At 61.5% G+C, this 94,361-nt stretch carries 83 protein-coding genes, 1 tRNA gene and 1 pseudogene; 33 read left to right on the top strand and 52 right to left on the bottom strand.

What is annotated here, in order from left to right; genetic code table 11:
- Nucleotides 1–315: 315 nt before the first annotated feature.
- Nucleotides 316–966: an MT-A70 family methyltransferase gene (locus VJS46_RS06430; RefSeq protein WP_324058731.1), complete on the bottom strand. Its 651-nt coding sequence runs from the start codon at nucleotides 964–966 to the stop codon at nucleotides 316–318.
- 160 nt (nucleotides 967–1,126) lie between these two features.
- A complete protein-coding gene (locus VJS46_RS06425; RefSeq protein ID WP_324058730.1) occupies nucleotides 1,127–2,179 on the bottom strand; it encodes a ribonucleotide-diphosphate reductase subunit beta in 1,053 nt (350 codons plus the stop codon).
- An 83-nt stretch (nucleotides 2,180–2,262) separates the two neighbouring features.
- Between VJS46_RS06425 and VJS46_RS06420 the strand changes: the two genes are divergently transcribed.
- The gene (locus tag VJS46_RS06420; protein ID WP_324058728.1) at nucleotides 2,263–2,979 is read left to right on the top strand and encodes an alpha/beta fold hydrolase; all 717 of its coding nucleotides are present in this window, start codon (nucleotides 2,263–2,265) and stop codon (nucleotides 2,977–2,979) included.
- A gap of 35 nt (nucleotides 2,980–3,014) precedes the next feature.
- Here VJS46_RS06420 and VJS46_RS06415 read toward each other — a convergent pair whose 3' ends face one another.
- From VJS46_RS06415 to VJS46_RS06395, 5 genes are all read right to left on the bottom strand, one after another.
- Nucleotides 3,015–4,850, bottom strand: a complete 1,836-nt coding sequence (locus VJS46_RS06415) for a ribonucleoside-diphosphate reductase subunit alpha (protein WP_414707974.1) — start codon at nucleotides 4,848–4,850, stop codon at nucleotides 3,015–3,017.
- Between the two features lie 717 nt (nucleotides 4,851–5,567).
- Nucleotides 5,568–7,343: a cation:proton antiporter gene (locus VJS46_RS06410; protein WP_324058724.1), complete on the bottom strand. Its 1,776-nt coding sequence runs from the start codon at nucleotides 7,341–7,343 to the stop codon at nucleotides 5,568–5,570.
- Between the two features lie 148 nt (nucleotides 7,344–7,491).
- Entirely contained in the window at nucleotides 7,492–8,226 is a 735-nt protein-coding gene (locus VJS46_RS06405) for an SPOR domain-containing protein (RefSeq protein WP_324058722.1), read from the bottom strand.
- Nucleotides 8,226–9,953 carry an arginine--tRNA ligase gene (gene argS / locus VJS46_RS06400; RefSeq protein WP_324058737.1) on the bottom strand — a complete coding sequence of 576 codons (1,728 nt, stop codon included), beginning with the start codon at nucleotides 9,951–9,953 and terminating at the stop codon, nucleotides 8,226–8,228. The genes VJS46_RS06405 and argS overlap by 1 nt, the downstream gene beginning before the upstream one ends.
- A 61-nt stretch (nucleotides 9,954–10,014) precedes the next feature.
- Nucleotides 10,015–10,656 carry a hypothetical protein gene (locus tag VJS46_RS06395; RefSeq protein WP_324058720.1) on the bottom strand — a complete coding sequence of 214 codons (642 nt, stop codon included), beginning with the start codon at nucleotides 10,654–10,656 and terminating at the stop codon, nucleotides 10,015–10,017.
- A gap of 109 nt (nucleotides 10,657–10,765) precedes the next feature.
- On the opposite strand from VJS46_RS06395, the gene ispH reads away from it, so the two are divergent.
- The 3 genes from ispH to rnhA all read left to right on the top strand — a co-directional run bounded on the left by ispH (nucleotide 10,766) and on the right by rnhA (nucleotide 13,279).
- The gene (ispH, locus tag VJS46_RS06390; RefSeq protein WP_324058718.1) at nucleotides 10,766–11,713 is read left to right on the top strand and encodes a 4-hydroxy-3-methylbut-2-enyl diphosphate reductase; all 948 of its coding nucleotides are present in this window, start codon (nucleotides 10,766–10,768) and stop codon (nucleotides 11,711–11,713) included.
- 154 nt (nucleotides 11,714–11,867) lie between these two features.
- On the top strand, nucleotides 11,868–12,830 hold the full coding sequence (gene thrB / locus VJS46_RS06385) for a homoserine kinase (RefSeq protein WP_324058716.1): 963 nt from the start codon (nucleotides 11,868–11,870) through the stop codon (nucleotides 12,828–12,830).
- Entirely contained in the window at nucleotides 12,827–13,279 is a 453-nt protein-coding gene (gene rnhA, locus VJS46_RS06380; protein WP_324058714.1) for a ribonuclease HI, read from the top strand. The genes thrB and rnhA overlap by 4 nt, the downstream gene beginning before the upstream one ends.
- A gap of 5 nt (nucleotides 13,280–13,284) precedes the next feature.
- Here rnhA and VJS46_RS06375 read toward each other — a convergent pair whose 3' ends face one another.
- On the bottom strand, nucleotides 13,285–14,469 hold the full coding sequence (locus VJS46_RS06375) for an HPP family protein (RefSeq protein WP_324058712.1): 1,185 nt from the start codon (nucleotides 14,467–14,469) through the stop codon (nucleotides 13,285–13,287).
- 74 nt (nucleotides 14,470–14,543) lie between these two features.
- Here VJS46_RS06375 and VJS46_RS06370 point away from each other — a divergent pair, with 74 nt between their 5' ends.
- From VJS46_RS06370 to metK, 3 genes are all read left to right on the top strand, one after another.
- Entirely contained in the window at nucleotides 14,544–15,404 is an 861-nt protein-coding gene (locus VJS46_RS06370) for a dienelactone hydrolase family protein (protein WP_324058709.1), read from the top strand.
- A 304-nt stretch (nucleotides 15,405–15,708) separates the two neighbouring features.
- Nucleotides 15,709–17,247 (top strand): apolipoprotein N-acyltransferase, encoded by a 1,539-nt coding sequence (lnt, locus tag VJS46_RS06365; protein ID WP_324058706.1) that lies wholly within the window; start codon nucleotides 15,709–15,711, stop codon nucleotides 17,245–17,247.
- Nucleotides 17,248–17,326: 79 nt separating this feature from the next.
- Nucleotides 17,327–18,523 carry a methionine adenosyltransferase gene (gene metK, locus VJS46_RS06360; protein WP_324058704.1) on the top strand — a complete coding sequence of 399 codons (1,197 nt, stop codon included), beginning with the start codon at nucleotides 17,327–17,329 and terminating at the stop codon, nucleotides 18,521–18,523.
- A gap of 140 nt (nucleotides 18,524–18,663) precedes the next feature.
- Here metK and VJS46_RS06355 read toward each other — a convergent pair whose 3' ends face one another.
- The 3 genes from VJS46_RS06355 to VJS46_RS06345 are packed head-to-tail and all read right to left on the bottom strand — an operon-like array spanning nucleotide 18,664 to nucleotide 21,335.
- Nucleotides 18,664–19,335: a phosphoribosyltransferase gene (locus VJS46_RS06355; RefSeq protein WP_324058702.1), complete on the bottom strand. Its 672-nt coding sequence runs from the start codon at nucleotides 19,333–19,335 to the stop codon at nucleotides 18,664–18,666.
- On the bottom strand, nucleotides 19,319–19,987 hold the full coding sequence (locus VJS46_RS06350; RefSeq protein ID WP_324058700.1) for an alpha/beta hydrolase: 669 nt from the start codon (nucleotides 19,985–19,987) through the stop codon (nucleotides 19,319–19,321). Before VJS46_RS06350 ends, VJS46_RS06355 begins: the two co-directional genes overlap by 17 nt.
- Before the next feature lie 4 nt (nucleotides 19,988–19,991).
- Entirely contained in the window at nucleotides 19,992–21,335 is a 1,344-nt protein-coding gene (locus VJS46_RS06345) for an erythromycin esterase family protein (protein WP_324058698.1), read from the bottom strand.
- Between the two features lie 262 nt (nucleotides 21,336–21,597).
- On the opposite strand from VJS46_RS06345, the gene VJS46_RS06340 reads away from it, so the two are divergent.
- Nucleotides 21,598–21,726 carry an entericidin A/B family lipoprotein gene (locus VJS46_RS06340; protein WP_324058696.1) on the top strand — a complete coding sequence of 43 codons (129 nt, stop codon included), beginning with the start codon at nucleotides 21,598–21,600 and terminating at the stop codon, nucleotides 21,724–21,726.
- Between the two features lie 150 nt (nucleotides 21,727–21,876).
- Here VJS46_RS06340 and VJS46_RS06335 read toward each other — a convergent pair whose 3' ends face one another.
- The 3 genes from VJS46_RS06335 to VJS46_RS06325 form a co-directional block, all read right to left on the bottom strand.
- The gene (locus VJS46_RS06335) at nucleotides 21,877–23,280 is read right to left on the bottom strand and encodes an NAD(P)H-dependent flavin oxidoreductase (RefSeq protein WP_324058735.1); all 1,404 of its coding nucleotides are present in this window, start codon (nucleotides 23,278–23,280) and stop codon (nucleotides 21,877–21,879) included.
- 91 nt (nucleotides 23,281–23,371) lie between these two features.
- Nucleotides 23,372–24,511 (bottom strand): glycosyltransferase family 4 protein, encoded by a 1,140-nt coding sequence (locus VJS46_RS06330; RefSeq protein ID WP_324058694.1) that lies wholly within the window; start codon nucleotides 24,509–24,511, stop codon nucleotides 23,372–23,374.
- Between the two features lie 6 nt (nucleotides 24,512–24,517).
- Nucleotides 24,518–25,384 (bottom strand): alpha/beta hydrolase, encoded by an 867-nt coding sequence (locus VJS46_RS06325; RefSeq protein ID WP_324058692.1) that lies wholly within the window; start codon nucleotides 25,382–25,384, stop codon nucleotides 24,518–24,520.
- Nucleotides 25,385–25,421: 37 nt separating this feature from the next.
- On the opposite strand from VJS46_RS06325, the gene VJS46_RS06320 reads away from it, so the two are divergent.
- The 7 genes from VJS46_RS06320 to VJS46_RS06290 all read left to right on the top strand — a co-directional run bounded on the left by VJS46_RS06320 (nucleotide 25,422) and on the right by VJS46_RS06290 (nucleotide 32,503).
- Nucleotides 25,422–26,819, top strand: a complete 1,398-nt coding sequence (locus tag VJS46_RS06320) for a protein adenylyltransferase SelO family protein (protein ID WP_324058690.1) — start codon at nucleotides 25,422–25,424, stop codon at nucleotides 26,817–26,819.
- An 85-nt stretch (nucleotides 26,820–26,904) separates the two neighbouring features.
- On the top strand, nucleotides 26,905–28,323 hold the full coding sequence (gene astD / locus VJS46_RS06315) for a succinylglutamate-semialdehyde dehydrogenase (protein ID WP_324058689.1): 1,419 nt from the start codon (nucleotides 26,905–26,907) through the stop codon (nucleotides 28,321–28,323).
- A gap of 130 nt (nucleotides 28,324–28,453) precedes the next feature.
- The gene (cobA, locus tag VJS46_RS06310) at nucleotides 28,454–29,239 is read left to right on the top strand and encodes a uroporphyrinogen-III C-methyltransferase (RefSeq protein ID WP_324058687.1); all 786 of its coding nucleotides are present in this window, start codon (nucleotides 28,454–28,456) and stop codon (nucleotides 29,237–29,239) included.
- Complete coding sequence (locus VJS46_RS06305; protein ID WP_324058686.1) at nucleotides 29,236–29,523, top strand: DUF2849 domain-containing protein; 288 nt, start codon at nucleotides 29,236–29,238, stop codon at nucleotides 29,521–29,523. The genes cobA and VJS46_RS06305 overlap by 4 nt, the downstream gene beginning before the upstream one ends.
- Before the next feature lie 4 nt (nucleotides 29,524–29,527).
- Entirely contained in the window at nucleotides 29,528–31,159 is a 1,632-nt protein-coding gene (locus VJS46_RS06300) for a nitrite/sulfite reductase (protein ID WP_324058684.1), read from the top strand.
- Nucleotides 31,160–31,302: 143 nt separating this feature from the next.
- A complete protein-coding gene (locus tag VJS46_RS06295) occupies nucleotides 31,303–31,731 on the top strand; it encodes a DUF934 domain-containing protein (RefSeq protein WP_324058683.1) in 429 nt (142 codons plus the stop codon).
- Nucleotides 31,724–32,503 carry a phosphoadenylyl-sulfate reductase gene (locus VJS46_RS06290; RefSeq protein WP_324058681.1) on the top strand — a complete coding sequence of 260 codons (780 nt, stop codon included), beginning with the start codon at nucleotides 31,724–31,726 and terminating at the stop codon, nucleotides 32,501–32,503. The genes VJS46_RS06295 and VJS46_RS06290 overlap by 8 nt, the downstream gene beginning before the upstream one ends.
- Before the next feature lie 219 nt (nucleotides 32,504–32,722).
- On the opposite strand, the gene ftsZ is transcribed toward VJS46_RS06290, so the two are convergent.
- The 25 genes from ftsZ to VJS46_RS06165 all read right to left on the bottom strand — a co-directional run bounded on the left by ftsZ (nucleotide 32,723) and on the right by VJS46_RS06165 (nucleotide 62,245).
- Nucleotides 32,723–34,135 carry a cell division protein FtsZ gene (gene ftsZ / locus VJS46_RS06285; RefSeq protein ID WP_324058680.1) on the bottom strand — a complete coding sequence of 471 codons (1,413 nt, stop codon included), beginning with the start codon at nucleotides 34,133–34,135 and terminating at the stop codon, nucleotides 32,723–32,725.
- A gap of 105 nt (nucleotides 34,136–34,240) precedes the next feature.
- Nucleotides 34,241–35,503: a cell division protein FtsA gene (gene ftsA / locus VJS46_RS06280; RefSeq protein WP_324058678.1), complete on the bottom strand. Its 1,263-nt coding sequence runs from the start codon at nucleotides 35,501–35,503 to the stop codon at nucleotides 34,241–34,243.
- 3 nt (nucleotides 35,504–35,506) lie between these two features.
- A complete protein-coding gene (locus VJS46_RS06275; protein WP_324058676.1) occupies nucleotides 35,507–36,430 on the bottom strand; it encodes a cell division protein FtsQ/DivIB in 924 nt (307 codons plus the stop codon).
- Entirely contained in the window at nucleotides 36,427–37,347 is a 921-nt protein-coding gene (locus tag VJS46_RS06270) for a D-alanine--D-alanine ligase (RefSeq protein WP_324058674.1), read from the bottom strand. Before VJS46_RS06270 ends, VJS46_RS06275 begins: the two co-directional genes overlap by 4 nt.
- Entirely contained in the window at nucleotides 37,344–38,279 is a 936-nt protein-coding gene (gene murB, locus VJS46_RS06265; protein WP_414707973.1) for a UDP-N-acetylmuramate dehydrogenase, read from the bottom strand. Before murB ends, VJS46_RS06270 begins: the two co-directional genes overlap by 4 nt.
- Nucleotides 38,276–39,703 carry a UDP-N-acetylmuramate--L-alanine ligase gene (gene murC, locus VJS46_RS06260; protein ID WP_324058672.1) on the bottom strand — a complete coding sequence of 476 codons (1,428 nt, stop codon included), beginning with the start codon at nucleotides 39,701–39,703 and terminating at the stop codon, nucleotides 38,276–38,278. Before murC ends, murB begins: the two co-directional genes overlap by 4 nt.
- Nucleotides 39,700–40,872, bottom strand: a complete 1,173-nt coding sequence (gene murG / locus VJS46_RS06255) for an undecaprenyldiphospho-muramoylpentapeptide beta-N-acetylglucosaminyltransferase (protein WP_324058670.1) — start codon at nucleotides 40,870–40,872, stop codon at nucleotides 39,700–39,702. Before murG ends, murC begins: the two co-directional genes overlap by 4 nt.
- On the bottom strand, nucleotides 40,869–42,110 hold the full coding sequence (locus VJS46_RS06250; protein ID WP_324058668.1) for a putative peptidoglycan glycosyltransferase FtsW: 1,242 nt from the start codon (nucleotides 42,108–42,110) through the stop codon (nucleotides 40,869–40,871). The genes murG and VJS46_RS06250 overlap by 4 nt, the downstream gene beginning before the upstream one ends.
- A 14-nt stretch (nucleotides 42,111–42,124) precedes the next feature.
- Entirely contained in the window at nucleotides 42,125–43,453 is a 1,329-nt protein-coding gene (gene murD / locus VJS46_RS06245; protein WP_324058666.1) for a UDP-N-acetylmuramoyl-L-alanine--D-glutamate ligase, read from the bottom strand.
- A complete protein-coding gene (gene mraY / locus VJS46_RS06240; protein ID WP_324058663.1) occupies nucleotides 43,450–44,520 on the bottom strand; it encodes a phospho-N-acetylmuramoyl-pentapeptide-transferase in 1,071 nt (356 codons plus the stop codon). Before mraY ends, murD begins: the two co-directional genes overlap by 4 nt.
- On the bottom strand, nucleotides 44,520–45,899 hold the full coding sequence (locus VJS46_RS06235; protein ID WP_324058661.1) for a UDP-N-acetylmuramoyl-tripeptide--D-alanyl-D-alanine ligase: 1,380 nt from the start codon (nucleotides 45,897–45,899) through the stop codon (nucleotides 44,520–44,522). The genes mraY and VJS46_RS06235 overlap by 1 nt, the downstream gene beginning before the upstream one ends.
- Nucleotides 45,900–46,017: 118 nt before the next feature.
- Complete coding sequence (locus VJS46_RS06230; RefSeq protein ID WP_324058660.1) at nucleotides 46,018–47,445, bottom strand: UDP-N-acetylmuramoyl-L-alanyl-D-glutamate--2,6-diaminopimelate ligase; 1,428 nt, start codon at nucleotides 47,443–47,445, stop codon at nucleotides 46,018–46,020.
- A complete protein-coding gene (locus VJS46_RS06225; protein WP_324058658.1) occupies nucleotides 47,445–49,148 on the bottom strand; it encodes a penicillin-binding protein 2 in 1,704 nt (567 codons plus the stop codon). Before VJS46_RS06225 ends, VJS46_RS06230 begins: the two co-directional genes overlap by 1 nt.
- Complete coding sequence (locus tag VJS46_RS06220) at nucleotides 49,148–49,807, bottom strand: colicin transporter (RefSeq protein ID WP_324058656.1); 660 nt, start codon at nucleotides 49,805–49,807, stop codon at nucleotides 49,148–49,150. Before VJS46_RS06220 ends, VJS46_RS06225 begins: the two co-directional genes overlap by 1 nt.
- A complete protein-coding gene (gene rsmH, locus VJS46_RS06215; protein ID WP_324058654.1) occupies nucleotides 49,804–50,748 on the bottom strand; it encodes a 16S rRNA (cytosine(1402)-N(4))-methyltransferase RsmH in 945 nt (314 codons plus the stop codon). The genes VJS46_RS06220 and rsmH overlap by 4 nt, the downstream gene beginning before the upstream one ends.
- A complete protein-coding gene (locus VJS46_RS06210; RefSeq protein ID WP_324058651.1) occupies nucleotides 50,745–51,263 on the bottom strand; it encodes a division/cell wall cluster transcriptional repressor MraZ in 519 nt (172 codons plus the stop codon). The genes rsmH and VJS46_RS06210 overlap by 4 nt, the downstream gene beginning before the upstream one ends.
- A 276-nt stretch (nucleotides 51,264–51,539) precedes the next feature.
- Complete coding sequence (locus VJS46_RS06205; RefSeq protein ID WP_324058649.1) at nucleotides 51,540–52,769, bottom strand: Gldg family protein; 1,230 nt, start codon at nucleotides 52,767–52,769, stop codon at nucleotides 51,540–51,542.
- Nucleotides 52,770–52,882: 113 nt separating this feature from the next.
- Nucleotides 52,883–53,218 (bottom strand): hypothetical protein, encoded by a 336-nt coding sequence (locus tag VJS46_RS06200; protein WP_324058647.1) that lies wholly within the window; start codon nucleotides 53,216–53,218, stop codon nucleotides 52,883–52,885.
- A gap of 51 nt (nucleotides 53,219–53,269) precedes the next feature.
- Nucleotides 53,270–54,265: a cysteine synthase A gene (locus VJS46_RS06195; protein ID WP_324058645.1), complete on the bottom strand. Its 996-nt coding sequence runs from the start codon at nucleotides 54,263–54,265 to the stop codon at nucleotides 53,270–53,272.
- Between the two features lie 169 nt (nucleotides 54,266–54,434).
- Nucleotides 54,435–54,812 carry a response regulator gene (locus tag VJS46_RS06190; RefSeq protein ID WP_324058643.1) on the bottom strand — a complete coding sequence of 126 codons (378 nt, stop codon included), beginning with the start codon at nucleotides 54,810–54,812 and terminating at the stop codon, nucleotides 54,435–54,437.
- Nucleotides 54,809–56,038 carry a sensor histidine kinase gene (locus VJS46_RS06185; RefSeq protein WP_324058640.1) on the bottom strand — a complete coding sequence of 410 codons (1,230 nt, stop codon included), beginning with the start codon at nucleotides 56,036–56,038 and terminating at the stop codon, nucleotides 54,809–54,811. Before VJS46_RS06185 ends, VJS46_RS06190 begins: the two co-directional genes overlap by 4 nt.
- Before the next feature lie 443 nt (nucleotides 56,039–56,481).
- Complete coding sequence (locus VJS46_RS06180) at nucleotides 56,482–59,190, bottom strand: TonB-dependent receptor domain-containing protein (protein WP_324058638.1); 2,709 nt, start codon at nucleotides 59,188–59,190, stop codon at nucleotides 56,482–56,484.
- 75 nt (nucleotides 59,191–59,265) lie between these two features.
- The gene (locus VJS46_RS06175) at nucleotides 59,266–60,837 is read right to left on the bottom strand and encodes a hypothetical protein (RefSeq protein WP_324058636.1); all 1,572 of its coding nucleotides are present in this window, start codon (nucleotides 60,835–60,837) and stop codon (nucleotides 59,266–59,268) included.
- A gap of 230 nt (nucleotides 60,838–61,067) precedes the next feature.
- A complete protein-coding gene (locus tag VJS46_RS06170) occupies nucleotides 61,068–61,388 on the bottom strand; it encodes a tetratricopeptide repeat protein (protein ID WP_324058634.1) in 321 nt (106 codons plus the stop codon).
- A gap of 362 nt (nucleotides 61,389–61,750) precedes the next feature.
- Nucleotides 61,751–62,245 (bottom strand): MarR family transcriptional regulator, encoded by a 495-nt coding sequence (locus VJS46_RS06165; RefSeq protein WP_324058632.1) that lies wholly within the window; start codon nucleotides 62,243–62,245, stop codon nucleotides 61,751–61,753.
- A 90-nt stretch (nucleotides 62,246–62,335) separates the two neighbouring features.
- On the opposite strand from VJS46_RS06165, the gene VJS46_RS06160 reads away from it, so the two are divergent.
- Nucleotides 62,336–63,217, top strand: coding sequence for a branched-chain amino acid aminotransferase (locus tag VJS46_RS06160; RefSeq protein WP_324058630.1), 882 nt, complete (start codon nucleotides 62,336–62,338; stop codon nucleotides 63,215–63,217).
- Between the two features lie 103 nt (nucleotides 63,218–63,320).
- Nucleotides 63,321–63,395 (top strand) — tRNA-Gln (locus VJS46_RS06155).
- Between the two features lie 160 nt (nucleotides 63,396–63,555).
- On the opposite strand, the gene VJS46_RS06150 is transcribed toward VJS46_RS06155, so the two are convergent.
- Nucleotides 63,556–64,878, bottom strand: a complete 1,323-nt coding sequence (locus tag VJS46_RS06150; protein ID WP_324058628.1) for an Hsp70 family protein — start codon at nucleotides 64,876–64,878, stop codon at nucleotides 63,556–63,558.
- A 241-nt stretch (nucleotides 64,879–65,119) separates the two neighbouring features.
- Between VJS46_RS06150 and VJS46_RS06145 the strand changes: the two genes are divergently transcribed.
- Nucleotides 65,120–65,437 (top strand): multidrug efflux SMR transporter, encoded by a 318-nt coding sequence (locus VJS46_RS06145; protein WP_324058626.1) that lies wholly within the window; start codon nucleotides 65,120–65,122, stop codon nucleotides 65,435–65,437.
- Between the two features lie 34 nt (nucleotides 65,438–65,471).
- Here VJS46_RS06145 and VJS46_RS06140 read toward each other — a convergent pair whose 3' ends face one another.
- Nucleotides 65,472–66,344: a helix-turn-helix domain-containing protein gene (locus tag VJS46_RS06140; RefSeq protein WP_324058624.1), complete on the bottom strand. Its 873-nt coding sequence runs from the start codon at nucleotides 66,342–66,344 to the stop codon at nucleotides 65,472–65,474.
- Nucleotides 66,345–66,454: 110 nt separating this feature from the next.
- Between VJS46_RS06140 and pobA the strand changes: the two genes are divergently transcribed.
- Nucleotides 66,455–67,633 (top strand): 4-hydroxybenzoate 3-monooxygenase, encoded by a 1,179-nt coding sequence (pobA, locus tag VJS46_RS06135; RefSeq protein WP_324058622.1) that lies wholly within the window; start codon nucleotides 66,455–66,457, stop codon nucleotides 67,631–67,633.
- A gap of 147 nt (nucleotides 67,634–67,780) precedes the next feature.
- On the opposite strand, the gene VJS46_RS06130 is transcribed toward pobA, so the two are convergent.
- A complete protein-coding gene (locus VJS46_RS06130) occupies nucleotides 67,781–69,568 on the bottom strand; it encodes an aminopeptidase P family protein (RefSeq protein ID WP_324058620.1) in 1,788 nt (595 codons plus the stop codon).
- A 99-nt stretch (nucleotides 69,569–69,667) separates the two neighbouring features.
- On the opposite strand from VJS46_RS06130, the gene VJS46_RS06125 reads away from it, so the two are divergent.
- Nucleotides 69,668–71,728 (top strand): S9 family peptidase, encoded by a 2,061-nt coding sequence (locus VJS46_RS06125; protein ID WP_324058618.1) that lies wholly within the window; start codon nucleotides 69,668–69,670, stop codon nucleotides 71,726–71,728.
- Between the two features lie 179 nt (nucleotides 71,729–71,907).
- Complete coding sequence (locus tag VJS46_RS06120) at nucleotides 71,908–74,205, top strand: FtsK/SpoIIIE family DNA translocase (protein WP_324058616.1); 2,298 nt, start codon at nucleotides 71,908–71,910, stop codon at nucleotides 74,203–74,205.
- Between the two features lie 30 nt (nucleotides 74,206–74,235).
- Here the strand turns inward: VJS46_RS06120 and VJS46_RS06115 are convergent, their stop codons facing one another.
- The gene (locus tag VJS46_RS06115; RefSeq protein WP_324058739.1) at nucleotides 74,236–74,400 is read right to left on the bottom strand and encodes a hypothetical protein; all 165 of its coding nucleotides are present in this window, start codon (nucleotides 74,398–74,400) and stop codon (nucleotides 74,236–74,238) included.
- A 120-nt stretch (nucleotides 74,401–74,520) separates the two neighbouring features.
- Here VJS46_RS06115 and purS point away from each other — a divergent pair, with 120 nt between their 5' ends.
- Together purS and purQ are read left to right on the top strand one after the other, a co-directional pair.
- On the top strand, nucleotides 74,521–74,754 hold the full coding sequence (purS, locus tag VJS46_RS06110; RefSeq protein ID WP_324058615.1) for a phosphoribosylformylglycinamidine synthase subunit PurS: 234 nt from the start codon (nucleotides 74,521–74,523) through the stop codon (nucleotides 74,752–74,754).
- Nucleotides 74,754–75,422 (top strand): phosphoribosylformylglycinamidine synthase subunit PurQ, encoded by a 669-nt coding sequence (purQ, locus tag VJS46_RS06105; protein WP_324058613.1) that lies wholly within the window; start codon nucleotides 74,754–74,756, stop codon nucleotides 75,420–75,422. The genes purS and purQ overlap by 1 nt, the downstream gene beginning before the upstream one ends.
- Nucleotides 75,423–75,588: 166 nt before the next feature.
- On the opposite strand, the gene VJS46_RS06100 is transcribed toward purQ, so the two are convergent.
- Genes VJS46_RS06100 through VJS46_RS06085 form a run of 4 tightly spaced genes read right to left on the bottom strand, consistent with a single transcriptional unit; the run spans nucleotide 75,589 to nucleotide 78,239 of the window.
- Nucleotides 75,589–76,125, bottom strand: a complete 537-nt coding sequence (locus VJS46_RS06100; RefSeq protein WP_324058611.1) for an LptA/OstA family protein — start codon at nucleotides 76,123–76,125, stop codon at nucleotides 75,589–75,591.
- Nucleotides 76,125–76,772, bottom strand: coding sequence for an LPS export ABC transporter periplasmic protein LptC (gene lptC, locus VJS46_RS06095; RefSeq protein ID WP_324058609.1), 648 nt, complete (start codon nucleotides 76,770–76,772; stop codon nucleotides 76,125–76,127). Before lptC ends, VJS46_RS06100 begins: the two co-directional genes overlap by 1 nt.
- An 8-nt stretch (nucleotides 76,773–76,780) precedes the next feature.
- Nucleotides 76,781–77,398, bottom strand: a complete 618-nt coding sequence (locus tag VJS46_RS06090; protein WP_324058607.1) for a ribonuclease D — start codon at nucleotides 77,396–77,398, stop codon at nucleotides 76,781–76,783.
- A 31-nt stretch (nucleotides 77,399–77,429) separates the two neighbouring features.
- Entirely contained in the window at nucleotides 77,430–78,239 is an 810-nt protein-coding gene (locus VJS46_RS06085; RefSeq protein ID WP_324058605.1) for a TerC family protein, read from the bottom strand.
- Nucleotides 78,240–78,554: 315 nt separating this feature from the next.
- On the opposite strand from VJS46_RS06085, the gene VJS46_RS06080 reads away from it, so the two are divergent.
- The 6 genes and pseudogenes from VJS46_RS06080 to VJS46_RS06055 all read left to right on the top strand — a co-directional run bounded on the left by VJS46_RS06080 (nucleotide 78,555) and on the right by VJS46_RS06055 (nucleotide 84,154).
- Complete coding sequence (locus VJS46_RS06080) at nucleotides 78,555–79,340, top strand: cold-shock protein (protein WP_324058603.1); 786 nt, start codon at nucleotides 78,555–78,557, stop codon at nucleotides 79,338–79,340.
- A gap of 1,006 nt (nucleotides 79,341–80,346) precedes the next feature.
- Nucleotides 80,347–80,853 (top strand): annotated as a pseudogene (locus tag VJS46_RS14235) (methyl-accepting chemotaxis protein); the annotation flags it as partial.
- Between the two features lie 149 nt (nucleotides 80,854–81,002).
- Nucleotides 81,003–81,848 (top strand): AraC family transcriptional regulator, encoded by an 846-nt coding sequence (locus VJS46_RS06070; protein ID WP_324058599.1) that lies wholly within the window; start codon nucleotides 81,003–81,005, stop codon nucleotides 81,846–81,848.
- Between the two features lie 19 nt (nucleotides 81,849–81,867).
- A complete protein-coding gene (locus tag VJS46_RS06065; protein ID WP_324058597.1) occupies nucleotides 81,868–82,206 on the top strand; it encodes an antibiotic biosynthesis monooxygenase family protein in 339 nt (112 codons plus the stop codon).
- Between the two features lie 2 nt (nucleotides 82,207–82,208).
- The gene (locus VJS46_RS06060) at nucleotides 82,209–82,595 is read left to right on the top strand and encodes a gamma-glutamylcyclotransferase family protein (protein WP_324058594.1); all 387 of its coding nucleotides are present in this window, start codon (nucleotides 82,209–82,211) and stop codon (nucleotides 82,593–82,595) included.
- A gap of 257 nt (nucleotides 82,596–82,852) precedes the next feature.
- Nucleotides 82,853–84,154: a UDP-glucose/GDP-mannose dehydrogenase family protein gene (locus VJS46_RS06055; protein WP_324058592.1), complete on the top strand. Its 1,302-nt coding sequence runs from the start codon at nucleotides 82,853–82,855 to the stop codon at nucleotides 84,152–84,154.
- A gap of 41 nt (nucleotides 84,155–84,195) precedes the next feature.
- Here VJS46_RS06055 and VJS46_RS06050 read toward each other — a convergent pair whose 3' ends face one another.
- Entirely contained in the window at nucleotides 84,196–84,369 is a 174-nt protein-coding gene (locus tag VJS46_RS06050; RefSeq protein ID WP_324058590.1) for a hypothetical protein, read from the bottom strand.
- A 368-nt stretch (nucleotides 84,370–84,737) separates the two neighbouring features.
- Here VJS46_RS06050 and VJS46_RS06045 point away from each other — a divergent pair, with 368 nt between their 5' ends.
- Nucleotides 84,738–86,915, top strand: coding sequence for a GumC family protein (locus VJS46_RS06045; protein WP_324058589.1), 2,178 nt, complete (start codon nucleotides 84,738–84,740; stop codon nucleotides 86,913–86,915).
- A 15-nt stretch (nucleotides 86,916–86,930) separates the two neighbouring features.
- Nucleotides 86,931–88,346: a hypothetical protein gene (locus VJS46_RS06040; RefSeq protein ID WP_324058587.1), complete on the top strand. Its 1,416-nt coding sequence runs from the start codon at nucleotides 86,931–86,933 to the stop codon at nucleotides 88,344–88,346.
- Here VJS46_RS06040 and VJS46_RS06035 read toward each other — a convergent pair.
- Genes VJS46_RS06035 through VJS46_RS06020 form a run of 4 tightly spaced genes read right to left on the bottom strand, consistent with a single transcriptional unit; the run spans nucleotide 88,228 to nucleotide 92,173 of the window.
- Entirely contained in the window at nucleotides 88,228–88,941 is a 714-nt protein-coding gene (locus VJS46_RS06035; RefSeq protein ID WP_324058585.1) for a TylF/MycF/NovP-related O-methyltransferase, read from the bottom strand. The genes VJS46_RS06040 and VJS46_RS06035 overlap by 119 nt on opposite strands.
- Nucleotide 88,942: 1 nt before the next feature.
- Nucleotides 88,943–89,947, bottom strand: coding sequence for a polysaccharide pyruvyl transferase family protein (locus VJS46_RS06030; protein ID WP_324058583.1), 1,005 nt, complete (start codon nucleotides 89,945–89,947; stop codon nucleotides 88,943–88,945).
- Entirely contained in the window at nucleotides 89,944–91,434 is a 1,491-nt protein-coding gene (locus tag VJS46_RS06025; protein WP_324058581.1) for a lipopolysaccharide biosynthesis protein, read from the bottom strand. The genes VJS46_RS06030 and VJS46_RS06025 overlap by 4 nt, the downstream gene beginning before the upstream one ends.
- Complete coding sequence (locus VJS46_RS06020) at nucleotides 91,424–92,173, bottom strand: glycosyltransferase family 25 protein (RefSeq protein WP_324058579.1); 750 nt, start codon at nucleotides 92,171–92,173, stop codon at nucleotides 91,424–91,426. The genes VJS46_RS06025 and VJS46_RS06020 overlap by 11 nt, the downstream gene beginning before the upstream one ends.
- Nucleotides 92,174–92,496: 323 nt before the next feature.
- Here VJS46_RS06020 and VJS46_RS06015 point away from each other — a divergent pair, with 323 nt between their 5' ends.
- Nucleotides 92,497–93,372 carry a glycosyltransferase family A protein gene (locus VJS46_RS06015; protein WP_324058578.1) on the top strand — a complete coding sequence of 292 codons (876 nt, stop codon included), beginning with the start codon at nucleotides 92,497–92,499 and terminating at the stop codon, nucleotides 93,370–93,372.
- Between the two features lie 13 nt (nucleotides 93,373–93,385).
- Nucleotides 93,386–94,354 carry a glycosyltransferase family A protein gene (locus VJS46_RS06010; RefSeq protein WP_324058576.1) on the top strand — a complete coding sequence of 323 codons (969 nt, stop codon included), beginning with the start codon at nucleotides 93,386–93,388 and terminating at the stop codon, nucleotides 94,352–94,354.
- Nucleotides 94,355–94,361 lie beyond the last annotated feature (7 nt).

Raw genomic sequence — 94,361 nt, 5'->3', positions numbered from 1 at the left:
CCCGCCGCGCTCAAGGCCTCATAGCGGTCCGATAAATCAAAGAAACCCGGCTGCCCTGCCATTCCTGCCTCCGCTGTCGCGTCAAGGCATTGAATCATCCTGCGACGTTATCCGCCAGTAGTATTTCGAGGGGTCCAACTTACCTATAGGCTTGATGCAGGTAGAGGAGGAGGATGCCCCGTCTTAGCTATTGGTATCAAACCCGCAGTAATCCAAGATTACGAACAGTGGAAGGATGAAAATCCGGTCATAAAGGCTGGAATATCGGCTGAATATCTGATGCAAGGCGACGAAATCGATGCCAAAGACCAGTAATTACTCCGCCGCAATCACCGCAGAATTGTAGCTATAGGTATCCCAGGTCGGGCGATAATCCTCGTCCGCCTGATTGCCCCAAACCGTCCAGCCCTTGCGTGTGCCCCGGCTGAACATTTCGAGGCGGGGTCCCCAGCTGCATTCTTCGATGATCCTGTATTGCTCGTCCGGCTTGCGGCTGTGCTCGCGCTTGCGGGACTGGATCATGTTCACCTGCGAGCGGCCGGGCGGCAGGGTACGTGCGTTCTTACCTCGAATGCCGAACAGGAGCAGTTCGGTGACATTGCGGAAATAGAAACCCACACCCCGCCCGTCCGAGCCGCCATCCTTGCGTATCTTGTGCCAGACAATGTTGGAAACGTAACGAAAGCCCCATGCCTCCATAACTTTCAGGCCATCGGGCAGGAGCGCGTTAGGCACCCAAAGATAGAGATGCGAGGGGTTGGCGGCAATGTCGGCCACGGGAAGCGCGCAGATTTCATCCAGCGTCATCGTGCCGTATCGGGAAAGGCGCTTGTGCTCCGGCGCCACCTTCCCCGTCCGATTCTGAAACTGCCAGGGTGGATCGGCGAGAATGGTCCCGAAGCACTTCCCGCGCGCCGAAGCGAGAAGGTCAACATGGGCGGCGAGCGGGTCAGCGGATGAGAACATAAGGGGATCTTATGCACTACCGAATCGGAAGGTCAAGCGGCTTCGGATTGCTTTGATCTGATTTCGGCGGAATTTGGCGCCAGACAAGCGCCGAACGTATAAAGGACAAGCCCGAGATGGATTTAAGGAGCAGGAGCCCGTGCGAACCGTCTAACATCCCCTACTCCGCCGCAATCCCCGCCTTCGCGAACATATCCTCGCCGTCGTCCCTCACCGCGCCGTCATCGTTCGCGCGCACCTTCTTCCTCCGGTCGAAGCTGTCCCACACCTCGTTCCAGTTCCCCCGCGTCGCGGCCTTTGAATATTCCGTCGCCCGCGTCTCGAAGAAATTGGCGTGCTCCACGCCGTTCAGCAGCGGGGCGAGCCATGGCAGGGGGTGTTCGTCGATCATGTAGATCGGCTGGAAACCCAATTGGCCCAGGCGCCAGTCGGCGATGTAGCGGATATATTTCTTGATCTCCTTCGCGGTCATGCCCGGCACCGGGCCATGTTCGAAGGCCAAGTCGATGAAGGCGTCCTCCAGCCGCACCGTCTTGTGGCAGCAATCGAGGATGTCGTCCTTCACCGCCTTGGTCAGGCAGTCGCGTTCCTTGACGAAGGCATGGAAGAGCCGCGTGATGCCTTCGCAATGGAGGCTCTCGTCGCGGACCGACCAGCTCACGATCTGGCCCATGCCCTTCATCTTGTTGAAGCGCGGAAAATTCATCAGCATCGCGAAGCTGGCAAAGAGCTGAAGCCCCTCGGTAAAGCCGCCGAACATGGCGAGCGTGCGGGCAATGTCCTCGTCGGTTTCGACGCCGAAGGTCGCGAGATAATCGTGCTTGTCCTTCATCTCCTTATATTGAAGGAACATGCCATATTCGCTTTCGGGCATGCCGATGGTGTCGAGCAGATGGCTGTAGGCGGCGATGTGCACCGTTTCCATGTTGGAAAAGGCGGTCAGCATCATCTTGATCTCGGTCGGCTTGAACACCCGGCCATATTTGTCGTGGTAGCAATCCTGCACCTCGACATCGGCCTGGGTAAAGAAGCGGAAAATCTGCGTCAGCAGGTTGCGCTCATGGTCGGTGAGCTTCTGCGCCCAGTCGCGGCAATCCTCGCCGAGCGGCACTTCCTCCGGCATCCAGTGGATCTGCTGCTGGCGTTTCCAATATTCGAAAGCCCAGGGATATTCGAAGGGCTTGTACTGCTTGGAGGCTTGAAGAAGGGGCATGGACTTTACTCCTCCGAACTGGAATGAGAGCGCGCGCCGCAGCCTGTGGGGCAATGGCGCAACAAGGAAAGGGATAAGGACCGATGGCGGTTTTCATTTTGATTCACGGCGCCTGGCATGGCGGCTGGTGCTGGGAGCGGGTCGGCCCGATGCTGGAAGCCGCCGGCCATCGCGTGCTGGCGCCGGACCTTCCGGGCATGGGCAGCGACCGCACGCCCTTTGCCCCCAATGTCCTTGCACAATGGGCGGATTTCACGGCCGATCTGATCCGCGCCCAGGACGACCCCGTCATCCTGGCCGGGCACAGCCGCGGCGGCGTCGTGATCAGCGAGACGGCTGAACGGGTGCCCGAGCGCATCAGGCAGCTTGCCTATGTGACGGCGTTCCTGCTGCCCTCCGGCATGTCGCTGTTCGAAAATGTCGCGAGCTATGGCGGCAAGCACGGCGTTCGGCCGGTGACCGACGAAGCCAGCGGCACTTGCACCGTTGAGCAGGAGAACCGGCGCGATGCCTTCTGCCACCTCTGCCCGGAGGCCGATGCGGAAGCGTCCATGGCGCGGCTGTGCCCCGAACCGCTGGCTGCGCTGGGCACGCCGCTGGCGGTGACGATGGAACGCTTCGGCACGGTTCCGCGCGCCTATATCGAGGCGGCGGAGGACCAGGTCATTGCCCTCGACCATCAGCGCTCCATGCACGCGGCCCTGCCCTGCAATCCGGTATTCACGCTGAAAAGCGACCATTCCCCCTTCTATTCCGCACCGCGCGAACTGGCCGACGCGCTGCTGGCGCTGGCGGGCTAGGCGGCCGGATTTTCCGGCGGGGGAATGAGGCAAGGTCACTGGCACGCGAGACACTCGTCATAATTGGTGACCTCCACCTCGATCTGCTTGGGATCAATGGTGTTGTCCGCCTCTACTCCGCCGGCGAAGCTCGCGCGCTGGACGCTCTTTGAGCGGAGATAATAAAGCGATTTGATACCAAGCTCCCAGGCGCGGTAGTGGAGCATCAGCAGGTCCCATTTGTCGACGTCCGCCGGGATGAACAGATTGAGCGACTGTGCCTGGTCGATATAGGGCGTGCGGTCGGCGGCAAGCTCCAGCAGCCAGCGTTGGTCGATCTCGAAGCTGGTCTTGAACGCGTCCTTTTCCTCCGGCGTCAGGAACTCGAGATGCTGGACCGAGCCGCCCTTTTCCAGGATCGAGTTCCAGACATTGGCGCTGTCCTTGCTCTTTTCCTGAAGCAGCTTTTCCAAATAGGGGTTCTTGACCACGAAGCTGCCCGAGAGCGTCTTGTGGGTGTAGATGTTCGCGGGGATCGGCTCGATGCAAGCCGAAGTGCCGCCGCAGATGATCGAGATGGAGGCGGTGGGCGCGATCGCCATCTTGCAGGAGAAGCGCTCCATCACGCCCATTTCGGCCGCGTCCGGGCACGGGCCGCGCTCCTGGGCGAGCATCATCGATGCCTCGTTCACCTTGGCATGGATGTGCTTGAAGATCTTGAGGTTCCAGCTCTTCGCCAGCGCGCTTTCAAAGCCGAGGCCGCGCGCCTGCAGGAAGCTGTGGAAACCCATGACGCCAAGGCCCACGGAGCGCTCGCGGCTGGCGCTGTATTTGGCGCGGGCCATCTCGTTGGGCGCGCGGTCGATATAATCCTGCAGCACATTGTCGAGGAAGCGCATGACATCCTCGATGAACTGCTTGTCGCCTTGCCACTGGTCCCAGGTTTCAAGGTTGAGGGACGAAAGGCAGCAGACAGCCGTGCGGTCGTTGTTCAGATGATCGCGCCCTGTGGGCAGGGTGATCTCGCTGCACAGGTTGGACGTCGAGACCTTTAGGCCAAGGTCGCGGTGATGCTTGGGCATCATCCGGTTCACCTGGTCGGAGAAGACGATATAGGGCTCACCGGTCGCAAGGCGGGTTTCAACGAGCTTCTGGAACAGGGCGCGCGCATCCACCCTGCCCCGGACCGAGCCGTCCTTGGGCGATTTGAGTTCCCATTCGGCGCCATCGCGCACGGCTTCCATGAAGGCGTCGGTCAGGAGCACGCCATGGTGAAGGTTCAATGCCTTGCGGTTGAAGTCGCCGCTGGGCTTGCGAATTTCCAGGAACTCCTCGATCTCGGGATGGGAGATGTCGAGATAGCAGGCGGCCGAGCCACGGCGCAGCGATCCCTGGCTGATCGCGAGGGTCAGCGAGTCCATCACGCGGACAAAGGGGATGATGCCGCTGGTCTTGCCGTTGAGACCAACGGGCTCGCCAATGCCGCGGACATTGCCCCAATAGGTGCCGATGCCACCGCCGCGCGAGGCGAGCCAGACATTCTCGTTCCACGTGTTGACGATCCCCTCAAGGCTGTCATCGACGCTGTTGAGGTAGCAGGAGATCGGCAGACCGCGCCCGGTGCCGCCATTGGAAAGGACAGGCGTCGCCGGCATGAACCAAAGGCGCGAGATATAGTCGTAGATTCGCTGGGCGTGCGCGGCATCATCGGCATAGGCGGACGCCACGCGGACGAACAGGTCCTGAAAGCTTTCGCCGGGGAGGAGATAGCGGTCCTTCAGCGTCTCCTTGCCGAAATCGGTCAGGAGATCGTCGCGGCTGTCATCCTTCTGAACGGCGAATAGCTGCGGCCGCACGGTGCGGCTGTTTTCCTCGGCAGCGGCCGACATCATGGCTTCGGCCATCTTGGCGGTCGCGGCCTTGGCGGCCCTTGCGGGCGCTTCCAGCAAATCGCTCTGTTGGGTCATGTCGGCTGCACCTGTTTCCTGTATCTCTCTGAAATCCATGTTCGCCCCCGATGTTCCCGTTCCGTTCGACTCGGCCGTCCGCTCTGAGGCAAGCGTCCCGTCTAGCATTTTTGTTCAAGAAACTGGACCATTATTCGCGGTCCGACAGGGACAAAGAGGGTTGAGCGCCGAATTGCTTCGCCGCCGCCAGACACAAGTTGTTGGGTCATCCCCCTGATCCCTGTACCACAGATAGTGCCACAGATGAGTCATGATGCAAGAGGGTAATTCAGGTCGCCACGATTCGATTCACCGCCGGAAGGATTCGTCCCGTCGCCATTTCTTATGACCTTGTGATGACAATCCAAGGGCTTCTGCGGCTTTGCGCGAACGGCCTGCCGAGACACGAACTGGCCTCCTCCCGGAAAATTTTTTTTAGGGACAGACCACCTCAAAAGCATTGACTTTCAATGAATATCGGAAGGTCCATGCGTCGCCAAAGCGGCGGGATTCAACTGGCTTTGAACCGCTGCCCGGACGGATTGGCTGTCAAGCGTTCGCTTGGCGAAGGAGCAATATATTTCCGGCGTCGTTGCGACGGCAGCGACCCAGCCAAAAGAAGCGGCAGGGACGACGGGAAGGCCTGAAACGCCAATCCAGCGGCTACCCCGCTTCGTCCATCCGCAGATGACGGAGCAGCGGATCGCGGTCGAGATTGCTTGCCTGCTTGATCTCCTGGCGCAGTTCGTCGCGTTTCTCATGGATCGACGCGATTACCGGCCCCATTGCGACGCCCAGGTCCACAAGCACGGCTTCGGATAGCTGCAAGGAGCTTTCCAGCGTCTCGGGCACCGCATCGGTCGCCCCCGCCTTGTAGAGCTCGGCTGCGTGGTCCGTGTCGCGCGCGCGGGCGATGATCGTCAGATGCGGCACCCAACCCCGCACGCGTTTGGTGATGCGGACGGAAAGCACGGGGTCGTCCATGGTGAGGATCAGCGCCTTGGCATGGCCGAGTTGAAGCTTGTCAAGCAGCTCGGGCCGTGACGCATCGCCGAAGATGATGGGGTATCCATCCCGCCGCGCCTGGGCCACGGCGTCAATGTCCGATTCCACGGCGACGAAGGGCTGCTTGTGCTTGCGCAGCATCTCGGCGACCATCCGGCCTACCCGGCCAAAGCCGATGATGACAGCCACGGGACGGCCGCGCTCGCCAAGCTCGATGCTGGGCTCCTCCCCGGTGCCCATGTCGATGCGCCGGGCAATGTCATGGCCGATCCGCGCCAGCAGCGGGGTGATGGTGAGGCCGATAGCCGTCACGATCTGCCAGAAGGCAGCGGTGGAGGGCAGGATGAGCTGCGCCGCGGAGGCAGCCGAAAGCACGATGAGGGTGGTTTCGGAGGGTGAGGCCATGAGGAGGCCGACCTCAAGCGCCGTGGACCGGCGCGCGCCGCTCCACCTGATCAGCAGGGTGGTGACGAGCACCTTCACCAGCAGAACGCCGACCACGGCTGCCACCAACCCCGGCCAGTTTGCAAGAATGACGCGGACATCAATGCTCATGCCGACGGTGATGAGGAAGACACCGAGCGCAAGCCCCTTGAACGGGGCAGTGATGACCTCAACCTCGCCATGATATTCGGTTTCGGCGATCAGCAGTCCCGCGAGGAGCGCGCCCACGATGGGCGACAGGCCGGCAATGGTGGTGGCAAGGCTGGCGGCGATCACCACCAGCAGGCTGGCGGAGAGGAAGATTTCAGGGCTTTTCGTTCGCGCTGCCTGGGCAAAGAGGCGGGGCAGGAAGAAGCGGCCCGCGATGAACAGGATGACGACGGTGACCCCGCCCGCAGCCAGGGTTCCGGCTAGCCCCGTCCAGCCTGTATCCTGCGCATTGGGCGCCATCGCTCCCAAGGCGAAGATGATGGGGACAATGGCAAGATCCTCGAACAGCAGCATAGAGAAGGCCGAGCGCCCAACGGCCGTCTGGGTGCCGACCATCGGCATCACCAGCGCAGTCGAGGAAAGTGCAAGCGCCAGGCCCAGGCCGATGGCTCCGGCGAGGGACTGCCCCATCAGGTGCAGCGCAAGGCCGATAATAAGGCCCGAGCCGAATAACTCCGCCGCACCTACGCCAAACACCAGCGTCCGCATCGACCATAATCGCCTGAAGCTCAGCTCCAGCCCAATGGAAAAGAGGAGGAGGATGATGCCGAATTCGGCAAATGGCTCTATGGCATGCCTGTCGCTGATGGTGATGTAATAAAGCCAGGGATATTGCGGAACGAGTGATCCAAGCCCCGCCGGACCCGCCAGCATACCCACAAGGATGAAGCCGATCACCGGACTGATGCGGAACCTCGCGAAAGCGGGAATGACCAATCCTGCCGCCCCCAATATCACCAGCGCGTCGCTAAATCCGCTATTGCTTACTTCGAGAGCCATAAGCCTCTTTAAGCGGCTTTGGGCGGGTTTGTCAGTGGTGACGCTTCAGATTTTTTGCCTTCAGAAGGTTCGTCATTCCGCGCAGGCGGGAATCCATCTCCCGGCGTCCTTTCCGGGATGAGAGCCAACAATAGCCGCTCCCGGAAAGTCAGTTCGACACCGCCAAGCAATTCTCGCCCGCGATCATGAGCTTGCCGCAAAGCTCATTGGCCTGGGCGCCAGAACCCGTGCGAGCGCGCAGGCGGTAGAGGGTTGCGCCGTTAACGTCGACCGGGGAGACCGACTTTTCCAGCCCCGCCAGATAATCAAAGCGCTTCGAAAGCGCCGTCCAGGCCTGCTCAGCACCGCTTTGCGTGCCATAGGCGCCTAGCTGGATCATGGCGCCGCCACTGCTCGCGGCCTTCACGGGGGCAGGTTTCACCGGAACGGCCTTTGTATTGTCGGCCACGCGCGCCTTCACCTTGGGTGCAGGAGCGCTAGGCGTGGCGGGCTTGGGCTTGGCCGTGGTGGAGCCGGGACCGGCGACCGGCGCCTCCGGCAACAGATTGGGATCCAGCTTGCCAGCGCCTTCCACGCCTTCGCTGGTGGCGAAGCTGCTGTCGCCCTCTCCATCGAACTGACGCGCGTCGCGATCCTCGGCAGGAACCTTGTAATCACCCTCCGGCGCAGTGATTAGCCTCCCGTCGCCAGCGCCGGTCCGGGCATTTTGCAGCCAATAGATGCCGCCGATAATCGCACCCAGAAAGACCAATCCCGCGACGATCAGCAGGATGAGGCGGATGATCGAAATGCCTTCATCATCATCGCCGTCATCCACAGCCTCCAGCCAAGGCAGCCTGTCCTCGTCCTGAAGGTCCAGGCTGTCGCGGTCAGTATCGGTCATTACTGCATCTCCGAAAGGGCCTTCACTCCCATGAGTGCCAACCCGTTACGGACAATCTGCCCTATTCCCCCGGCCAGGAAAAGCCGCGCCGAGCTTATGGCAGGGTCGTCCGCAATCACCATCCGCAATTCGGGGCGATCGTTGCCCATGTTCCAGAACGCATGAAAGGCCGCGGCGAGGTCGTTCAAGTAAAAAGCGACTCTGTGCGGTTCATGGCTCTGTGCAGCGGATTCCACAATTCGCGGAAATTGCGCAGCCAATTTTATGAGCGTGATTTCCTCCGTCCCAAGCAGGGACAGATCCGGCGGAGGCAATTGCAGGCCCGCTTCCTTCGCCTTGCGCTCCAGCGAGCAGATGCGCGCATGGGCATATTGCACATAGAAGACGGGGTTGTCCTTTGATGCTTCGACCACCTTTGCAAAGTCGAAATCCATCTGCGCGTCGGCCTTGCGCGTCAGCATGGTAAAGCGGACGACGTCCTTGCCGACTTCGTTCACGACGTCGGCGAGCGTCACAAAATTGCCCGCGCGCTTCGACATCTTGATGGGCTCGCCCTCCCGCAGCAGGCGGACCATCTGCACCAGCTTTATGTCGAGCGGCACGCTGTCATTGGTGAGCGCCTTTACCGCCGCCTGTATGCGCTTGACGGTTCCGGCATGATCAGCGCCCCAAATGTCGATCAACTGATCGGCGCTCTGAGCCTTCTGATAATGGTAGGCGAGGTCCGCACCGAAATAGGTCCAGCTACCGTTCGATTTCTTGATCGGACGGTCCTGATCGTCGCCGAATTGCGTCGAGCGGAAGAGCGGCAGTTCGACGGGTTCCCAATCCTCGGGCGTCTCGCCCTTGGGAGCTTCCAGCATGCCGTCATAGACAAGGCCCCGTGCGCGCAACTCCGCCTCGGCGGCGTCCGGCTTGCCTGCCGCCTGAAGCTCGGCCTCAGAGGAAAAGACATTGTGGTGGATGCCAAGCAAGGCGAGATCGGCCCGGATCATGTCCATCATCGACGCGACGGCTTCCTTGCGGAACCGGGCCAGCCATTGGCTCTCTGGCGCGCCCACATATTTTCTGCCAAATTGCGCCGCGAGGCTTTCGCCCACAGGCTTCAGATAGTCGCCCGGATAAAGCCCTTCGGGAATTTCGCCGATATCTTCGCCCAGCGCCTCGCGATAGCGCAGATGGGCGGAACGTGCGAGGACGTCCACCTGCCCGCCTGCGTCATTTATGTAATATTCGCGAGTGACCTCATATCCGGCATATTCAAGCAGCGTGGCAAGCGCGTCACCCACAACCGCGCCCCGGCAGTGGCCCATATGCATTGGGCCGGTGGGATTGGCGGATACATATTCGACATTGACGCGAGAGCCCTTGCCAGTCTCGGAACGGCCATAATTGTCGCCATCCGCATGAATCGCAGCCAGTTCCGCCCGCCAGGTCGCATCGGTGAGGCGCAGGTTGATGAAACCGGGGCCGGCGACCTCCGCTCCTGCCACTTCGGGGAGCGCCGCCAGCTTGGCCGCGATTGCCTCCGCGAGCGCACGCGGATTGCTCTTCGCGCCTTTGGCAAGCACCATGGCGGCATTGGTGGCGAGGTCGCCATGCGTGGGATCACGCGGCGGCTCTACCGCCACTGCCTTGCGGGGCAGGCCGGGCGGCAATGCGCCTTCGAGTTCCAGAGCATCAAGCGCCGCATCCACATGTGCGGCAAAACGGGCGTAAAGTGTCAAAGCCAAGGCCTTTGCATCTGCCGGCTGGCGACAGAAAAAGGTGCCGCCCGGCCGATAAAAATCAACGGGTTACGTTATATTTGAGCTGGTCCTGGGTCAGATTGAACCCGACAAGCAGCTCAAAGCTAGTTCGCTGCAGCGCCGCGCGGACCGCAGGATCCGACATGGGATCAAGCGCTGCGTCCGCGTCACCCGCCTTGCGCTCGCGCGTGATCCGCTCCTGAATATCGGCGGGCAGTGTCGCCTGCGCCTTGTCGACATAGGATTCGGCGCGGCCCGAGGAGCTGGCGCGATATTGGCCATCCTCGAAACGCAAGGTTACCTGGCCCACGCGCTTGGAGACAACCGCACTCCCCCCACGCATCACGGTTGCGAAATAGGGCAACGTCACTTCGCGCGCGCCGGCGGGATCGCTGCGCCGGGCGTGAACGTCGAAGGTCGCCTGGGTATAAAGCTGGTCCCCGCTGTCATTGCAGCTAGAGCGCAGATTGGTGATGTTCGCCACCACATCGATGGCGCGCGCATCGCGGCTTTCAGGCGGATTGAACAACGTGATATCGCCGGTATGATCGGGGACACCGACCGTTGGACAGGCCGAACGCTTCGCAATGACGCCGCCGGTAACGTCGAGATCGCCGACCTTGGCGCAAGCGCCGAGCGCCAAAAGGACCGAACTGGCGATGAGGGCTTTTTGAATTGACACATTATATCCCTTGCTAAGGCGTTCCGGCTTCTTATCCGCGCCTTTCGGCCCGCGCAACCGAAAGGAACCGGCTTTCGCTCCGGCGCGGAACAGACTAAGGGCAGCACCCATGACCGATCTTCCGCCCCTGAGCATCCTGATCGCCGCGCCGCGAGGCTTCTGCGCGGGCGTGGATCGCGCCATCACCATAGTCGAGCGGGCGATCGAGAAATATGGTCCCCCCGTCTATGTCCGGCATGAAATCGTGCACAACAAATATGTGGTGGACAGCCTGAAGGCGAAGGGCGCGGTGTTCGTGGAGGAACTCGACATGGTCCCGGACGGGGTGCCGGTCGTCTTTTCCGCCCATGGCGTGCCAAAGGCAGTGCCCGCCAAGGCCGAGCAGCGCGGTCTTTCCTATCTGGACGCGACCTGCCCGCTGGTGTCGAAGGTGCACCGTCAGGCCGAACGGCAGGTACAGGCCGGACGTCATATCCTGTTCATCGGGCACAAGGGCCACCCGGAGGTTATCGGCACCTTCGGCCAAGTGCCCGAGGGCAGCATGACGCTCATCGAAACCAACGAGGACGCCGAGGCATTCGAGGCGGAGGATCCCTACAATCTGGCGTTCCTCACCCAAACCACTTTGTCGGTCGATGATACGGCCGCGATGGTGACGACGCTGCGGCGGCGCTTTCCTTCGATCATTGCGCCCAAGGGTGAGGACATCTGTTATGCGACCTCCAACCGGCAGGCGGCGGTCAAGGCCATAGCGCCCCGCTGCGACCTGATGCTGGTGATCGGCGCTCCCAACAGCTCCAATTCCCTGCGTCTGGCGGAAGTTGCGGAACGTACCGGAACGCCCGCCCGCCTGATCCAGCGGGCGGACGATATCGATCTTGCATGGCTCGACACAGTGCGGACACTCGGCATCACCGCCGGAGCCTCGGCGCCTGAGGTACTGGTGCGCGAGGTGGTGGAACGCCTTGCGAGCCGTTTCGCCGTCACTGAGGAACAAGTCGAAACGGCGCGGGAAACCATCGCCTTCAAAATGCCGCGCGGGCTGGAGGCGGCATGAGGAAGTCAGTTTCTGTTTATGGCGAAAACAGCCGCTATTTAGATAAAGCAAATCCGCCGTCCCTACTAAGGCAGGGACCTCTGCCTTCGCAGGGGCGACGGATGTGTTTGCTTCAGGATTTGCAAAGGCCCATGAGCGGGCGGGTGCCTGCCTGATGGCCGTTTACACGCATGTTCCGGCCGAGGAGATGGCCGAATTCCTGACCCGCTATGATGCAGGCGAACTGCTGTCCGCCAAGGGGATCGCTGAAGGGGTCGAGAACAGCAATTACCTCGTTGAGACCAGCACAGACCGTTTCATTCTGACCCTCTACGAAAAGCGGGTGAATGAGGCGGACCTGCCTTTTTTCATGGATCTGCTCGATCATCTCGCCGCGCGCGGATGCAAGGTGCCGCGTTTCATTGCGGACCGGGAGGGCAGGCGGCTTCAGCAGCTTTCTGGCCGCCCCGCCTGCCTGATCGAGTTCCTGACTGGCATTTCGGTGACCGAACCTAAAGCAGCGCAAAGTCGGGCTGCGGGGAAAGCGCTGGGCGAAATGCACGCGGCAGCGGCAGACTTCACGGGCACCCGGCCCAATGCGCTCGATCTTCGGGGCTGGCACGACCTTGCCCGGAAATGCGGGGAGCATTTTGACGACATCGCGCCGGGCCTCGGCAAAAGGGTGGCGGAAGAGCTGGCCTTCTTGGACGCGAACTGGCCCGCGGACCTGCCCCGCGCGGTCATCCATGCCGATCTGTTCCCGGACAATGTGCTCATGCATGGCGATGAAGTAACGGGCCTCATCGACTTCTATTTCAGCTGCACGGATGTTCGCGCCTATGATGTGGCCGTCACGCACAGCGCCTGGTGCTTCGACTTTGACGGCAGCAATTATCATCCTGAGCGCGCCGCAGCGTTGATCGCGGGCTATGATGAGGTCTTCGGCCTCAGCGATGAGGAACGCGCCGCCTTTTCCACCCTCTGCCGGGGCGCCGCGCTCCGGTTCATGCTGACGCGCGCTTATGACTGGATCAACACCCCGGCCGACGCACTGGTGACTCGCAAGGACCCGCTGGCCTTCCTTCGCCGGCTCGATTTTTATGCGAGCGCCGATCCAAAGGCGTTGCTCGGCGCATGAGCGAGCTTTCCAGCGTAGAAATCTTCACTGACGGCGCCTGCAAGGGCAATCCGGGACCCGGAGGCTGGGGCGCGGTGATCCGCTACGGAAAACATGAAAAGGAACTGTCCGGCGGCGAAAGCAACACAACCAACAACCGCATGGAACTGATGGCCGCGATTGAGGCCCTCAATGCCCTCACCCGGCCTTGCCAGGTGATCCTCTCCACCGACAGCAATTATGTGAAGGACGGGATCACCAAATGGATCTTCGGCTGGCAGAAAAACGGCTGGAAGACCGCTGACAGGAAGCCGGTGAAGAATGCTGACCTCTGGCAGGCCTTGCTTGCGGCAGTCCGGCGGCACCAGGTCGAATGGCGCTGGGTGCGCGGCCATGCCGGCCACCCGGAAAATGAGCGGGCCGACCAATTGGCAAGCGACGCCGCACGGAGCATCGCCGCGGCGGGTTAATAGCGTCACGCCGCTCTTGTGCTCGCCTTACTGGCAGACGCATTGGTGACCAGTTCGGCGACATGGCTCCGCCACAGCGCCGCGAGAAGATCGGTCTGCGTGATAAGTCCCAGAAGCTGGCCCTCCGGCGTAGCCACAATGGCCTCGCGGTAAACGCCTCCTGAAAGGATGGGCAGCAGTTCGTCAATGGGCGCATCCGGGGAGACAATGCAGGGTGAGTCCCGCATCACTTCCGCGACCGTGCGCGCCTCTGGAACCGCCAGTTCGGCAAAGCCCACTATGCCCGCTATGCGGCGATCCGCACCGACCACCGGCAGGATGCGCAGGTTGCGCTGGGCAAGGCGCCTGCGTGCGCTCTCCACCGTTTCTTGGGGCTCAGCATGGACAAGATCTCGCGACATGATCTGGCTGCAGCGGATTTCACCATGCAGCCGCCGATGGGCCCGTGCCTCCACCGCGCGAAACAGAGCATCGAGATCGTCCCTGCTGACATCGAGCAGTTCGTCATAGCGGGCAAGGACGCTGTCAAGGTCAGCGGCCGTGAAGCCTACCCGGTCCTGAGGCGGGGGGTCCTTGGTGCCGTGGCCGCTCTGCGACAAGGCGCTCACCCGGTGGGGATAGCTGTGCCGGGTGGCATTGTTGAAAATCAGGCCGAAACCCACCAGCAGCAAGGTGTTGAGCGCCACCGGCATGAGGGCGAAGGACCAGCCAGCCGCAGCAATCGCGGGACCGCCGATCGCGGCCGTCAGCGCCACCGCCCCTCCGGGCGGATGGAGACAGCGCAGCAAGCTCATCAGCGTTATTGCCAAAGCGACCGCACAGGGCCCTGCGTAAAAAGGATCGCCCACCAGCTTTGCGCAGGCGATGCCCGCAAGGGCCGAAACCACATTGCCGCCAAGCACTGGCCAGGGCTGGGCCAGCGGGCTTGCGGGAACGGCAAAGACCAGAACGGCCGAAGCTCCCATGGGCGCAATCAGCCAGGGAAGTCCTTCCTGGCCTCCGAGCCAGAGCTTGCAGACCGCTCCTGTTACCAAGAGTCCGCAGAGCGCCCCGATCGATGATACCAGCCGGTTCAGCCGGCCGGCAGGTACGAATGAGCGAGCCAATATGCGCAGCAACTCGAAGGACTTCCCGGAATCGAGAGGCAAGGAAATTGCGGCCTCATAGTGGGAAAAGCGCCATTCGTCCACCGATGCAGGTTGAAAGAAGCGTTGAAGCAGGGAATGATGAATCCGCAAGGACTCCCTGGCGTCTGGAGGTTTCGATGTCCAAAGACGAAGAAGAAACGCATGTTTCCCGCCGTGAATTCACAGCCATCTCTGTGGCGGCAGGGATAGTCGGCCCCACCGGCACAGCTTTCGCCGCTGGAGCTGTCAGCACCCGCGCTGTGAAGATCAAGACGCCGGATGGCATATGCGATGCTGTGCTGGTACATCCGGAAGGAAAGGCCCAGTCGGCCGGAGTGATCTGGTATTCCGACGCCCTGGGGCTGCGTCCGGCAATGGTGGAAATGGCTAAGCGCCTGGCCGCGCACCATTATGCCGTGCTGGTGATCAATCCCTTCTACCGGCTGCGCAAGACTCCAGTATTTCCGCCCGCATTCAGCCTTTCCAATCCCGATGACCGGGCGGAGGTCATGAAGATGATTGCCGGACTGGACCATCAAAAGGTTAGCAAGGATGCTGATGCCTTCGTCTCATTCCTTGACGCTCAGCCTGAAGTGAACCGTACGCGGCCACTTGGGGCGGTCGGCTTTTGCATGGGCGGCGCCATGACAATCCGGGCGGCGGTTATCGCCCCGGATCGTGTGGGCGCAGCCGTTTCCTTCCATGGGGGCAAGCTGGTGACGGAAGACGCCACAAGTCCGCACCGGCTGGTGGCGCGGACAAAGGCGGCCTATCATATCGGCATTGCGGCCGATGACGATGAGAAGGAACCTCAGGCAAAGGTAGCGCTGCGCAAGGCTTTCGATGCGTCCAAACGGCCCGCCAGCATCAAGGTCTATCCGGGCACCAAGCATGGATGGACGGTGACGGACAGCGCCGTTTATGACAAGGATCAGGCGGAACAGGCCTGGGCGGCGATGCTGGAGCTTTACAAGCAGAAGCTGGGCGGCACCGCCTGATGTGCGAAGACTGGTTTGGTTGGAGCGGCCGGTCCGTTTCCCTCTCCTTTGGGGAGAGGATACGCAGGCTTGGCGGCTTGCAGCCTAGCCGGAGTTGGTGAGGGGTTGTGCCTTCTCGGTTGCGTGGAACCCCTCACCCAACTGCGACTAAGTCCGACTGCGTCGGCCTAAGTATACATATCCCTCTCCCTCCGGACAGGGGGCAAAGAAGGTCAGCAACCGCCCTACAACAGATCATCAAAAGCCGCCCAGTTCATTTCTCGCGCGGTTGCAACTGTCGCAAAAGCAGGCAATAGCAGCGCCCGTGCTCAGCCGTCATTCCCATATCGCCGCGCTTCTCCTTGGGCTGGTCTCCGCAACCGGATTTGCGCCCTGGGGGCTTTGGCCGCTGACCCTGGCTGCGCTGGTAGTGCTGATGCTGCTGGTGGAGGCAGCCGATAAGCTGAAGTCTGCGCTTTTGCGGGGCTGGTGCTTCGGGGTCGGTCATTTCACCGCCGGGCTCAACTGGATCGCGCACGCATTCACCTTTCAGGACGCGATGCCGCATTGGTTCGGCTATGGCGCGGTCGTCCTGCTGTCGCTTTATCTTGCCGTTTATCCGGCGATGGCGGCGGGCCTCGCCTGGCGGTACGGCAGGCAGGACCGGCGGCAATTCGTTCTTTTCTTTGCCGTCGCATGGATGGTTACTGAATGGCTTCGCGCCAATATGTTTACCGGCTTTGCCTGGAATCCGCTGGGCGTCATCTGGGTCGCCATCCTGCCATTGGCGGACAGTGCGCGTTGGATCGGGACCTATGGCCTTTCGGTCCTGACGGCGCTTGCCGCAGGCACCATTCTGCTGCTCCTCACCGGGAGACACAGGCGTTTTGCGGCATGGACGGCGGGCCTCATCATCCTTTCTGCCGGAGCAGCCTCGCTCACCAAGCCTGCTGTTCCACCGCTGCGCAAGAACGTGCCCATCCGCATCGTCCAGCCCAATATCGGGCAGCAGTACAAGCATGTCGAAGCCTATGAGGAACCCAATTTCCTGAAGCTTGAAAGGCTTTCGGGCCAGCCCTCCGCCGCACCCCGGCTGCTTTTCTGGCCAGAGGCGGCGGTGCCCGCCATATTGGACCTGGAACCGCACTGGCGCGACCGCCTGGCCGCTGTGCTAGGACCCAATGAGCTGCTCATGACCGGCGGACTGAAGCTTTATTATGAGTTTCAGGACAAGAATGGTTTTCGCGAAACCGTCCTGACCGGAGCCAATAATAGCCTTTGGGTCCTCACTCCTGACTCGCGGCTGATTGGCCGTTACGACAAGGCGCATCTGGTGCCCTATGGCGAATATCTGCCGATGCGAGGCCTGCTGCAGCCGCTGGGTCTATCCCGCCTTGTTCCCGGCGATGCGGACTTCTGGCCGGGGCCAGGGCCACAGACTCTGGAACTTCCCGGTGCGGGCGGTCGTCCGCCGCTCAAGATGGGTGTCCAGATCTGCTATGAGATCATCTTTTCCGGCCATGTCCTGGAGGAAAAGGACCGTCCCGATTTCCTTTTCAATCCATCCAATGACGCCTGGTTTGGGAGCTGGGGACCGCCGCAGCATCTGGCGCAGGCACGGCTCCGCGCGCTTGAAGAAGGGATGCCGATCATCCGGTCCACACCCACCGGCATATCCGCTGTCATTGGACCGGACGGCGCGCTGCTTGCCAAGCTTCCGCTCGCCAAAGCGGGCTATCTGGACACCTTCCTGCCGCAAAAACAGGCCCCTACGCCATTGAGCCGGATGGGCAATCTCGCATCCTTCCTCTTTGCCGCACTTATATTTCTGAGCGCCATTGCGTTGCGCCGGCAGAGCCGCTAAAGATCCATATAAGGAAATCTTTATATGCGGCATGTTCCGTCGCAGGAACATCTTAGGTCAAGGAAAGTACGGGAGTATCATGCGCAGTTCCTATCTCTTCACCTCCGAATCCGTGTCTGAAGGACATCCCGACAAGGTATCGGACCAGATCAGCGACGCGATTGTGGATCTTTTCCTGTCAAAGGACCCGGAAGCCCGTATCGCCTGCGAAACCTTGACCACCACCCAGCTTGTCGTTCTTGCCGGCGAGATCCGCTGCAAGGGCGTGTATGAAAATGGCCAATGGGCGCCCGGCGCACTTGAGGAGATCGAGCGTACCGTCCGCGACACCGTGAAGCGCATCGGCTACGAGCAGGACGGCTTCAATTGGAAGAGCCTCCGCTTCGAGAATAATCTGCACGGTCAGTCGGCGCATATCGCACAGGGCGTTGATGCAAGCGGCAACAAGGACGAAGGCGCGGGCGACCAGGGCATCATGTTCGGCTATGCCTGCAACGAAACGCCCGGCCTGATGCCGGCAACGCTTTATTATTCCCATAAGATCCTCGAGAAGATGGCCGCTGACCGCCATTCCGGCGAAGCAGACTTCCTGGAGCCCGACGCAAAGAGCCAGGTCACGCTGGCATTCGAAAATGGCAAGCCGGTGCGGGCCACCGCCCTTGTGGTGTCCACGCAGCACAGCGCCGCGCTCAGCAACCCGGAAGGCCAGCGGAAGCTGCGCGACTATGCCAAGAATGTGATGGAAGCAATCCTGCCATCCGGATGGCTGCCCGCCGATGACGCGATCTATGTCAATCCCACTGGCCTGTTCGAAATTGGCGGCCCGGATGGCGATGCCGGCCTTACCGGCCGCAAGATCATTGTCGACACCTATGGCGGCGCAGCCCCTCATGGCGGCGGCGCTTTTTCCGGCAAGGACCCGACCAAGGTGGATCGCTCCGCCGCCTATGTCAGCCGTTATCTCGCCAAGAATGTAGTCGCGGCGGGCCTCGCCGACCGCTGCACCATTCAGCTTAGCTACGCGATCGGCGTTGCCGAGCCGCTCTCGCTCTATGTCGACACCCATGGCACCGGCAAGATCGACGAGGCAAAAATCGAAGCCGTGCTGCCCCAGCTCGTCCGCCTGACGCCGCGCGGCATCCGCACCCATCTGGCCCTCAACAAGCCGATCTACCAGCCGACGGCAGCCTATGGCCATTTTGGACGAACGCCCAATGGCGACTTCTTCCCCTGGGAGAAGACAGATCTGATGGATGCGCTGAAACAGGCCTTCTGAAGCAATGGTAGCCGTTTCGTCATTCCCGCGGAGGCGGGAATCCATCTCCTGACGGCCGACCGGGCACTTGACGCTGGGAAATGAATCCCCGCCTTCGCGGGTATGACGGCGATTCCTTAATGCCTATCGCTTGCGCCCGCCTAACGCCCGGCTTCTCCCATGCCCGCCGCCTCGCGCATGAGGTGAATGACCTCCTCATCCCCCGTCTGCGCGAAGTCCGCATAATGCGCGCCAACAGCGTAGAAGGGGCTTGGCGATAGCAGGCAGACAATCTCGTCGCATTCCCCGGCAAGCTGCGCCACCGTGTCCGCTGGCGCCACCGGGACGGCCAATATCAGCCTCGCCGGATGGTTCTTGCGCAGCCCCTTTAAGGCAGCACGAACGGTGCCGCCGGTCGCGATGCCGTCATCCACGACAATCACTGTCCGTCCTTCCAGGTCCACCGGCCGGGATGCGCCACGATAAAGGCGGCGGCGCTCGTCGATGGTTTCCAGCTGCTTGCGCATCTCGGAGCGGATATATTCAGGGGTAGGCCCGAGCTGCCTGACAATATCCTCATTGAGGACAAGTTGCGGATTGGCGCCGTCAACGACCGCGCCGATGCCAAGCTCTTCATGGCCGGGCGCTCCGATCTTGCGGACGAACAGGACGTCAAGCTCTGCGCCAAGAGCCATCGCCACTTCATAAGCCACCGGAACCCCGCCGCGCGGCAGGCCGAGAATCACCGGCCTTGCGTCTGCGAATTGGGCCAGCGCCCTTGCCAGTCGTTTCCCGGCCTCATGGCGATCGCGAAATTCAGGATTTCTGAGCATCGCCCGTCTCCTTTGCTGTGCCGGGCAGATATTGGCTGAACCAATCAATTGCATGTTCCAGGACCTCATCCAGCGTGCCCGGCTCCTCGAATAAATGGCCTGCGCCTTCAACCACAGTGAGCCGGCGCGGCGCTTCGATACGGATCAGCGCCTCGCGGTTGAGGCGCAGCACCTCTCCGTCGAGGCTGCCGACGATCAACAGGGTCGGTGCATGAACCTCCTCAAGAGCATCGCCAGCGAGGTCCGCCCGCCCGCCCCGCGAAACCACTGCGCCGATTCGCCCGTCCGCCATCGCGGCGGCCAGCAGCGCCGCTCCCGCGCCCGTGCTGGCGCCAAAATAGCCGACCCGCAAACTTGCGGTTTCCCGCTGCTGTCGCGCCCAAGTTGTGGCGGTAACCAGCCGGGAGGCAAGCAAGGGGATGTCGAACACGTTGCGCCGGTCCAGTTCCTCCGCCGGCGTCAGCAGATCAAGCAACAAGGTCGCAAATCCGCTTGCACGCAGTCCTCTTGCCACCTGATTGTTGCGCGGGCTGAGCCGCCCGCTGCCGCTGCCATGCGCGAAGATCACCAGTCCCCTGGCATCGCCGGGAATACCAAGCAGCCCCTGTAAATGGCTGGGACCGATTTCCACCGGGAAAGGATCATCTACCATGATATTACAGCCCGAACGGATAGGTTTCGGGCGCTCCTTCAGGCCGTTCATGTCCGATCGGCGTCACCGCCCGGGTCTGTTCAAACCAGATCCAGGCGTCGAACTGCTCCGCCAGAACGGCCTCAAAATAGTGGCTCAGAAATTCGCTTTCGGGGCGATATATGACCCCGATGGCGCGCTCCAATAGCGGGATGCGCAGCATTTCGACCAATTCCCTGCGCTTTCCGCCGCGCCAGTCGGTAAGCGTGCGGGCAAGGCCGGTGCGGCGGAAGGCATGTTCATAGCTGTCCTGCCGGGCGGGCCGCACTGTCTTGATCTCCATCTCCCCGCCCCACTCGCTGGCGGCGGCAACCGTTCCCGTGTCCGTGCCAAAGCCGATCAGCACCGCCTCATCGCCATAGGCCGTCCGGCACAGTTCGCCGATGTTGAACTCGCCCTGCCACCCCATGGCCGTCGCATCAGCATTGCCGACATGCGAATTATGCGCCCAGACGACCGCCTTTGCGCGATCGCCGCGATGCTGCATCAGGCATTGGAGCGTGTCGAACATGTGGCGGTCGCGCAGGTTCCAGCTTTCTGTCGAACCGCGATACATGATCCGGTAATAGCGTTCGGCCGCCCGCACTATCCTTGCGTTCTGAACGGCGTCGAACCACGCTTCGCCATCCACGCCGATATCGCCGATGCGGTGGCGGAGCATGTCCTTGAGCTGCGCCACCACAGCGTCTTCGCATCCGGGGCGGCCGCCATGCATGACGGCGCGGCCATAGAGCGCCGGATCGTCCTGCCATGGCGTAAGGCAGCCATAGCGCTGCCGTGCGAGGGCGCCCGCCGTCGGATCGGCCTTGTCGAGATAGGCAAGCACAGCGTGTATGGATTCGTCCAGGCTATAGATGTCCAGCCCATGGAAAGAAGCTCGATCCTCCGGCTTCAGGGGCTCATTATGACCGCGGAGCCAGTCGGCAAAGGCAAGCACTTCCATGTTTCGCCACATCCATGTGGGAAAGCGGACAAACGGATCGCCTCGCCTCGGGCGAGCGGCATGATGCCGCACATAATTGTCGATCCGTGCGGCATCAGGCCAGTCGCCCTCGACCGCGACGATATTGAAACCATGATGTTCGATCAGCCGCCGCGTGATCGCCGCCCGTGCGCGGTAGAATTCGGAAGTTCCATGTGTCGCTTCACCAAGCAGCACCACGCGCGCATCGGCATATCGATCGAAGAATGGGCCGAATTCAGCCGCCCGCTCCGGCGGCGGCAGCGGCTCGGCATGGCCACGGAGGGCAGCGACCAGTTCGGCCGAGGCTTCCCGGCCGGTTTTCCCGCGGGTTCCTATATCGTTCACTCCACCTCTCCTGACCGCTGGCTGACTGATAGGGCCCCGTTCAGCATGGGCAGCCATGCGGTGACTTGAATGATGGATAAGGAACGATCCGGAAGGAGGAGCTGTTCCGAAAAAAATGCAGGAAATCTGCGGCCTGACCTCTTTTTGCCTGACGCCGCTCGGCCGCTCGCGGCGGGCCCGCTCCAGCCGTGCCGGGAACGAAGCGACTTTCTCTTGGTTTCTACCCAAGCACCAAATGAGGTGAAAAGATCAGGAGAAAATCATGATTAAGGCATTACTCGCCGCACTTACTGTGCCGGCGCTGTTGCTGATCAGCGCGTGCAATACCGTTGAAGGCGCAGGTGAAGACATCCAAAGCGCCGGCAACGCCGTTGAGGATGCGGCTGATTGATCAGAAACAGGCGATAGCCGCCCTTTGGCATGAGTATTGTTATAGCCGTTCGGGCTGAGCTTGTCGAAGCCTCTGCCTTTCTGGGAAGAGCAGAAACAAGGGGAGGCCCTTCGACAAGCTCAGGGCGAACGGCTTATCTTGACCGAGTTCTCAATCGCCGGTCAGGATACGATCCACCAGTTGCTTAACCGTCGGCACGAATCCGTTCGAGTAGAAGGGATCCTGCTTGAACTTGTACGCTCCGTGGCCCGCGAACATGAGATTCTGTTCAGGATCCCCGCCATGGACGATGTCCTGCAGCGTCTTTTGAATGCAGAAGCTGCGCGGATCGGCGAGACGGCCAGTGCTGTTGGTTTCGCTATCCATCCAGCTTGAAAAGGCACATTGGCTGAGGCAGCCCATGCAGTCGGCCTGATCCTTGCGGATCAGCGCGCGCTCCTCTTCCGTGACGAAAACCAGCGTATTGTCCGGGGTCTTGAGGGCGCTGGTATAGCCAAGGCCATACCATTCACGCGCGCGGAGCAGGTCCCCCCGCGTCACCCAGAAATTCTTGCCTTTGACGCCGACATCCAACTGATGTTGGTGGTCGCCCGCCGCTTCGCCGGAAAAGGCGATCTGCCGTTCCGAGCGTGCTTCAAGGGAACGGAGGAAGGGGTTGTGCACTGCCGAGGAATAAAAGCCCGTGGGCGAGAAGCGGTGCAGGAGGATGTCGCCTTCCTCCAACGTCATCAGCCGTTCTTTCCAACCCTGCGGAATCGGGCTTTCCTGAGTGAGCAGCGGTCGAGTACCAAATTGGAAGGCGATGCTGCCAAGCTCCGGGTTGTCGATCCAGTCATTCCAGTCGCGCAGATACCAGACGCCGCCGGCCATCACGATCGGCACATCGTCGCTGATCCCGCCTTCGCGCATGGTGGCGCGAAGGTCGCGAACGCGCGGATAGGGATCCTGTGGCTGCAGCGGGTCTTCCGCATTGGAAAGGCCGTTATGGCCGCCTGCCAGCCAGGGATCCTCATAGACCACAGCGGCCAGCCATTCGGATGCCTTGCTGTAGGCGCGCTTCCAAAGCGCACGGAAAGCGCGGGCCGAGCTGATGATCGGCAGGTAACTTACCTGATAGGAGGCAGCGATTTCGCTGAGCTTGTAAGGCATGCCCGCGCCACAGGTGACGCCCGCCACCATGCCGCGCGTCCGTTCAAGCACACCATGAAGGACGCGCTGCGCACCGCCCATCTCCCAGAGCACATTGATGTTGATCGCGCCCTTGCCGCCTGCGACCTCAAAGGCGCGCTTCACCTGCTCGACGGCGCCTTCGATGGCATATTTGATAAGTTCCTCATGCCGGTCGCGCCGTGTGCTGGCATGATAGACTTGCGGAATGATCTTGCCCGTGGGGTCATAGCTGTCGGCGTTCACGGCGGACACTGTGCCGATTCCCCCGGCGGCGGCCCAGGCTCCAGAGCTCATATGATTGGATACGGCAACGCCCTTGCCGCCCTCGACCAGCGGCCACACTTCGCGTCCGCCGTAAATAATGGGCTTCAACCCCTTGAACACATTAAGCTCCCCAAGCCTGTTCGCTAGCGCCCTCGCCAACTTGCCCCTATAGCAAGTTTTCGCGTCCATGCGCGCAAAATATCCGCGCGCCCTACAGCAATGCGTCCGGTCTGCCTAGAGCCTCTCCATAAAGCGCAGCGTAAGACACGATCATCTGTGTCTCCGCATAGGCGTGGACCGCCTTGTTCCGGTTCGCCGCACCGATCGCGGATCTGAGTCTGCTATCGCTCGACAACCTCTCCAATGCGGCCGTGAAGGCCGTCTCATCGCTTACTGGCACGATAAAGGGGCGATTCTCCGCCGCCACCATTTCGGCTACATCGCCCACATCCGTAGCGACGGCCGCCAGCCCTGCCGCCATCGCCTCGACCAGGGAGATAGGAAATTGCTCACTGTCGGAAGAAAGGGCGAACAGATCGAAAAGTCCAATGAAGCGAAATGGTTCCGCCATGAAGCCAGGCAAATGGATATGGGGCAGGCCATGTGCGAGCGCTTCCGCAACAATTGCCTGGCGCTCCGGCCCTTCGCCCACGATCACGAGTTGCAGCCGGTCCTTGTGCGCCGCCACGGCGCGCACCAGCTTTCGAAGATTCTTGACTGGCCGAAGACCCGCTAGCGTTCCCACCAGCAGCTTGCCTGGACTACGGATCAGGTCAGGAATCGCATCTGTCGCGGGAGGCTCCGCGTAGCGCGCCACATCGATCCCATTCCTGATCAGACGAACCTTGTCGCGTGGCTGCCGCCAATCGCAAAGGGCGATGCGCTCCAGCTTCGTAGAAGGGACCACTAGCGCGCGGGCACTGCCAAGGCCGATATGCCGGAACTGGTTACGGCTGGATTTCAGCCCCCCTGCTTCATCGCTATTGAAGCCATCCTCATGATGAATGAGCGCAGGTAGCTTCATCACCGGTGCGAAGAGCCGGTGAGCCATGACCGCGTCCATCGCGCCCCAATTATAGCTGAGCACCAGGTCAAAGCCCTGCATATAGCATGCAAGACGCCAGTAGCGAGCGACAGAAGGGCGGCCGGCAAGCGCAGGCGCGCGCTCCGGAAATTCCGTTGCGACGCCCGGTGCAATCGCCTCCCGCGCGCCAAGCTGGCCTGGAACACCGCTCAAGATGCAGTGAGAGGCCCTCTTTTCCCACGCGTTCATCAGCCTTACGGCTCGTGCTTCCTTGCCGCCTAGCGAAAAGCTGCTGTGAAGATGCAGGATACGGACCGGCCGGGTCATTCCTTGTCAGGCATCCTGGAGCACGCGCTGCAACAATCGGTCGATCCCCGCTACAGCCTGGGGCTCGTCAAGCACCGGTGCGTGGCCGACGCCAGGCACCGTCACCACCTCCGCCCGGTTCAGCCGCTGCGCCATGTGCTGCACCGTTGCCTCGCTCAACAGGTCCGACCGCTGGCCGCGGACCAGCAGGACCGGCACATCCTTGAGCGCCTCCAGCGTGGGCCAAAGATCAACGCCTGCTTCACCCCCCGGCATCCGCAGCGGCTCGGCGATCCGCATGTCATAGTCGAGCACGATCCTGCCGCCGCTGGTCAGCCGGTAGAGGCGCTTGGCCATGCCCAGCCAATCTTCCAACGTATAGCGCGGGTAAATGTCGGCACTGTTTTCCGCCAATCCCCGCGCGGCATGCACCCAGGTTGGATAGCTTCCCCCCGAACCAACATAACCCTTTATCCGGTCAAGCCCCACCTGCTCGATCACTGGCCCGATATCGTTGAGCAGCGCCCCCATTATGCGCCCCGGACGAGTTGCCGCCAGCAGCAGCGTCAATATGCCGCCCAAGGAAGTACCAAAGGCAATGAACCTGTCGACCGCGAGGTCCGTCAGCAGCCGTTCGATGTCCTGTGCATAGGTCAGGGGAACATAGGTCATGGGGTCCTTGGCATAGGCGCTTTCCGCCCTTCCCCGCATTTCCGGGCAGATGAGCCGCCATTCCCCCGCCAGCCGATTCGCCACCGCCTCAAAATCGCGGGCGTTGCGGGTGAGACCATGAAAACAGAGGATCGGCGGCCGGTCCGACGGTCCCGCATAATCGCGATAATGTAACCGCAAGCCGTCATTGGACCACCAATATCCGTCTTTATAGTCGGCCAAGCTTGAACCTTTCGCTGTTCCACCCCCATATCGCCTTATGCCGATCCAGCCGCAAGCCGCGAAATATAAGCCTGAGAGTCCAATCCTTTCGCTCGGCGAGAAGATCGGCGACCCCGTTCACGCCGCTGATTTCCCAAAGGCGATCCTGCGTTTCCGCAACGACCGCTGGGCCGAGGCGGTGGGATTGGACCATCTGAACGATGACCAATGGGTTCAGCATTTCGGCCGCTTTCAGCCATTGGAAGGCACGCTGCAGCAGCCCTTGGCACTGCGCTATCACGGCCATCAGTTCCGCGTTTACAATCCCGATATAGGCGATGGCCGCGGCTTCCTCTTCGCGCAGCTTCGCGATCATGCGGGACGGCTGCTCGACCTTGGAACCAAGGGATCGGGGCAGACGCCCTATAGCCGCTTTGGCGATGGCCGCCTTACATTGAAGGGCGGCGTTCGCGAGATACTCGCCACCGAGATGCTTGAGGCGCTGGGGGTCAACAGCAGCAAGACATTCTCCCTCGTCGAAACCGGCGAGGACCTGATCCGCGGAGACGAGCCCTCCCCTACCCGATCCTCCGTTCTTGTGCGCCTTAGCCACAGCCATATCCGCATCGGCACCTTCCAGCGCATCGCGCTTGAGCAGAATAGCGAGCTGATGACGCGGCTGGTCGACTACTGCCTGACGAACCTGCTTCAGCCAGCGCCGGAGGGGGTTGCGCCGCCCATAGCGCTGATGCGGCAGGCGGTTGAGAACACCGCCGAACTTGCCGCTTCCTTCATGGTGGCCGGATTTGTCCATGGCGTGCTCAACAGCGACAATATCAATATCACAGGCGAAAGTTTCGACTATGGCCCGTGGCGCTTCACGCCCCACTGGGAGCCGGGCTTCACCGCGGCCTATTTCGACCAGACGGGCCTTTACGCCTTCGGCCGCCAGGCGGAGGCGATCCATTGGGATGTCGCACAGCTTGCCGTTTCACTAAGGCTTCTCTGCGAAGCCGAGCCGCTGATTGCAGAGCTGGAGCATTTCCCCGCGCTTTATCAGGATTCCCTCATCACCCATTTTTTCCGCCGCATCGGCCTCACTCCCGGAGAGCGCGAGGCTTCGCTGCAATTCATCGAAAGCTGCGTTCAGGCGATGGCGCAGACGGGAACGGAGATCGACCGCTTCTTCTTCGACTGGCGCTGTGGCGATCCCCGATCGCCTGCCCGTTATGCGGGCGAGGCGTGGGATAAGGTGCGGATGGAGGCAGCCGCCTTTCTTCCCGCAGGGACGCGCGATCATCCCTATTGGACCGATGATGCGCCTTGTTCCATGCATATCGAGGAAGTTGAAGCCCTTTGGTCGGCGATTGCGGACCGTGACGATTGGGAACCGCTGAACCAGAAGGTCGAAGCCATTCGCCGCATGGGCGAGGCTCATCAACCCCGATTGACTTAGCCTTTCCCGGCGAAAGACAAGCTGGCGCCCCCTGAAAATTGCGCTACACCGCATTATATGAACCTGATGTCATCCGGCGCGCACCATGTCCCAGCTTGTCTCCACTGAGCCCGCGACGGGAGCCACGCTGTGGTCCGGCCAGATCAGCGATGTGGATGCTGAGGTCGCGCATGCGCGTGCTGCCTGGCCGCAATGGGCCGCGCAGCCGCTCACCAGCCGCATCGAAATCGTCCGCCGCTTCGCCAATCTGGTCCGGTCGAAAAATGGCAAGCTGGCCGATCTGATCGCCCGGGAGACCGGAAAGCCGATCTGGGAGGCGCTCACTGAGGTCGACGCGGTCATCAACAAGGTTGAAATCTCCATCGCCGCCTATTCCGAGCGAACCGGACAGAAGCGCATGGAAGGCGCAATGGGGGACCGCACGGCTATCCGGCACAAGCCACACGGTGTCATGGCGGTGCTTGGCCCCTATAATTTCCCGGCCCACCTGCCGAACGGCCATATCGTCCCGGCGCTGATCGCAGGCAACGCCGTTGTGTTCAAGCCATCGGAGAAGACTCCTGCTGTTGGCCAGATGCTGGTTGACCTATATCACGCCGCCGGCGTGCCCGATGACGCGATCCGCCTGATCATTGGTGGACCGCTGGAAGGAAAGGCGCTGACTGCCCACGCGGATGTGGATGGCATACTGTTCACAGGCTCAGCACAGACCGGCATCGCCATCAATGTCCAGCTCGCAAACCAGCCCAACAAGATCCTGGCCCTGGAGATGGGCGGCAACAATCCCATAGTTATCTGGGACACGCTCGACATCCACACCGCCGCCATAATGGTGGTCCAGTCGGCATTCCTCTCTGCGGGACAGCGATGCACGGCGGCCAAGCGGCTGATCGTCAAGGACAGCCTTTATGAACCCCTGCTGGCCCAGGTAAAGACCATAGCCGACCGGCTGATCGTGGGTGAGCCGCATAGCCAGCCTGCCCCCTTCATGGGGCCGGTGATCGATAATCAGGCGGCCGACGGCCTTACCGAAAGCTTCCTCATTCTGATGAGCAATGGCGGCAAGCCCATCAAGCATATGGCGCGCCCCATAGAAGGCCGTCCTTTCCTGACGCCCGGCATCATTGACGTGACCGACATGCCCGAGCGCCCGGACATTGAGTTGTTCGGGCCGTTGCTCCAGGTCATCCGCGTCTCAACCTTTGAGCAGGCTATCGCCGAGGCCAACAACACCCGCTACGGCCTGTCCGCGTCCCTGATCGGCGGCACGGCGGAGCTTTATGACCAGTTCTGGGCGAATGTGCGCTCTGGCGTCATCAACTGGAACAAGCCCACCAATGGCGCCCCTTCAACCGCTCCCTTCGGCGGAGTCGGGATATCCGGCAACCACCGGCCAAGCGCCTATTATGCAGCGGATTATTGCGCCTACCCTGTGACTTCGTCGGAGGCAGACCAGGCTCGGGCGTCGATCGGCATCGGGCTGAAGGACGCAGTGTCAGAATAAATAGCCTCAAAGCCGTCTTCCCTCCGACGGCGAGGACGGTGATATGCATTTCAACGGGCAAAACATTTCCTAGCACCATCCCAAATCATTCTGATTTGCGATCCAAGCCTCGAGAACGCATCTGCCCAGCATGGCTGATGGTGCACCCAAGGAAACAGGACGCATTTTCCTGGTCGGCGCGGGCCCGGGGGATCCGGACCTGCTGACGGTACGCGCCGCGCGGCTGATTTCCACGGCCTCGGTGATCGTGCATGACGGGCTGGTGGACGATCACATCCTCGCCCTCGCACGTCCGCACGCACGCCTGATCTCCGTCGCGAAGAGCCGCAGCCGCCACTCCATGCGGCAGGAGGAGATCAACGCGCTCCTCATTCGTGAAGCAAAGGCTGGCCATGATGTGGTCCGCCTGAAGGGCGGTGATCCCTATATCTTCGGACGCGGCGGCGAAGAGGCGGAAGAATGCCGCGCCGCCGGCGTCGCCGTGGAAGTCGTTCCCGGCATCAGCGCCGCCATTGGCTGCGCCGCTGAGGCCCAGTTACCGCTCACCCATCGCGATGCGGCAAGCGCGGTCACCTTCGTCGCGGGCCAGTGCAAGGGCCTGACCGATCAGGACTGGTCGGGCCTTGCAGGCAAGGGCCGCACGCTTGTCATCTATATGGGCATAGCAACGGCGATGGACATTGCCGACAAGCTGATGGCGGACGGTCTTTCCCCCGAAACGCCCGTTGCGGTCCTTGAAAAGGGCACGCGCAAGGATAGCCGGGCCATGCGGACCTTGCTCGCCGACCTTGGCGGCCTTATGGCGCGCGAGCGGGTGAAGAGCCCGGCACTGATCGTGGTGGGCGAAGTCGTGCTTCGCTCCAATGCAGAAGAGAAACTGGCCCAATGGGCTGCACAGGCGGAGAATCTGGCGTGAGAATATTGACCGGCAATGACCTGAAGACAGGCGATGTCATCTGGTGGACGGGCGAGGGCTGGTCGCGGCATCTGGCAGAAGCCGTAGACGCGGGCCATGACGCCGAGAGCATTCTCGCGCGCGAGGACGCCGAGCGCCGCGTCAATGCCGGCTATGTGGTCGAAGCGGAACTGACCGGCTCTGGCCCAATGCCACTCCACATCAAGGATCGGATTCGCGCCAGCGGCCCGACGGTTCGCGCCGACCTTGGCATCAACAGCTCCATTCCTATCGTAAAGGCCTGAGACCATGTATCGCTACGACAATTACGATCAGGCAATCGTCAATGCCCGCGTCGAGGAATTCCGCGACCAGGCCCGCCGCCGCATTGCAGGCGAGCTGACCGAAGACCAGTTCAAGCCCTTGCGCCTGATGAACGGTCTTTATCTGCAGCTTCACGCCTACATGCTGCGTGTCGCCATTCCCTATGGCACGCTCAATAGCCGCCAGACGCATATGCTCGCCCACATCGCGCGCGAATATGACAGGGGCTATGGCCATTTCACCACCCGCCAGAATATCCAGTATAACTGGATCAAGCTGGAGGATGCGGCGGACATTCTGGCTGATCTCGCGAGCGTGGAAATGCACGCTATCCAGACCAGCGGCAACTGCATCCGCAACATCAGTTCCGACCAATATGCCGGCGTTTCGGCCGATGAAGTGACGGACCCCCGCCCCTGGGCCGAGCTCCTGCGCCAATGGTCGAGCTTCCACCCGGAATTCAGTTATCTGCCTCGCAAGTTCAAGATCGCGGTGATCGCGTCAGAGACCGACCGCGCCGCCATGCGCCTGCACGATATCGGCGTTGAGCTGCTGAAGCGCGACGGCGTCATCGGTGCGCGAATATTCGCTGGCGGCGGCATGGGGCGCACCCCGATGGTGGGCCCCGAAATCCGCGACTTCGTCACCGAGGACGAGCTGATTTCATACCTCGAGGCCTGCCTGCGCGTTTACAACCGCTATGGCCGCCGCGACAACAAGTTCAAGGCGCGGATCAAGATCCTGGTCCACGAGCTGGGGGTCGATGAATATCGTCGTCAGGTCGAGGAAGAGTTCGCGCATATGAAGACGCTGGGCCTCAACCCGCCCACGGCCGAGCTAGACCGCATCCGCGCCCATTTCGCAGAGCCCGCCTATGAGACCGGCCTGCCGGACGAGGTCGATCTCAGCGATCCCGACTTCGCCATCTGGGTGAAGCAGAATGTCGCCGCGCACAAGCAGCCGGGTTATGCCATCGCTACCATCAGCCTGAAGCCGACCGGCGGCATTCCGGGCGATGCGTCGGCCGACCAGATCGACCTCATCGCTGATCTCGCCGCACAATATTCGCTGGACGAGCTGCGTGTCACCCATGCCCAGAATATCGTGCTGCCCTATGTGAAAAAGGCGGATCTCTACACGCTTTGGCAGAAGCTGGACGCGGCTGGCCTGGCGCCTGCCAATCTCGACCTTATCAGCGACATCATCGCCTGTCCGGGACTGGACTATTGCAGTCTTGCCAATGCTCGCTCGATCCCGGTCGCGCAGAAGATCAGCCAGCGCTTCGCCGATCTGGAACGCCAGCAGGATTTGGGCGAGATCAAGCTCAAGATTTCCGGCTGCATCAACGCCTGCGGCCATCACCATGCAGGCCATATCGGCATTCTTGGCGTCGACCGGAAGGGTACGGAAAATTACCAGCTCCTGCTCGGCGGTTCGGGCGCGGAGGATGCGAGCCTTGCCAAGATCGTCGGTCCCGGCTTCGATGAGGACGGCATTGTCGATGCGGTCGAAAAGGCCACCAATGTCTATAAGGCGCTGCGCCAGGAGGGCGAGCGCTTCCTCGACACCTACCGGCGCGTTGGCATGGAGCCGTTCAAGGAGGCTATTTATGGGTAATGGCAATTTCCCTGGCCCGTTCGTGTCGAGCCCCTCGACTGCCTGCACGGCAGGCGCTCGGGATAAACTTCAGCTTTGGCTGAAGTCGATACACGCCGCACAACGTCCCTCGACTTCGCTCGGGACGAACGGAGGTTTGCATAATGGTTGATTTCTTGTCCTTCCGCGATGGTGAAGCCGCCACGCAGGAGCCGACGGTCACCCTGGAATCCTTTCAGGGCCAGACCAACGCAACCGCTGTCCGCATCGAACCGGGCGAAGATGCGCGCGAGCTGCTCCCCTTTCTCGACCGCATTTCGCTGGTCGAGGTGAACTTCCCCGTCTTCGGCGACGGCCGCGGCTATTCGGTCGCCCGTATCCTGCGCGAAAACGGCTATACGGGAGAGATTCGGGCCGTGGGCGACGTTCTGGTCGACCAGCTCCCCTATATGCGCCGCTGCGGCTTTGACAGCTTCGTGCCCAATGTGCCGTTCGATGCGGACGTGGTGAAGGCCTCGCTTGAGCGCTATGAACATGTCTATCAGAAGACCGTCGACGGCCGGCAGCCCGTCTGGGCGCTGCGTCATGGCTGAGGCGGCTCGGAAAATCGACCTGATAGACGCGCGGCCGAGCTTTACTCAGGCTGATGCCGACGCGCTCAACGCCCGTTTCGAAGGGGTCGAAACGACCGAGATGCTGCGCACCCTTTTTGCCGAACGCATATTGGGGAAGGTCGCGGTCGTATCCTCCTTTGGAACGGAAAGCGCTGTACTGCTGCACCTGGTTGCTGAGGCGGACCGGAGCATTCCCGTGATCTTCGTCGATACGCTGAAGATGTTTCCGGAGACGCTCGATTATCGCGAAACGCTGATCGGGCAGTTCGGGATCGAGAATAGCTGGGTGGTGACGCCCGACCTGGACGTGCTGGCGGCAAAGGATGAAAAGGGCTTGCGTTGGTCCTATGATCCGGATGGCTGCTGCGAAATCCGCAAGGTGGAACCCCTTGCGCGCGCGAAAAAAGGCCTCGATAGCTGGATTTCGGGCCGCAAGGCTTTCCAGTCGCAGACCCGTCAGAACCTGCCTCGTTTCGAGGTGGAGGACGGCCGCTTGAAGCTCAATCCGCTAGGCGATTGGACCAAGACCGATCTGGAGGCTTATTTCGAGAAGCACCAATTGCCCCGCCATCCGCTGGAGGAGCAAGGCTATCTTTCCATCGGCTGCGAACCCTGCACCTCAAAGGTACTGCCCGGCGAAGATCCCCGTGCGGGCCGCTGGCGTGGCTGGGACAAGGTGGAATGCGGCATTCACACCCCATCCACACCGCTCGCCGACCCCGACGATCCTGCCAATCAGCCGGTTTTCTGAGGCTGGAGGGTTTCCGGCTCAACCATGAAGCGGGTCATGTTGAGCCTCGAGGATAGGTCGAAGCCTTCCGACTGCTATCGTCCGTCGTCCCTGCGAAGGCGGGGACCCCGCTATTCTTCAATATTGGTAAAGAGAAGCTGGGTCCCTGCCTCCGCAGGGACGACGGCTCTATTTTTCGAACCGCGACAATGGCCCTGGCCGGGCCACTGACATCCAATCTTACTGATTATTCTGGCGGTTCAGGAACCGAGGAATGTCGAGACCCGAACGGGCGTCTTCTTCCTCGTCATTGCTGATCTGCGTACGAGAACTGCCGCGTGAAAGATTGGACATGCGTTCGAAGAGCGTGCCTCCAGTGGCAACGCGCGGGGCCGGACGGGCCGGTTCGGGTGCAGGTTCAGGCTCTGGCGCAGGTTCCGGTTCGGCGTGCACTTCCGCAGCGGGGCTGAGCAGGAGTTCATCCTCGTCATCCGCCTCAGGAGCCGGCGCGGCTGCTTCTTCCGGCTGCGGGGCAAGAGATTCAAAGCCCGGCGCCGGATCGGGCGCCACCATCGGTTCTTCGACGGGCTGGGCCACGGGAGCGGCATAGGGCGCGGGAGCCGGCTGCGGCGTGGCGGTGCGCGTGGGGAACGTGAAGGCTTGAGTGCGCGGGGCAGCCGCCTCCACATCGTTGTCGATGCCGGTTGCAACGACGGACACGCGAATCTTGCCGTTCAGGGAATCGTTGAAGGCCGAACCCCAGATGATGTTCGCGTCAGGATCGACCAGCTCGCGAATATGATTGGCGGCTTCATCAACTTCCATGAGGCGCATATCCTCACCGCCGGTAATGGAGATGATGACGCCCTTCGCGCCCTTCATGCTGACACCGTCGAGCAGCGGGTTGGCGATCGCCTTTTCAGCCGCCTCGAGCGCGCGGCCGTCGCCTTCGGCCTCGCCGGTGCCCATCATCGCCTTGCCCATTTCGCCCATGACCGAGCGGACGTCGGCGAAGTCGAGGTTGATGAGGCCCGGCATGACCATGAGGTCGGTGATGCCGCGAACGCCCTGTTGCAACACTTCGTCGGCAAGCTGAAAGGCTTCCTTGAAGGTGGTGTTCGGATTGGCGATCAGGAACAGGTTCTGGTTCGGGATGACGATGAGCGTATCGACATGCTTCTGAAGCTCGACAATTCCAGCCTCGGCAGAGCGACCACGCCGGGTCCCTTCAAAGGTAAAGGGCTTGGTGACGACGCCGACGGTCAAAATGCCCTTGTCGCGTGCGGCCTTGGCAATGACGGGAGCAGCGCCAGTGCCGGTGCCGCCGCCCATGCCCGCGGCGATGAAGCACATATGCGCTCCGTTCAGCGCCTCTTCGACGGAAATGATGGTTTCTTCAGCAGCGGCGCGGCCGATTTCCGGCCGGGAGCCAGCGCCAAGACCTTCGGTGATCTTCGGTCCAAGCTGAATCCGCCGCTCGGCAGGAGAAGCGTTCAGCGCCTGCGCGTCGGTGTTGGCGACAATGAAATCGACGCCTTCGACCTGCGCCGCGATCATGTTCGCGATCGCATTTCCACCAGCACCGCCGACGCCGATGACGGCGATGCGGGGCTTCAGCTCGTCTACATGCGGAGGACCGATTTCAATGCTCATAAACTTGCTCCCAATGCTTCATCGAAGGTGAAGCGAACCGACGTGAAATTCATGCACTATCTGACCCGGCGAATCATCCAAAAACTATTCATTTACCAAAATAGGTCAGTAATTCGTGCGCAATGCGGTAATAAGCCGTTGAATAAGCGCCGAACCGGGCGCCTTGTGAACGACCTGTTTCGACGAAGGCAGCCAGCGGAGATCGGCGGGATTGGATGCTCCATAGAGGGCGAGGCCCGCCAGGGTAGCGAAAGCCGGTCCACTATGCGCCTCCGGCAATCCCGTCAAGCCGCGCGGACGCCCGATCCGCACGGCCCGTCCCAGGGCGGTTTGGGCATAATCCGCAATCCCCTTGAGTTCCGCGCCGCCGCCCGTCAGCACGACATGCCGGCCAACAGGGCCGGTGAAGCCCAAGTCCTTCAAAGTCTTGCCGATTTCACCCATTAGATGATCGAGTCGCTGGCAGATGATGCCGACCAGTTGGGCGCGGGTGATCCGCCCGCCCTCGGCGCTTTGCCCGTCGCTGGCGATCGGTGCGATCTCGATCATCTCGCGATGGTCGCGGGGCGATTGCATGGCCGATCCGTAGAAGCATTTCATCCGCTCTGCCTGGCTGCGGCGAACGCCGAAGGCCGAAGCAATGTCATCGGTGATGTCGGCCGCGCCATAGGGCAGTGAAGTAAGACCCACCAGCATGCCGCCGGCAAAGAGCGAGACATTGGTGACCGCCGCGCCGAGTTCCACCAAGGCAACGCCCAGATCCCGTTCCTCGTCGGAAAGACAGGTCACACCCGTGGCGACGGGCGAAGCAACGATACTGTTCACCTCCAGATGCGCAGAACGGACGCAAAGGTCGAGATTTCTCAAGGGACTGCCATCCGCCAGAATGACGTGGATATCCACCCCGAGGCGGTCGGCATGAAGACCAAGCGGCTTCTTGACACCGGTCAGGCCATCCAGGGTGTAGAGCGTTGGCTGAGCATGCAGGACCATGCGGCCGTCGGGATCGATGCTGTTGCGTCCCGCCTCCAGAAGATCATCGATATCCTGCTGCTCGACGCGGTGGCCGCCCAGGTCCACCTCGACGCTGGCAATGTCGCTGATAAGGCCACCTGCAGAGAAATTGACCCAGACATCCTCTATGTTCGTCCCGGCAATGCGCTCAGCTTGCTCGATCGTTTCGCGTACGGCCTGTTCGGTGCGCTCCATGTCGGCGATATAGCCGCGCCGCACGCCACGGCTTTCGCGCTGGCCAGTGCCAAGAACGGTGAGCTCGCCCTTGTCATTCTTGCCCGCAATAAGTGCGGATACCTTCCACGACCCGATGTCCAGGGCCGTGATCAGCTTGTCATAACGCGGCTGCCCCAAAGCCTATCCCTCCCCGTCGGCTGCTTCCTCAGTCGCGGCGCTGTCGCCCCCGCTCGACGCCGCGACCTTATCTTGCGTCTTTGGCAATCTTAATACGAACTTATCCGGATCCCGCATATCAAATCTGACGATGCCGCGTCCGAGGAGACGATTGACCCCATCCATGCGGGCAAAATTCACAAGCGCTTGCGAGGCCAGCTTTTCGCCTTCCGGCAAGGAAAGCGTTTCGCCAGTCTGGAAACGCAGGTCCCAGCGGCGGTTGCCGACCCATGTGGCACCGGCAAGCATCGGCTTCAGCGCAGGCGCGGCCTCCATAAGCTTGCGAAGGGCGGCGGTCTGCTGATTGGCGTTAGGGCCAACCACCAGGGGAAGGTCGGGCATGGCGGTAAGGTCCACCGGCTGAAGCACCTTTCCCTGACCGTCGATCAGCGCCAGCTTGCCTCTATTCTGCCAGACCGCGGCGGGCCTGCGCTCGACAATGTCGATGACCAGCGTTTCCGGCAGGCGGCGGGAAACGCGGGCGTCCTGCACCCATCCCAAGCCCATGAGTTCAGACCGCAGCTTTTCCAGGTCCACCGAAGGCATGGCACGTTCATGCTGGCCAAGCGCGATGGCATAGACCGGCAGCTCATCCATCCGTTCAATGCCGCGCACCTCGACCTTGCGGACCTCAAAACCCGCCTTGCGGGAAAGGCTGGCAAATTCCTGAGTAGCCATGGCGGGAAGGCCGACGAACCAGGCAAGGCCGCCCAGCGCCGCTGCTGCCGACAGCATGATCGTCCAGGTGGCGGCGCGGTGGAGCGCGTCGTCGCTGACGGGTAGCTGGCTCAGAAACTTGTCTATGCGCGAGCGGCGCTTTCGAATCGGCGCCTTTGCCTTTCGCCTGCGGCTGGAGGCGCCCCCGCGCCTGATCGTTGCAGCGCTCATAAAGCCTCCTCGACAATCCGCTCGACCAGTTCGGCATAATCGATGCCGAGCTTTGCCGCCTGTTCCGGTACAAGGCTGAGCGGTGTCATCCCCGGTTGCGTGTTGACCTCAAGCAGGAACAAGCCCTCCACGCCGCGTTCATCATCCCAGCGGAAGTCAGAGCGCGATGTCCCCTTGCAGCCCAAAATCCGGTGCGCCTGCAACGCCAGCGCCTTGCAAGCCTCTGTAATATCATCTGGAACGGCGGCTGGACAGATATGATCTGTCATCCCGTCAGTATATTTGGCGTCAAAATCGTAAAAGCCGCTCTTGGGCCGAAGTTCGGTGACGAGCAGCGCCTGATCAGCCAGCACCGCGCAGGTAAGTTCCCGGCCTCGGATATAGGGTTCGGCCAGAAGCTGGTCGAAATGCTTCCATGGCCCCTCGACGTCGCGAGCGATGGGATTGCCGTAATTGCCCTCGGCGGTGACGATGGCGACGCCCACCGAGGAACCCTCATTGACGGGCTTCAGCACATAAGGACGCGGAATCGGGTCTGCGCTGTAGAGGCTTTCGCTCTCGATGATATGACCGCCGGGCATAGGGATGCCGTGCGGGACAAGCGTCTGCTTTGTGAGCTGCTTGTCGATAGCAATGACGGAGGTCGCAAGCCCGCTATGGGTATATTTGAGGCCCATGAGGTCCATCATGCCCTGGACAGTGCCGTCCTCGCCCGGCACGCCGTGAAGGGCGTTGAACACGACATCGGGCTTCGCCTCGGCAAGGCGCGCGGCGACATCATGGCCCATGTCGATGCGCGTGACCTTATGGCCGCGGCTTTCAAGCGCTTTCGCAACGCCCTCCCCGCTCATGAGCGAGACGGGGCGCTCGGCGGACCAGCCGCCCATGAGGACGGCAACATGCCAGGGGCCTTTCATAGCCCCCTCCCCTTCAGGGGAGAGGGTTGGGAGAGGGGACTGCCAACCCTTTGAATTTCCCATTGCAGGGTCACGCCGGCCTTTTCCTTCACTCTTGCGCGCACTTCCTCGCCGAGCGCCTCGATGTCGGCGCTGCTTGCCCCGCCGAGATTCAGGAGGAAGTTGCAATGTTTCTCCGATACCTGCGCCGCGCCGCGAGTGAGGCCCCGGCAACCGGCCTCGTCGATCAGGCGCCACGCCTTGTCGCCGTCCGGGTTCTTGAAGGTCGAGCCGCCGGTGCGGGAGCGCAGGGGCTGGGAAGCTTCGCGCTCGGCGGCAATGCGGTCCATTTCCGCGCCGATGGCAGCAGGATCGCCGGGCGCGCCTTCGAACAGGGCTTCGACCACCACCGCACCATCCGGAAGTTCACAGTGTCGGTAGGAGTAGCCAAGGCGGGCGGCGGGCCAGGTTTCGACCGTGCCGTCGCGCAGGACGAGGGTGCATTCGACAAGGATGTCGGCGGCTTCGCGGCCATAAGCCCCGGCATTCATGCGGACAGCGCCGCCGACCGTACCGGGAATTCCGCGCAGAAACTCCATGCCTGCAACGCCAGCGTCACGCGCGGCGCTCGCCACGCTGATGCCCATGGCGGCAGCGCCAGCGCGAACGCGGCTGCCCGGCTCTACCGTCACCTTGGCCATCGATTTTGGCAGCCGGACAACTACGCCCGGCACACCGCCGTCACGCACGATGAGGTTGGACCCAACGCCCACCGGCAGGACCGGCAGGGCCGGGTCAAGATCGCGCAGGAAACGGGACAAATCCTCCGCATCCTTCGGGCGCACCAGATATTCCGCAGGGCCTCCCGTTCGGAACCAGATGAAGTCGGCGAGGCTGCCCTTTTCCTCTATACTGCCCTTCAAGGCCGGAAGGGTGGCGACGCCATTCATCATGCAGCCGCGCCTCGCTTGGCCTTGATGGTATCGGCAAGCCCAGCGGCCCATTTGGTGATGTCGCCCGCGCCAAGGCAGATGATCATGTCATTGGCCACGATCTGCTGCGCCAGCTTGCCGGCCAGATCGTCGGCGTCAGCTACAGCCTGCGCGCTGTGATGGCCACGGCGCTTGAGCCCGGCGACCAGTTCGTCGGAATCGACGCCTTCGATCGGCTGTTCCCCTGCAGGATAGACGGGCGCGGCATAGACGATGTCGGCATCGTTGAACGCCTGCTGGAAATCGTCCATCAGATCGTGAAGACGGGTGAAGCGGTGCGGCTGGACGACCGCGATGACCCTGCCTTGCGCACCTTCGCGAGCGGCGGCGAGGACGGCGCGGATCTCCACCGGATGGTGGCCATAATCGTCGATCACGGTCGCCTTGCCCCCGTCGAGGTCGACCTCGCCTACCTTGGTAAAGCGCCGCTTGACCCCGCCGAACTGGGAAAAGCCGGTGCGGATCGTCTCATCGTCGATGCCAAGATGCAGCGCCGCGCCGATGGCGGCCATGGCATTGAGCACATTATGACGGCCGGGCATCGGCATTTCGACGCCCTCGATCCGCCGGGTGGAACCGTCACGCTCGCGGATCACCACGTCGAAGCGATTGCCACCGGGAACCGGCTGGACATTCTCGCCGCGAATATCGGCTTGGGCCGAAAAACCGTAGGTGACGATGCGGCGGTCCTGCACGCGGGGGAGGATCGCCTGCACCTCGGGATGGTCGAGGCAGAGGAAGGCCGCGCCATAGAAAGGCACATTGCCGACAAATTCGACAAAGGCGTCCTTGACCTTGTCGAAGCTGCCATAATGATCGAGATGCTCGGGATCGATATTGGTGACGACCGCCAGCGTGCCGTCGAGGCGCAGGAAGCTGCCGTCGCTTTCGTCGGCCTCCACCACCATCCAGTCGCTGGTGCCGAGGCGCGCATTGGAGCCGTAGCGGTTGATGATGCCACCATTGATGACGGTCGCGTTGATACCGCCTGAATCGAGCAGTGCCGCAACCATGGAGGTTGTCGTCGTCTTGCCATGCGTTCCCGCCACCGCGATGGTGGATTTAAGGCGCATAAGCTCGGCCAGCATTTCGGCGCGGCGGACGACGGGAATACGCTTTTCGAGCGCCAGATCGACTTCGGGATTGCCCCGCTTGATCGCCGTCGATGTGACGACCACGGCGGCATCGCCCAGATTTTCGGCCTTGTGGCCGATCATCACCTTGATGCCCTTTTCCCGCAGGCCCTGCACCACATAGCCTTCGGCAATGTCGGAGCCCTGAACCTTATAGCCAAGATTATGCATCACCTCGGCAATGCCCGACATGCCAATGCCGCCGATGCCGATGAAGTGAATGGTGCCGATGTCGATGGCGACGCCCTTCATGCCGGAATTCCCTGCATGCCGATGGCGGGCCGGATCTTGGGCGACCGAACGCGGAGCGGATCGTTCATGATGGGCGAAGGGCCGATGCTTTCAAGGAGATCGGCAAGGTCGCGCGCGGCATTGGGACGGCCACAGGCCTTTGCGCGTTTCGCGGCATTTTGTAGCGCGCCGGGTTCCAGCGCCAGTTTCTGCATTTGTTTGGCAAGCTCCACAGGGGTGAATTTGGATTGCGGGATGGACCGCGCGGCGCCGCAGGCGACCATCTCGCGGACATTGGCGGTCTGATGATCGTCCATGGCCGTGGGAAGCGGAACAAGAATGGCCGGACGGCCCGCCGCGGTCAGTTCGGCAATCGTCGATGCTCCCGCCCGCGCGACGACCAGATGCGACCAGCCAAGCCGCTCCGGCAAGTCCGGCAGATATGTGGCAAGATCCGCCGGAATCTCCAGCTCCGCATAGATCGCGCGCACCTGCTCAATGTCCTCCAAGCGACATTGCTGCGTCACCTGCAAGCGGCGGCGAAGGCCAATGGGGAGGAGACCCAACCCCTCCGGCACGACCTTCGACAGGATCGTTGCGCCCTGGCTGCCGCCAGTGACGAGCAGGCGGAAGACGCTGTCCTCATTGAGCGCGGGATAATCCTCCTCGCGCAGCGCCAGCACTTCCTCGCGCACCGGGTTGCCGACCAGATGGACCTTCCCGGCAAATTTGTCGGAAAGCCGCTCCACCTCCGGATAGGCCGTCGCGATGGCGTTCACCTTGCGCGCCAGCAGGCGATTGACGCGGCCGAGGACGGCATTCTGTTCATGCACGACCGTCGGGATGTCATCCTTGAGCGCGGCCAGCAGCGCGGGAAGCGCCGGATAACCGCCAAAGCCGGCCACTACCGAGGGCTGAAAGGTCTCATAAAGCCTGCGCGCCATGTCGCGGCCCGCCATGATATTGCGCAGGCCCCGGAGCCAGCCCAGCGGACCGCCCGACATCCGTCCGGCAGGAAGGACATGCACTTGCGCGCGTTCGAAAATGCCAGGAATCTTCGCCCCGCGTTCATCGGTGATGAGGGCGACATGATGGCCGCGCTCCATGAGCTCGACCGCCACGGCATGAGCCGGGATCATGTGACCGCCCGTGCCTCCGGCTGCCAGCACATAATGGCGGGAAATGGTCATCGTCCGCTCCATTTGACGACATAGGGGGAACGCACCAGATAGGGGTTCCGGCGCGTGAAAGCCAGCAGCAAACCCGTGCCGATGCAGAGCGCGATCATAGACGAACCGCCATAGCTGATAAAGGGCAGGGTCATGCCCTTCGACGGGAATATCTGGGTATTGACCCCCATATTGATGATCGCCTGAAGCCCGAACTGGGTGACAAGCCCGGCAGCGGCAAGGATGACGAAATTATCCTCCTCATCGAGCAGCTTCAGCAGCACCCGCACCACGATGGCGAGGTAAACCAGAGCAATGGCGATGCAGGCAAAAAGACCGAATTCCTCGCCGATCACTGAAAATATATAGTCGGTATGCGCTTCGGGAAGGCGGAATTTGGCGACGCCGCTGCCTGGCCCCATGCCCAGGAGGCCGCCCCCGGTGATGGCGGCATGGGCGCTGTCCACCTGATAGCTGTCGCCTTCCCCCAAAAGCCAGATGTTGATGCGCTGCGTCGCCACCGGGTAGAAAAGATAAGCGGCGACAAGACCGGTAACCCCCGCGACCGCGAGCGACACCATCAAGCGAACGGACATGCCCGACAGCAGCATCAGCGTCAGCCAGGCGGAACAGAAGATAACGGTCTGGCCGAGGTCCGGCTGGTTCATCAGCAGAAAGGCGATGAAGCCGGTCAGTGCCGCCGACATGGGAATGACCGGAAGGGAACGGTCCTTTCCGCGCAAGGAAAGCAGCCAGGCCAGCGAAACGATAAAAACCGGCTTCAAGAATTCCGATGGCTGGAAACGAAGCGCCCCCGGCCCCAGCCAGCGCGTAGCGCCATTCACCGATGTGCCGATGACCGGCACCAGAATCAGCATGCCGGTAAAGACGACCGCCATGAAGATCGCAAAGCGCCGCGCCTGCACCCGTGGGAGCATCGAGATAATCAGCATGATCGGCACGCCGGCGGCCACCCATGCCAACTGGCGATAGAAATAATAGAGCGGGTCGAGCGTCACCCTGTTCGTGGACAGCGTCTGCGAGGCAACCGGCGATGCCGCCGCCACTGCGACAAGGCCAATCGCGATGAGGATGCTGATGAGCAGCAGCAACAGCCGGTCGATTTCCCAGAACCACAGGCCAAGCGGCGTGCGGTCGCGCGGCAGGGTAACGCCCCGCCTGGGACGAACGAAGGCGGGCGGAGGCGCCGTGGTGCTGACCTGATGAAGGCTGGAATAGCTGTCGGCACGCATGTTCATGTCGCCCTCCGCCATCAGCCAAGCGCCTCCACCGCCGCACGGAAGGCGTCGCCCCGCGCTTCGAAGTCACGGAACTGGTCGAAGGAGGCACAGGCAGGCGACAGCAAAACGACATCGCCAGGCTCGGCCACACGAGCGGCGCGGCGGACGGCAGTGATGAGCAGTTCGCTGTCATCGACGGGCATGACCGGCCTCAGAATCTCAGCAAAGCGAGGGCCTGCTTCGCCGATCGTATAGGCCTGCTTCACATTGGCGAATTGCGGGACGCAATCATCAAGGTCATCGGATTTGGCCAGGCCGCCCAGGATCCAGTGGATGCGAGGCTTGCCATCCTTGGGCGGATAGGCGGCCAGCGCCGGAGCCGTGGAAGCTGGATTGGTGGCCTTGCTGTCATTGACGAAGAGAACACCATTTTTTTCCGCCACGCGCTGCATGCGGTGCGGCAGACTGGCGTAGCTCCGAAGGCCAGCGGCAATAGTGTCTTCGCCAAGGCCAAGGGCACGGGCAACGGCAATCGCGGCGGCGGCATTTTGTGCGTTGTGCGGGCCCTGAAGCGAGGGCCATTGCGCCTGATCGCCGGGGCTGATTTCCCCCGAATGGACCTCGACAAGCCGGGAAGGCACGCCGGCGGCGATCTGCCGGCTGGGTTCATCCTCGACCGCGATGACGGCGGCATGATCGGCCGACTGCATCGCGAAAAGCCGGGCTTTGGACGCACAATAGCCTGCAAAGCCGTCATAGCGGTCGAGATGGTCGGGCGTGATGTTGAGCAGCACCGCCACATCGGCATCAAGGCTGTAGGTCAGATCGATCTGATAGCTGGAAAGCTCCAGCACATAGACGCCGCCTTCCGGCAGAGGGTCCTGCCCCAATATCGGAAGGCCAATATTGCCCCCCATCCTCGTTGGGATACCGGCGGTATCGATAATATGGTGGATGAGCGCCGTGGTGGTGGACTTGCCGTTGGTGCCGGTGATGCCCACCACTCGATGAGCCGGAAGGCTTGGCCGGGCAAGCGCGAAAAGCTCTATGTCGCCAATCACCGGCACAGCGGCTGCACCCGCCTTGTCCGCTATGGGGTGACGGTTGAGCGGCACGCCGGGAGAAACGACCACGCCATCAAAACCCGCAAGGCCGATGAGCAGCGGGTCGGCCAGCTCAAAACGGCCTGGCCCCCGGCAGGTCTGGACTGCCTCAAGCGCGGCTTCCCGCGCTTCCTCCCGGCTGTCCCAGGCAACCACCTGCGCGCCACTTTTGACCAGCGATGCTATGGTAGCGAGGCCGGAGCGGGCAAGGCCCAGGACGGCATATTTCTTGCCCGAAAAGGCGGAGCTGACGATCACCGGATCTTCAACGTGGACAGGCCCGCAAGGGCGAGAACGATGGAAATGATCCAGAAGCGAATGACGACGGTCGGCTCCGACCAGCCGAGTTGCTCGAAATGGTGATGGATGGGGGCCATGCGGAAGACTCGCTTGCCGGTGCGCTTGAAGAAGAAGACCTGAATGATGACAGAGGCCGCTTCAAGCACAAAGAGGCCGCCGATGATGGCGAGCACGATTTCATGGCGGACAGTCACGGCAATCACGCCAAGCGCCCCGCCCAGGGCCAGGCTACCCGTGTCGCCCATGAAGACGGCAGCAGGGGGCGCATTGAACCAGAGGAAGGCAAGGCCAGCCCCGATGATCGCTCCCAAGAGGATGGTAAGGTCGCCCGCTCCCGGCACATGCGGAATCCCCAGATAGGTCGCATAGTCGGCGCGGCCCACGATATAGGCGATCAGCATGAAGGCGACGCAGGCAATGATCACCGGCATGGTGGCAAGGCCATCGAGACCGTCGGTCAGGTTCACCGCATTGCCGGCGCCAACGATCACGAAGGCCGCGAAGATATAATAGACAGGTCCAAGGTCGATGGCGGGGCCGTTGTAGAAGGGGACGTAAAGCGCGGTTCCAGTCTGGCTGACGATGAGCCAGGCCGCACCGCCGGCGATCAGGAATTCCATCAGCAGGCGTACCCGCCCCGGAACGCCTTTGTGGCTCGACTTGCTGACCTTGTCATAATCGTCAAGAAAGCCGATCGCCCCGAAGCCGAGCGTCACGAAGATGCAGGCCCAGACATAGACGCTCGACAGGTCCATCCAGAGAAAGACCGAAATCGCGATCGAGGTCAGGATCATGAGGCCGCCCATGGTAGGCGTGCCGCGCTTTGCAAAATGGGTCTGCGGACCATCCTCGCGGATCGGCTGGCCCTTACCCTGCCGGACGCGCAGCCAGCCGATGAACTTGGGCCCGATCAGCAGGCCAAGGAACAGCGCCGTCGCCACCGCGGCGCCGGTGCGGAAGCTCAGATAACGGATGAGGTTGAAAGCCCCCTCAAATTCCAGCGTCGTCGCCAGCCAGTACAGCATTAACTCTCTTTCTTGCCGCCGGCCAGCGCCGCCACAAGGCGCGACAGGCCGACACTGTTCGATCCCTTGACGAGCACGGCGTCACCGGCTCGCAACTCTGATTTGAGGCGCTCGGCCGCCGCTTCGGCGTCGGCCACATGCGCGATTCCGATGCGTCCTTCAAGCCGCTCGGCCAACGGGCGCATTTCCGGGCCTACAAGTATGACCAGGTCGACCGCCGCAGCGCTGATGGGCTCGGCAAGCGCGGCATGGAAGGCGTCGCTTTCCTCGCCCAGTTCCCGCATCGCGCCCAGCACGGCCAGGTGGCGCCCCTGCTCGCGGCCAAGTTGCTTCAATGTCGCTTCCATCGAGAGCGGATTGGCATTGTAGCTTTCGTCGATCAGCAGCGCCTCTCCCTGCGGCAGGGACACCTGCACGCGCGCGCCGCGGCCGGGAAGACCCGGCAGCTCCGCGAGCGCGAGACCAGCAGCAGCAAGATCGCCCCCCACTGCCTCGACAGCCGCAAGGACAGCGAGGGCATTGGATACCCAATGCTCGCCCGGCTGCCCAATTGTGAGGCAGATCTCGGCTCGCGGGAGCTTTACCGTCACTAGCGTCCCACCGCTTGCCGCCCGGACCATGTCGACCGCGCGGACATCTGCACTCTCACCAAGGCCGAAGGTCACGGTCCGCCACGCATAGCGTTCCGCTGCCTTGCGCAAACGTCCCGCATAAGGGCTGTCATAGGGGATGATTGCAGTGCCGCCGGGTTCAAGTCCGGCGAAAATCTCCGCCTTGGCATCGGCAATGGCTTCGACCGTGTCGAAGAACGCCTTGTGCGCGGGAGCGATCGCCGTGATGATGGCGACATTGGGGCGCACCATCTTCGCAAGTTCGGTAAGCTCGCCCGCGTGGTTCATGCCCATTTCGAAAATGCCGTAGCGCGTGTCGCGCGGCATACGCGAGAGGCTCAAGGGCACGCCCACATGATTATTGTAGCTTTTGAGCGAACGATGCGCATGGCCAGGAGCGCTGCGATCGAGCGCATGGAAAAGCGCCTCCTTCGTTCCGGTCTTGCCCACCGAACCGGTGACGCCGATGATCTTTGCCTGTGTGCGGGCGCGGGAAGCGGCGCCAAGCGCATTGAGCGCAGCAGCGGTGTCGGCGACGAGCACATGGGGATGATCGACCTTGCGGGCGGTGATCGCCCCGCCAGCGCCCGAAGCAAAGGCCTGGTCGACAAAGCGGTGACCGTCCGTCGTCTCGCCGGGCAAGGCGATGAACAGATCGCCAGGACCCACCTCGCGAGAGTCGAAGGCTACGCCAGTGACCGAGAAAGTCGCTGAGGCTTGTCCACCCGTAGCGGCTGCGATTTCTGCGGAAGTCCAGAGATCAGTCACTGGCATCGCCCCCCCGTTCGGGCTGAGCTTGTCGAAGCCCTTTTCTTTTCCTCGGGAAGGAAGGAGGGCCCTTCGACAGGCTCAGGGCGAACGGCAATGGAGGTTTCGATCACATCGCTCACGCCGCACATTCCCGAGCCACAGTGACATCATCGAAGGGCAGCACGCGGTCGCCGACAATCTGCCCCTGTTCATGCCCCTTGCCAGCGAGGAGGACGATGTCGTCGGCCCCAGCCTCGGCAATAGCGGCGGCGATGGCTTCGCGGCGCCCGCCAATCTCCACCGCGCCCGGCGCAGCGGCAAGGACTGCCTTGCGGATCGCAACGGGGTCTTCGGACCGGGGATTGTCGTCCGTCACGATGACATGATCCGCGAGATCGGCCGCTACCTTACCCATTTCCGGCCGCTTGCCAGTGTCGCGGTCGCCGCCAGCGCCAAAGACAGCGATGAGGCGGCCCTTGGTGTGCGGCCGCAGGGCATGGATCGCAGCTTCCAACCCGTCAGGCGTGTGGGCATAGTCGACATAGACAGGAGCCCCCGCCCGGGTGATGGCGGCTCGCTCCAGGCGGCCGCGCACCGGCTGAACGCGGGTGAGGAAAGCAAGTATATCGTCCAGCTTGCCTCCGGTTGCCAGGACCAGACCGGCAGCGGTCAGCGCGTTCGCCGCCTGATAAGCGCCGATCAGGGGAAGCTCGACGCGGTGGGTCTTGCCCTCCGCCTCGATCATCATCACCTGACCCAGATGGGTGGGCGTGCGTGACGCCAGTTTCAGCGCATCGCCCTGCTGGCCGACGGTGAGAATCTTGAGGCCGCGTGCCGCCGCGCGGGCGATCGCCTGCTGCGAGCGCGGATCGTCGGCCCAGATGACCGCAGTGCCGCCGGGCTCCAGCACCTCGTCGAACAGCCGCATCTTGGCTTCGAAATAGCTGTCCATGTCGCCATGATAATCGAGATGGTCGCGGCTGAGGTTCGTGAAGGCCGCCGCATGAACCGGCAGGCCTTCGGTGCGATATTGGGCAAGGCCATGGCTCGACGCTTCAAAGGCCGCATGAGTTATGCCTTCGCGGCAGAGGCCCGCCATGTTGGAAAGGAACGTGACGATGTCCGGGGTCGTAAGGCCGGTCGAAACCTGGTCCACCGATGTTGTCACGCCCAGAGTTCCGATGGACGCTGCCTTTTCACCCATCATCCGCCAGATCTGGCGCGTCAGCTCGACCGTGGAGGTTTTTCCATTGGTCCCGGTGACAGCGGCAACGGTCTTGGGGAAGGGTGCGAAGAATTTAGCGGCGAGCTGCGCGAAAAGGCGGCGGGGGCGGTCATCGGCGAAATAGGCGGCCCCCTCTACGTCCAGGCCGGGGCGCGCAACGATGGCGATGGCGCCAGCGGCAATGGCGTCCGGAATGAAGTCCTCGCCGTTGAACCGGGCGCCTTCAAAGGCACCGAAAACCGTGCCCGGTGCAACCTTCCTGTGGTCGATGGCAAAGCCGGTGACGATGCTGTCCTGCGCATCGCCCGCAAGGCCGTTGGCGATTTCACCCAGGCGCATCACTCCGCTTCCTTGTCTTCCTCATGCCCGAGCAGCGGCATCAGTTCCGAAATGTCGACATCGCGATTGAGATCCGGGTAGATGCCGAGCATTGGCCCGATCCGTTCCACCACCTTCTTCGTCACCGGCGCAGCGGTCCAGGCGGCGGTTCGCAGCCCAAAGGTTTCGGCGTTGCCCTTGGGCTCATCCATCATGGTGAGGACTACATATTTCGGGTTTTCCATCGGAAAGGCAGCAGCGAAGGTGGTCACTAGTGAACTTCTTGCATATCCGCCCTGAAATGGCTTTTCAGCCGAACCCGTCTTGCCGCCGACCCGGAATCCCTTGGCATCGGCACTTCTTCCTGTACCGGCTGCCACGATCATGCGCAACAGCTGGCGCATCCGTGCGCTGGTCGCGGCAGTGAACACACGGCGTCCTTGGGGCACTTCACCGTCCTTCAGCTTCTGAAGCGTGGCAGGACGCCAGATGCCGCCATTCACCAGCGCGGCATAGGCGCTCGCCAGATGCAGCGGGGTCACTGCAATGCCGTGCCCATAGGAAACGGTCATGTTGGTCAGCCGGCCCCAGTTGGAGGGCCAGAGGGTGTTGCCCCGCTCCTTTAGCTCGATCGCGGGACGGCGATCGAACTCCAGCTTGCGGAACGCCTCCTGCATCCGCTGCGGCCCCAATTCATCGGCAATGCGGGCAGTGGCGATGTTGGAGCTGTGCACCAGCGTCTGAGGCACATTGATCCAGGCTTTCAGGGGATGGTCGTCGCGGATGCGGAAACCGCCGACCTGCAATGGCTGGGTCGCGTCATAGCGCTTGCTCATCGATGTCACGACGCCCGCATCCATGGCGGCGGCGATGGAAATGGGCTTGAAGGTGGACCCCAATTCATAGACGGCCTGGGTAACGCCATTGCGGCGGGCTTCCATGCTGCCCCCGGAAAGCTTGTTGGGATTGAACACCGGAAGGGAGGCCATGGCCAGGATTTCGCCCGTATTGGCGTCCAGCACCAATCCGGTGGCACCGATCGCCTTATGCGCGATCATTCCGGCATAAAGCTCGCTTTCCATGGCGCCCTGCACGCGGCTGTCGATCGACAGCACAAGCGGGGAGCCCTTCAGCTTCTCGTCAGTAAGCCGTTCGTCGAAGGCCCGTTCCACGCCCATCGCGCCATAGCCGTCCAGGTCGACAAAGCCGAGTACGTGCGCGCCCAGCGTCCGCTGCGGATAGAGGCGTTCCTTCTCGCGCGGGAATTCGATGGCGATTTCGCCAAGCGCATTCACCGCAGCCACTTCTTCGGGAAGGGCGCGGCGGCGCAAATAGGTGAAGCGCACATCCCGTGTGAGCTTCTTGTAGAAACTCGCAACTGGCTCGTCCGGGAAGATATCATGCAGGTGACGGGCAATCTCCATGGGATCGCCGAGCAACTCCCTCGGACGCACGCCAATGGAGTAGGCATCCATCGTGCGGGCCAGCGGAACGCCATTGCGGTCGACGATGTCGGCCCGCGCCGGGATCAGGCTGCCTGGTCCCCGCGCACCATGGGTCCCGTCGGCGAACAGCCCCAACCAAAGCAGCCGCACGCCAATAAGCATCACGCCCGCCGTGAAGAGCAGCAGGAGGAGCATCAGGCGATGATGTGCGACTTCCGTCAGTTGGTAGCGCTGGCTGGCCGTCCTGACTCGTTCAGGCCGGGCGACGAGCGTCGTCATCAGCGCATCGCCCTCCCCTTCTCCCGCGCGGCAAGCCGCGCAAGATCGCCGAGAGTATGGTCATCGAGCAGCGTTTGTTCAAGCATCGCCACCCGCTCCAGCCGCCGTGCATCCGCCGCCGATTTGGCAGCAGGTTTGGGCGCAGGCGCGGCTTCTGCAGTGCGGACGGCCGCCTTTTGCGCTTTTTCCGGCGCTTCTGCCTTGACCGTTGCCGCGGCCCGCGGCTGCGGCCTGGCAGGCACGGCATCGGTTTGCACTTCAGGCTTGGCGGCAACTGCCGTGGCTACGGCCGAGGGAAGGTCCGCCGGACCTTCGACCATGGCGGTCATCACCGGACTCGCTACATAGGCGGGCCCGTTTGGCGTTATACCCTCAAGGCTCGCAAGCGCTCGTTCGCCGTCCAGATATTGAGCGGCGGTGGGCGTCGAGAAACGGAAATTCTCACTGTTCCAGCGTTCAAGCTGCCGCATGCTGGCGCGGGCGCCGAATTCGGTTTCCAGATACCGGATTTCACGCTTGGCAGACAATATCTGCCTTTCCACCCGCGCCAGCTCGGTCCGCTCCGATGCGACCCGGAGGGATACGAGATAGACGGCTATGGCCCCCAGCGTCACCAGCAGGAGCCAGAAAATACTTTGCAGACGCTTGACCGCGATCATTGTCCTGCCCCCCAAGACTTGGCTGATGTGCGCACCGCGCTCCGCAAGGTCGCGGAACGGGCGCGTGGATTGGCTGCGATTTCGCGCTCGCTCGCCCGCACGGCCTTGGCGGGCTTTTGAAAAGTGGGGGCTGGCAAATCGTCATTAAGAGGACGATGACGAGATCCAGCCCCCTCCCCGCCGCTACGGCTACGCAGGAAGCGCTTTACAATTCGATCTTCCAGGCTGTGGAAGGTGACGACGGCAAGCCGGCCGCCCGGCTGCAATATGGCCTCCGCCGCCTCAAGCCCCCGCTCCAATTCCTCAAGTTCGCGGTTGAGATGGATGCGGATCGCCTGGAATGTACGGGTTGCCGGATCCCTCTTGTCACCCGCGCGATAGCCGACAGCCTTGCGCACCACGGCTGCCAGTTCCCCGGTGCGTGTGAGAGGACGGGCCTCGACTATCGCGCGAGCGATCCGGCGGGAACGGTGTTCTTCCCCATAATGATAGATGACGTCAGCGATCTCCTGCTCCGGCGCGCTGTTGAGGAAATCGGCGGCGCTGGTCCCAGACTGACTCATCCGCATGTCGAGCGGTCCGTCAGCCTGGAAGGAAAAGCCCCGGTCGGGCCGGTCGAGCTGCATCGAAGAGACGCCGATATCAAGCGTCACGCCAGCAACCTGCGACACGCCGCGTTCGACAAGCAGATGCTCCATTTCGGAAAAACGGCCCTCGACGAGGGTGAGCGCGCCGCCCTTTGCGGCAACGACTTGCTGACCTTCGCGAATCGCATCAGGGTCGCGATCAAAGGCAACAACCTTGGCGCCCTTGCCAATCATCGCCGAACTGTACCCGCCAGCTCCAAAGGTTCCGTCGACATGGGTTTCGCCAGGTGCAATGGCGAGCGCCGAGAGCACTTCATCAAGGAGCACTGGGACATGGGGCGCGGCAGCGGTCATTTCGCGCCTCCCCGCTTCGGATTCTTCGGGTTCTTTTCCCAGTCCTCAAGAGCGAATTCTGCGGCAGCCTTCAGCATGTCATAAACGCCGTCAGTGTCGATAAGGACGAGGGGGTTCCACAGCTCGAAATAATCGCCCGAGCCATTGATGAAGACGATGTCGTCAATATCGCAGAGTTTCTTCAGGAAGGGCGAAATGAAGAAACGGCCGCCATCATCGAAGGGCACGTCCTCCAGCAGGCCGAATTTCCGCTGCATGGCCGCAGCGCGGCTATAGGACTCGCCTCGGGTCAGGGCGAGCTGTTCTTCGCGGTCGATATTGGCGCGGAGCATCTGCTGATAGCTGTGGCCGAAGCCTATGATGCAGCGGAATTCCTCATGTTTGGTGAGGCACAGGCGATTCTGGCCGCCGCTCGAAGCCTGGACGATATGGCGCATGGCGGCGGGGATCGAGAAGCGACCCTTGCCGTCCATCGCGGTGAATGCGGGACCGGAATATAGTCCGAACTCCGACACTTGCTTCGCCCAACCCCTTGCCTGCCGAGGCCAGACTCGTCCGTGCCGGAAAGCAGCCCCATTGCCGCCTTCCGGGAGCGAAAAAATCACTACGACGTGTCTGACCCGATACCCGCCAGTGTATCAGGGGAGTCGATGGGAATAAAGGGGATAATTTGGGACAGCCTGGGAAATAGCAGTAAAACTACGGAATCCCGATGGTCTCAGAGAGATGTGGTTCGAGTGCGATGTTCATCATGTTCCGACTATGTTCTCGAAAAGTCCATAAATCAACGGTCAAGACTCAGGAACAGCCGGCTTTTCCCATGAATTCCCAGGCGGACCTCGCTTGCCGGTCCGCAGGAAAACAGCAGCGAGGAAAAGGAGCAGCAGAGCAGCGGCAAGACCCGCCCCAATCGCTCCGCCGGAAGGGATCCAGCCCGTCCGAGGTGCCAGATGCGCTTCGGAGATGTTCAGCCATTGCAGGACAAGCTGCATATTATCGGCCGTTCGATTGGCGTCCCGCACCTCTGTCCCATCTCCTCCCATCCAGAGAGCGGGATTGAGCAGGTCTGCGTCAGCAACGAGCAGCGCGTCACCTCGGCCGACGCGGCAATGCGCCAGGAAGCCGCCTTCTCTCGCCGAACATTGAGGGCCGGTGACAACGAAGCGGCTTGCCCCGGCTGTGGCAAGAAGGCGCCTCTTGGCATCTACCTTGTGCACCAGTTTGCTGTTGGCCGGTTCCAGCTTCAGTCCCCAATGCAAAAGGAGCGGATCGAGGAGACTGGTAATGGGCCGTCGAGGATCGCCGAGCGGGTGGTGGCTGGGCCAGACGAGCAGCGGATCAGCCAGGATCAGTGCCCGCCCCCCGGCCTGGACCCATTGGTCCAGATCGGCAAGCTCGCTTGGGCTGAGCCCGCGGGGGTGAGCCAGCAGCAACCGGCTTTCTCCGCTGAGCGACGCAGTGGACAGGAAATCCACATAATGGAGCGTGAAATGGCGGGAAAGCTCTGCCGATACCGGATCGGCATGTTCCTTCTCGTTCAGGATTTCCGCGATTTCCCTCCCTCTTATCGGACCGATTGGAAGCGAGGTCATTACCGCCAGGCGTTCCTTGCCAGGGGTGGGATGCGCCTCCAGCATCCAGAGATAAGAGCGCGCGGGGAGCAGCAGTCCTGCAAGAATTGCTCCGGCCAATATCAGGCCACCGGCTCGCGGGATGCGGAAGAGCAGGTCCATGATGGCGAGAAGCAGGAAATTGATCAGGCCGAGCAGCAAGCCATGGCTCCAGGACCAATGTCGCCCCGCCACCCCGCAAAAGACCAGGACTGCGGCGCACGACAGCGCCGCCGCCACGCCATAGCCGGTCCAACGCTGGCGGCGCTCTTGACGGCGGAGAAGAAAAGACAGCCCGGCTGCGGAATAGAGGCTGCCGGAGAGCCAGCGAAGCGGCTCCGCCTGACCGGTGGAAAGGACTCCGCCAAGAGGGAGGCCGACAAGGAGAAAAAACAGCCCGAACGCCGCCATCGCCGCGGAAGCGGAGATCCATCTCCCGACATCGAACCAGGCGGATGGCTGAAAAGGTGGATCCCCGCCTTCGCGGGGGTGACGAATGAATGAGCGTGCTGGTCCCGGCAACCTTACCGCCCGGGTTCCTGATCCATCCGATTCCTGATCGCGGGATTGGGCTGAAGGTCGGGAACCACCTGAGTGGTGCCGTCCCCATTGCCGGGCGACGCTGGCGTCACGCCCAGTTCGGCAAGCGGTTCCGACCGCTGCTCGGCATCAGGCGCCATGGCGTTGCTGCTGGGCGCTGCCAGCATGGGCGGTGATCCATCGACCGCGGCCGCCTTTTCATCCACCGCTGCCTTTTCGATGACGATATTGGCGAGGCCTACAAGCAGCACTACTCCCGCCAGACCGGTCAGGCCGATCTGAATCCGCTGCATCATATCCTTGCTGCGACTATCCGACATTTAGGCCGTAAACTCCTGAACGGCACATTCGAGGCACACCCAAGGGTCGCCTCAGCCATTCTTCTCCAGCCAGGGGAAGACCGTCAACCCCTTCTGTTGCAGCCACTCCCTATTATAGAGCGTCGACAAATAACGGAAACCCGTATCGGCCAGGATCGTGACGATCCGCTTGCCCGGACCCAATTGTTTCGCCAGCGCTACAGCACCTGCCACATTGATGCCGGAGGAAAGGCCAAGGCACAGCCCCTCATCGGCGAGGAGATTGCGGACCTGCTCCAGCCCGTCCTCGTCCGAAATACGGAATTGCGTGTCGATCGGCGCGCCTTCCAGATTGGCGGTAATGCGCCCCTGTCCGATGCCTTCGGCGACCGAGCTGCCTTCGGCCTTCAGCTCGCCATGCGCATAATAATTGTAAAGCGCCGCGCCATGAGGATCGCTGAGTGCGATGGTGACATTTTCATCCTTGGCCTTGAGACCGAGGCCAACGCCCGCAATTGTGCCCCCCGTGCCCGCAGCACAGGTAAAGCCGTCAATGCGTCCGTCCATCTGTGCCCAGATTTCCTCCGCCGTTCCGCAGATATGCGCCTTGCGGTTGGCGATATTGTCGAACTGGTTGGCCCAGATCGCGTTTTCCGTCTCTTCCGCGATGCGGCGGCTGGTGTGGACGAAATGGCCGGGATTGGAATAAGGCGCGGCCGGAACGGTCACCAGTTCGGCGCCGAGCGCTCGCAAGGTATCCATTTTCTCGCGGCTCTGCGTCTCCGGCATCACGATGATGGTGCGATAGCCCTTTGCATTGGCGACCAGCGCCAGCCCAATTCCCGTATTGCCGGCCGTACCCTCCACGATCACGCCACCGGGCTTTAGCTGGCCCTTCTCCTCCGCATCATTGACGATGTAGAGCGCTGCCCGGTCCTTCACCGAAGCGCCGGGATTGGCGAATTCGCATTTCCCGAAAATGTCGCAGCCAGTAGCCTCAGAGGGCCCTTTGAGACGCACGAGCGGCGTGTTGCCAATGAGCGCCAGCGTGTCCTTGTAAACTGTCATTCCGCCTCTCTAGCGGGAGAGGACGCTGGACGGCAAGCAAAGGAATAGAGTTAAGGCAAAAGCTGCACTTCACAGCCTTTACTGCCTGACGCAAAAGGAAAGCCGTCGTCCCTGCGAAGGTGTTGTGTTCCGAGAGGTTGGCGAGAGGGAAGTGGTGTAGAACGTGGCCCTAAATCCGTCCTTCAAGGGCATTTTCCAATGCCCGCTGTAGCTGCCGCCCGAAAATCGGTTTGAAAAGAACCGATGCCGGATGATCCTGGTTGATCCGTTCCATCGTTGACGGCTCACGCGAACCGGTGACGAAAATCACCTTCGATCCTACCTTCTCGTGAATCGCCAGCGCCGCGTCCACGCCGTCTTCCTCGCCAGAAAGCCGCATGTCCATAAGGACGATGTCGGGCCGGTGCGCCTCGGCCAGCGCAACCGCCGCCTTGGCCGTGGCGGCTATGCCGCAAACCGACAGGCCAAGATCCTCGAGCTGCAGCCGCAGCCCTTCGGCGATCAGATATTCGTCATCGACGACAAGCGCGCTGGTCGGGCCGGTCATAGGCCCTCCGGAGCGGGAAGCACAACTTCCGTTACCATTCCGCCATCCCTCCTATATTCCATCTTGCCGTTGAGCTGTGTGACCAGCCCCGTAACGATCTTGGTCCCAAGACCCGTCTTGTAGAGTGTCTTACCGTTAAGCCTCTCTGCAGCCTGGCCGTCATCGGCGACCGTCAGCACCACTGCTTTTCCCGGCTCCTCGAGCGCCAGCCTTACGCTGACCTTGCCCCTGCCGTCCGGGAAAGCATGTTTGAGGGAATTTGTCACAAGCTCCGTAACCAGAAGCCCAAGGGGTATGGCAAAATCCAGGTTAACGCTCAGCGGACAGGCATCCACCGAAAGCTCGATATCCCCTTCGGCCCCTCCTTCGACGATATGGGCCGAAAGTTCCTGAAGAAAGGGTGCGATATCGAAGGTCTGCAGATCATGAGAGGTCATGAGCTGCTGATGGACCAGGCCCAGCGCATAAATGCGGCTTCGGAGCGCCTGAAGAGAGTCCCGGGCGGCGGCATCCTCAAGCTGCCGTGTCTGCATCATTACAAGGCCGTCGACGACCTGCAGATTGTTCTTCACCCGGTGATAAACTTCCCGGAGCAGCAGGTCGCGCTGCTTCAGCGCGGTTGTGCGCTCCTCGACCATCATTTCAAGATCGGCCTTCGCCACGCGAAGCTCGGCCAGCGTATCGATCAGCCGGTCGTTGGCCGCGCTGAGATCGGCGGTGCGGTCGGCCACGCGCTTTTCGAGTTCCGCATTGGCAAGGCGGACCTTCTCCTCGCTTTCACGGAGCAGCCGCTCAGTATGCTCCTGCTCATCCACCCGGGCGGACAGCTCCCCGTTGAGGCGCCCAAGCTGTGCCGGCGACGGCAGCGCCACCAGCTTGGGCACCAGCGGCCAGAGCAGGATCGCCGTGCCGACCGAAAGCAGCGCAGTGACCAGCTTTACCACTCCCTCCACCCCATAGGCCGGAACCCAGAGCGTCAGGATCGTCATGAAATGCGTCATCCCGCAGGCAAGGATGAAGCCAACGAACAGAAAGAAAACCCAGCGATATTCCAGGTCCCGCCGCTGACGCACGAACCAGAAAAGCGCCAGCGGGATCGAAAAATAAGCAAGGCCGATAATCGCATCGGAAACGGCGTGAAGCCAGATGAGGCCGGGGGTCCAAAGCAGGCAAAAGCCGTGCGGCGTCAATCCGGAGGGATTGAAGAGCCAGTTCCAGATCGTCATGGCCACCCCTTTCGCACAAGCCCGGATCGGTTAGCGGCTGTTGCCGACAGATCTATCGAGCGTCAGACCGAGATCCCAACCCCACCGAACCCGAAGGAAGCTGACATGCAGCCCCAGCAGCGTCAAGCGAATGGCTCCCGCCTGGAGCAAACTCTACCGCCCCCGGCGTCCCGGACCTCGTTGAACTCAAAATATTTTTACCGCTGCATTTTTTTCGGGAACCAATGTCGGCGGCCCTCGTTTGGCACCTCGGATAGTAAATCTTTTGCCCCCCGCTCTTGCTATCCAACAACATGGGCCCGGAACGCTTTCTCCCCCCCCCCGACGGCGTTCCGGGCTCCAACTGTATTTGGGGCAGGTGATCGCTGAAAATTTGCTAATTGTGATCAGCAAAAAGCCGACGAGAAATTCTCGCCGGCTTTTCAAACCCTATCAAACGGCAATCAGAATTTCATCGACGCTCCAAGCGAGAAGCTCGTTCCAATGTCATAGACATTGTTGAGCACGACAATCTCACCCTTTTGGAACTCCTTGAAGCCGCGCCCCGTGATATTGCGTACTTCGGCCTTGATTTCCAGTTCCTTTCCGAACAGTTCGATGCCTTCCCGCGCCACGAAATCCAACCGGACGCCAGGGCTTTCGACGATGTCCGGCTGTTTCACGCCGCCCGTGATGGGACCGCGGTTAGTGACGCGATCGCTGGCATAGGTCAGCAGCAGCGTCTGCTGCGACAGACGGTCGGTATCCTCAAGGCCGATCTGCAGGTTGGCGAGATGCTTCGACTGGCCGGTCAGAGCCGAACCATCGACGAAGATCTCGCTGGCCGGCCGGAAGCCGCGATTATCGTTCAAGATGGTCTGATCGCCGTCCTTCACCTTTATCTCGGATTTGCTGTAGGTGTAGTTGGCTATGGCCACCAGCCTGCGCGAAACGAAGAACGGGGCTGTTGAGAAAGAGTCGAGCGGGAAATATTTGACCAGCTCGATTTCACCGCCATAAAGCTGCGCTTCGGGCGCGTTGGCGAAGGTGGTCTGAAGCGTGAACCCGCCAGCGATGGTGGCTACAGATTCAATCGGCTTATCGATTTTCTTGTAAAAGCCAGCCACCGACACACGCTCGCCGCTGCCGAAATAATATTCGTAGCGCGCTTCGGCGTTGTACAATTCACTGTCGACGAGGAATGGATTGCCGATAAACTGGCGATCGGACTCTGTATCAAGATAGAGCTGCGCCGCCAGCTCGCGGAACTGCGGGCGGGCAATTGTCTTTGACGCGTTCAGGCGAAGTTGCATGTCGTCTGCGAAGTTCCAGGTCACCGTTGCAGCAGGCAACCAGTAGTCATTTTTGAGCGCTGGCGTCTGCTGAACCGTGCCGGAGTTGAAAAGGTCGGCCAGCGTGACCGACTGCGTCGCCTTTTCATAGCGCACGCCCAGGTCGAGCTTCACGAGCGGCACAACCTCTGCCTCTACCTTGGCATAGCCAGCGTGGACCTCCAGATCGGCGTTATAGGCGGCCGCACCGGCCAAGCCCGACGTTTCGACCAGACGGATGTCATAGGTATAGATGTTGAAGTCCGACACTAGAAAGTCCGGCCGCTGTTGAGCAATGGCCGTATTCAGTGTGTTGGCTGGACGAAAGGCAAAGTCCCGGCGGAAGGCGCTTCGGCCGGTGTCCATATAGGCATAGCCAGCAGAAAGCGTGATCGGCCGACTGGTCGGCAGTTTGTAGGAGAGGTCCGCTGCGCCGCTCCACACATCTTCGCTAAGGTCGCTGAAGGATATGGTGCCCGATTGGCCAGTGGCGGTCAGGTTGTTCACATAGCGGTCCAAGTCGCCGTCGTATGCATAGCTGAAATTGCGTTCATAAGGCGCCTCCCGCTGCGAATTGGCATAGCCGCCGCGCAGGTCAACCGACAGATCATCAAATTCGAATTCACCAACCAGTTGGGTGTTGATTAGCTGCCGCTCGAACCAAGCCGTGCCTTGGCGGATGAGCTGAGGCGGCAGGCTTGGATCAGGATCACCAACGGACAGACTGAAACCGGACGACAGCTTCGTCTGCTTCAACGTGTCGCGTATATAGAGCGACGTCCAGCGGATCTTGTGATCGCCGAACTCAGCGCCAAGACCAAGGAGACCATTGACGACGATCCGGTTTTCCGTACGGACGGAGCGGAAATCGCTGGCAACTGTATTAGTGGCACCCGTTTGCTGAATTGCATCACGGGTGCGCCAGTCATTCTTGTATCCGAAAGACGCAATCACCCCAAAGCGTGCGTCGCCCGCGTCAAAACTGGTGCCGCCAGTGACCTCTGCGCTGAAATTGGCCGGAATACCCTTATTTCGCTGTACCACCGTGGTAGGGGCATTGACTAAGCTGGCCGCGAAGTCGCGCAGATTTTGCGGACTGAAGGTCGTGTTTTCCGAAATGGTCGCGCCCGCCTTCATGGCATCGCGAAGTCCCTGCGGTATGTCACGCGTACCGTCATCAAAGCCGCTCCAGTCGCTGTCGCTGCCATAATGAGTGTAGCCCAGCTGATCCGTGGTCTCAGTGTCGCCACTGATGCTCCCGCCCACTGTTAGGAACGTTTCTTCAGGCAGAGCGGCTGTAGTGAGGTTGATCACGCCGCCACCAAATTCCCCAGGGTAATTGACGGAATAGCTCTTCTGAACCAGCGTGCTGGCAAGAACATTCGTCGGAAAGATGTCGAGGGGAACGACGCGCCGCAACGGCTCAGGCGACGGCAATGGCGAACCGTTGAGCAGGGCCAGCGAATAGCGATCGCCCAGGCCACGCACATAGACATAACCGTTTCCGACCACTGAAAGGCCAGTAACACGCTGCAATGCGCCAGCAATATCGCCTTCGCCCGTCCGCGCGATATCCTCGGCCGAAAGAACAGAGATCACCTGCGAAGTCGCGCGGACTGGATTTGGAATATAACGGCCCCGGACAATGATTTCATTGGCCTCACCGGAAGCGCCAGGCGCAGAAATCTCAACGTCCTGCCCAGAGGCATCTGCCCCTGCCTGGTCGCTCTGGGCAGCCTGGGTCTGAGGCGTAGATGCATCGGCGGCTTGGGCAAGTACGGCCGGCGCGTAAAAGGCCGTCGTCAACAGAAGCAGTTTACCCAGAGAGGTCGGGTTAATCATTGTATGTCCTCGACTTTCAAGATGGCAAGAAGGGCGGCAGCCGTTAAGCCGCCGCCCCGCCAGTAAGAGCGGCGCTTATTCGGGAAGCGCGGTGCAGCTCTTGCCGCTGCCAAAATTGGCGTAGGCGGAATCGCAGGTCCAACCCTGATACCAGGTGTCGTTCGCATCCTTGACCGCGCCGATATAGGTCGTCTGGGTGAAGAAGCTGCTGAGCGATGCGAGGTTGGAAGCGGGGGTCACAGCGGTTTCGTTGGCGCCGTTGATGAATACGCCCGAAAGGCTGTGCGTAAAGTTAGCGTTATTGTTGCTGTTACCAGCAGCATTGAACGCCTGATCTTCGAAGGTGTCGGCATCGGTATTGAAAGCCGTCGGGCAGGAGAAGACAACGGATTGGAAGACCGGCAACCCGGCTTCATCAGGCGGCGTATCGTCGTTCGGATTGTTGGGAGTACCATTGTCTCCACCCTTCGCCTGCACCGTCTCCGCATCGTCAACATCCAGACAGGCGGTGGGTCCGACCACCACGCCATTCAACAGCGAATAATCGGTGCCGCCACGCAACAGGATGGCGCTGCGGCCGGTCCGTTTCTGAACAAAGGTGAAATTGGCGAGACGGGTGTTCTGACGCGGGAAGGCGTCGAGCAGGCCGTCATCTGTCGAATCCGCTTCGATCATTGTATCACCGCTGGCACCCGCCGATTGATCGCGCTGAATGCCGATCAGGAACTGAATGAAGCCCTTATATCCGACGTCCGTATCGAGCGTGTCATCGTCAGCACCGGTGATCACCAGATTACGCATGTTCTGGCGGCCGCCGAAAATCTCGATGCCATCGTCGCCGCTGTTGTGGATCTGGATGAACTGGAATGTCGTGCCAGAACCCACGCCACCGGTGGTCAAGCCCTGAAGCTCATTGCCTTCGACCAGCGAAAAACCGGTGTAGCGAATCTGAACGTAGCGCAGTACGCCGCTGTTATCGCTGGCCACATTGCCACCGTAAAAAGCGTTCGCACCGGGTCCTTCGACCAGACGCTGACAATTCGCGGCGCCGCCCGTTGCTCCGCCGTCGCAATTGCTGATCGGGGCGCGGCCGAGCAGAACAATGCCGCCCCACTGGTTGGAACTGCCGTCGGTGGCCTCTCCCAGAACGTTCTGGCGGGAAGTAAACACGATGGGCGCGGTCGCCGTGCCCTCGGCCCGAATTTGCGAGCCGCGATTGACGACCAGGAAGGTGGGCTGCGAATTGGCGAACACCACTACGCCTGGATCGACGGTCAGAGTGACGCTGGTGCCGCCCGCGGCGGCACCGTCGCCACCTACGTCCACGCCCACATTGGTGCGGCCGTCCATCGAGTAGATGACTCCCGCCACCTTGCTGAGCGTGAGGTTGGAGGTGATGTTGGCGGGCAACTGGCAGTTGCGCAGATTGTTGATCACGCCGGCATTCGTGAAGCCCGTCGGGCAGTCAGCGGCCGGTCCCGTTGGAGTAGGCGTTGGCGTAGGAGTGGGGGTCGGAGTGGGCGTGGGCGACGGCAGCACGATTGTGCCTTCACCCGGCGATGCGACGTCGTCGGCGCCGCAGGCGCTGAGCATTGCGCACGCGCAGCCAGCCATCAGAATGGACTTAATTTTGGAAATCTGTGCCATAATTTCTCCGCCCCGGCTTACCGGTCATTTTTTGAAACCAGGCCGTTGCGGAAAGCGAATCGATGGCGCCCCCCGTAACGCCTCGAGCGGCGCACTAGGTGCGGTACGTGACAGTGGAGTTTTAGTTGGAAGACGGTTAGAAGAATCTTTTATGACTAAGATGTTACAATAAAGAAAGAGGGCGGCCAAAACAGCCGCCCCACTCACTTTCCCAGGGTCGGTTACCGTCCTTACTTTACAGCATAGTCGCTGCGCAGATTGGCCAGCGCGAGCTTCGCGGCTTCCCGGCTAGAGATGACGCGGCCGTCAGCCAGAACCAGATCAAACTGCTTCTTGCTCTTCATCGCTGCGGTATAGGCCTTCAACGCCTCCTCATAACGTCCGGTCTTTGCATAGACCTGTCCCAAATTGATAAGCCGCGCAGGATCATCCGCCGCAACGCCATCCCGTTCTTGAAGCTGCCGCTCCGCTCGCTGATAATCGCCGCTGGTCAGCGCCGTATAACCAAGAGCGCCTTGCTTATATCCGATCTCCGACTGAGGTTTAGCCATGGCCGAGGCTGACATTCCGGCGAATCCGGCAAGCGCGGCAATGCAGATAACCAGCTTTGAGTAAGCCATCATCCTCTCCAATAAAATCTTTCTAATATAGATGTTACTATTTCACTTTTATGACAACACTGCAATATGAATTCGCGGTGGCTAAGGGGAAATCAAAAGCTGAAGCAAAATCAGCTAGTTGGGGCAGGGATTTTGCCTATGCGGAAAAGGAGTTTGGGTGATCCCGGAACACAAGGAAACTATGGGGAGGATCGTTCCAGCTTTGCTCGTTCCGATGCCGTCCAGTCGCGCCCTTGAATGCACCAGAAAGCAGGGTCAATTTAGGCCGGAACGAGTCCAGCCAGAATCCGCGATCAATCCCGCCCTTGAAGCGCCGCCACCATGCCCCGATCTTCCGGGGGAATCAGTCCTTCCAGCACCCGCCAGAAGCCCGTGACCGACCCCTGCCCCGCCTGCGCATAAGCGGCGGAGACTTTTGCGCGCAGTTCGCGGAACAGCGCCGCTTCGAGCTTTGCGCCCTCGGGCGTAAGCCGCAGGAGCTTTTGCCGCCGGTCCTTCGCACCAGTGCTCGTCTCTATATAACCGCGCTCCAAGAGATCGTTGAGGACCCGCCCCAATGACTGCTTGGTGATCGCCAGCAGCTTCAAAAGCTCGCTCACCGTCAGCCCGGGCTGGCGCGAAATGAAGTAGAGCGCACGGTGGTGCGCCCGTCCAAGACCCTGCTTCGCCAGCATCTGGTCAATTGCCCGCGTCATGTTCGAATAGCCGAAATAGAGCAGTTCGACGCCGCGCCTGATTTCGTCCTCCCGCAGGAACAGCGGAGACGCATTGGGAATTTGGACAGTCATCTTGACCTATCTTGGCGCAAGTCATAAAGGATGGCAAGTTTAATGCGCGCACCGTCGTTCCGGTGTAACAATATAATTGGAATTTGTCTGATGGCCCATGACGAACGCCCCTATCATGATCGTGACGGCTGGATCTGGTTCGACGGAAAACTGGTCCCCTGGCGCGAAGCAAATGTGCACATTCTGACCCACGCGATGCACTATGCGTCCAGCGTGTTCGAGGGGCAGAGAGCCTATGGCGGCAAGATTTTCGAACTCACCAAGCATAGCGAGCGCCTTCACAACAGCGCGCGGCTTCTGGGCTTCGAAATCCCCTATTCGGTTGCCGAGATCGATGCCGCCTGCATGGAAGTGATGAAGGCCAATAGTCTTACCGACTGCTATGTCCGCCCGGTTGCCTGGCGCGGCCCTGAGCAAATGGGAGTCGCGGCGCAGCGGACAAGAATCCATGTGGCTGTCGCCTGCTGGGAATGGGGTGCCTATTTTGGCGACGCCACCAAGGGTATCCGGCTGGACATCGCGCCCTGGCGCCGCCCAGCCCCCTATACTGCCCCGACTCAGGCGAAGGCTGCAGGTCTTTACATGATCTGCACCATGTCGAAGCACCACGCCGCCGATCGCGGCTTCGACGACGCGCTGATGTTCGACTGGCGGGGCCAGGTCGCCGAGGCAACCGGCGCCAACGCCTTCTTCATTCGCGACGGGAAGATTTATACCCCGACCCCAGACTGCTTCCTTAACGGCATCACGCGGCAGACGGTGATCGAGCTTGCCCGCAAGCGCGGAATCGAAGTGGAAGAGCGGGTGATCTGGCCGGATGAGCTGGAAAGCTTCGAGCAGTTCTTCCTGACGGGAAGCGCCGCAGAGGTCACGCCGGTGCAATCGGCTGGCCCCTGGAATTTTGAAGTCGGCGCGCTCACCCTGCAGTTGCAGCGGGACTATAGCGACCTGGTGAACGGCCGGCAGGCCTGAAAACAACGGGCGGGGAAGGGATTGAGAAAAAATCCCTTCCCCGCCGCCGCGTCCTGAGTATAAGGGCGCCTCTCCGGCGGGCCAGTCCCGCCCTCGGCCATATTGGGGCGTAGCCAAGCGGTAAGGCAGCGGTTTTTGGTACCGCCATGCGGAGGTTCGAATCCTCCCGCCCCAGCCAAAATTTCGGCATTATGTAGCAATTGCAGGCCGCTTCAGGCAACGAGCGCTTCTAGGCCGCCGATGGCCGACAGCGCGGTGCCAGGTTCGGCCCTGGTGGGATCGTCAGCTCGAACTTTGGTCGAGATGTTCCTCGTCGCCATCGCGACGAGAAGCTACGCTCATGATCTGGTTTCCTCGGGCGCGATCCAGTCCGCGATGTCGGGTGCCTGCCCGATCAATGCAAGACCATGCGCGATCGAAATCAGTTCCTCGCCGCCGGCGAGCCGGCTCTCGCCGAAACGCTCGGCGAACAGCCGGCGTACCGCTGGGATCAGCGAGGAGCCGCCGGTCAGGAAGACATGGTCGATGTCGATGGGGGCGATCCCCGCGATGGCGAGCGCACCTTCGACCGTTTCGGCGATGCGGGCGAGGTCCGGCGCGATCCAGCGCTCGAAATCGGTGCGGGTGACCTCGGCGGTAATCGTCAGATCGGGGCTTTCGAAATGGAACATGCCATGTTCCTCGGTCGACAGCGCGCGTTTCAGCCGGCCCACTGCTTCGTAGAGTCCGTGGCCGAGTTCGTGTTTCACCGCTGCGATCATGCGCCCAATCGCTGCCGGATCGATGGCCGCGCGCTGCAGCCGCGCCAGTTCCTCGAGCGTTCTGCGGTTGCGCATCAGCGCAAGCCTCGACCAGTCACCGAAATCGGCGAAATAGCCGGCGGGGATCTCCAGCACCTTGTCGAAGGAGCGATAGCTGCCGCCCTTGCCGAGCAGCGGCAGAACGAGATGATCCATGATTCGATAGTCGAAGCGGTCGCCGGCAATGCCAATGCCCGCCGAGCCCAGCGGCACGCAGCGCCGCGCCGCGCCGGGTGCCTCGACGCGAACGATCGAGAAGTCGCTGGTGCCGCCTCCGAAGTCCGCCACCAGCAATGTCGCCGGTTGGCTCAGCCGCGACGCGAAGCTGTAAGCCGCCCCGAGTGGTTCGTAAACGTAATGGACCGGACGGCCGAGGGCTTCGAACATGGCGTCGTAGCGCACCCGCGCCAGCGCTGGATCGGGCCGCGCGCCGACGTAACGCACCGGTCGGCCGACGACGATGCATTCTGGTAGATCGGCGAGTGCATCGCCGGCATGGGCAAGCAGGTGGTGCAGGAAGATCTGCCCCAGTTTCTCGAAGCGCAGCCGCTTCTCGAACAGGCTGGCATGCTCGAACGCGGGATTGGCCGCGACGGACTTGAAGGATTGCAGGAAGCGCGAACCCTGCGGAAATTCCAGGAACTCTGCGATGGCCCAGGGCCCCGCCTCGTGCGCGAGCCCGCCGCGCATCTCCTCATCCTGCCAGAAGCACAGCGCCGAGCGGAACACCCTTGCCGGGCCGCCGGGCGCAGCGAAGCTGACGAGATCGGCCTCGCGCTTGCCGTCTGCCCGCGCGACCACCGAATTGGTGGTGCCGAAGTCGATGCCAATGGCCCTGTAAGTGGCTTTGCCGTGGGGCATTAGGGATCCTTTTCCAGCTTTGGGCGGCCGGCGGCTATGGCAGTGTTGCGCACACTGCGCAATCGCACCATCGGGGATATTTCGCCGGGGAGGCATCCAATGCGGCCAAGCGGGTCTCCCTATCCTGGATCAGCCGCACACGACCGGCGCTGGCCGGGCCCACGGCTCGCCTTTGACAGGTGACGTAAGATAGATCAGATGCGCACCAGCGGATTGACTATCTGAAAAGGGGTGAGCTTCCATGACCAACTGGTGGTATCTGACCTTCGCCATCATCGCAGAGGTCATTGCCACATCCGCCCTGAAAAGCAGTGAAGGCTTCAGCCGTCCGCTGCCTTCGCTTGTGGTGATTGCCGGCTATGGATGCGCCTTTTACCTGCTCTCGCTCGCCTTGCGCACGATTCCGGTCGCCCTGGCCTATGCCGTGTGGTCCGGCATCGGCATAATGGTCATCACCGTGATCGGCTGGTTTGTCTTCAGGCAGTCGCTTGGCCTGGTGCAGTTCACCGGCGTTGGGCTTATCATGCTCGGAACCGCGCTGATACGGTTCTCAAGCTGAGGTCTTTTGGCAAGTTCTGGTCCGCCGGGGCGTATCAGTGCACCGGAAGACCCTCCCTGTGTTCGCTCGGCAGGCGGCCGGTCATACGCCGGTAGAAGCGGGTGAAATAAGAAGGGTCGGCAAAGCCGAGCTCCTCTGCAATCTCGGCGATTGTCGCTGATCCATAGATCAGCATCCGCTGCGCCTCCAGCAACAGGCGGCGATGAAGATATTGTTTGGGCGCGCAGCCAAAGCGAGCGCGGCACATCCGGGTCAATGTCTTTTCGGTAAGGCCCATCCGTTCCGCATAGAAGGAAACGGGGCGTTGTGCCGCAAAATGCGTGTCCACCAGTGCCCGGAACTGCTGCTGCCGCGCGCTTTCCAGCGAGGCTTCGGCGGTCTCGCCGGAAAGGGCACGGGCCCGTTCCACATGAAGCAGGGTAAGGGCCACAATCCAGCCTGCCGCCGCGATGCGGCCCCCGTCATGTCCCGAACATTCCAGCCTTAGCTGCTCGATCAGCGGGTCGATCGCCGCTGCCTGGCAATCCGTCAGCCGCAGCATCAGCGCCTGCCCAGGAAATAACTGCACGGGATAGTGGGCGGGCAGCACGCTGCGGCCCAGTTCGGGAGAAAAGGTGAGGACATCACCGTCCACATCCTCGCCGAAGTGAAAGCCGTGAACCATCATGGCCGGAACATAGATCGCCACCGTCCCACTGAGCACCTGCTCATCCATGTCGATCCTCGCACGGACACTGCCGGCACGCAGGATCAGCAGTTGGTCCAGCCGCTCATGCCGGTGCGGAGAGATTTCCCATAGGTTGCGCCTGCTGCGGCTTTCGATCGTCTCGATGTGAACGAAGCCGGGATCGGCGAAACTTTCCTGCTCGCCATAAAGGTGAAACTGGGGGATTGGGGAGGCCTTCATGTCCGGAAAGTACCATCATAAAGGGCGGGGCGTCCATGGCCTTGCTCACCGGAACATGGCAGCTTCTCTTCACTCAAGCGAAACAGGCCGGGAAAAGGAAGCGGGACAGCATGGACTATAAAACGGACGTCGCCATCATCGGTGCTGGACCGGCAGGCCTTATGCTGGGCCATCTGCTCCGGCAGGCGGGGATCGGCTGTATCGTTGTGGAGCGGTCCAGCCAGGAACATGTGCTTGGCCGCATCCGGGCAGGCGTGCTGGAGCGGGTGACGACGGACATCATGGACCAGCTTGAGCTTGGCGGCCGCATGCATGCCGAGGGCATGCCGGAAGACGGATTCAACCTTGCCGACGGCGAGCGGCTTATCCGCATCGACATCAAGCGCCTTACGGGCAAGCAGGTGATGGTCTATGGACAGACCGAACTTACCAGAGACCTGATCGACGCTGCCGCCTCGCGCGATCTGCCGGTCATCTGGCAGACCGGCGACAGCGTGGCCGTGCATCAGATTGACGGCGAGGCCCCCTATGTCACGTTCGAGAAAGACGGGGAGACGCATCGTATCGATGCGCGCTTCATTGCGGGATGCGACGGCTTTCACGGCCCTTCCCGGCGGGCCATTCCCGTCGCTAGCGTGAAGGAATATGAACATGCCTACCCGTTCGGCTGGCTCGGCATATTGGCCGACGTTCCGCCCTGCAATCCCGAGCTCATCTATGCCAATCACGAACGGGGTTTTGCGCTCGCCTCCATGCGATCCCGCACACGCAGCCGCTATTATATAGACGTGCCGCTGACCGAGACGGTCGAGGATTGGCCTGACGACAGGCTGTGGGATGAGCTTGCCGTGCGGCTTGGCCCTGAAGCGGGCGCCCGCATCACGCGTGGCCCTGCACTTGAAAAGTCCATCGCGCCCTTGCGCAGCTATATCTTCACGCCCATGCAATATGGCAGCCTGTTCCTGTGCGGCGATGCGGGCCATATCGTGCCTCCCACGGGGGCCAAGGGACTGAACCTGGCGGCATCCGACGTGGCCTATCTATCGCGTGCCCTCATCGCCTGGTTCAAGAAGAATGACCGCGAGCAGGTGGCGGGCTACAGCGCCCTTGCCCTGAAACGTGTGTGGAAGGCAGAGCGGTTTAGCTGGTACTTAACCAAGCTGATGCACCGCTTCCCCGGCGACGGAGATTTCGAGCGGGCGATGCAGGTCGCCGAGCTGGATTATATCGCCAATAGCGAGGCCATGCAGACCGCGATCGCCGAGAATTATGTGGGATTGCCGCTTTAGGCGATCATCCCGCGAAGGCGGGATCCATTTCCTGTGCCAGCCGCTTGATTGCACCTTGGGAGATGGATTCCCGCCTTCGCGGGAATGACGAGAAGAATGTTTGGATCGTTTCTGAACGATCCTCCCAACTTGCTTGCCTAGGCCCCCTCAGCCCTCCAAAGGACGGCAAGCATCTTCAAGCCAAAGGAGCGCTTCCCCTTCAAGCTGAGGACCCACCACCTCCAGCACCTTGGCATGATAGTCATCGAGCCAGGCGCGCTCCGCCCCGGAAAGCATCGAAGGCTCCACCAGATGCCGGTCGACCGGCGCGAAAGTGAGTGTTTCGAAGCCAAGCATCTCCTGCTCTGCCCCTTGCACTTCACGGCGCTCGACCAGGACCAGATTTTCAATGCGGATGCCATATTCGCCGGTTTTGTAATAGCCCGGCTCGTTCGACAGGATCATGCCCGCCTGCAACGGTTCGTCACCGCCGCCGAATGTGGCGATGCGCTGCGGGCCTTCATGTACCGAAAGGAAGCTGCCAACGCCATGGCCCGTGCCATGGGCATAGTCGAGTCCCGCCGCCCAGAGATATTGGCGCGCGAGCACGTCAAGCTGCGAACCGCGCGTTCCCTTGGGAAATTGCGCCCGCCCAAGGGCAATATGCCCTTTCAGCACCAGCGTGAACCGCTCGCGCATCTCCTGCGTGGGCGACCCAACAGCAATGGTGCGGGTGACGTCGGTGGTTCCGTCACGATATTGCGCGCCTGAATCGACCAGATAGAGCGTTCCAGGCTGAAGGGGGCGATTGGTCTTTTCCTCGACGCGATAATGCACCACCGCGCCATTGGGACCGGATCCGCTGATCGTATCGAAGGAAAGGTCGACAAGACAGCCGGTTTCCTCGCGAAAGGCGCGCAGGCGGTCGGCAGCGGACATTTCGCTTTCCGTACCCTTTGGCCCTACAACAGAAAGCCAATGGAGAAAGCGAGAAAGTGCCGCGCCGTCGCGGGCCTGCGCCGCCTTGTGCCCGGCAATCTCCACCGCATTCTTGATGGCCTTGGGCAAAACAACGGGATCGCGAAGTTCCAGTACCGTTGTCCCGCCCTTCTCCAGCCGCTCGAAAATGGCGGCGACAGCGCGTTCGGGATCGGCCGCGATACGCTTTCCGGAAAACTCGCCCAGATCCTCCGCAAAATTTCTGCGGTCATGGACCCGAACGGCATTCCCCAGATGCTGGAGCACATCGTCGGCGAGTTTCTCGGGCGAGACGTAAAGATCCGCCGTGGCATCGGCATGGACGATGGCATAGGCAAGCGCGACGGGCGTCCGGTCCACATCCTGCCCCCGGATATTGAAGGTCCAGGCAATTGAGTCGAGTGCCGAAAGGACAGCCGCGTCAGCCTTCTTCGATGCCAGCCAATCGGCGATTTCCTGCCGCTTTTCGGCGGCATTACGCCCTGCATAGCGTTCCGGATGGACGATGAGCTTTGCCTTGCTGGGTTCCGGCCGGTCGGGCCAGACGGCGTCCACGGGATTATGCTCCACCGCCACAAGCTCAGCGCCTTTTTCCCCAAGAGCCTCGGTCGCCTGCTTCACCCAATGCTTTGTATGCAGCCATGGATCATAGCCGATCCGGGCGCCATTGGGGGCATGTTCGCGCAACCAGGCCGCGACGCTGCTCTGCGGCACACCGACATATTCCCAATGCTTCGCATCCACCTGTTCGCGGACCTGCAAGGTATAGCGGCCATCGACGAAAATCGCCGCTTCCTCGGGCAGCACCACCGCCGATCCGGCCGACCCTTGAAAGCCGGTAAGCCAGGCGAGCCGCTGCGCATAGGCGCCGACATATTCACTCATATGCTCATCGGTCAGCGGCACGACAAAGCCATCGAGACGATCCTTGTTCAATTGCTCGCGAAGTGCTTTCAGCCGATCTTCATAGGTGGACATGGCAGGTTCCTTGATCTTATTCCTTGCGCTCCAACATAGGGGGGCGAAGTGTTGCTTGCCAACGCTTCTCTTGCGCCCATTTCCGTTCAGAAAGATCGAATGACCAAATTGCCCGCACCCCCCAAAGCTCCGCAGCGCCCCTACAGCTATGAACGCCATGGCCATCGCGTGGAGGATCCGTGGCATTGGTTGAGGGATCCCGGCTATCCCACGGTGGAGGACAAGGATGTCCTTGCCTATCTGAACGAAGAGAACGGCTATTTCGAAGCGGCGATGGGTCCGCACCGGCCGCTGGTCGACACCCTTTTCCGGGAGATGAAAGGCCGCCTCAAGGAAGATGACAAGAGCGTTCCCCAGAAGGACGGCGCCTGGCTCTACTGGCGTGAGTTCGAGCTCGGCGCGCAATATCGCAAATGGTATCGAAAGCCCGTCGGCGGGGGTGAGACACAGTTGATCCTGGACGAGCCAAAGCTGGCAGAGGGCAAGGAATATTTCCGCCTGGGCGCAATTTCGGTCAGCCCCAACGGCCGTTACCTGGCTTTTGCCATTGACGATAATGGATCGGAACGCTTCGAGGCGCGGGTGCGCGATCTGGAGACCGGGAACATGCTGCCCGATGTCATTCCGGGCACCCTCTCCTCGCTTGTGTGGACCTCAGATAATCGCGGGTTTCTCTACGGCCTCGCCAATGACAATTGGCGGACAGACAATGCGCGGCTGCACTGGCTTGGCGATTCGATCGAAAAGGACGTGGAACTCTTCCACGAACAGGATGACGGGTTCCGCGTCGGCGTGGGCCTCACCAGTTCGGAAAAATGGATCACCATCGCCACCGGCGACCATGTGACGAGCGAAGTCTGGCTGCTTCCCGCAGACAATCCGCTGGCCGAGCCGAAGCTCGTCTCCGCCCGCAAGCCCGGCCGCGAATATGATGTGGACGAACATGACGGCACGCTCTTCATCCACACCAATGACACCAGCCCCAATTTCCGCCTGGCGGTCGCAAGCATCGGCAATCCTGGCGATTGGCGGGAGCTGATCCCCGCCTCTCCTCATTTCTACATGACCGACGTCACCAATTTCAAAGACTTCTATGTGGTCGAGGGACGTGAGGATGGGCTGGATACGATAGAAATCCGTGACTATGCGACCAACACGGCAAGGCGTATCCCCTTTCCAGAGGAAAGCTATGTCGCCGGGCTCGACGAGAATCCCGAATATGACGTGAAGAAGCTCCGCATCGGCTATGAATCGATGGTCACGCCAGACACCATCTATGATTATGACGTCGCCGCGGGCACGCTTGAGGTGCTGAAGGTTCAGGAGATACCGTCGGGCTACGATGCCTCCCGGTATATGACCGAACGGCTGCACATCACCGCCCGGGACGGCACGGATATCCCCGTTTCGATCGTCTATGGAAAGGACTTCAAAAAGGACGGAAGCGGCCTTCTGCATCTCTACAGCTATGGCGCCTATGGTCATGCCGTTCCGCCGGGCTTTTCGACCAACCGGCTGTCGCTGCTGGACCGGGGCTTTGCCTATGCGATCGCCCATATCCGCGGCGGCGACGACCTTGGCCAGCAATGGTATCTGGACGGCAAGCTGGAGAAACGCACCAACAGCTTCAACGACTTCGTGGATGTTGCCAAGGGCCTGATCGACCTTGAATATACGAGCGCTGGCAAGATCAGCATCTCGGGCGGTTCGGCGGGCGGCGAACTGATGGGCGCGGTGGTGAATTCCGACCCCGCCCTCTGGGGCGCAGTAGTGGCCCATGTGCCCTTTGTCGATGTGCTCAACACGATGCTGGACGAGACGCTGCCTTTGACGCCCGGCGAATGGCCCGAATGGGGCAATCCCATCACGGACAAGGCGGCGTTTGAGCTCATCCGCAGCTATTCGCCCTACGACCAAGTGAAGGCGCAGGATTATCCGCCATTGCTGATCACAGGCGGCCTTAACGACCCCCGCGTCACTTATTGGGAGCCTGCCAAATGGACGGCCAGGCTTCGCGCGACCAAGACTGACGGCAACATCCTGCTGCTCAAGACCAATATGGGCGCAGGGCATGGCGGCAAATCGGGCCGCTTTGAATCGCTGGAGGAAGATGCCGAGGAAATGGCCTTCATCCTGTGGCAATTGGGTGTGACGGATTAGCGCTGGAAAAACGCCATCTCCAAAGCAATTGTCGTCCCTGCGAGGCAGGGACGACGGAGATCTGCATGTTCTGCAAACCCAAACGCGATGAATGAAACAGGCCGCCCTTGACGGCGACTCCCAGCCGGGCGATTGTGCCCGCCGAGAACATTTCGGGCACATTTCAGGGATCTTACGCAATGGCGGGGCAGGCATCGGCGAAACGCACGCCGGAATGGCGCGAAATGCTGAAGCGTAGTGTGCTTCGGAGCGGCGAGCTGATCGGGTCGATCCTGCTGGTGTTGACGACGATCTTCCTGGCGCTTGCCTTCCTCAGCTATCAGCCCACCGATGCCTCCATGAATACGGTTGCCGGTGGTCCTATCGCCAATATCATGGGTGCGCCGGGCGCGTGGATTTCCGATTTCCTGCTCTGGCTGATGGGCATCCCAGCCGCCCTCTTACTGCCGCTCATGCTGGTCCTCGCCCGGCGAATGTGGGGAGAGGATGAGAATAAGGGCTGGCAGGGTCAGCTTACCCGCTGTTTCCTGGGCATCTATCTTGTCGGCTTGGCGCTATCGCTCTACCAGCCCGAGCCGCTGGTCGCGCTTCCCGCCGGCTGGGGCGGCATTGCGGGGCTGGTGACGGCGAAGGCGATCCAGAGCCTCGCCGCCAATGGCCCCGGCACGGCGCCGGAATGGATTTCGGGTACGCTGATGGTCGTGGCCGTCATCACCGGCCTTGTCATCTGGTATCGCAGCCTGGCGCTCGAAAAGCCTCTTTTCCGGCTGGAGCGGCCAAAAATGCCTCGCTTCAAGCTCGCCCGGGCAGAACAGTCGGCCGAACCGCGCAACAGCCCCGCCGAGGCGCCGCCCCGCCCCTCGATCGCGCCCGCCGAACGGCCTCCGATCAACATCCAGTCGCCCCAGCCTGCGGCTCCCCGCGCTCAGAACCGCGAGGTCAGGCAGGACGACCTGTTCGGCAATTCCTCCCTGCCCTCTCCCGATTTGTTGCAGGCTGCGCCGCCCAATAGCGGCGTGAAGATCGACAAGGCCAGCCTGGAGCGCAATGCCCGCTTGCTCGAGTCCGTCCTCGACGATTTCCATGTGAAGGGCCACATCACGGAAGTTCGCCCCGGTCCTGTCGTCACCATGTACGAACTGGAGCCCGCACCCGGCATCAAGGCGAGCCGCGTCATTCAGCTCGCAGAGGACATAGCGCGCAACATGTCGGCACTTTCGGCCCGCGTCGCGACGATTCCAGGGCGCACGGTCATCGGCATCGAACTGCCCAACGCCAATCGCGAGGCCGTGGTGCTGCACGAGCTGATTTCCGGCGAAGCCTTTGCCGACCAGAACGCGCAGCTTCCCATCATCCTTGGCAAGAATATCAATGGCGATCCGGTGATCGCCGACCTTGCGCCAATGCCGCACCTGCTGATCGCGGGCACCACCGGTTCCGGCAAGTCGGTTGGCCTCAACTGCATGATCCTGTCGCTGCTCTACCGGCTGACCCCGGACCAGTGCCGGATGATCATGATCGATCCCAAGATGCTGGAGCTCAGCATCTATGACGACATTCCGCATCTCCTCTCCCCGGTGGTCACCGAGCCCAGCAAGGCCGTGCGTGCGCTCAAATGGGCTGTGGAGCAGATGGAGGATCGCTATCGCATGATGGCGTCAGTGGGCGTTCGCAACCTCGCCAATTTCAACGAGAAGGTCCGGGCGGCGAAGGCGAAGGGCAAACCGCTCGGCCGCCGTGTCCAGACCGGCTATGATCATGAAACCGGCCAGCCCATCTATGAGGAGGAGCAGCTCGATTTCCATCCGCTGCCGCAGATCGTTGTTATCGTGGACGAGCTTGCCGACCTCATGATGACCGCGGGCAAGGAGGTCGAATTCCTGATCCAGCGCCTGGCGCAAAAGGCGCGCGCGGCGGGCCTCCACCTCATCATGGCGACGCAGCGTCCTTCGGTCGACGTCATCACCGGCGTCATCAAGGCCAATCTGCCGACCCGCATCAGCTTCTATGTCGCCTCCAAGATCGACAGCCGCACGATCCTGGGCGAACAGGGCGCCGAGCAGCTATTGGGCAAGGGCGACATGCTCTACATGCCCGGCGGCAAGCAGATCACCCGCGTCCACGGCCCCTTCGTCTCCGACGACGAGGTCCGCGCCGTTGCCGACCATTGGCGCGCGCAGGGCAAGCCTGACTACATACAGGCTGTTACCGAGGAGCCGGAGGACGGCAGCTTCGCTCTTGATGGCGTCGACCTTTCCGACGACAGCCCGGACGCGCAGCTTTACCGCAAGGCCTGCCAGCTTGTGTTCGAGAACCAAAAGGCCTCGACAAGCTGGCTGCAGCGCCAGCTCCGCATCGGATATAACAGCGCGGCGCGCCTCATCGAGCGGATGGAAAATGACGGGTATGTCGGATCGCCCAACCATGTGGGCCGCCGCGAAGTGCTGATGGATGAGATGGGCCAGCCCAAATTGTGATGGGAGACGGAAGGCGGAGAGGTTGAGAGCCTAGCCTCGCGTCCGATATCCAACCAGCAGCCCGAACACAAAGGTCGCAAACAGCGCCAATTGCACCTTTCCGTCGGGATCGCGATATCCCACAATATCCGTGCCGAAGGTAAAGAGCGCGATAAACATCGCCAGCGCCAGTCCCGACACTCCAGTTCCCTTCATTCCACCTGAACAGATGACGCCAAAGGCTACAATCAGTCCTTTAAGAAAGGATAAACCTTGCCCCGCGCGACGGCGCGGCATAGGGAGGCCGCGAACCGCAATCTGAGGGAATCGTCCACCATGAAGACCCGCATCTTTGTCACCTTGAAGGGCGGCGTGCTTGATCCGCAGGGCAAGGCGATCCATCATGCGCTGGAGGGACTTGGCTTTTCCGGCGTGAACGATGTGCGCGCGGGCAAGCTCATCGAACTCGACCTTGCCGATGGCACCAGCGATGACGACATCGACGCCATGTGCAAGAAGCTGCTCGCCAACACCGTCATCGAAAATTACCGCATCGAGAAGGTTTCCTGATGAAAAGCGCGGTCATCGTCTTTCCCGGTTCCAACTGCGACCGCGACCTGGCGGTGGCCTTCAGCCAGATTTCGGGGCGGCAGGCGCAGATGGTCTGGCACGGCGACAGCGAATTGCCGGACGGGCTCGACATCATCGGCGTTCCCGGCGGCTTTTCCTATGGCGACTATCTCCGTTCTGGCGCCATGGCCGCCCGCTCGCCCATCATGCGGTCGGTGGTGAAAGCCGCCGAGCGCGGCGTCACCGTGATCGGCATCTGCAACGGCTTTCAGGTGTTGACCGAGGCGGGCTTGCTTCCGGGCGCACTAATGCGCAATGGCGGCATCAAGTTCGTCTGCCGCGACGTGGCCCTGACGGTGGATAACAGCCAGAGCGCCTTCACCAGCCGTTATGAGGCAGGCGATAATGTCACATTCCCCGTCGCTCATCATGACGGAAATTATTTCGCCGATGACTCCACGCTTGACCGGCTGGAGGGGGAGGGCCGCGTCGCTTTCCGCTACGCCGAGCCAGTGAACGGCTCAGCGCGGAACATTGCGGGCATCCTGAACGGCGCAGGCAATGTGCTCGGCATGATGCCGCACCCCGAGCGCGTGATCGAAAGCGCCCATGGCCGCACGGACGGCCGGAGGCTGTTCGAAGGGCTGTTCGCCAGCGTCCTTGCTTGAGTTTTTCGAGGCAGATAAACACTGCCGCTCGCCTGGAGCCTGTCCTCCCCACATAGATCCGTTTGTCCCGAGCGTAGTCGAGGGACATTGGCCCAGGACGAACGTGTCTCGACTGCGCTCGACACGAACGGACAAGTCGGCGTAAATTGTCGGCTGAAGAACTGTCCTACTGCCCGTCCCGCTTGGGAACGGTGAAGGTCCCAGAAACCCGGCCCCCTGCAGCGCCGCTTGTTCCCGGCGCGGACGCAGACCTGCCGTCGACGGTGGAGCGGCCGCTATTGAGATCGATGACCAGCCGGCCACCGCTCAGCCGGTTGGCGCCCTGCGTCAACTGCACATTGCCGATCATCGTGATCAGGCGGCGGTTGAGGTCATAGATCGCCGCATTTCCGCGCGCCGTTTCATTGCCCTTGGTAACCACGACATTGCCGTTGGCATCGATCCGGTCGATCTCAATACCGCCCGCATTGCGGTATGCCACCGTCATCCGGGCAGCGTTGAGCGTCAAACCGGCTTGCGTGACCTGCACATTGCCCGAAACCACCACGCGATCGGCGCGATCCTGCACTTCTATGCGGTCGGCGGAAAAATTGACCGGAGCGCTGCTGTCATGGCCCTTGAGCACCTGGGCAGGCGCTATGCCGCTTAAGAAAAAGGCTGTTCCAATGGCGGCGCCAAGCGCGAATCCGGCTGCTGTCTTCATCACTGACGCCCCTTGATGGCATTTTGATCGATACGCAAGCGGGCGTTGCCCTGAAGCGTCACGGTGCGGTCGCGCAGATCCGCCTTCAACTGGTTCGCACTGAATGTGCCGACCGGCATGCGGCCATCCACCCTGCCCTGGCTTTCCATCCGCCGGGCCTTCAGGTCGATGCCAACGTCGCGCGTGGTGAGGCGGTAGCCGCCAGCCGACTGGAACTGCACCGGCCCCTGCACCATCACATCCTCATCGTTCATATTATAGAGGCCCCGCTCCGCAGTAAGCACCGCAGGCCCGTCGTTCAGCAGGATGCGGGCGGAGAGGTCCTGCAGCCGGACAACGGGTTCACGCGAGCTTTTCTGAACGGCCGAACCCGCCCGCAAGGAGAAAGGCTGCCCCTTGCTGTCTTCGCCGCGATAAAGTGCCTCGGTCACGCGCATGCGTTCGCGCGCGACCTCCACCTTGTTCTTGTCCAGCACGAAGCTGACTTCACTCTGATGCGTGAACGGCGCAGTGGCGAGAAAGGCCGTCAGAACGCCGATGGCGACGGGCAAGAAGCGCTTAAGCGGCCGGACCAGCCGATCATGACTGCTGCCGGGGGCCGCCCAGACATGGCGCTTGCCACGCTCTCTTTCCGCCTGAAGCGACATCGGCTTTCCTAGATATGCGCGAATATGTCGACGTCGGGCCAGCCCGCAAGGTCCAGCATCGCCCGGTGCGGAAGGAAATCGAAACAGGCCTGCGCCAGTTCCGCCCGCCCCTCCCTTGCCAGCCGCTTGTCCAGTTCGGCCCGCAGCAGGTGCAGATAGCGCACGTCCGATGCGGCATAATCCTTCTGTGCGTCGCTCAGTTCAGGAGCGCCCCAGTCGGAGCTTTGCTGCTGCTTTGAGATTTCCTGCCCCAGAAGTTCACGCACCAGTTCCTTGAGGCCATGACGGTCCGTGTACGTGCGGATCAGCCTGGACGCCGTCTTGGTGCAATAGACGGGAGCCGCGAGCACGCCCAGATAATGCTGTATCGCAGCGATGTCGAAGCGCGCGAAATGATAGAGCTTCAACCGCCCCGGATCCGCCAGCACCTTTTTGAGATTGGGCGCGGCATAGCTGCTGCCGGGCGAAAAGCGCACAAGATGCTCGTCGCCGTGGCCGTCGCTGATCTGCACGACGCAGAGCCGGTCCCGCGGGGTGAGGAGGCCCATGGTTTCGGTATCCACCGCGACCGGCCCGTCTGCAAGGACGCCTTCGGGCAGGTCCTCTTCATGAAAATATACTGTCATGCGCTCTCTTTAAGCGTGCACACGGCACAACTCAATGAACCGTTTCGCTGACGTGCTCAGCCCCCTTCTTCGCACGCGCGCGCCGGCCCAATATGTTCAATATCTCGACAAAGGCCGAGAAGGCCATGGCAGCATAAATATAACCCTTCGGCACATGTACGCCAAAGCCATCCGCAATCAGAACCGCGCCGATCATCAGTAGGAAGCCCAGCGCCAGCATCACCACCGTGGGATTGCGGTCGATGAAGCGCGCCAGCGGGTCGGCGGCGAGCAGCATCACCCCCACCGCTACGATCACGGCAATCACCATGACGGGAAGGTGATCGGTCATGCCCACGGCTGTGAGAATGGAGTCGATGGAAAATACCATGTCGAGCAACAGGATCTGGAAAATCACGGAACCAAAGCTGATCGCGGCGTGACCTTTCTTGTCGAGCAGGTTGCCCGAAGCCTCGACATCGACATTGTGATGGATTTCCTTCGTCGCTTTCCAGACAAGGAACAAGCCGCCGGCGATCAGGATCAGGTCGCGGGCCGAGAAAGTTGTTTCATAAACCGGATGGCCAGTAAATTTGTCGATCGGACCGCTAAGACCCAGGTCGAACAACGGAGCGGTCAGCCCCACCAGCCAGGCGATACCCGACAAGAGACCAAGCCTCAGCACAAGCGCAAGACCGATACCCAGCCGCCGCGCCTTGCTCTGCTGATGCACCGGCAGCTTGTTCGACAGGATCGAAATGAAGATGAGGTTGTCGATGCCAAGCACGACTTCCATCACCACAAGGGCGGTCAGGGCGGCCCAGACAGCCGGGTCGGCGAAGATGGCGAATATTTCGGTCATGGAATTGCTTTGCCCAAAGCCCGGAAAGGCTGCAAGTTCCAAATTACCGAAAAATTTCGATGCCGCGAACGCCGAGGAGCTCATCCTGAAGCAATATTCGGGTCTGTCGCGGCAGGCGAAAATTGAAGCCACCGCGTCTCCGAAGGACCAATTCTGTGATATTGCTGCCACGCTGAAGTAAAATAGTTCGCGCGGCTGGTAAAAATCCGCTATACCGAATCCTATGCCGCTTGCTTTTGCGGCGGGTATGGTGTGACTTTCGTCCGTCAGCATATCCTCATTCGGTTTGGACGAAGCGAAAGTGATTAACAGGGCATGAGTTTTGACAGAGGTCGCCGCGGCGGGCGCGGCAAGGACAAGCGAGACGGTTTCGGCGACGAAAGTTACGGCGGTTATTCGGATCATGGCGGCGGCCGCTACGGCGGCGGGTTCGGAAATGATCGGGGTTTTGGCGGCGGTTTTGGTGACCGCGGCGGATTCGGAGGAGATCGCGGCGGTTTCGGCGGCGGTGGCGGCTTCGGCGGCCCACGCGGCGGCGGCGGTGGTGGACGCGGAATGCCGGCCCAGGTAGTGGGCGAGGGCAAGGGCGTCGTAAAATTCTTCAATGGCCAGAAGGGTTTCGGTTTCATCGTCCGGGACGATGGCGGCGAAGATGTGTTCGTGCACATCAGCGCAGTCGAGCAGGCTGGGCTTACCGGCCTGGCGGAAGGACAGCCGCTGGAATTCACGCTGGTCGATCGCGGCGGCAAGGTATCCGCCACTGATCTCAAGATTGAGGGCGAACCCCTGCCGGTGACGGAACGCGCGGCGCCCGCTCCGCGGGAACGCGGCGGCTTCGGCGGCGGTGCCGGTGGCGATCGCAGCCCGCAGCGCCAGCTGACCGGCGAGAAGGCGAGCGGTACCGTAAAATTCTTCAATGCCATGAAGGGCTTCGGCTTCATTCAGCGTGACGATGGCCAGCCGGATGCCTTCGTACACATCAGCGCTGTGGAACGTGCTGGAATGAGCGCGCTCAATGAAGGCGACAGGCTTGATTTCGAACTGGAAGTCGATCGCCGCGGTAAGTATGCAGCGGTAAATCTTCAACCGAAGCAGGACTGAAGCCGCATTCCAGGCGGATCGTAACGGAATAAAGCCGGGCCTGTTGGTCCGGCTTTATTTGTTGAGGCCTGTCTTCATCTGCACTTTAAGAAATATTTACCATCTTCCCTTATCCCGCTGACAAGGAGGAGATGGAATGAATGCACCCGGCGCTTCCTTTGCAGGAAGAAAGCAGAACCTGGCGAGGCTTTCAACCGAAGCGCTGGAAATGCGCGTCCGGCTGTACAATGCTGACGGCGACCTGGAGCGCGGCCTTCGTCTTCTTTGGTCCGAATGTTCCGATATCATCATGGAAACGGCGGAAGAGGTCTGGAAGCAGGAATTCGAACTGCCCGATCGCATGAATATTCCGGCAGAATATCGCAAGGCCTGGCTCGAGAAAGCGCTGGAAAGCACCAGAACAAAATATACCAGGCCCCTCAACAGCGACTGGGTAATGGCGGTATCGAGGCCGGCACGCTATTTTTTCCGTTTCGGCATAGCCAGCCCGCTCATCGCCCGCGCTTTTGCTGATTTGGCGGCGGCAACCGGGATCAAGCTTCGAGCGAGGTTCCAGAACGATGTTGAAAAATTGGCGCTTTTCTTTCCCGTTCTGCATCGCGCGACTTACTGCGAACTGGAAATCCTGGTTGCGGAAATCACGCAACTGGAAAGACAACAGGCCGCTGAGGAGCGGGGCAAGGCGGGCGAAGGCTTCCGTCGCGACGTGGCGAGCCAATTGGACGTCGCTTTGCAGGATTCGGAGCGTTTGCGCCATGAAACCGCAGCCGCGAGCGACGCGGCGCGGATGACGCTTTCCCGTGCATCCGAGGTTGCCATGGCGGCACAACAATCTTCAATGTCAATGCTGGACGCGGCCCGCACTGCCGCAGGTCTCGCCCAAGCGATCGCCGAGGTTGAACGGGAAGTCGGCAAGACCAACAGCATTTTCACTGAGGCAGCCATCCAGTCTGCAGAAGCAGTGCATAACAGCCGCCATCTGTCCGGCGAGGTCCAATCAATCGAATCCATATTGGGCTTTATCCGTGACATTGCCGGCCAAACCAATCTTCTTGCCCTTAACGCCACGATCGAAGCCGCCCGCGCGGGCGATGCCGGCCGGGGTTTTGCGGTCGTCGCACAAGAGGTGAAGTCGCTCGCCGCACAGACAGCACGCGCCACTGATGACATTGCCAGCAAGATCATGGCCATTCAGTCCGCGACGCATCAGGCAGTGAACGCCAATGACATCATTTGCCGGACCATTCAGGCAGTGGAACAGTCTGCGCAGAATATCCGCGAATCGATCGAAAGGCAGAATAATACAGTAACGATGATCGCGGCCTCGGTTGATGAAACCGCCAGGACCGCCGACAGCATTTCCGGAACCATCGCGGCGATTCGCACCGACACGGCAAAAATGACCGAAAACGTGGCCCGGCTTGAACAAGGCTTTCAGTCTGTGGACCAGCGTCTTTCCGAAATGAAGCGCCGTACAGAGGATTTTGTCACCACATTGGCGGTCGAGGAATAGGTTCCACTATTCCGGCAGGGCCGAATGATCGCGGAATAGGCTGATCCAGCCTATTTCGTGTCGCGCCACTTGCTCCTATTGCACCTGCCCCCCGTCACACCAACCTTGTTTCACGCGTCGGACTTGGAGCCAGGAGGTGAGCGACGGCAATGCTCGCGTCGCGCAATTATCCGCCGTCGGCGGGACTTACGCCCTTCATCGCGCGCCATTACGTCTTCGCATCCGATGTCCCTGGCTATGAACTGGCGGATTTTTCCCTACCCGACACGGCTCTTCTCTGCATCGTGCAGCAAGGGGAATGGGTGACGCAAAGGCCCATTGGCAATTGGGTGATTGCATCAGATATCCACTTCTTTGGCCCCGCAAGCCGCTGCTTGCCGGTACGGGTGAAAGCGCCGTTCCAACTGGTCGGAATATCGTTCCGGCCGAGCGGCTGGCGGGCGCTGTTCGACCGGCCCGCCAGCGAATTCGCCGACCTCATGTTGCCCATTGACGAGGTCTGGCCCGGAGGGAACAGGCGCCTGCGGGAAACGATCTGCGACCGCAGTAATCCGCTTGATGTGATCCGGGCATTGGAAGACGAAACCGTGCACCAGTTGAACCGCATCGGAAGCTGGCAGGTGGACGAAGACATGCGCACCTTCGAACACATCGCTCAGACCGACAGCACAAGACAGGTAAAGGACGTCGCGGCTGAGCTGGGACTGTCACCCCGCCAGTTGGAGCGCCATTGCCTTCACTGCTTTGGGCATAGTCCAAAGCTGGTGCTTCGACGCAGCCGTTTCCTGGACATGGCAACGGTGCTGCGGGGTTTGGCCAAGCCGAGCGAGGAACAACTCGCCGAGTTGCGCTATTTTGACCAGTCCCATCGCAATCGCGAGTTCAAGCAGTTCATCAACATGACGCCTCAACAATTTGTGCAAACCGCCACCCCCTTGTTCACCCCTACATTGCAGGTGCGCCTGATGCGGAAATCCGGGGCAAACATAAGCTGACGACAAAAAGGAGAGGCCCATGTTCGTGGCGGTCTATTGGTGGCGGGTGCATCCAGGCAAGGAGGAGCAGTTTCGCGAAGCCTGGCGGCGGGGAACGAGGGCCATCACGCGTATTTACGGCTCCTATGGCTCGCGGTTGCACCAAAATGCAGATGGCCGCTTTGTCGGCTATGCCGAATGGCCGGATGAAGCCACCTGGCGTGCCGCGTACGAGCGGAAAATGGTCTATGACGACCCGGAAGCGCGCGCCATGTTCATTGACGCTGTTGCAGAAGCGCCACCCAATCATGAGCCGGTGTTCACCATGGCCGTGACCGACGATCTTCTGTTGCGCGGCGAAGACGCGGAGCGGCTTTAGAAGTGGCGGGCGGCTCCAGCGATTTGCTGTTTGTCTATGGTTCGCTGCGCCAGACCAGCGGGCATCCGATGGCGAAGATGCTGAGGGCATCCGCCGATCTTTTGGGCGAAGCCTGGGTCAGGGGGCGGGCATTTCGTGTGGACTGGTATCCGGGACTGACATTGTCGGAAGATCCCGAAGACCGGGTGAACGGAGACCTCTTCCGGCTGCACAACCCCGGTCATACTCTTCCTCTGCTCGACCATTATGAGGAATGCAGCGACGAATTTCCTCCGCCCCACGAATATCGGCGCGAACTTGTCCGCTTGTGGCACGAAAACCATGAAAGGCTTGCCTGGGCCTATATCTATCAGCGGCCCGTGGAAGGGCTTGAACCGTGGACCGGATAGGCTGCGGCCAGGTTTCCAGGCCCAGCATTACGCACTTGCAGCATCTGAACGAAGGCACAGACCGGTTCACCGTTCGTAACTGGACGCCGCAATGAACATATTGTTGCTGGAAAAGGCTGCAAAATACCTATCCTATTGGGTAGAGCAGCGCTCAAACCTGGCAAATAAGGGGCTATTCAGATGACCGCCAAGACCCGGACGGGAACAAGGTGCTACGAACCGCGTTGGAAGGGCGTTTTCTCAGGGGGTCGCTTCCAATGCGCTTAACGATGATTGGTTCGGGCTATGTTGGCCTGGTTTCCGGTGCCTGCTTCGCCGATTTCGGCCACGACGTCGTGTGCGTTGACAAGGATGAAGCAAAAATCGCGGCTTTGCTCGATGGGCGAATGCCGATTTACGAGCCGGGACTCGATACGCTGGTGGCGAATAATGTCGCCGCCGGACGGTTGCGTTTCACGACCGATCTTGCCGAAGGGGTAAGGGATGCCGACGCCGTTTTCATTGCTGTCGGAACGCCCTCGCGGCGGGGCGATGGTCATGCGGACCTGCGCTATGTCCATGCCGCCGCGGAAGAGATTGCGCGCGCTGTGACGGGCTTTACCGTCATCGTCACCAAGTCGACGGTCCCTGTGGGAACGGGCGACGAGGTCGAACGGATCGTGCGCGAGGCCAATCCTTCAGCTGATGTGGCAGTCGTTTCCAACCCCGAATTCCTGCGTGAGGGCGCGGCAATCGACGATTTCAAGCGGCCCGACCGCATTGTCATCGGTTCGGGCGATGAACGCGCTACCGAAGTGATGCGGGCCATCTACCGGCCCCTGTATCTCAACAAATCGCCTTTGGTGGTGATGACCCGCCGGGGCGCCGAGCTCACCAAATATGCGGCGAACGCCTTCCTCGCCACCAAGATCACTTTCATCAACGAGATCGCGGACCTGTGCGAAAGGGTTGGTGCCGACGTCCAGGACGTGGCGCGCGGCATTGGCCTTGATAATCGGATCGGCTCCAAGTTCCTCCATGCAGGCCCTGGCTATGGCGGGTCCTGCTTCCCCAAGGATACGCTGGCGCTGTTGAAGACCAGCCAGGACTTCGACGCGCCGCAGCGCATTGTCGAAGCCGTGGTTGCGGTCAACGACAACCGGAAGCGCGCCATGGGGCGGAAGGTGATTGCGGCAATGGGCGGCGACGTCCGCGGCAAGACGATCGCGCTGCTTGGCCTCACCTTCAAACCGAACACCGATGACATGCGCGATTCGCCTGCCATCGCCGTCGTTCGCACGCTCCAGGATGCAGGCGCCAAGGTCCGCGCCTTCGATCCAGAAGGCATGGACCAGGCGAAGCTGGTACTGGAGAACGTGACTTATTGCACTGGCCCCTATGAGGCGATGGAGGGCGCGGATGGCCTGGCGATCCTCACGGAATGGGATGCCTTCCGTGCGCTCGATCTGTCACGCGCGAAATCGCTGCTGGGCCAACCGGTTCTGGTGGACCTGCGCAACATCTATCCCCGGGCCGATGTCGAAAGGGCTGGCCTCACCTATCATGGCGTAGGCCGCTGATGCGCGCGTCGGCCCTTGCTCCCTTCGACCGGCCCCAAGGGTCAGGTCAGAAGCGCCAGGGCCGACAGCAATATCGTGCCGCCGCTGACCGTTGCCGCGGCAAAGGCCAACAGCATCGGACGGTGATAGTGCCAGCGGGGCGTACGGCGGTGATAGAAGCTGGCGAACGGATCCGTTGCCGCGCGGTGGCGCGGCACGCTGAAAGATGCATTCATGTCGATCTCCCGCCCATAAGCTGGGCATACCGGAGCAAAAGCCTAATGAATCGGGTGGTCCGGCTGAACCTTAATTAAGGCAGCGGGGTTGTTATTTGGTTAAGAGGATGGGCCGTTGGGGCGCGCCCGGAGGGCGGAGCTGCGGAGCCTACAGGACGTAGCTTTGGCACGTCCCGGCGAAGCGGGCTTGTTGCGGTACACTGGACGCGCGCAGGTTGGCGACTCGTATGAGACAAGCCGCCGCGCCGCCCGAAGTGGCCATGCGAAGGAAAAATAACGCGTGGGGCTGAGACCATGAACCCGGTTGAAATGACGAGTATCGAGGAGGGCCTTATCCCATGGGCTTCAATTGGAATGGGAGGGCCAGAATGATGGACGCACGCACTCAAGGTCCCATTGACAGACCGGTCCGATCGCCAAGCGCCGTTGACGAAGGCGCGCTGATCGACCTGCACCACATTGCAGGCATCATCCGCCGCCGGATTTGGGTGATCCTGGGCGTCAGCGCGATCATGCTGATTGCGACAGCCGCCGCCTATCTGATGGCCGAACCCCGCTATGTGGCGACAGCGCGCGTGGCTTTGGAACGTTCAAGAGAGCAGGTTCTCCAGGTGCAGCAGGTCGTGCCCGACGTGCCGCCCGATTCCGCCGCCGTCGATACTGAAGTGCAGGTCCTCAAGTCCCCGGAACTCGCCGCACGCGTCGTGGACAAGCTCAAGCTGATCGACGACCCGGAGTTCAACCCGGCACTGGAGAAGGGATTCACCATTCCCGCCGACGAGGCGCGGAAAACTGCGGTGACCATCCTCCTTTCCCGGCTTGAGGCGGTACGGGAAGGCTTTTCCTACGCGATCACCATCAATTTCGAGTCCACTTCTCCGGCCACCGCTGCCCGCGTGGTGAACGCGCTGGCGGAAATTTATGTCGCGGCCCAGGTCGAAGAGAAATCCGGCGCCACCAACCGCGCCGCCACCTTCCTTGAGGCGCAGCTCAACCAACTGCGGGCCCAGGTGCAAACGGCCGAGGCGGCGGTTGCGCAATATCGCGCCGCCCATGGGCTGTTCGATGCGTCCGCCGGCAGCACCATCACGCAGGAGGAGCTTTCGGGCCTCAATAGCCAGGTGGCGCAGGCACGCGCCGCCCAGGCCGAAGCGGAAGCCCGCCTGTCGGAAGCCCGTTCCCAGCTCGCCCGCGGCAGCACCGGCGAAGAACTGGGCGAGGCACTCGATTCGCCGGTGGTCAGTGCCCTTCGGTCGCAGCGCGCCCAGGTGAGCGCAAAGGTGGCATCGCTGCGGCAACGCTATGGCTCTGGCTATCCCGAACTGCGCAATGCCGAGGAGGAGCTGCGCGACCTGGACGATCAGATCAATAGCGAGGTGAAGCGCATCGTCGCCAATGTGAGCAGTCAGGCCAGCGCGGCCAGGCAGCGCACATCCTCCCTCGCAGGTTCGCTGAACGCTACCGAAGGCACATTGGCCGAGAACAACAGGGCGGGAGTGCGTCTGGCCGAGCTGGAGCGGAACGCCGAATCGGCACGGGTCCTCTATCAGGCATTTCTCGACCGCTACAAACAGACCCGGGCCCAGCGCGGTCTGGAGCGGAGCAACTCCCACATCATCGCTCGCGCTGGCGTGCCGACCTTCCCGGCTACGCCCAACCTCATGATCTTCATCGCGGCGGGCATCGTGTCGGCCCTGGCCGCTTCGGCCATAGCCGTCGCCATTCTCCAGCTCATGGAGCGGGGTATCGAGACGAGCGACGGCGTTGAACGGATGCTGGGCATTTCATCGCTCGGTTCGGTCCCCGATACTGCGCGGCTGCCAGAGCTCAGCAAGGAAGAAGCGGGCATGCCGGCGACGCAGATCATCGTCGACAAGCCGCAATCCGCTTTTGCCGAGGCTTTCCGGCGGCTGCGCACATCGATCCATTTCGCCCTTCCCGAGGCGCGGTCGGCGGTCGTTGCCGTCACCTCTTCCCTGCCCGGTGAGGGCAAGACCACGTCGGCGATCTGCCTGGCCCGCTCAGCCGCCCTTGCAGGCGTGAAGGTGGTCCTGGTCGACTGCGACATCCGCCGCCGCTCATCCAGTCTTCAGTTCAGCCCGCTCCGTTCCATCGGCCTTGCCAAGCTGCTGGCGGGCAAGGGTACACTGGATGAGGCACTGTTCGTCGACGAGGCAACGGGGGCTTATGTCCTTGCGCAGCGGCCGGACGACAGCAGCAATATCTCGCTCTCCGACAGCCCGGCCTTTGCGGCGCTGCTGGCCGAACTCCGGGTCCGCTTCGACCTGGTGGTGCTTGACACGCCGCCCGTGCTGCCGGTGGACGACAGCCGCGTGGTTTCCGCCATGGCGGACGGCGTGGTGATGCTGGTCCGCTGGCGCAAGACGCCTGCCAAGGCCGCCGAACTCGCGCTTCGTCAGCTTGATGAGGTGGGCGCGAATGTCATCGGTGCCAGCCTGACGCTGGTGGACATGGTGCAGCAGACGCGTGTCGGCTATGGCGATGTCGGCTATTATTACAGCGCCTACAAAAGCTATTATGCCTGACGGGGCGCTCGCTGGATGAACGGACCGACGAGCATTCCGTCCTTCGGGCTGCACATATTGGCGCCCGTCACGTTCGTCCTGCTGGTCGCGACGATCATCGCCGCCCGGAAGATCGGCAGCTGGCAGGCGCGCTTCGTTCTGTTCGCCTTGTGGGCCCGCTATCTTTTCGGCGCCTATCATGTGTACATGTTCAAGCCGCTGGCGGCGGGACTTTCAGGCAATGCCTTCGCCTCGATAACGATTGCCGGCTTGGGCCTGCTCGCGGTTCGCTTGCGGCATTTGCTGCTGACCGCGCTCTTGCCGATCTATCTGCTGATGGCCCTCGTCCTTCTTAGCGGCATATTGAACGGCGACCCGACCGGTGCGGTCGGCGTTGCCATCAAATATGCCTATCTCGCGGCCGTCATGGTCGCCACGTTCGAGGCACTCAGGCAGGATGAGGAGGGCAAGGTCATGCCCTGGCTCCTCTGGGCCTTCGCTCCGCTGCTGCTGTTCCAGTGGCTCTCAGTGGCCCTAAACATGCCAAAGGGATCGGAAGAAGGGACCGGCCTCGTCTGGATCGGCGGCTTCAATCATGAAGCAGCTTTTTCGCTCGCTATGGCGACCGCCTTCATGGCGGGTTGTCTTGCCCACCGGATGAACCCTGGGCTGCGCATCGGCTTCATGATCGCGACGCTGATCGGCATTTTCATTGCTGGATACCGCACCGCCATATTCGCTGTGGGACCGCTTGCTTTCGTTGCCGCCTGGGGCGTGTTCACCGATTATGTCAGGCCGGAGCAACGCCGCGCTGTGGCCGCTATCACGCTCGTGATCGTGCTGGCGAGCGCCGCGGCCATCGCCGTTGCCTATCATGAAAAGTTCGTCGACCTTGCGACATTCCTGTCCGATCCTGGCTCCCTCATCAAGCAGCCGCGCGATTTCACTCAGGTCCAGCGGCAGATCATGTCCGGTCGCCCGTTGATCTGGAGCCAGTATATTTACGCCTATATGGACGGCACGCCGACCCAGCACCTTTTTGGTTTCGGGGCGGAATCCTGGACGGACAAGTTCAAGGTCTATCCGCACAACACGCTGGTCGGCACGCTTTACGAACTAGGGGCCTTTGGCGTGGGCGCCATGTTGCTGCTGTGGTTAAGCATGCTGCTGATCGCGGCCGGCGCTCGGCCCCATGACCGGCTCATGCTGCTCGCAGCGCATCTCAGCTTCATCATCATGAATTTCGCCACCATGCCTTTCTGGCAGGTGGAGGGCCTTGCCTTCTATGGATTGCTTTGCGGCTATTCGCTCTTCAGCGCCCGGGCGGCCGCCCTCAAACGGCGCGCCTCAAGATCGGGTTCAGCCCGGCCTCCATATGGAAGTCGCCATGCCCGGCCAGGAACTCGTCCACTGCGGTCCGGCACCCCACGTAGTCGTTATAGTCATCAATGACGATGATGCCGCCGGGCGCGAGCCGCCGGGCCGTTTCTTCCAGGCAATAGCGGACGGGGTCATACCAGTCGCAATCGATATGGGCGAAGGCGATCTGTTCGATGTCCAGTGCCGGTAGCGTCTCTTCGAACAGCCCCTTCACCAGATTGATGCGCCTCCCGTCGACAGGCGTGCCGAAACGGGCAAGCTGGGCGGAGACATGCTCGTAGAGATCGTCCCGGTAACCATAATAGAGATCATCGCCAAAGCCGGTGGCCTTGCCCGCCGCAATGGTTTCGTAGCGTTCCTTCGACTTGCTGTCGTCCTTCTCCGAAGAGGGCGGAGGAATCATCGCGAACACGTCCAGGCCGAAAAAGCGCCTCCCCTGCCCCGCTGCCTGCGCCAGCAAAATGGCCGAGCCCCCGAGCGCCACTCCAAATTCCACAATATCGCCAGGCACATTGTGACGGCGGATTTCGGCGAGCGCGGATTCGATACGCACCAGCTTCCGTACCGGCAAATAGGTGAGCCGCTCATCCTTGATTCGCCGTGCCATGTCGCTGAGCCGCATTTGGTCGATCCAGTGACTGGTCCGGCGCCTCAAGGTAGTGAGCATATCATCTCCGTCCGATAAGTTGCTGGGCAAGCGCGAAGGCATCCGCGCGGGAAGTGGCGAGGTGAAAGCCGTCATATCCGCGGCTCCATTCCGCGGCGAAGCTGCTGACCTTGCCATAATTATTGTCCAGAACGACCTGCGGTATATCGAGCAGCACCGACAATATATGAGCGTGCAGCCGGTCCGTGACGACCATCCGCCCCTGCGAAAGCATGGCAAGGCCGCGCCGGAGCCGCCAGAGCGCCAGCATGCGGTAGCGCCTGAGACGTTTGCCCTGCCTGCTGCTGGCGAGCAGCGAATCGATCTTTACCCGCGCCCGCATCAGGTTCCGCTCGGCGCTGCTTTCCTCCAGCCAATCGGTGACAATGGTGCCGGGCGGCGGCACGGCGGTATCGGTCACCCGCTCATGATCGGTGCGCAGCAGCGCCAATATGTCGGCTTTGGGCAGTGCCCGCTGGAAGCGCCCCAGATAAAGCGCCGCATCGGGGCAAAGGCGGACGTCGCAATCGAAATGGCTCTGCGCGAATTCCAGGGATCTGGCGTCGCGGACCAGCAGGGTAAAGGCCCCATGCGCGCGGACAGCTTCGGCCATTTCCCGGGTCGAGGCATCATTTTCATAATGAATGGACTGGGGCATCTGGATGATGGTCCGTCCAGGAAATTCCCGCAACAAATGCAGCCGCAAGGCTTCATGCTTGGGCCAGGTCGTTCCGAAATTGCCTCCGCCATGGATCAGGATCGGCCCATCGGGTGCGTGCTGCACCAGTTCGCCCACGGCGAAATTGTTGAGCGCGGCCGAATAGACGGGGGTGCGGCCCATATCGTCCAGCCACGCCATCTCGCCCAGCCAGATCGCGGAATCGCCGACATTGGAATGGTCCGGGAAATCGACCAGCGCCACGGGCCCTGGAGGTATGACCTTCGCGAACATGTCGCCGACATTGGCTTGCAAATCCCCCACAAGCTGATCGGCGGAGATCCGCTCCTCGATCAGCAGCGCGGTCATCGGCGCACCTGTTTCAACGTCCTGACGAACAATGCGCGCCAGAGGGGAGATATGGCTATCAGCGTCAAACCGTACACCAGCGTTCCTGCCATGACGACCAGCACCAGCCGGACCCATGGATTGGGGATCAGATCGCCCATTTCGGGCAGCGAGACATAGAGCGCCCCCGCCATGACGGTGGACGCCAATAGCGGCTGCCAGATCGCGGCCCAGGTGTGATCCAGGCCGATGCCCGATGCGCGCTTCAAGGCGATGATCTGCAGCGGCAATGTCAGATATGCGCGGGCCACATAGGCCCAGGCAACCGCGAACAGGCCGAAGGGTGCGGCGAAAGAGGTGAAGAGCGCGGTGAGCCCCAATTGCGCCACGGCGATGAGCAGCAGGCTGCGGCTGGCGCCCACCGCGCCGAGCGATGGGGAGGCGAACTGGTTGAGGGTGAAGGGCAAAACCATGAAGGCAAAGATTTGCGCGAGCTCTCCTGCCTGGGCCCATTTGGGTCCGAAGACGGTGGGCACCGCGAGGGGCGCCAGCACCGCGAAGCCCGCAAGGGCAGGAAAGGAGATGACGGCCGCCTTCGAGATCATCCATTGATAGGCACGGCCAAGCTCCGCCTGATCTTCCTTGACCCGCGCCAATGTCTGCATCGCCACGGTCGTGAAGGGGCGAATGGCGCCATTGGAAATCAGCTCAACGGTGCGCCACGCGGTGCGGTAGATGCCGACCGCGACTACGCCGATCACATTGCCGATCACCAACTCCTGCAGGCGCAGCGTGAAGATGAAGACCAGCTGCGTTGCCGTCAGGCTGCCATTAAGGCCCAGATTGCGCTTGAAGATGGGCCAGCGAAACTTCCAGCCCGGTTTCCACCGGTAGGAGGCACGGGACAGGATGACGCTCACAACCTCCGTCGCCAGCCTTTGAATCACCAGCGCCCATAGCCCCAGCCCTGCAAAGGCGGCCGCAATGGCTGCGCCGCCGCCCAATATGCCGCTAGCGACGGAACGGAGCGCCGTGGTCTTGTGCCCGAACTGACGCAAGCGCAGGGCCATGTGCGTCTGGCCAAGCGCCGAGAGGGGGAGCACAAGGCTTAGCACCTGCAGCGGGGTGGCGATCTGCGGTGCGTCCATGAAATCGGCGAAGGGATGCGCCAGGGCGATGATGACCGCGCTCGCGATCAGGCTGAAGCCCGTATTGCCGCGATAGACGGTATCGTTGAATTCTTCGTTGAGGACCGGCTCGCGCGCGACGATCTGCGTGAGCCCGGCTGTGCTGATCGTTCGGAAGATCTCCGACACAATGGCAATGATGGCAAATGCGCCGATATCGGCCCGGCTGAGCAGGCGGGCGAGCAGAACGAAGACGACAAAGGAAAAGAACTGGTCCGACATGAAGCGGACCACTGTCCATCCGATCGAATGCTTGCTCTGGCGCCGCAGATCCTTGTCGAAGCGCGCGCCCAGCGAGGACGCATAGGGGTCAGCCGCCACTCAGAAGGCTCAATTTCATTGCCCGCATCTTCTGCCGGTCGATCCAGCGGGCAATGCGCTGGCGCGGCGAATAGAATGCCGCGCTTCGCCCTTTTTCAAAGCGCGCGCTGCCGATGTCCGAATCAACGAACTCCTCGATCACAGGGGCGGGGAACAGCGCCAAATTGCGGATTCCGTGCTCCCAGCTACGATCCATCTGATCGTCAATGGGGCGCTGAATGGTAGAGCAGGCCTCGATCAAGGCGCGGGCGCCGCTTCGGGTAATGGCATAGGCCTGCGTGCCATAGGCGTGGCCCACATATTCCACCACGCTGCGGGAATGCTGCAGGAAATCGCGCTGGATGGTCCGGCTGAAGACCGGCAACTTGGCGTAAAGGCGCAGATAGGGCATGTTCAGCGCAGACAGGTCCGTCGCCGCCAGAGCGGCAAGGAACGCCCAGTCGACGATCGTATCATCCTCCAGCACGATACATTGTGGAATGCCGCGCAGGACCATTTCCCGCCAGATTGAATAATGACTGGAATAGCAGCCGATCTCGCCCTTGGTAAGCTGCCGCCCCTTGTTCCGCTCCACCGCCTCCGCATCATAAACAAGCCCCTCGGCCAGTTCCGTGCAGGCATTGAAGAAGCGCCAGGGCACGCCCGCCTTCTGGGCGCGGGCCGCGAAGGCTTTGCGCCGCTCGGTGGCCTTGGCCATCGACACGACCATCACCGGACATGAGGAATCTACGTCTGCCATATGCCTACGCCGATGCTGCTAACCCTTTATCGTTATCCGGGGACCTAATGCACCGGTTGCGACCCGTGCGATCCAAGTGGTAGGAATCAAATAGGATTTTGCGCCGCAGCGCAAGCACAGCGTCCGAAGTGAGTAGGCTTATTGCGGTACATGGAGAGAATAAGGCGACGGGTGAAGTGCCAATTGGGCCGTCCAAACGGCTCAGCGAGTTAGGTGCCCGGTTTATCCGTGACTGCCCGGTGGGCCGCTTGACGGCTGCGGAACGGTGCGCAAGCCTTGCCGCAACGCAACAAAGCGCCCCCCGGTTTGTTACAGGCTTCATTATGCACGATCCGATTATCAGCGTCATTGTTCCGGTCTGGAATAGCCCAGGCCTCCTCCGTCGCTGTCTCGATGCTCTGGAGGGACAAAGTTTCGCGCGCGACAAATTTGAAATCATCGTCGTGGACAATGGTTCCACGGACAACACCGCCGATGTGGCGCGGTCGGTTCCCGGCGTGATCGTCCTTCGAGAGGATCGCCCCGGCTCCTATGCTGCGCGCAATCGCGGGCTTCAGCATGCCCGGGGCCTCTATATCGCCTTTACGGATGCGGACTGCCTGCCAGCGCCCGACTGGCTTGAACGGGCGCTTACCGCCGCCGGTCAACATCCTGACGCGGGCGTTCTTGCCGGCCGTATCGACCTTTTCGAGGAAGGCGAGGCCGAGGGGCCGGTCTTCACCGATTATGAGCGGCTTTTCAGCTTCCCCCAGGCCCATGCCGCGCGGGGAAATTGCGCCACCGCAAACTGGGTAAGCCGCAGGACCGTGTTCGAGGAGCTTGGCGGCTTTGATGAGCGGCTGAAATCTGGAGGCGACCGTCAGATGGCGCTTCGCATCCGCGAGGCGGGCCTGCCCCTCATTCACGTGCCGGAAATGCAGGTGCTGCATCCAGTCCGCGCCTCGCGCGGCAGCCTAGTCCAGAAGCGGCGGCGCCTTAGCGGGGGGCGCTGGGACAGGACTGGAAGGCCCGGACGTTTGCTCCGGGTGATTGCCGTTACTCTCTATGATACCGGCCGCCGCCTTCGCCGGGCAGCATTGGCTCCGGGGCTGACATTGCGGCGCAGGCTGGCTGTGATGCGGCTGACGGTGGAACTTTCAATGGTAGCCACGCTTGAATTTTGGCGCCTCTTCCGGGGGCAGGCAGCAGTGAGAGACTAGGAAAAAGCTTGATATGACGCCACCGCAATTTTCGGTCATAATGCCGCTCTACAACAAGGGCCCCCATATTGCGGAATCAGCGGCATCGGTCTTGGGGCAGACGCTCTCGCCGCTGGAGCTCATCATCATCGATGACTCCTCGACCGATGGCGGGCGCGAAACCGCTGCCGCTATCGATGACCCGCGCGTCCGGCTGCTGGACCGGCCGGTGCCCGGCCCCGGAGGCTATGCCGCACGCAATCTTGGCATTCTGGAAGCGCGGGGAGACTGGATCGCCTTCCTGGATGCAGACGACCTTTGGAGCGCGAACCATCTGGAGCTGCTGTCAAAGGCCATAGCCGACGCGCCCAATGCAGGCGCGGCCGCCACCCGGTTCGACCATGTCTTCGAGGACCGCCGCCAGCCCCAGCGCATCGCGCGTCGGCTGGAGCAAGGCGGAGTGTTGAACTTCCGGCAATTTCTGGAAGCGTGGCTGGAGGTACGGGAATGCCCGCTCTGGACCGGCGCTATCGCCTTCCGCCGGGATTTGCTGATCGAGGCGGGGCTGTTCCCGGAGGGCCGGGCCGTAAGGGGCGGTGACAAGGATTTGTGGCTGCGCGTCATGCGGCTTACCCGTCTTACTTATGTGCCGGTGAGGAGCGCGGAGTTCAGCCGGGAATCGGTGAACAAGGTGAGCAATTCCACCAGCACGCTCGCTCCGCCCTGTCTGGTGGAGACCGCCCGCGCGCTGATGCGTGAGGCTCCATCCGATGAACGAAAGCTGCTGCGGCGTCTCATCAACCAGGAAATCAGCCATTATGCGCGCTATTCCATGAAGGGCGCCGGGCGGATCAATATTCCCATGGGCCATGTCGCCATGCCGGAAGGAATTCCCACGCTGGCCCTGCTGATGGCCGCCCGCTGGCTGCCCCCCTCCTTCCGCCAGGCGGGACATGGCTTTGCCCGGAAACTGCACATGCAGCGGCAGATAGCGGCGCGTTAAACCATCG

This window comes from Rhizorhapis sp. (assembly GCF_035276005.1).
GTDB lineage: Bacteria > Pseudomonadota > Alphaproteobacteria > Sphingomonadales > Sphingomonadaceae > Rhizorhapis.
Note: the sequence above shows the minus strand (reverse complement) of the source record. Positions and strands in the feature narration are given on the sequence as shown.

Coding starts and splice junctions, on each gene's coding strand:
- VJS46_RS06420 (WP_324058728.1), top strand. CDS start 2,263: ATGGCGGTTTTCATTTTGATTCACGGCGCCTGGCATGGCGGCTGGTGC.
- VJS46_RS06170 (WP_324058634.1), bottom strand. CDS start 61,388: ATGGCTAAACCTCAGTCGGAGATCGGATATAAGCAAGGCGCTCTTGGT.
- VJS46_RS06250 (WP_324058668.1), bottom strand. CDS start 42,110: ATGAACATGCGTGCCGACAGCTATTCCAGCCTTCATCAGGTCAGCACC.
- VJS46_RS06350 (WP_324058700.1), bottom strand. CDS start 19,987: ATGGTAGATGATCCTTTCCCGGTGGAAATCGGTCCCAGCCATTTACAG.
- VJS46_RS06145 (WP_324058626.1), top strand. CDS start 65,120: ATGACCAACTGGTGGTATCTGACCTTCGCCATCATCGCAGAGGTCATT.
- VJS46_RS06160 (WP_324058630.1), top strand. CDS start 62,336: ATGGCCCATGACGAACGCCCCTATCATGATCGTGACGGCTGGATCTGG.
- VJS46_RS06190 (WP_324058643.1), bottom strand. CDS start 54,812: ATGACCGGCCCGACCAGCGCGCTTGTCGTCGATGACGAATATCTGATC.
- VJS46_RS06320 (WP_324058690.1), top strand. CDS start 25,422: ATGCCGATCCAGCCGCAAGCCGCGAAATATAAGCCTGAGAGTCCAATC.
- rnhA (WP_324058714.1), top strand. CDS start 12,827: ATGAGCGAGCTTTCCAGCGTAGAAATCTTCACTGACGGCGCCTGCAAG.
- VJS46_RS06015 (WP_324058578.1), top strand. CDS start 92,497: ATGCACGATCCGATTATCAGCGTCATTGTTCCGGTCTGGAATAGCCCA.
- VJS46_RS06010 (WP_324058576.1), top strand. CDS start 93,386: ATGACGCCACCGCAATTTTCGGTCATAATGCCGCTCTACAACAAGGGC.
- VJS46_RS06295 (WP_324058683.1), top strand. CDS start 31,303: ATGGTTGATTTCTTGTCCTTCCGCGATGGTGAAGCCGCCACGCAGGAG.
- VJS46_RS06080 (WP_324058603.1), top strand. CDS start 78,555: ATGAGTTTTGACAGAGGTCGCCGCGGCGGGCGCGGCAAGGACAAGCGA.
- VJS46_RS06055 (WP_324058592.1), top strand. CDS start 82,853: ATGCGCTTAACGATGATTGGTTCGGGCTATGTTGGCCTGGTTTCCGGT.
- VJS46_RS06150 (WP_324058628.1), bottom strand. CDS start 64,878: ATGCCCCACGGCAAAGCCACTTACAGGGCCATTGGCATCGACTTCGGC.
- VJS46_RS06275 (WP_324058676.1), bottom strand. CDS start 36,430: ATGAGCGCTGCAACGATCAGGCGCGGGGGCGCCTCCAGCCGCAGGCGA.
- ftsZ (WP_324058680.1), bottom strand. CDS start 34,135: ATGAGCATTGAAATCGGTCCTCCGCATGTAGACGAGCTGAAGCCCCGC.
- ispH (WP_324058718.1), top strand. CDS start 10,766: ATGACCGATCTTCCGCCCCTGAGCATCCTGATCGCCGCGCCGCGAGGC.
- VJS46_RS06065 (WP_324058597.1), top strand. CDS start 81,868: ATGTTCGTGGCGGTCTATTGGTGGCGGGTGCATCCAGGCAAGGAGGAG.
- VJS46_RS06195 (WP_324058645.1), bottom strand. CDS start 54,265: ATGACAGTTTACAAGGACACGCTGGCGCTCATTGGCAACACGCCGCTC.
- VJS46_RS06340 (WP_324058696.1), top strand. CDS start 21,598: ATGATTAAGGCATTACTCGCCGCACTTACTGTGCCGGCGCTGTTGCTG.
- VJS46_RS06045 (WP_324058589.1), top strand. CDS start 84,738: ATGATGGACGCACGCACTCAAGGTCCCATTGACAGACCGGTCCGATCG.
- VJS46_RS06035 (WP_324058585.1), bottom strand. CDS start 88,941: ATGCTCACTACCTTGAGGCGCCGGACCAGTCACTGGATCGACCAAATG.
- VJS46_RS06040 (WP_324058587.1), top strand. CDS start 86,931: ATGAACGGACCGACGAGCATTCCGTCCTTCGGGCTGCACATATTGGCG.
- metK (WP_324058704.1), top strand. CDS start 17,327: ATGCGCAGTTCCTATCTCTTCACCTCCGAATCCGTGTCTGAAGGACAT.
- purS (WP_324058615.1), top strand. CDS start 74,521: ATGAAGACCCGCATCTTTGTCACCTTGAAGGGCGGCGTGCTTGATCCG.
- VJS46_RS06165 (WP_324058632.1), bottom strand. CDS start 62,245: ATGACTGTCCAAATTCCCAATGCGTCTCCGCTGTTCCTGCGGGAGGAC.
- VJS46_RS06115 (WP_324058739.1), bottom strand. CDS start 74,400: ATGAAGGGAACTGGAGTGTCGGGACTGGCGCTGGCGATGTTTATCGCG.
- VJS46_RS06300 (WP_324058684.1), top strand. CDS start 29,528: ATGTATCGCTACGACAATTACGATCAGGCAATCGTCAATGCCCGCGTC.
- murB (WP_414707973.1), bottom strand. CDS start 38,279: ATGATGAATGGCGTCGCCACCCTTCCGGCCTTGAAGGGCAGTATAGAG.
- VJS46_RS06205 (WP_324058649.1), bottom strand. CDS start 52,769: ATGGCGGCGTTCGGGCTGTTTTTTCTCCTTGTCGGCCTCCCTCTTGGC.
- VJS46_RS06225 (WP_324058658.1), bottom strand. CDS start 49,148: ATGACGACGCTCGTCGCCCGGCCTGAACGAGTCAGGACGGCCAGCCAG.
- VJS46_RS06370 (WP_324058709.1), top strand. CDS start 14,544: ATGTCCAAAGACGAAGAAGAAACGCATGTTTCCCGCCGTGAATTCACA.
- VJS46_RS06430 (WP_324058731.1), bottom strand. CDS start 966: ATGTTCTCATCCGCTGACCCGCTCGCCGCCCATGTTGACCTTCTCGCT.
- VJS46_RS06405 (WP_324058722.1), bottom strand. CDS start 8,226: ATGACCGATACTGACCGCGACAGCCTGGACCTTCAGGACGAGGACAGG.
- pobA (WP_324058622.1), top strand. CDS start 66,455: ATGGACTATAAAACGGACGTCGCCATCATCGGTGCTGGACCGGCAGGC.
- VJS46_RS06180 (WP_324058638.1), bottom strand. CDS start 59,190: ATGATTAACCCGACCTCTCTGGGTAAACTGCTTCTGTTGACGACGGCC.
- cobA (WP_324058687.1), top strand. CDS start 28,454: ATGGCTGATGGTGCACCCAAGGAAACAGGACGCATTTTCCTGGTCGGC.
- VJS46_RS06415 (WP_414707974.1), bottom strand. CDS start 4,850: ATGATGTCGGCCGCTGCCGAGGAAAACAGCCGCACCGTGCGGCCGCAG.
- VJS46_RS06200 (WP_324058647.1), bottom strand. CDS start 53,218: ATGTCGGATAGTCGCAGCAAGGATATGATGCAGCGGATTCAGATCGGC.
- VJS46_RS06020 (WP_324058579.1), bottom strand. CDS start 92,173: ATGGCAGACGTAGATTCCTCATGTCCGGTGATGGTCGTGTCGATGGCC.
- lptC (WP_324058609.1), bottom strand. CDS start 76,772: ATGTCGCTTCAGGCGGAAAGAGAGCGTGGCAAGCGCCATGTCTGGGCG.
- VJS46_RS06175 (WP_324058636.1), bottom strand. CDS start 60,837: ATGGCACAGATTTCCAAAATTAAGTCCATTCTGATGGCTGGCTGCGCG.
- VJS46_RS06085 (WP_324058605.1), bottom strand. CDS start 78,239: ATGACCGAAATATTCGCCATCTTCGCCGACCCGGCTGTCTGGGCCGCC.
- VJS46_RS06410 (WP_324058724.1), bottom strand. CDS start 7,343: ATGGCTCTCGAAGTAAGCAATAGCGGATTTAGCGACGCGCTGGTGATA.
- astD (WP_324058689.1), top strand. CDS start 26,905: ATGTCCCAGCTTGTCTCCACTGAGCCCGCGACGGGAGCCACGCTGTGG.
- murC (WP_324058672.1), bottom strand. CDS start 39,703: ATGAAGGGCGTCGCCATCGACATCGGCACCATTCACTTCATCGGCATC.
- VJS46_RS06070 (WP_324058599.1), top strand. CDS start 81,003: ATGCTCGCGTCGCGCAATTATCCGCCGTCGGCGGGACTTACGCCCTTC.
- VJS46_RS06120 (WP_324058616.1), top strand. CDS start 71,908: ATGGCGGGGCAGGCATCGGCGAAACGCACGCCGGAATGGCGCGAAATG.
- VJS46_RS06425 (WP_324058730.1), bottom strand. CDS start 2,179: ATGCCCCTTCTTCAAGCCTCCAAGCAGTACAAGCCCTTCGAATATCCC.
- thrB (WP_324058716.1), top strand. CDS start 11,868: ATGGCCGTTTACACGCATGTTCCGGCCGAGGAGATGGCCGAATTCCTG.
- VJS46_RS06330 (WP_324058694.1), bottom strand. CDS start 24,511: ATGACCCGGCCGGTCCGTATCCTGCATCTTCACAGCAGCTTTTCGCTA.
- murG (WP_324058670.1), bottom strand. CDS start 40,872: ATGACCATTTCCCGCCATTATGTGCTGGCAGCCGGAGGCACGGGCGGT.
- rsmH (WP_324058654.1), bottom strand. CDS start 50,748: ATGACCGCTGCCGCGCCCCATGTCCCAGTGCTCCTTGATGAAGTGCTC.
- VJS46_RS06290 (WP_324058681.1), top strand. CDS start 31,724: ATGGCTGAGGCGGCTCGGAAAATCGACCTGATAGACGCGCGGCCGAGC.
- mraY (WP_324058663.1), bottom strand. CDS start 44,520: ATGCTGTACTGGCTGGCGACGACGCTGGAATTTGAGGGGGCTTTCAAC.
- VJS46_RS06090 (WP_324058607.1), bottom strand. CDS start 77,398: ATGACAGTATATTTTCATGAAGAGGACCTGCCCGAAGGCGTCCTTGCA.
- VJS46_RS06355 (WP_324058702.1), bottom strand. CDS start 19,335: ATGCTCAGAAATCCTGAATTTCGCGATCGCCATGAGGCCGGGAAACGA.
- VJS46_RS06220 (WP_324058656.1), bottom strand. CDS start 49,807: ATGATCGCGGTCAAGCGTCTGCAAAGTATTTTCTGGCTCCTGCTGGTG.
- VJS46_RS06140 (WP_324058624.1), bottom strand. CDS start 66,344: ATGAAGGCCTCCCCAATCCCCCAGTTTCACCTTTATGGCGAGCAGGAA.
- VJS46_RS06185 (WP_324058640.1), bottom strand. CDS start 56,038: ATGACGATCTGGAACTGGCTCTTCAATCCCTCCGGATTGACGCCGCAC.
- VJS46_RS06030 (WP_324058583.1), bottom strand. CDS start 89,947: ATGACCGCGCTGCTGATCGAGGAGCGGATCTCCGCCGATCAGCTTGTG.
- VJS46_RS06230 (WP_324058660.1), bottom strand. CDS start 47,445: ATGCGCCTGGGTGAAATCGCCAACGGCCTTGCGGGCGATGCGCAGGAC.
- VJS46_RS06050 (WP_324058590.1), bottom strand. CDS start 84,369: ATGAATGCATCTTTCAGCGTGCCGCGCCACCGCGCGGCAACGGATCCG.
- purQ (WP_324058613.1), top strand. CDS start 74,754: ATGAAAAGCGCGGTCATCGTCTTTCCCGGTTCCAACTGCGACCGCGAC.
- VJS46_RS06130 (WP_324058620.1), bottom strand. CDS start 69,568: ATGTCCACCTATGAAGATCGGCTGAAAGCACTTCGCGAGCAATTGAAC.
- VJS46_RS06100 (WP_324058611.1), bottom strand. CDS start 76,125: ATGAAGACAGCAGCCGGATTCGCGCTTGGCGCCGCCATTGGAACAGCC.
- VJS46_RS06270 (WP_324058674.1), bottom strand. CDS start 37,347: ATGAAAGGCCCCTGGCATGTTGCCGTCCTCATGGGCGGCTGGTCCGCC.
- VJS46_RS06125 (WP_324058618.1), top strand. CDS start 69,668: ATGACCAAATTGCCCGCACCCCCCAAAGCTCCGCAGCGCCCCTACAGC.